The sequence below is a fragment of the Paraburkholderia sacchari genome (assembly GCF_000785435.2).
Lineage (GTDB): Bacteria > Pseudomonadota > Gammaproteobacteria > Burkholderiales > Burkholderiaceae > Paraburkholderia > Paraburkholderia sacchari.
Map to the genome: position 1 here is coordinate 1,080,414 of NZ_JTDB02000002.1, position 113,714 is coordinate 1,194,127.

At 66.1% G+C, this 113,714-nt stretch carries 98 protein-coding genes and 1 tRNA gene (2 of these 99 cut by a window edge); 44 read left to right on the forward strand and 55 right to left on the reverse strand.

What is annotated here, in order from left to right; translation table 11 throughout:
* On the reverse strand, positions 1-1,221 hold the 5' portion of the coding sequence (ppc, locus tag NH14_RS11540; RefSeq protein WP_035527378.1) for a phosphoenolpyruvate carboxylase. Its footprint begins 1,917 nt before the window's first position; only the first 1,221 of its 3,138 coding nucleotides appear in the window; the start codon lies at positions 1,219-1,221; its stop codon lies off the left edge, out of view.
* Positions 1,222-1,551: 330 nt separating this feature from the next.
* Between ppc and hemC the strand changes: the two genes are divergently transcribed.
* Genes hemC through NH14_RS11555 form a run of 3 tightly spaced genes read left to right on the forward strand, consistent with a single transcriptional unit; the run spans position 1,552 to position 5,996 of the window.
* The gene (gene hemC, locus NH14_RS11545) at positions 1,552-2,580 is read left to right on the forward strand and encodes a hydroxymethylbilane synthase (protein ID WP_035527377.1); all 1,029 of its coding nucleotides are present in this window, start codon (positions 1,552-1,554) and stop codon (positions 2,578-2,580) included.
* A complete protein-coding gene (gene hemDX / locus NH14_RS11550; protein ID WP_084225475.1) occupies positions 2,577-4,793 on the forward strand; it encodes a fused uroporphyrinogen-III synthase HemD/membrane protein HemX in 2,217 nt (738 codons plus the stop codon). The genes hemC and hemDX overlap by 4 nt, the downstream gene beginning before the upstream one ends.
* A gap of 3 nt (positions 4,794-4,796) precedes the next feature.
* A complete protein-coding gene (locus NH14_RS11555) occupies positions 4,797-5,996 on the forward strand; it encodes a heme biosynthesis protein HemY (protein ID WP_035527376.1) in 1,200 nt (399 codons plus the stop codon).
* A gap of 101 nt (positions 5,997-6,097) precedes the next feature.
* On the opposite strand, the gene NH14_RS11560 is transcribed toward NH14_RS11555, so the two are convergent.
* The 3 genes from NH14_RS11560 to NH14_RS11570 all read right to left on the reverse strand — a co-directional run bounded on the left by NH14_RS11560 (position 6,098) and on the right by NH14_RS11570 (position 9,758).
* A complete protein-coding gene (locus NH14_RS11560) occupies positions 6,098-7,417 on the reverse strand; it encodes an MFS transporter (RefSeq protein WP_035527373.1) in 1,320 nt (439 codons plus the stop codon).
* A 67-nt stretch (positions 7,418-7,484) separates the two neighbouring features.
* Positions 7,485-8,243: an SDR family oxidoreductase gene (locus NH14_RS11565; protein ID WP_035527369.1), complete on the reverse strand. Its 759-nt coding sequence runs from the start codon at positions 8,241-8,243 to the stop codon at positions 7,485-7,487.
* Positions 8,244-8,318: 75 nt separating this feature from the next.
* Positions 8,319-9,758 (reverse strand): aldehyde dehydrogenase family protein, encoded by a 1,440-nt coding sequence (locus NH14_RS11570; RefSeq protein WP_035527366.1) that lies wholly within the window; start codon positions 9,756-9,758, stop codon positions 8,319-8,321.
* 270 nt (positions 9,759-10,028) lie between these two features.
* Between NH14_RS11570 and ppa the strand changes: the two genes are divergently transcribed.
* A complete protein-coding gene (ppa, locus tag NH14_RS11575) occupies positions 10,029-10,556 on the forward strand; it encodes an inorganic diphosphatase (protein ID WP_035527363.1) in 528 nt (175 codons plus the stop codon).
* A 197-nt stretch (positions 10,557-10,753) separates the two neighbouring features.
* Here ppa and NH14_RS11580 read toward each other — a convergent pair whose 3' ends face one another.
* Positions 10,754-11,074: a GIY-YIG nuclease family protein gene (locus NH14_RS11580; protein WP_035527361.1), complete on the reverse strand. Its 321-nt coding sequence runs from the start codon at positions 11,072-11,074 to the stop codon at positions 10,754-10,756.
* Between the two features lie 68 nt (positions 11,075-11,142).
* Positions 11,143-12,315: a GNAT family N-acetyltransferase gene (locus NH14_RS11585; RefSeq protein WP_035527358.1), complete on the reverse strand. Its 1,173-nt coding sequence runs from the start codon at positions 12,313-12,315 to the stop codon at positions 11,143-11,145.
* 145 nt (positions 12,316-12,460) lie between these two features.
* Here NH14_RS11585 and NH14_RS11590 point away from each other — a divergent pair, with 145 nt between their 5' ends.
* Positions 12,461-14,581: an NAD(+) synthase gene (locus NH14_RS11590; protein ID WP_035527355.1), complete on the forward strand. Its 2,121-nt coding sequence runs from the start codon at positions 12,461-12,463 to the stop codon at positions 14,579-14,581.
* 89 nt (positions 14,582-14,670) lie between these two features.
* Positions 14,671-15,009, forward strand: coding sequence for a P-II family nitrogen regulator (locus NH14_RS11595; RefSeq protein WP_035527352.1), 339 nt, complete (start codon positions 14,671-14,673; stop codon positions 15,007-15,009).
* A 142-nt stretch (positions 15,010-15,151) separates the two neighbouring features.
* Here NH14_RS11595 and NH14_RS11600 read toward each other — a convergent pair whose 3' ends face one another.
* The 6 genes from NH14_RS11600 to NH14_RS11625 form a co-directional block, all read right to left on the reverse strand.
* Positions 15,152-16,309 (reverse strand): porin, encoded by a 1,158-nt coding sequence (locus NH14_RS11600; protein WP_035527349.1) that lies wholly within the window; start codon positions 16,307-16,309, stop codon positions 15,152-15,154.
* A gap of 587 nt (positions 16,310-16,896) precedes the next feature.
* Positions 16,897-17,679, reverse strand: a complete 783-nt coding sequence (locus tag NH14_RS11605; RefSeq protein ID WP_035527346.1) for an ABC transporter ATP-binding protein — start codon at positions 17,677-17,679, stop codon at positions 16,897-16,899.
* A 29-nt stretch (positions 17,680-17,708) separates the two neighbouring features.
* A complete protein-coding gene (locus NH14_RS11610) occupies positions 17,709-18,431 on the reverse strand; it encodes an ABC transporter permease (RefSeq protein WP_035527343.1) in 723 nt (240 codons plus the stop codon).
* Between the two features lie 19 nt (positions 18,432-18,450).
* Positions 18,451-19,140, reverse strand: coding sequence for an ABC transporter permease (locus NH14_RS11615; RefSeq protein ID WP_035527341.1), 690 nt, complete (start codon positions 19,138-19,140; stop codon positions 18,451-18,453).
* A 171-nt stretch (positions 19,141-19,311) separates the two neighbouring features.
* The gene (locus NH14_RS11620; RefSeq protein WP_035527616.1) at positions 19,312-20,088 is read right to left on the reverse strand and encodes an ABC transporter substrate-binding protein; all 777 of its coding nucleotides are present in this window, start codon (positions 20,086-20,088) and stop codon (positions 19,312-19,314) included.
* 434 nt (positions 20,089-20,522) lie between these two features.
* On the reverse strand, positions 20,523-21,095 hold the full coding sequence (locus NH14_RS11625; protein ID WP_035527338.1) for a Spy/CpxP family protein refolding chaperone: 573 nt from the start codon (positions 21,093-21,095) through the stop codon (positions 20,523-20,525).
* Positions 21,096-21,326: 231 nt separating this feature from the next.
* Here NH14_RS11625 and NH14_RS11630 point away from each other — a divergent pair, with 231 nt between their 5' ends.
* Positions 21,327-22,058, forward strand: coding sequence for a response regulator (locus NH14_RS11630; protein ID WP_035527335.1), 732 nt, complete (start codon positions 21,327-21,329; stop codon positions 22,056-22,058).
* A complete protein-coding gene (locus NH14_RS11635; RefSeq protein WP_035527333.1) occupies positions 22,042-23,358 on the forward strand; it encodes an ATP-binding protein in 1,317 nt (438 codons plus the stop codon). The genes NH14_RS11630 and NH14_RS11635 overlap by 17 nt, the downstream gene beginning before the upstream one ends.
* A gap of 82 nt (positions 23,359-23,440) precedes the next feature.
* Here NH14_RS11635 and NH14_RS11640 read toward each other — a convergent pair whose 3' ends face one another.
* The gene (locus NH14_RS11640; protein ID WP_028219326.1) at positions 23,441-23,707 is read right to left on the reverse strand and encodes a double-stranded DNA-specific endonuclease; all 267 of its coding nucleotides are present in this window, start codon (positions 23,705-23,707) and stop codon (positions 23,441-23,443) included.
* Positions 23,708-23,879: 172 nt separating this feature from the next.
* Positions 23,880-25,574: a sensor domain-containing diguanylate cyclase gene (locus tag NH14_RS11645; RefSeq protein ID WP_035527328.1), complete on the reverse strand. Its 1,695-nt coding sequence runs from the start codon at positions 25,572-25,574 to the stop codon at positions 23,880-23,882.
* A gap of 343 nt (positions 25,575-25,917) precedes the next feature.
* Between NH14_RS11645 and NH14_RS11650 the strand changes: the two genes are divergently transcribed.
* Together NH14_RS11650 and NH14_RS11655 are read left to right on the forward strand one after the other, a co-directional pair.
* Positions 25,918-27,690 (forward strand): ABC transporter permease, encoded by a 1,773-nt coding sequence (locus NH14_RS11650; protein WP_035527326.1) that lies wholly within the window; start codon positions 25,918-25,920, stop codon positions 27,688-27,690.
* Between the two features lie 30 nt (positions 27,691-27,720).
* A complete protein-coding gene (locus NH14_RS11655) occupies positions 27,721-29,076 on the forward strand; it encodes an ABC transporter ATP-binding protein (RefSeq protein WP_035527323.1) in 1,356 nt (451 codons plus the stop codon).
* A 62-nt stretch (positions 29,077-29,138) separates the two neighbouring features.
* Here NH14_RS11655 and NH14_RS11660 read toward each other — a convergent pair whose 3' ends face one another.
* The 3 genes from NH14_RS11660 to NH14_RS11670 form a co-directional block, all read right to left on the reverse strand.
* Positions 29,139-29,714: a hypothetical protein gene (locus NH14_RS11660; RefSeq protein ID WP_052148100.1), complete on the reverse strand. Its 576-nt coding sequence runs from the start codon at positions 29,712-29,714 to the stop codon at positions 29,139-29,141.
* Positions 29,711-30,340, reverse strand: coding sequence for a hypothetical protein (locus tag NH14_RS11665; RefSeq protein ID WP_084225473.1), 630 nt, complete (start codon positions 30,338-30,340; stop codon positions 29,711-29,713). The genes NH14_RS11660 and NH14_RS11665 overlap by 4 nt, the downstream gene beginning before the upstream one ends.
* A 229-nt stretch (positions 30,341-30,569) precedes the next feature.
* Complete coding sequence (locus NH14_RS11670; RefSeq protein WP_052148098.1) at positions 30,570-31,700, reverse strand: sigma-54 interaction domain-containing protein; 1,131 nt, start codon at positions 31,698-31,700, stop codon at positions 30,570-30,572.
* A gap of 416 nt (positions 31,701-32,116) precedes the next feature.
* On the opposite strand from NH14_RS11670, the gene NH14_RS11675 reads away from it, so the two are divergent.
* The 5 genes from NH14_RS11675 to otsA all read left to right on the forward strand — a co-directional run bounded on the left by NH14_RS11675 (position 32,117) and on the right by otsA (position 36,538).
* Entirely contained in the window at positions 32,117-32,467 is a 351-nt protein-coding gene (locus tag NH14_RS11675; protein ID WP_035527317.1) for a hypothetical protein, read from the forward strand.
* 379 nt (positions 32,468-32,846) lie between these two features.
* Entirely contained in the window at positions 32,847-34,232 is a 1,386-nt protein-coding gene (locus NH14_RS11680) for a sigma-54-dependent transcriptional regulator (protein ID WP_035527313.1), read from the forward strand.
* Positions 34,233-34,356: 124 nt separating this feature from the next.
* Entirely contained in the window at positions 34,357-34,545 is a 189-nt protein-coding gene (locus NH14_RS11685; protein WP_035527310.1) for a hypothetical protein, read from the forward strand.
* Positions 34,546-34,688: 143 nt separating this feature from the next.
* A complete protein-coding gene (locus tag NH14_RS11690; RefSeq protein WP_035527307.1) occupies positions 34,689-34,925 on the forward strand; it encodes a hypothetical protein in 237 nt (78 codons plus the stop codon).
* Between the two features lie 170 nt (positions 34,926-35,095).
* The gene (gene otsA / locus NH14_RS11695) at positions 35,096-36,538 is read left to right on the forward strand and encodes an alpha,alpha-trehalose-phosphate synthase (UDP-forming) (protein ID WP_035527304.1); all 1,443 of its coding nucleotides are present in this window, start codon (positions 35,096-35,098) and stop codon (positions 36,536-36,538) included.
* A gap of 118 nt (positions 36,539-36,656) precedes the next feature.
* On the opposite strand, the gene NH14_RS11700 is transcribed toward otsA, so the two are convergent.
* From NH14_RS11700 to NH14_RS11740, 9 genes are all read right to left on the reverse strand, one after another.
* On the reverse strand, positions 36,657-37,217 hold the full coding sequence (locus NH14_RS11700; RefSeq protein ID WP_035527301.1) for a hypothetical protein: 561 nt from the start codon (positions 37,215-37,217) through the stop codon (positions 36,657-36,659).
* Positions 37,218-37,375: 158 nt separating this feature from the next.
* Positions 37,376-38,815, reverse strand: a complete 1,440-nt coding sequence (locus NH14_RS11705) for an MFS transporter (protein WP_084225471.1) — start codon at positions 38,813-38,815, stop codon at positions 37,376-37,378.
* A 112-nt stretch (positions 38,816-38,927) separates the two neighbouring features.
* Positions 38,928-39,431: a YbhB/YbcL family Raf kinase inhibitor-like protein gene (locus NH14_RS11710; RefSeq protein ID WP_035527297.1), complete on the reverse strand. Its 504-nt coding sequence runs from the start codon at positions 39,429-39,431 to the stop codon at positions 38,928-38,930.
* Between the two features lie 177 nt (positions 39,432-39,608).
* Positions 39,609-40,058 carry a very short patch repair endonuclease gene (locus NH14_RS11715; protein ID WP_035527294.1) on the reverse strand — a complete coding sequence of 150 codons (450 nt, stop codon included), beginning with the start codon at positions 40,056-40,058 and terminating at the stop codon, positions 39,609-39,611.
* Between the two features lie 33 nt (positions 40,059-40,091).
* On the reverse strand, positions 40,092-41,504 hold the full coding sequence (gene dcm / locus NH14_RS11720; protein ID WP_084225469.1) for a DNA (cytosine-5-)-methyltransferase: 1,413 nt from the start codon (positions 41,502-41,504) through the stop codon (positions 40,092-40,094).
* Between the two features lie 64 nt (positions 41,505-41,568).
* Positions 41,569-41,871, reverse strand: a complete 303-nt coding sequence (locus tag NH14_RS11725) for a hypothetical protein (RefSeq protein ID WP_237179583.1) — start codon at positions 41,869-41,871, stop codon at positions 41,569-41,571.
* An 87-nt stretch (positions 41,872-41,958) separates the two neighbouring features.
* Positions 41,959-42,234 carry a hypothetical protein gene (locus NH14_RS11730; protein WP_035527289.1) on the reverse strand — a complete coding sequence of 92 codons (276 nt, stop codon included), beginning with the start codon at positions 42,232-42,234 and terminating at the stop codon, positions 41,959-41,961.
* Positions 42,235-42,308: 74 nt separating this feature from the next.
* Positions 42,309-42,383: transfer RNA gene (locus tag NH14_RS11735), tRNA-Arg, on the reverse strand.
* A gap of 164 nt (positions 42,384-42,547) precedes the next feature.
* A complete protein-coding gene (locus NH14_RS11740; protein WP_035527601.1) occupies positions 42,548-42,730 on the reverse strand; it encodes a rubredoxin in 183 nt (60 codons plus the stop codon).
* 247 nt (positions 42,731-42,977) lie between these two features.
* Between NH14_RS11740 and NH14_RS11745 the strand changes: the two genes are divergently transcribed.
* Together NH14_RS11745 and NH14_RS11750 are read left to right on the forward strand one after the other, a co-directional pair.
* Positions 42,978-43,391: a DUF4399 domain-containing protein gene (locus tag NH14_RS11745; RefSeq protein WP_035527286.1), complete on the forward strand. Its 414-nt coding sequence runs from the start codon at positions 42,978-42,980 to the stop codon at positions 43,389-43,391.
* 124 nt (positions 43,392-43,515) lie between these two features.
* Positions 43,516-45,444, forward strand: coding sequence for an ATP-binding cassette domain-containing protein (locus NH14_RS11750; protein WP_035527283.1), 1,929 nt, complete (start codon positions 43,516-43,518; stop codon positions 45,442-45,444).
* 36 nt (positions 45,445-45,480) lie between these two features.
* On the opposite strand, the gene NH14_RS11755 is transcribed toward NH14_RS11750, so the two are convergent.
* Positions 45,481-45,834, reverse strand: a complete 354-nt coding sequence (locus NH14_RS11755; RefSeq protein WP_035527278.1) for a HepT-like ribonuclease domain-containing protein — start codon at positions 45,832-45,834, stop codon at positions 45,481-45,483.
* Positions 45,831-46,121: a nucleotidyltransferase family protein gene (locus NH14_RS11760; RefSeq protein WP_035527276.1), complete on the reverse strand. Its 291-nt coding sequence runs from the start codon at positions 46,119-46,121 to the stop codon at positions 45,831-45,833. Before NH14_RS11760 ends, NH14_RS11755 begins: the two co-directional genes overlap by 4 nt.
* Positions 46,122-46,474: 353 nt before the next feature.
* Here NH14_RS11760 and NH14_RS11765 point away from each other — a divergent pair, with 353 nt between their 5' ends.
* The 3 genes from NH14_RS11765 to NH14_RS11775 are packed head-to-tail and all read left to right on the forward strand — an operon-like array spanning position 46,475 to position 51,306.
* Positions 46,475-48,466, forward strand: coding sequence for a DNA topoisomerase IV subunit B (locus tag NH14_RS11765; protein ID WP_035527599.1), 1,992 nt, complete (start codon positions 46,475-46,477; stop codon positions 48,464-48,466).
* Positions 48,467-48,504: 38 nt separating this feature from the next.
* Positions 48,505-50,826: a DNA topoisomerase IV subunit A gene (gene parC, locus NH14_RS11770; RefSeq protein WP_035527273.1), complete on the forward strand. Its 2,322-nt coding sequence runs from the start codon at positions 48,505-48,507 to the stop codon at positions 50,824-50,826.
* A gap of 21 nt (positions 50,827-50,847) precedes the next feature.
* Positions 50,848-51,306, forward strand: coding sequence for a CopD family protein (locus NH14_RS11775; protein ID WP_035527270.1), 459 nt, complete (start codon positions 50,848-50,850; stop codon positions 51,304-51,306).
* Between the two features lie 148 nt (positions 51,307-51,454).
* Here NH14_RS11775 and NH14_RS11780 read toward each other — a convergent pair whose 3' ends face one another.
* Positions 51,455-52,405: a LysR family transcriptional regulator gene (locus tag NH14_RS11780; protein ID WP_035527268.1), complete on the reverse strand. Its 951-nt coding sequence runs from the start codon at positions 52,403-52,405 to the stop codon at positions 51,455-51,457.
* Positions 52,406-52,592: 187 nt separating this feature from the next.
* Between NH14_RS11780 and NH14_RS11785 the strand changes: the two genes are divergently transcribed.
* Genes NH14_RS11785 through NH14_RS11795 form a run of 3 tightly spaced genes read left to right on the forward strand, consistent with a single transcriptional unit; the run spans position 52,593 to position 56,273 of the window.
* The gene (locus NH14_RS11785) at positions 52,593-53,918 is read left to right on the forward strand and encodes an MFS transporter (protein WP_035527266.1); all 1,326 of its coding nucleotides are present in this window, start codon (positions 52,593-52,595) and stop codon (positions 53,916-53,918) included.
* A 48-nt stretch (positions 53,919-53,966) separates the two neighbouring features.
* Positions 53,967-55,220 carry a Zn-dependent hydrolase gene (locus tag NH14_RS11790; RefSeq protein ID WP_035527264.1) on the forward strand — a complete coding sequence of 418 codons (1,254 nt, stop codon included), beginning with the start codon at positions 53,967-53,969 and terminating at the stop codon, positions 55,218-55,220.
* Positions 55,221-55,244: 24 nt separating this feature from the next.
* Positions 55,245-56,273: a histone deacetylase family protein gene (locus NH14_RS11795; RefSeq protein ID WP_035527262.1), complete on the forward strand. Its 1,029-nt coding sequence runs from the start codon at positions 55,245-55,247 to the stop codon at positions 56,271-56,273.
* A 61-nt stretch (positions 56,274-56,334) separates the two neighbouring features.
* On the opposite strand, the gene NH14_RS11800 is transcribed toward NH14_RS11795, so the two are convergent.
* The 4 genes from NH14_RS11800 to NH14_RS11815 form a co-directional block, all read right to left on the reverse strand.
* A complete protein-coding gene (locus NH14_RS11800) occupies positions 56,335-58,695 on the reverse strand; it encodes a bifunctional diguanylate cyclase/phosphodiesterase (RefSeq protein WP_035527259.1) in 2,361 nt (786 codons plus the stop codon).
* A 375-nt stretch (positions 58,696-59,070) separates the two neighbouring features.
* Complete coding sequence (locus tag NH14_RS11805) at positions 59,071-59,973, reverse strand: PhzF family phenazine biosynthesis protein (protein WP_035527257.1); 903 nt, start codon at positions 59,971-59,973, stop codon at positions 59,071-59,073.
* An 84-nt stretch (positions 59,974-60,057) separates the two neighbouring features.
* Positions 60,058-60,522, reverse strand: coding sequence for a RidA family protein (locus NH14_RS11810; RefSeq protein WP_035527256.1), 465 nt, complete (start codon positions 60,520-60,522; stop codon positions 60,058-60,060).
* A gap of 58 nt (positions 60,523-60,580) precedes the next feature.
* Positions 60,581-61,780 carry an aminotransferase-like domain-containing protein gene (locus tag NH14_RS11815; protein ID WP_035527254.1) on the reverse strand — a complete coding sequence of 400 codons (1,200 nt, stop codon included), beginning with the start codon at positions 61,778-61,780 and terminating at the stop codon, positions 60,581-60,583.
* Between the two features lie 248 nt (positions 61,781-62,028).
* On the opposite strand from NH14_RS11815, the gene NH14_RS11820 reads away from it, so the two are divergent.
* The 8 genes from NH14_RS11820 (at position 62,029) to NH14_RS11855 (ending at position 71,665) form a co-directional block, all read left to right on the forward strand.
* Positions 62,029-63,507 carry an aminotransferase-like domain-containing protein gene (locus NH14_RS11820; RefSeq protein WP_035527252.1) on the forward strand — a complete coding sequence of 493 codons (1,479 nt, stop codon included), beginning with the start codon at positions 62,029-62,031 and terminating at the stop codon, positions 63,505-63,507.
* 127 nt (positions 63,508-63,634) lie between these two features.
* The gene (htpG, locus tag NH14_RS11825) at positions 63,635-65,548 is read left to right on the forward strand and encodes a molecular chaperone HtpG (RefSeq protein ID WP_035527249.1); all 1,914 of its coding nucleotides are present in this window, start codon (positions 63,635-63,637) and stop codon (positions 65,546-65,548) included.
* A gap of 164 nt (positions 65,549-65,712) precedes the next feature.
* On the forward strand, positions 65,713-66,396 hold the full coding sequence (locus tag NH14_RS11830; protein WP_035527598.1) for a chorismate--pyruvate lyase family protein: 684 nt from the start codon (positions 65,713-65,715) through the stop codon (positions 66,394-66,396).
* On the forward strand, positions 66,393-66,881 hold the full coding sequence (locus NH14_RS11835; RefSeq protein WP_035527246.1) for a DNA-deoxyinosine glycosylase: 489 nt from the start codon (positions 66,393-66,395) through the stop codon (positions 66,879-66,881). The genes NH14_RS11830 and NH14_RS11835 overlap by 4 nt, the downstream gene beginning before the upstream one ends.
* 374 nt (positions 66,882-67,255) lie before the next feature.
* Entirely contained in the window at positions 67,256-68,176 is a 921-nt protein-coding gene (locus NH14_RS11840) for a class I SAM-dependent methyltransferase (protein ID WP_052148081.1), read from the forward strand.
* A 316-nt stretch (positions 68,177-68,492) separates the two neighbouring features.
* The gene (locus NH14_RS11845) at positions 68,493-68,735 is read left to right on the forward strand and encodes a DUF3311 domain-containing protein (RefSeq protein ID WP_035527244.1); all 243 of its coding nucleotides are present in this window, start codon (positions 68,493-68,495) and stop codon (positions 68,733-68,735) included.
* Entirely contained in the window at positions 68,732-70,282 is a 1,551-nt protein-coding gene (mctP, locus tag NH14_RS11850; protein ID WP_035527242.1) for a monocarboxylate uptake permease MctP, read from the forward strand. The genes NH14_RS11845 and mctP overlap by 4 nt, the downstream gene beginning before the upstream one ends.
* Before the next feature lie 171 nt (positions 70,283-70,453).
* Positions 70,454-71,665 carry an FUSC family protein gene (locus NH14_RS11855; RefSeq protein ID WP_084225467.1) on the forward strand — a complete coding sequence of 404 codons (1,212 nt, stop codon included), beginning with the start codon at positions 70,454-70,456 and terminating at the stop codon, positions 71,663-71,665.
* Between the two features lie 74 nt (positions 71,666-71,739).
* On the opposite strand, the gene NH14_RS11860 is transcribed toward NH14_RS11855, so the two are convergent.
* The 5 genes from NH14_RS11860 to NH14_RS11880 form a co-directional block, all read right to left on the reverse strand.
* Positions 71,740-72,171, reverse strand: coding sequence for a VOC family protein (locus NH14_RS11860; protein WP_035527240.1), 432 nt, complete (start codon positions 72,169-72,171; stop codon positions 71,740-71,742).
* Between the two features lie 289 nt (positions 72,172-72,460).
* Entirely contained in the window at positions 72,461-73,420 is a 960-nt protein-coding gene (gene tal, locus NH14_RS11865; protein ID WP_035527237.1) for a transaldolase, read from the reverse strand.
* 198 nt (positions 73,421-73,618) lie between these two features.
* The gene (locus tag NH14_RS11870) at positions 73,619-74,836 is read right to left on the reverse strand and encodes a benzoate/H(+) symporter BenE family transporter (RefSeq protein WP_035527235.1); all 1,218 of its coding nucleotides are present in this window, start codon (positions 74,834-74,836) and stop codon (positions 73,619-73,621) included.
* A 78-nt stretch (positions 74,837-74,914) separates the two neighbouring features.
* Entirely contained in the window at positions 74,915-76,087 is a 1,173-nt protein-coding gene (locus NH14_RS11875) for a vWA domain-containing protein (protein WP_035527232.1), read from the reverse strand.
* Between the two features lie 60 nt (positions 76,088-76,147).
* Positions 76,148-76,999, reverse strand: a complete 852-nt coding sequence (locus tag NH14_RS11880; protein WP_035527230.1) for an AAA family ATPase — start codon at positions 76,997-76,999, stop codon at positions 76,148-76,150.
* A 402-nt stretch (positions 77,000-77,401) separates the two neighbouring features.
* Between NH14_RS11880 and NH14_RS11885 the strand changes: the two genes are divergently transcribed.
* Both NH14_RS11885 and NH14_RS11890 read left to right on the forward strand, forming a co-directional pair.
* On the forward strand, positions 77,402-77,767 hold the full coding sequence (locus NH14_RS11885; RefSeq protein WP_035527227.1) for a c-type cytochrome: 366 nt from the start codon (positions 77,402-77,404) through the stop codon (positions 77,765-77,767).
* A 76-nt stretch (positions 77,768-77,843) separates the two neighbouring features.
* A complete protein-coding gene (locus NH14_RS11890) occupies positions 77,844-78,239 on the forward strand; it encodes a c-type cytochrome (protein ID WP_035527225.1) in 396 nt (131 codons plus the stop codon).
* A 154-nt stretch (positions 78,240-78,393) separates the two neighbouring features.
* On the opposite strand, the gene NH14_RS11895 is transcribed toward NH14_RS11890, so the two are convergent.
* The 3 genes from NH14_RS11895 to rsxB all read right to left on the reverse strand — a co-directional run bounded on the left by NH14_RS11895 (position 78,394) and on the right by rsxB (position 80,467).
* Entirely contained in the window at positions 78,394-78,828 is a 435-nt protein-coding gene (locus NH14_RS11895; protein ID WP_035527222.1) for a DUF1841 family protein, read from the reverse strand.
* Positions 78,829-78,923: 95 nt separating this feature from the next.
* Complete coding sequence (gene nth, locus NH14_RS11900) at positions 78,924-79,568, reverse strand: endonuclease III (RefSeq protein WP_035527219.1); 645 nt, start codon at positions 79,566-79,568, stop codon at positions 78,924-78,926.
* Positions 79,565-80,467, reverse strand: coding sequence for an electron transport complex subunit RsxB (gene rsxB, locus NH14_RS11905; RefSeq protein ID WP_084225509.1), 903 nt, complete (start codon positions 80,465-80,467; stop codon positions 79,565-79,567). Before rsxB ends, nth begins: the two co-directional genes overlap by 4 nt.
* Positions 80,468-80,861: 394 nt before the next feature.
* Between rsxB and NH14_RS11910 the strand changes: the two genes are divergently transcribed.
* On the forward strand, positions 80,862-81,494 hold the full coding sequence (locus NH14_RS11910) for a TetR/AcrR family transcriptional regulator (RefSeq protein WP_035527218.1): 633 nt from the start codon (positions 80,862-80,864) through the stop codon (positions 81,492-81,494).
* 112 nt (positions 81,495-81,606) lie between these two features.
* Here NH14_RS11910 and NH14_RS11915 read toward each other — a convergent pair whose 3' ends face one another.
* The 3 genes from NH14_RS11915 to NH14_RS11925 all read right to left on the reverse strand — a co-directional run bounded on the left by NH14_RS11915 (position 81,607) and on the right by NH14_RS11925 (position 85,339).
* Entirely contained in the window at positions 81,607-82,884 is a 1,278-nt protein-coding gene (locus tag NH14_RS11915; protein WP_052148080.1) for a polyhydroxyalkanoate depolymerase, read from the reverse strand.
* Positions 82,885-83,187: 303 nt separating this feature from the next.
* Positions 83,188-85,065 (reverse strand): glycoside hydrolase family 15 protein, encoded by a 1,878-nt coding sequence (locus NH14_RS11920; protein ID WP_035527216.1) that lies wholly within the window; start codon positions 85,063-85,065, stop codon positions 83,188-83,190.
* Between the two features lie 115 nt (positions 85,066-85,180).
* Entirely contained in the window at positions 85,181-85,339 is a 159-nt protein-coding gene (locus NH14_RS11925) for a DUF3096 domain-containing protein (protein ID WP_084225465.1), read from the reverse strand.
* A gap of 276 nt (positions 85,340-85,615) precedes the next feature.
* On the opposite strand from NH14_RS11925, the gene NH14_RS11930 reads away from it, so the two are divergent.
* On the forward strand, positions 85,616-86,785 hold the full coding sequence (locus NH14_RS11930) for a lactonase family protein (protein WP_035527589.1): 1,170 nt from the start codon (positions 85,616-85,618) through the stop codon (positions 86,783-86,785).
* Positions 86,786-86,866: 81 nt separating this feature from the next.
* On the opposite strand, the gene NH14_RS11935 is transcribed toward NH14_RS11930, so the two are convergent.
* The gene (locus NH14_RS11935; protein WP_035527214.1) at positions 86,867-91,651 is read right to left on the reverse strand and encodes a DNA translocase FtsK; all 4,785 of its coding nucleotides are present in this window, start codon (positions 91,649-91,651) and stop codon (positions 86,867-86,869) included.
* 302 nt (positions 91,652-91,953) lie between these two features.
* Complete coding sequence (locus NH14_RS11940) at positions 91,954-92,625, reverse strand: META domain-containing protein (protein WP_176329244.1); 672 nt, start codon at positions 92,623-92,625, stop codon at positions 91,954-91,956.
* A 204-nt stretch (positions 92,626-92,829) separates the two neighbouring features.
* On the opposite strand from NH14_RS11940, the gene purT reads away from it, so the two are divergent.
* The 4 genes from purT (at position 92,830) to NH14_RS11960 (ending at position 96,967) form a co-directional block, all read left to right on the forward strand.
* Entirely contained in the window at positions 92,830-94,050 is a 1,221-nt protein-coding gene (gene purT, locus NH14_RS11945) for a formate-dependent phosphoribosylglycinamide formyltransferase (RefSeq protein WP_035527212.1), read from the forward strand.
* 193 nt (positions 94,051-94,243) lie between these two features.
* Entirely contained in the window at positions 94,244-94,432 is a 189-nt protein-coding gene (locus tag NH14_RS11950) for a DUF6726 family protein (RefSeq protein WP_407947136.1), read from the forward strand.
* A gap of 100 nt (positions 94,433-94,532) precedes the next feature.
* Complete coding sequence (locus NH14_RS11955; RefSeq protein ID WP_084225461.1) at positions 94,533-94,964, forward strand: MliC family protein; 432 nt, start codon at positions 94,533-94,535, stop codon at positions 94,962-94,964.
* Between the two features lie 521 nt (positions 94,965-95,485).
* Positions 95,486-96,967: a DEAD/DEAH box helicase gene (locus NH14_RS11960; protein ID WP_035527210.1), complete on the forward strand. Its 1,482-nt coding sequence runs from the start codon at positions 95,486-95,488 to the stop codon at positions 96,965-96,967.
* 120 nt (positions 96,968-97,087) lie between these two features.
* Here NH14_RS11960 and gluQRS read toward each other — a convergent pair whose 3' ends face one another.
* Both gluQRS and NH14_RS11970 read right to left on the reverse strand, forming a co-directional pair.
* Positions 97,088-98,041 carry a tRNA glutamyl-Q(34) synthetase GluQRS gene (gluQRS, locus tag NH14_RS11965; protein ID WP_244143442.1) on the reverse strand — a complete coding sequence of 318 codons (954 nt, stop codon included), beginning with the start codon at positions 98,039-98,041 and terminating at the stop codon, positions 97,088-97,090.
* A complete protein-coding gene (locus tag NH14_RS11970; RefSeq protein ID WP_035527209.1) occupies positions 98,038-98,931 on the reverse strand; it encodes a sulfurtransferase in 894 nt (297 codons plus the stop codon). The genes gluQRS and NH14_RS11970 overlap by 4 nt, the downstream gene beginning before the upstream one ends.
* A gap of 208 nt (positions 98,932-99,139) precedes the next feature.
* Here NH14_RS11970 and dnaE point away from each other — a divergent pair, with 208 nt between their 5' ends.
* Positions 99,140-102,718, forward strand: coding sequence for a DNA polymerase III subunit alpha (gene dnaE, locus NH14_RS11975; protein WP_035527207.1), 3,579 nt, complete (start codon positions 99,140-99,142; stop codon positions 102,716-102,718).
* Between the two features lie 61 nt (positions 102,719-102,779).
* On the opposite strand, the gene NH14_RS11980 is transcribed toward dnaE, so the two are convergent.
* Positions 102,780-103,592, reverse strand: a complete 813-nt coding sequence (locus NH14_RS11980; protein ID WP_052148079.1) for a glycosyltransferase family 2 protein — start codon at positions 103,590-103,592, stop codon at positions 102,780-102,782.
* A gap of 351 nt (positions 103,593-103,943) precedes the next feature.
* Between NH14_RS11980 and msbA the strand changes: the two genes are divergently transcribed.
* Complete coding sequence (msbA, locus tag NH14_RS11985) at positions 103,944-105,737, forward strand: lipid A export permease/ATP-binding protein MsbA (RefSeq protein WP_202031620.1); 1,794 nt, start codon at positions 103,944-103,946, stop codon at positions 105,735-105,737.
* Between the two features lie 49 nt (positions 105,738-105,786).
* On the opposite strand, the gene NH14_RS11990 is transcribed toward msbA, so the two are convergent.
* Positions 105,787-107,061: an O-antigen ligase family protein gene (locus NH14_RS11990; RefSeq protein ID WP_035527205.1), complete on the reverse strand. Its 1,275-nt coding sequence runs from the start codon at positions 107,059-107,061 to the stop codon at positions 105,787-105,789.
* A 286-nt stretch (positions 107,062-107,347) separates the two neighbouring features.
* On the opposite strand from NH14_RS11990, the gene NH14_RS11995 reads away from it, so the two are divergent.
* Both NH14_RS11995 and NH14_RS12000 read left to right on the forward strand, forming a co-directional pair.
* Complete coding sequence (locus NH14_RS11995) at positions 107,348-108,430, forward strand: glycosyltransferase family 4 protein (RefSeq protein ID WP_035527203.1); 1,083 nt, start codon at positions 107,348-107,350, stop codon at positions 108,428-108,430.
* A 186-nt stretch (positions 108,431-108,616) separates the two neighbouring features.
* Complete coding sequence (locus NH14_RS12000) at positions 108,617-108,928, forward strand: DUF4148 domain-containing protein (protein WP_035527201.1); 312 nt, start codon at positions 108,617-108,619, stop codon at positions 108,926-108,928.
* 129 nt (positions 108,929-109,057) lie between these two features.
* Here the strand turns inward: NH14_RS12000 and mnmH are convergent, their stop codons facing one another.
* On the reverse strand, positions 109,058-110,134 hold the full coding sequence (gene mnmH, locus NH14_RS12005; protein WP_035527199.1) for a tRNA 2-selenouridine(34) synthase MnmH: 1,077 nt from the start codon (positions 110,132-110,134) through the stop codon (positions 109,058-109,060).
* Positions 110,135-110,215: 81 nt separating this feature from the next.
* The gene (locus NH14_RS12010) at positions 110,216-110,629 is read right to left on the reverse strand and encodes a helix-turn-helix domain-containing protein (RefSeq protein ID WP_237179584.1); all 414 of its coding nucleotides are present in this window, start codon (positions 110,627-110,629) and stop codon (positions 110,216-110,218) included.
* A gap of 274 nt (positions 110,630-110,903) precedes the next feature.
* On the opposite strand from NH14_RS12010, the gene NH14_RS12015 reads away from it, so the two are divergent.
* Positions 110,904-111,389, forward strand: a complete 486-nt coding sequence (locus NH14_RS12015; RefSeq protein WP_035527196.1) for a hypothetical protein — start codon at positions 110,904-110,906, stop codon at positions 111,387-111,389.
* 55 nt (positions 111,390-111,444) lie between these two features.
* On the opposite strand, the gene rng is transcribed toward NH14_RS12015, so the two are convergent.
* The 3 genes from rng to rlmH all read right to left on the reverse strand — a co-directional run.
* A complete protein-coding gene (rng, locus tag NH14_RS12020; RefSeq protein ID WP_035527193.1) occupies positions 111,445-112,914 on the reverse strand; it encodes a ribonuclease G in 1,470 nt (489 codons plus the stop codon).
* Between the two features lie 8 nt (positions 112,915-112,922).
* Positions 112,923-113,546 (reverse strand): Maf family protein, encoded by a 624-nt coding sequence (locus NH14_RS12025; protein WP_035527190.1) that lies wholly within the window; start codon positions 113,544-113,546, stop codon positions 112,923-112,925.
* A gap of 152 nt (positions 113,547-113,698) precedes the next feature.
* Positions 113,699-113,714, reverse strand: the 3' portion of a protein-coding gene (gene rlmH / locus NH14_RS12030; protein ID WP_035527573.1) for a 23S rRNA (pseudouridine(1915)-N(3))-methyltransferase RlmH. 455 nt of this gene lie beyond the right edge of the window; 16 of the gene's 471 nt are visible here — the last part of the coding sequence; its start codon lies beyond the right edge, outside the window — the gene reads right to left on this strand; the stop codon is at positions 113,699-113,701.

Sequence of the window (113,714 nt, forward strand, 5' to 3'; positions counted from 1 at the left end):
CGCGAGCAGGTTCGATACCGATAGCTCCGCGCCGAGTTTGTGCACTTCTTCGAGGTAGTGCTGCAGAATCACCTGCGCCTGGCGCTCGCTCGCTTCTTCGAGCGTGGCGGCGGTGACGTTCGGGTTGCCGTCGCGGTCGCCGCCGATCCAGCTGCCCATCTGGAAGAACGCGGGCAGGCGTGCATCGACCCCGTGCTCTTTCAGCGAGGTTTCGATCTCGCCGTACAGCGCCGGAATCTCGGTGAGGAAAGTCGTGTGGTAGTACGAAAGCGCGTTTTCGATTTCGTCGCCCACGGTCAGGCGCGAGTCGCGCAGCATGCGCGTTTGCCAGAGCGAAGTCACGCGCGCACGCAGCAGCGTCTCATTCTGCTCGCGCTCGCGAGGCGTGAGCGGCTGGTCGCGTTCGGCGAGCAGGCGCGCCACGTCGTGCTGGGAGTCGAGCGTGCTCTTGCGCTGCACTTCGGTGGGGTGCGCGGTGAGCACGGGCACGATCAGCGCGTCATTGAAGAACTGCTGGAGCACCGGCGTCGCGGCTGCGCCTGCCTGCGCGAGACGTTCGAGCGAGTGCGCGATGGTGCCCGCCTGCGGCGCCGAGCCCGCGAGATCGTGGATGCGGCGGCGGCGGTTGCGATGGCGGTCCTCGGCGATGTTCGCGAGATGCGAGAAATAGCTGAACGCGCGCACGACGCTCACGGTCTGCTCGGGCGAGAGCGCGCGCAGTTGCTTTTCCAGCGCGAGCGCGGCGGTGTTGTCGTCCTCACGGCGAAAGCGCACGGCCGTCTGGCGAATCGTCTCCACCACGTCGAACACGGCGTCGCCTTCCTGTTCGCGCAGCACTTCGCCGAGCAGGCGGCCGAGGTAGCGGATGTCCTCGAACAGCGGCTGGTCCTTGTCGTCGCGCGCACGGGCGTTGCGCGCGGCGGTCGCGGGCTTTGCGGCCGATTTTGCTGCCGGCTTCGCGGCGGGCCTGGCCGCTTGGGTGACTTTCGGGGCCTTGGTGGTTGGGGTGGCCTTCGTGGTCTTCGTCGCGCCTGCCGCTTTCGTGGTCTTTGCCGCCTTCGTCGATCGAGTCGATTGGATCGACTGGGTCGGGGCTTTCACGGTGGTCGTCGATTTGGCCTTTTTGGCCGTCGACGGGGCGGCCGTTTCGGCCGCCGTGGAGGAGGCGGGTTGCGATGCGTTGTTGCGGCGCTCTGCGCGCGCCGATCCGGAAGACTTCACGATGTTTTCCTCAGGACTAGCCAGGAGATGGACAAGTTGATCTGGAACTGCCAACTGCATGGCCGCGGCGCGGGCCGCGGTCAGGGGTACTCAGGGGTATAACCGGTGCAACCTGGAATGAATGCGCCATCTTGCGCGTGCTGCACGCGCATCGCGCATATTATGAGACAGCGTGCGGACAGTTCGGACAGGGCCGGTGTTGCCGGGGAGGGCACCAAAAGGCTTCATGAACCCCGTCGGCTTGCAGGCGGCAGGCCGAAAAAGGGGCGCGTGCTAACATTGCCGGTTATCCGCTTCTGTTTTTCGAACCCGTCATTCGATGTGCTTGCCATGAATTCCGAGATGTTATCCGCGCCCACGCCCGGCACCCTTGTGATCGCTTCGCGGGAGAGCCGCCTGGCGATGTGGCAGGCCGAGCATGTGCAAGCTGCGCTGCACAAATTATATCCATCCTGCGACGTGAAAATTGTCGGAATGACGACACGCGGCGATCAAATTCTCGACCGCACGCTCTCGAAAGTCGGCGGCAAGGGTTTGTTCGTCAAGGAGCTGGAGCAGGCGCTGGCCGAAGGGCGCGCCGATCTGGCCGTGCATTCGCTCAAGGACGTGCCCATGGAACTGCCCGAGGGCTTCGCGCTCACGGCGATCATGGAGCGCGAGGACCCGCGCGACGCGTTCGTGTCCAACGATTACGACTCGCTTGCAGCGCTGCCGCCGGGCAGCGTCGTGGGCACCTCCAGCCTGCGCCGCGAGTCGATGATCCGCGCGCGCTATCCGCATCTCGACGTGAAGCCGCTGCGCGGCAACCTCGACACGCGCCTTGCCAAGCTCGACCGCGGCGACTACTCGGCCATCATTCTCGCGGCGGCGGGGTTGAAGCGCCTGGGCCTTGGCGCGCGCATCCGCGCGCTGCTGGAGCCGGCGGACAGCCTTCCGGCGGCGGGGCAGGGCGCGCTCGGCATCGAGATCCGCGCCGATCGCGCCGATCTGGCCGCATGGCTCGCGCCGCTGCACGACGATGCCACCGCGAAGGCCGTGGAGGCTGAGCGCATGGTGTCGCGCGCGCTCGGCGGCAGCTGCTCGGTGCCGCTGGCCGCGTACGCGCAGTGGCGCGACGGCCGGCTCGCGCTGCGCGGCACGATCGCCACGCCCGACGCGAGCCGCGTGCTCGCCGCCGAGGGCGACACGGCGCCGGCCACGGTTGAAGACGCCGTCGCGCTGGGCCGCCGGGTCGCGGACGAACTGATCGCCCAGGGCGCGCTAGAGATCGTGCGCGCGCTGTCCGAGGCCAGCGCCGACGACGCACGCGCGCCGAACGCGCCGCCGGCTGGCAAGCCGGACGAGACGGGCGCGCGATGACGGCCCCGTGGCAGCCGCGTCGCGGCGGCGTGAGCGCCCCCGCGCAGCCCGACGAGTGGGGCGGCCCTGCCGACCCCGGCACGGGCGCGGTCGGTGCTGCTTCCGGCCGCGCTTCTAGTGACGCCTCCGGGCCGTTCACCGTCGTCATTACCCGACCGGCCGGCCAGTCGCGCTCGCTCGCCGCGCAACTCGAATCGCGCGGGCTGCGCACGCTTGAATTCCCGCTCATCGCCATCGAAGCCGTGCGCGACGACGCGCCCTTGCGCGAAGCGCTAGGCGCGCTCGACCGCTACGCGCTGGTGGTGTTCATTTCGCCCAACGCCGTTGACCGCGCGTTTAGCTACTACAGCGCGATTTCGTCGATCTGGCCGCATGCGCTGCCCGTTGCCGTGGTGGGGCCGGCCAGCGTGGCCGCGCTCGCGCGCCACGGCGTCGCCGCGCCCGAGCATCGCGTGATCAGCCCGGAGCGTCCCGCCGACGAGGAATCCGCGCGCTTCGACTCCGAATCGCTCTACGCCGCGCTCGAAAAAACGCTCGGCGAGAACGCCTTCGCGGACAAGCGCGTGCTGATCGTGCGCGGCGACGGCGGCCGCGAATGGCTCGCCGAGCGCCTGCGCGAGGCGGGCGCCGAAGTCGAGGCCGTCGCAGCGTATCGCCGCGCCATGCCCGAGCCGCCCATCGGCGTCTGGGAGACGGTGCACGCGCTGCTCGGCGGCTTGCCGCACGCGTGGCTCGTGACCAGTTCCGAAGGCGTGCGCAATCTCGACGAACTCGCGCGCGAGCATCTCACCGCGGGCGAGCTCGTGGAGTTGCGCCATGCGCTGCTGGTCGCGCCCCATGCGCGGATCGGCGAGACAGCGCGCGGTTTGGGTTTTGATAGGATTACGGTGTCCGGCGCGGGCGACGAGCGCATCGTCGAAACGCTGCTGGGCCTTGCGGCATCCTCGGTTTCTTCCGTAGCGCATTCAGCTGCGCCTCATGGGGCACAGGCAGCTCAACCGGTTCAGAACACCCCGGCGTCGCCGCCGGCACAACCACGCATGACTGATTCGAACGATTCCAGCCAGGTTTCCAGACGGGGCGCGGCATCCCAGGGCAGCAGCGCCAGCCAGGGCAATTCGCCCCCCGCCGCGAGTGCGCGCCCGGCATCCGCCTCCCCTTCTTCTTCATCTGCGCAGTACACGCAGCCCACGCGGCGCGGCGGTGCGGGCGTGGCCGTTCTCTGGCTCGTCGTGGTGCTGGTTGCCGCGGGCGCGGGGGCGGGCGGCTATGCGCTCAACCGCAAGCTCGACCGCTTGGATGCGGCTCTCGTGCAGCGCCAGCAGGCCGCCGAGCAGCAGAGCGCCGCGCTGCGCGCGCGCACCGATCAGGCCGTCGCGAACGCCCAGCAGGTCGACAAGCAGATAGCGCTGCTCGAAGCCAAGATCGCCGACGCGCAGAACTCGCAGCAGGCGCTCGCGCAGCAATACGCCGATCTCGCGCGCAACCGCGACGACTGGACGCTCGCCGAAGTCGGCCAGATGCTCTCGAGCGCGAGCGAGCAGCTTCAGCTCACCGGCAACACGCGGCTCGCGCTGTTCGCGCTGCAAAGCGCCGATACGCGTCTCGCCGCCTCGGACAGCCCGCAGGCGCTCGCCGTGCGCAAGGCCATCGCGCAGGACGTCGACAAGCTCAAGGCCGCGCCGTCCACCGACCTCGCGGGCCTCGCGATCAAGCTCGACACCGCGCTGGACGCGGTCGACTCGCTGCCGCTTGCCGGCGAAGCGCTGGTCGCGCACACCAAGCCCGTAGCCGCCCCGCCAATCGACGCCGCGAAAGTGGCCGCCGCCACCGGCGAGCCGCGCTGGCGCGCTTGGCTCGACACCTTCGTCTCGGGCATTGGCAAGCAGATCGCGAGCCTCGTGCAGGTGCGCCGCATCGACAACGCCGACGCCATGCTCGCCTCGCCCGACCAGGGCTACTTCGTGCGCGAGAACCTGAAGCTGCGCCTGCTTTCGGCGCGCCTTTCGCTGCTCTCGCGCAACGGGCCCACGCTCAAGTCGGACCTCGCCGCCGCCGACACGGCGCTCGCGCGCTACTTCGACAGCGCGTCGAAGGAAACACAGAACGTGCGCGACCTGCTCAAGCAGGTGGACGCAGGCTCGGGCGCGGTCGCGCTGCCCACGCTCGATACGAGCCTGAAGGCACTCCAGCAATACCGGAGCCGGGGGTAATACATGGCGATCCGTGGACTTATCTGGCTGGCGATCCTCTTCGCGGTTGCCGTGGCGCTCGCCACCGTGGGCCGCTTCGACGCGGGGCAGGTGCTGTTCGTCTATCCGCCGTATCGCGTGGACGTCTCGCTCAATCTCTTCGTGGTGGGCATCGTCGTCGCGTTCCTGCTGCTCTACGCGCTCTTGCGCTTCGCGCGCAACATCGTGACGATGCCGCGCCGCGTCGCCGCCTACCGCGCGCGCATGCGCACGGAAAAGGCGAACTCGGCGCTGCGCGAGGCCGTGGGCAATCTCTACGCGGGCCGCTTCTCGCGCGCCGAAAAGGCCGCGCGCGATTCGCTCGTCGACGAGAAGAACAAGGGTGCCGCGGGCCTGATCGCCGCGAGCGCCGCGCATCGTCTGCACGAGTACGCGCGCCGCGACGACTGGCTCACGCAGGTGGACGACCCCGATCTCCAGGAAGCGCGTCTCATGGCCACCGCCGACATGCGCGCCGATGGCCGCGACGCCGACGGCGCGCTTGCCGCGCTCACCGAAATGCGCTCGCAGGGCGGCCGCCGCATTCACGCACAGCAGATCGCGCTGCGCGCACAGCAGCAGCTCAAGAACTGGAGCGAAGTGCTCAAGCTCGTGAAGACGCTGGAAAAGCGCGAGGCGCTGCATCCGGCCGTGGCGGTGCGCCTGCGACAGCTCGCGGCGGAGAACCTGTTGCGCGATCGCCGGCATAACGCGGACGCGTTGCTCGAACTCTGGCACGCGCTCACGCCGGTCGAGCGTCATTCGCCGCGTCTGGCCGACTGCGCCGCCGAACTGCTGATCGCGCTCGACCGGCCGAACGAGGCGCGCAAGATCGTCGAGGAAGCGTTGGGGCAGAGCTGGGATGCGCGCCTCTTGCGCCGTTATCCCGACACCGCGGGCAACGACGCGCTGCCGCTAATCCAGAAGGCCGAGGCGTGGCGCAAGGAGCGCCCCGAGGACGGCGACCTCTTGTTCGCGCTGGGCCGCCTGTGCCTGAGGCAGCAGCTTTGGGGCAAGGCGCAGTCGTTCCTGGAAGCGGCGCTCAAGTCCGCCGACGCGAGCGATAACGAGCCGCTCAAGATCCGCTCGCATCGCGCGCTCGCACGCCTGCACGAGCAGCTCGGCGACGCCGGAAAAGCTGCCACGCATTATCGCGAGAGCGCGCTGGCGATGAACGTCGTGTAACGCGGGCTTCGACGCGTGCTTTGCATGCATCAACGCAAAACGGCCGCTCATCGAGCGGCCGTTTGTTTTTGAGCGCCGGGAATCTTCAGCGTGAACAGACCTTAGCGGTTCACCAGCTTCGCGGGCGCGCACAGCGCGAGCAGGCCGCCGAGGATCATGAACGCGGCGAGCATATACATGCCCGAATCGTTCGCCGACGTGACCTGCTTGAGCCAGCCCACCGCATAGGGGCTGAGGAACCCCGCGAGATTGCCGATCGAGTTGATGAGCGCGATGCCCGCCGCCGCGCCGGCCCCCGCGAGCCATGCCGTGGGCAGGCTCCAGAACAGCGGCAGCGTGGTGAGAATGCCGATGGTGGCGATCGTGAGCGCCGTCATCGCGAGCGTAGTGTCGTGCGCCCACGTGACCGAGAGTACGAGTCCGATCGCGCCGATCGCGGCCGGAATCGCGATATGCCAGCGGCGCTCGCGCATGCGGTCGGCGCTCTTCGCGGCGAGCACCATGCCGACCACCGCCGCCGCGAACGGAATCGCCGAAAGCAGGCCGATCATGAGCGCGTCCTTTACGCCCGTCGCCTTGATGATGGTGGGCAGCCAGAAGCTCACGCCGTAGAGGCCCATTACGAACGAGAAGTAGGTGAGGCCCATCACGAGCACGCGCGCGCTCATGAGCACCTTGGCGAGCGGGAGGTCTTCTTTGGTGGCGTCCTCAGCGGCGATGTTGCGTTCGAGCAGCGCGCGCTCCTCGGTGGTGAGCCACTTCGCCTCGCTGATGCGGTCGTCGAGCACGAAGAACACCAGCACACCGACGATCACCGAAGGCAGCCCTTCGAGCAGGAACAGCCACTGCCAGCCCTGCCAGCCGTTCACGCCATTAAACGACTTGAGGATCCAGCCCGAGACCGGCCCGCCGATCACGCCCGAAAGCGCGACGGCCGTCATGAACCAGCTGGTCATGCGGCCGCGCCGGTGCGCCGGATACCAGTACGTGAGATAGAGGATGATGCCCGGGAAGAAGCCGGCCTCGCACACGCCGAGCAAAAAGCGCATCACGTAGAACATGGTGGGCGTGGTCACGAACATCGTGAAGATGGAGACGAGGCCCCATGTAACCATGATGCGCGCGATCCACACCCGGGCGCCCACACGGTGCAAGATTACGTTGCTTGGTACTTCGAACAAAAAATAGCCGATGAAGAAAATGCCGGCGCCGAAGCCGTAGACCGCATCGGAGAGATTGAGCGCGGTGCTCATTTGCAGCTTGGCGAAGCCCACGTTGACGCGGTCCAGATACGCGACCACGTAGCAGAGCATCAGCAGCGGGATGAGGCGCCACGCGACCTTGCGGTAGGTGGCTTCTTCGAAGGCGGAGGGCGGAGCGCCCGCGCCTGCTTGCGGCAGGTGATTCGCTGGACTGGCCATAATGTCTCCATAAACGGGATCGTCGTGCTGGTTGCCTGGAGTACGCGCTGGAACGTGCTGGAGCGTGTTATACGCAGCGCCCGCCGTCCACTTCGATACAGGTGCCGGTGATGAAGGCGGCTTCGTCGGAGGCGAGATAGAGGCACGCGTTGGCCACGTCCTGCGGCGTGGAAAAGCGCCCGAGCGGGATGCCCGCGATAAAGCGCTGGCGGTTCTCGGGCGTGTCGGGCACGCCCATGAATTCGGCGGTGAGGCCCGTGTCGCCGATCACCGGATTCACGCAGTTCACGCGGATCCGGTCGGGGCCGAGTTCGGCGGCGAGCGCCTTGCTGGCGACGATCATCGCGCCCTTGCTGCCGTTGTACCAGACGAGCCCCGGGCGCGGCCGGATGCCCGCTGTGGAGGCGATGTTGACGAACGCGCCGCCGCCATGCTCGCGAAAGTGCGGCACGAACGCCCGCACGCTCCAGTAGAGGCCTTTCACGTTGACGGCAAAGACGCGGTCGAATTCCGCTTCGCTCACTTCGAGCACGGGCTTGTTGCGATGCGTCGTGCCCGCGTTATTGACGACGATCTGCACGCTGCCGAAGTCCTCGACGGCGGCTTCGCGCAGCGCGTGCCAGTCGGCCTCGCGCGTGATGTCGCCGGTCACCGCGATGGCCTTGCCGCCCGCGAGCGCGATCTCGCTCGCCACGCGCTGCGCGGCGGCGCCGTTCAGGTCGTTGACGACGACGTTCGCGCCTTCGCGCGCGTAAGTCTTCGCGATGCCTTCGCCGAAGCCTGAACCGGCGCCCGTCACGACAGCAGTCTTGCCCTGGAGTCGCATGATGTCTCCGTGTGTTGATGTATTTTTATAAGCGTTCCTGAATATGCGTGGAGGTGCGCGCACGATGATGCCGCGCTAGCCGTGCCGCAGCGCAATCGTTTTCAGAACCGTGAAGCCGTACAGCGCCTCGAAGCCCTTTTCACGCCCATAGCCCGAGAGGCGGGTGCCGCCGAACGGCAATTCGACGCCGCCGCCCGCGCCATAGTTGTTCACGAACACCTGGCCCGCGCGTACGCGCCGCGCCATGCGCATCTGGCGCGCGCCGTCGCGCGTCCATACGCCGGCCACGAGCCCGTAGGGCGTGCCGTTGGCGAGCGCGACCGCCTCGTTTTCGTCGTCGAAGGGCATGGCCGCGAGCACCGGGCCGAACACTTCCTCTTGGGCGAGACGGCTTTGCGGCGGCACGTCGCGCAGCAGCGCCGGCGCTTCGTAGAAGCCGCCCGCGGGCGCCTCGGCTTCGAGTTTGCCCCGCGCGGCGGTCGCGATGCCGTCGCGCTGGGCTTCGTCGAGAAACTCGCGCACGCGCCGCCGCTGCTTCTCGCTGATGAGCGGCCCGCAGTCGAGATCGGCGCTCGCGGGCCCGACGCGCAGCGCACCGAACGCCGCCGCGAGCCGTTCGAGCAGCGGCTCATAGGCGGCTCGCTCGATCAGCACGCGGCTGCCCGCCGAGCACGTCTGTCCCGCGTTCTGCACGATGGCGGCGACGAGCACGGGCAGCGCGGCGTCCAAATCGGCATCGGCGAAAACGATTTGCGGCGACTTTCCGCCGAGTTCCAGCGTGACCGGCACGTGATTGCCGGCCGCCGTCTGGGCGACGAGCTTGCCCGTTTGCGGCGAGCCAGTGAACGAGATGTGGTCGATGCCAGGGTGCGCGCAGAGCGCCGCGCCCGCCTCGTGCCCGAGGCCCGTGACGATGTTCAGCGAGCCGGCGGGCAGACCCGCTTCGTGCGCGAGCGCCGCCACTTCGAGCAGCGAGACACAGGCGTCCTCGGCGGGCTTCACGACGCAGGCGTTGCCGGCCGCGAGCGCCGCGCCCACGCTGCGCCCGAAAATCTGCATCGGGTAGTTCCACGGCACGATGTGGCCCGTCACCCCATGCGGCTCGCGCACCGTGAGCACCGTATAGCCGGCCTGGTAGGGCAGCGTCTCGCCGTGCAGCTTGTCGGCGGCGCCCGCGTAGAACTCGAAGTAGCGCGCGAGCGCGGCGGCGTCGGCGCGCGCCTGCTTGAGCGGCTTGCCGGTGTCGCGCGCTTCGAGTTGCGCCAGGGTTTCCTGATGCTGGGCCACCCGCGCCGAGAGCTTGAACAGCAAGCGTCCGCGCTCCGCCGCGCTCAGTGCGCCCCAGGCGCCTTCGTACGCGGCGCGCGCAGCGGATACGGCTGCATCGATATCGGCGGCGTTGCCGCGCGCGAGTTGCGCAAACGGCTGGCCAGTGGAGGGGTCGATGGCGGCGAGGGTCTCGCCGCTGGCGGGCGAGCGCCACGCGCCGCCGATGAAGTGCTTCGCTTCTTCCATGCATGCGCCTCGTAAATGGGGGATGAAACGAGGGAAGGGGAATGCAAAACGAGCAACGCCAAAGGGTAAAGACAAAAGGGCAAAGCCTCCGGCGCGACCATTATCACGCCAATTCAGCAGGTGCTTCATCCTCTTGCGGGAAAGCCCTGGGCCGAACCGTAAGAGGCGGCAGGCGATTGGCTATAATGAGCGCCAACTTCCGACGTCCGGTTGCACGCCGCGCCTCGCGCCCGCAACCGTCGCTTTTTCCCTTCTCAACAGAGAGCGCTCATGAGCTTCGCAAATGTCCCCGCCGGCAAGGATCTGCCGCAAGACTTCAACGTGATCATCGAAATTCCGGCGCAAAGCGATCCGGTCAAGTACGAAGCCGACAAGGACCTGGGCCTGCTGGTCGTCGACCGCTTCGTCGGCACGGGCATGCGTTATCCGGTCAACTACGGTTTCATTCCGCAGACGCTGTCCGGTGACGGCGACCCAGTCGACGTGCTCGTGATCACGCCGTTCCCGCTGCTGGCAGGCTCCGTCGTGCGCTCGCGCGCGCTCGGCATGCTGCAGATGACCGACGAGTCGGGCGTCGACGCCAAGCTGATCGCGGTGCCGCACGACAAGGTCTGCCCGATGACGGCCAACATCAAGTCGCTGGAAGACGTGCCCGCGTACCTGATGGACCAGATCAAGCACTTCTTCGAGAACTACAAGGCGCTCGAAAAGGGCAAGTGGGTCAAGGTGGAAGGCTGGGTCGGCATCGAAGCAGCTCACAAGGAAATCACCGACGGCGTCGCGAACTTCAAGAAGTAATCGCGAAGCAAGCAAGGCTAGTCAGGGCGCTCCGCAAGGAGCGCTTTTTTTTCGTCCACGGTTTCTATGGAATGACGTGACGGGTCGCGTCGAGGGCAAAAGCTCGGCGGTCCTGTGAAGGATAACGGCGCAAGCGCGGCCGGCTTTGGGCCTGGGTGACGATGGGCGCGTGTCCGGCTGGGCGCGCGGGTGGACGCTTAAGCCGGCGCTTCAGCCTCCGGCTGCGCGCGCCCGGACGGCTCGGGCGGCGCGGGCAGCACCGAGTCCAGCGTGCGCTCGCCGGCCGCGAGCGCGCGCTTTACGCGGGGCGTGAGGCGCTTGACCCGGTATTCGGCGCGCAGTGCGCTCGCGCGGTCGGCCAGCTCGAACTGCGCGAGCACGCGCACCGGCTTGCGCGAGCGCGTGTAGCGTGCGCCAGTGCCGTTCGCATGCTGCGCGAAGCGCGCTTGAACATCGACGGCGATGCCCGTGTAGACGCTGCCATCGGCGCATTCGAGCAAATAGAGGAACCACGGCATGGGTGCGGACGCGATGATCGCTTGAACGGTGAGGGGGCGGTTTCAGTTGCCGAATTCAGTTGCCGAATTCAGCCACGGAATGGATTGTGCTCGTTCAGCTCATGCACATAGGCATGAATCTGGTTCGCCTCGCTTTTCAGAAAGTGGGCGACGGCGTCGGCGAACGCGGGATGCGCGAGCCAATGCGCCGAGCGCGTGACGGTGGGCATGAAGCCGCGCGCCATCTTGTGCTCGCCCTGCGCGCCGCCTTCGAATACGGCGAGCTTCTCTTCGATGCAGAACTCCAGCGGCTGATAGTACGCGGTCTCGAAGTGCAGGCAGGGCACGTGTTCGAGCGCGCCCCAATAGCGGCCGTAGAGCGTGCCGCCGCTGCCGTCGGCGTCGCGCTGGTAGACGACGAGCGAGCTTGCGATCGGCTTGCCCTCGTATTCGGCGATCACGAGCATCAGGTTCTCGGGCATCGTCTCGCCAATCGCGCGGAAGAAGTCGAGATTCAGATACGGCGACGAAAAGTGCTCGCGATAGGTCTGCCGGTAGCAGCGGCTGAAAAAGCGCCAGTGCTCGTCGCGGATATCCTCGCCGCGAATCCGCCGGTGCGTGACGCCCGCGTCGCGCACCTTGCGGCGCTCGGCGCGGATGTTCTTGCGTTTCTTCTGTTCGAGCGTCGAGAGAAAGTCGTCGAAGTCGCGGTAGCCGTCGTTGAGCCAGTGAAACTGCACGCCTTCGCGCTGCATCATGCCGAGCTCGGTGAGCAGGGCCGCGTCTTCGGCCGTCGAAAACAGCACATGCAGCGACGAGACGTCGGCCTGCTCGGCGAACGCGACCAGCGTGGCGGCCAGATGGCGGCGCGCGGTGTCGTCGGCGGCCAGAAGGCGCGTGCCTTGCACGGGCGTGAAGGGCACCGCGCACAGCAGCTTCGGGTAGTACTCGAGGCCGTTGCGCTTGTAGGCGTCGGCCCAGGCCCAATCGAACACGTATTCGCCGTACGAGTGGCCCTTCAGGTAGACGGGCGCGGCGGCGGCGAGCTGACCCGTGCGCGCGTCGGTGAGCGTCACGAACTGCGGCGCCCAGCCCGCATCGGGCGTGGCGCAGCGCGTGGTGTCGAGCGCCGCGAGGAATTCGTGGCGCAAAAAGGGCGTTGGCTGCGCCTGGCGCGCGAGCAGCGCGTTCCATTGCGCGGCGTCGACCTCGGCCGGTGAGCCGAGAATGCCCGTGCGATAATCGAAATGTTCCTTATTCAACTTGCGTGCCCGTTGTGGCTTGGCGAAGTGCCGCGCCGCGGCAAACGGTCATGGTAAAGCAAACCATCCGAACGGGTGAGGGTGCGGGTCGGTTTGAGTGTCCACTGAGCGTCTCCATGTCCCCAATCGCTTATCAGTCATCCAGATGAAACAGCGCTTCTTCAATCTCTACTCGCATGGCTTCGCGCGCGTGGCCGTGGGCGTGCCGCGCTGCCGCGTGGCCGATCCGGCCTTCAATGCCGAACAGACGCTCGCGCTCGCGCGCGAGGCCGCAGCCGGCGGCGCGGCGCTGATCGCGTTTCCCGAGCTCGGCCTTTCCGCCTATAGCTGCGACGATCTCTTTCACCAGCAGGCGCTGCTCGACGCGTGCGAGCGCGCGCTCGCGCAGATCGCCGCCGCGTCGGCCACGCTGCCGCTCGCGATGATCGTGGGCTTGCCGGTGCGCGTCGGCCATGCGCTGTTCAACTGCGCGGCGGTCGTCGCGGGCGGGCGGGTCGCGGGCGTCGTGCCCAAGAGCTATCTGCCGAACTACGGCGAGTTCTACGAGCCGCGCCAGTTCAGCGCCGCCGCTTGCGCCGATTCCGCGAGCACGGAGACGGTGCGCCTCGCCGGCCAGGACGTGCCGTTCGGCGCATCGCTGCTGTTCGATGCGGCGGAAATTCCGGGCCTGCGCTTTCACGTGGAAATCTGCGAGGACGTCTGGGTGCCGATCCCGCCGTCGTCGTTCGCGGCGCTCGCGGGGGCATCGGTGCTCGTCAATCTTTCCGCGTCGAACGTGGTGGTGGGCAAGGCCGGCTATCGGCATCAACTGGTTTCGCAACAGTCGGCGCGCTGCCTCGCCGCGTACCTGTACACCTCGGCGGGCCAGGGCGAGTCCACCACCGACATGGCGTGGGACGGCCAGGCGCTCGTCTACGAAAACGGCGAGTTGCTCACGCAGTCGGGGCGCTTCCTCGACGACTCGCACCTGATCTACGCCGATGTCGATCTCGATCGGCTCCAGCAGGAGCGCATCCGTCAGACCACCTTCGGCGATTCGGTGCGCCGTCATGCCGACGAGGTCGCGAAGTTCCGCGTGATTCGTTGCGAGCTTGGCGCCACGGGCAAGGGCGCCTGGGAGCAGGAAACGCTCGCGCTCGCGCGCCGCGTCGAGCGCTTCCCCTATGTGCCGGCCGATCCGAAGCGCCGCGACGAGCGCTGCAATGAGGTCTACAACATCCAGGTGCAGGCGCTCGTGCAGCGGCTCTCGCAGGCCGGCATCAAGAAGGTGGTGATCGGCGTGTCGGGCGGGCTCGACTCCACGCACGCGCTGCTGGTCTGCGCGAAGGCGATGGACCGCCTCAAGCTGCCGCGCGCCAATATTCTCGCGTACACCATGCCCGGCTTCGCGACGAGCGAGCGCACGCTGCGCCAGGCGCGCGAGCTCATGACGCTCGTGGGCTGCACGGCGCGCGAGATCGACATTCGCCAGAGCTGCATGCAGATGCTCGAAGATCTCGGCCATCCGTATTCGGCGGGCAAGGAAAGCTACGACATCACCTTCGAGAACGTGCAGGCGGGCGAGCGCACGAACCACCTGTTCCGCCTTGCCAACTTCAATCACGCGATCGTGATCGGCACCGGCGATCTTTCCGAGCTCGCGCTCGGCTGGTGCACCTACGGCGTCGGCGATCACATGTCGCACTACAACGTGAACGCGAGCGTGCCCAAGACGCTCATCACGCATCTCGTGCGCTGGGTCGCGGAGACGGGGCAGATCGGCCAGAACGGGGAGAGCGGGCGCGACGTGCTCGAAGCGATTCTCGCCACCGACATCAGCCCCGAGCTGATTCCGGGCAAGACCGACGGCGCGCCGGAGCAGAAGACCGAAAGTACGATTGGTCCGTACGAACTGCAGGACTTCAATCTTTACTACACGCTGCGCTTCGGGTTCGCGCCTTCGAAGGTCGCGTTCCTCGCGCGCCATGCATGGCGCGAGCGCGAGACGGGCGCGTGGCCCGAGAACGCGAAGGTCGCGCGCAATCAGTACGATCTCGCGGATATCAAGCGCAATCTGCGGATTTTCCTCGACCGCTTCTTCCGCACGAGCCAGTTCAAGCGCACCTGCATTCCGAACGCGCCGAAGGTGGGTTCGGGCGGCTCGCTTTCGCCGCGCGGCGACTGGCGTGCGCCGAGCGATTCGGAATCGGTGGTGTGGCTCGCGGATCTCGAGCGCGTGCCCGATCAGGAGCGCGCAAGCGCGCCGCCGCCCGTCGCCGGGTCTTGACGCTGCGTCTTGAAATCGTCGCGCACAGCGTAAAATCGCCGATAACCTGCGGATGAACCGCAAATAAACTGAGACAGACGAGGATCGCCATGAAACGCATTACAGCCGTCATCAAACCGTTCAAGCTCGACGAAGTGCGCGAGGCGCTCGCCGAAGTGGGCCTCACGGGCCTGACCGTGACCGAGGTAAAGGGCTTCGGCCGCCAGAAGGGCCACACGGAGCTCTATCGCGGCGCCGAGTACGTGGTGGACTTCCTGCCCAAGGTGAAGATCGAGGTGGTGGTCGCCGACGCGCAGACCGACCAGGTGATCGACGCGATCATCGGCGCGGCGCGCACGGGCAAGATCGGCGACGGCAAGATTTTCGTGACCGACGTCGAGCGTGTGATCCGCATCCGCACCGGCGAAGAGAACGAAGCGGCGGTCTGAAAAAAGCAGGGACGGTGCCGCTCGCACGGCCCGTCCCCAAATAAAAAACGGTGCGATACCCGTTGGGATACCGCACCGATACGCGCCTCTCGCAGCAGCGTGAAAACTTCGATGTAGCTGTTCTGTCTACACTCGTCGCGAATTAGAACGAGTGCTGGATGCCTGCGTACACGCCGGTCTGGCTGTGGCCCGGCAGCGGGTTGCCCGTTCCGGCGCCCAGACCCGGGTTGTTCGCGTTCAGACCGAAATTGGCCGACTTGCTGTTCTGCACCGTTGCCACCTGGAGGTCGAGCAGCGTGCGCTTGGACAGGTTGTACGAGCCGCCGACCGTGTACAGCGTGGCATTGCCGCCGCCGTTGTTCGCGTTGACGTGGTAGATCGCGCCGATCAGCGCGGCTGCCGGTGTGGCTTGCCACGTCACGCCGCCCCACTCGTGATCGAGCGTGGTCGGCTGGCCGGGCAACGTGAATGCGCCGTTCATGCCCGACGTGCGGACGGCCTGGTAGCCGCCCTGAATCTTGAACGCACCGAGGAACACGTTCGCCATGATCGTGTACTCACGCGACGCGGTGAACGGGCCGCCAGTCTGGCCGGTTGCGGGGTCGGTCACGGTCGGGTCGCCGTTCAGCTGGCCGTTGATCGGGTTGCGGATTTCGTCGTACAAGCCGCGAATCTGGAACAACGCGTTCGTGTAGGTCAGTTGCAGGCCGTCCTGGCGACCCTGGGACGTGGTGCCGTTGCCGTTCCAGCTCGTGGCGTTCGAGAACGAATACTGGCCGTACACGTCGAAGCCGTAGAACTTCGGCGACTGGTACGAAATGTTGTTGCTCGACTGCGGCCAGTTGCGGCCGCGGACCATCGATGCTGACGACCAGTTCGATTGGCCGAACGGGTCGAAGTCCCAAATGCCGTTCGAGATGAACAGTTCGCGGCCCATCAGCAGCGTACCGTACATGTCGTTAGCCATACCAACCGTCGCCCAGCGATTGAAGAGACCGCCGCCGCCCGGACCCTGGCCGGTCGCCGTGCTGAAGGAGCCTTCCAACTGGAACAGCACCTTGTTGCCGGCACCGATGTCTTCAACGCCCTTCATGCCCCAGAGGCTCGTGCCCCAGTAGCCGCTTTCCAGCTGGACTTGGCTCGTGCCGTGGGTCGCGCGGCCCTGAGCGTCGGCGCCTGCGCCGATGCCGTTCATGTACGCGATACCCGCATCCAGACGGCCATACAGCGTTACGCTGCTTTGCGCATGCGCGACCACGCCAGCCGACATCAACGCTGCGGCGAGCAGAGCTTTCTTCATCTTCTCCTCCATACCCTGTCAAAGAGTCAACCTAAGTACTGCGAAAGATGTCCGCGCGTTCGGGATGTCGCGGACAGAAATTGTCGCGTAGGGAGCGTGACCCGAGGATCGGCGTGCGGAACGATGCGAGCAGGACAACCTGTTCGAGTCGTCTTGCAGATCCCCTAGTTGACTGGCATCTCCCGTTCTTATTTGAAGTGAAACTACTTTTAATGAACTTTGTTTTGCTACTTTGGTTACTAATTTAGCAAAAAAGGCTGACGCTGGCGACCGAAATCGCTTGTGGGTGCTGGGGTGTCGTCAAATTGCCATACGTGTTTCCTGGATGCTGGTCAGCACGATCCGAAAAGTATGCTTAAAGCCTTGCAGGACAAGGCACACACGTTTGCTGGCGGAGGATCTTCAGGATTGCCACTATTGACGCGAAATATCGTCAGGCGTAGAGCAAAATGCGCGAATTCGACGCGTATCGGGAGTGTTCGAAGCAGCCCTTTGAAGGCAAAAAGAAAAGGCGCTGAAAGCGCCTTGAAATATTGCTTTTACTACATTGCCGCGACGGCATGTAGTCGACTACATGATGGTCCGGATTACTTGAGGCTGCCCGAGAGGAACTGGCGCAGGCGCTCGCTTTTCGGGCTGGCGAACACGTCGGCCGGCACGCCTTCTTCTTCCACGCGGCCCTGGTGCAGGAACATCACGTGGTTCGAAACGTTGCGCGCGAAACCCATTTCGTGGGTGACGACTATCATCGTGCGGCCTTCCTCGGCGAGCTTCTGCATCACCTTGAGCACTTCGCCCACGAGTTCCGGGTCGAGCGCCGAGGTGGGCTCGTCGAACAGCATGACGTCGGGGTTCATCGCGAGCGCGCGCGCAATGGCCACGCGCTGCTGCTGGCCGCCCGAGAGATGCGAGGGATATTGCGTCTCCACGCGCGGCGCGAGGCCGACCTTTTCCAGATACGTGCGCGCGCGGTCCTCGGCTTCCTTGCGCGAGATGCCGAGCACGTGCACGGGCGCCTCGGTCACGTTTTCGAGCACGTTCATGTGCGACCACAGATTGAAGTGCTGGAACACCATCGCGAGCTTGGTGCGCACGCGCTGCAACTGCTTCAAATCGGCGGCGTGCAGCGCGCCGGTGCGCTTGTCGGCGCGGGTCGCCACTTCCTCGCCGTCGACAATGATGCGGCCCGAGTTGGGTTGCTCAAGAAAGTTAATGCAACGCAGCATCGTGCTCTTGCCCGAGCCGGACGAGCCGATCACGCTGATCACGTCGCCGGCGTTCGCCTTGAGCGAAACGCCCTTCAAGACTTCATGGTCGCCGTATTTCTTGTGGAGCGAATCGACGAAAAGTTTTTGTTTCTGGGAATTCATCAAATACCTCGGTGCGGGCTCACTTGCCCTCATTTACCTTGAGGTCGCAGATACGCGAGCCAGCGGCGCTCGGCTTGGCGGAACAGCCATACGAGCGTGAAAGAAATGATCAGGTACAGCAGGGCGGCGATGCCGAACGCGCCGAACGACTGGTAGGTCGCCGAGTTCACGTCGCGCGCGATTTTCAGGATGTCGGGCACGGTGGCCGTGAACGCCACGGTCGTGGCGTGCAGCATCAGGATGACTTCGTTGCTGTAGTAGGGCAGCGCGCGGCGCAGCGCCGAAGGCAGGATCACGCGGCGATACAGCGTGAAGGGCGACATGCCATAGGCGCGCGCGGCCTCGATCTCGCCATACGGCGTCGCCTTGATCGCGCCCGCGAAGATCTCGGTGGTGTACGCACAGGTGTTGAGCGCGAATGCGAGCAGCGTGCAGTTCATGCCGCTTCTGAAGAACGCGCTCGTGAGTTCGTGGTTGCGCACGATGTCGAGGCTGTAGAGGCCCGTGTAGCAGAGCAGCAGCTGCACGTAGAGCGGCGTGCCGCGGAACACGTACGTATAGAGCCACACGAGCCGTGCGAGCCACTTGCGCTTTGAGACGCGCGCGACCGCGAGCGGCACCGAAAGGCAGAAGCCGATGCCGATCGAAATCACCAGCAGCCATGCGGTAATGGCGACGCCGGTGAAGTGATAGCCGTCGCTATAAAGATAGTTGCGCCAGTATTGCTGGATCAGTTGGACGAAGTCTTGCATGGTCTTGGCCTCGCGCGATTCAGAGATCCGCTTTGCGCACGCCCGTGGAGTAGCGCTTGTCGAGATACATCAGCACGAAGTTCGAGACGGTCGTGATGACGAGGTAGATCGCGCCTGCGAGCAGGGTGAAGAAGAAAAAGCGCAAGGTGCCCTTGCCGGCGTCCTGGCTGGCCTTCACGACGTCGGCGAGGCCGATGATCGAGACGAGCGCTGTGGATTTCACGAGCACCTGCCAGTTGTTGCCGATGCCGGGCAGCGCGAAGCGCATCATCTGCGGGAACATGATGCGCTTGAACACCTGCCAGTTGGTCATGCCATAGGCGTGGCCCGCTTCGAGCTGGCCGCGCGGCACCGCGAGAAACGCGCCGCGGAAGGTCTCGGTGAAGTACGCGCCGTAGATGAAGCCCAGCACGATCACGCCGGCAAGGAACGGGTCGATATCGATCTGGTCCCAGCCGAGGTAATCGGTGAGCATGTTCAACCAGATCTGGATGCTGTAGAAGAGCAGCAGCATCAGCACGAGATCGGGCACGCCGCGAACGAGCGTGGTGTAGGCCGTGCCCGCGCCATACGTGACGCGGTTTTTCGAGAGCTTCGCCGCCGCGCCGATCAGTCCGAGCAGGAACGAGAGGGCGAGCGAGAGCACCGAGAGCTTGACGGTCTGCCAGGTGCCGGCGAGGATCAGCGGGCCGTAGCCTTGAAGAAACATAGGTGAGTCCTCAACGGGGCGTCTCAACGCTGGACGGCGCCCCGCGAAAGGCGCGGCAGAGGCTGCCGCGGTTCAAGTCGGTTCATGCGCGGCCGGCGTGGCTGGCCGCGTGCTTCGCGACGGCGGCGCCCATGGGCGCCGTGTGTCTCCGTCTTGTTGCTTATTTGCCTTTTACTTGCCTTTATAGATGTCGAAGTCGAAATACGGCTTCGCGAGTCGGTCGAACGTGCCGTCCTTGTGAATCGAGGCGAGTGCCGCATCGAATTTCGCCTTCAGGTCGGTGTCTTCCTTGCGCAGGCCGATCGCGGTGCCGTCGCCGATTGTTGCCGGATCTTCCACGGCCGGGCCCGCCCAGGCGAAGCCCTTGCCGCGCGGCGTCTTCAGGAAGCCGAAGTCGGCCTGGACCTCGTCCTGGAGCGCCGCGTCGAGGCGGCCCGACATCAGGTCCTGATACACCTGATCCTGATTCTGGTACGTCACGACGTTCACGCCCTTGCCGGCCCAGTGCGCCTTCGCGTAGGCCTCCTGGGTCGAACCCTGCTCGACGCCCACGTTCTTGCCCTTGAGCGAGGCCACGGTGGGCTGGAGCGGCGAGCCGGCCTTGGCGAGCATGCGTGCGGGCGCGTCGAACATCTTGTCGGAGTAGTCGATCTGCTGGCGGCGCTGGTCGGTGACGGACAACGACGAGACGATCGCGTCGAACTTGCGGGCCTTGAGCGCCGGAATGATGCCGTCGAGGTCGCTCTCGACCCAGACGCACTTCACGTTCATGCGCGCGCAGAGGGCCTTGGTCAGGTCGACGTCGAAACCGACGATCTGGCCGCTGGCGTTCTTGGATTCGAACGGCGGATAGCTCGCATCGACGCCGATGCGCACGGTCTTCCAATCCTTGGCCGCGGCGCTGCCCGCCAACAAGGCGAGTGCGAGGCACACTGCGAACTTCTTCATCATTCTCCTGTCGACCAGAATCCGCGCTTTGGCTGTCGGCCGGAGTGGGTGCTTGAGCACTTACTCCGGCCCCATGCAAAGCTCGTGACTCCGGTCCCATGCAAAGCGGAAACGGGCGCGACGCCGGGCGGGCGCCGCGTTGTAAGGGCGCCGTCATTTTAGGCGATCAAAAATGCGGGTCGGACGCGGACAGCGCCGGTTGCTCGTATCTGATTGATGGGCCATACGGACTGCCCAACCGGGCGCCCCTGACCGGCGTCTGAAAAGCGCGGTATTTTACCCGATGCGCAGGCCGGCGCGGTCGGCTACCGCTTCGCGTGCCATATCACCAAGAAAAACGCCGCGGGATTCGCATCCCGCGGCGTTGTGCCGATGGTGTGCCAAGGGCCGGCGCGCCGGGCGGTGCTCCGCCCGCGCCGCGCCTCACGAGGCGCTTACTGCGCCGGCGCCGAAGCCGCGCCCTTGTTCTCCTTCTGGTACTGCTCCCAACGCTCGCGCATCTTCTCGCGGCGCTGTTCCATCTTCGCGAAGCGCTCCTTGAACGCCGAGCTTACCGTCGTCTTCTGCTGATCGTTCAGGCCGTTATAGAAGGCGAGCCACGCTTGCGCGGTCTGCTCGCGCAGTTGCGCGTCCTGCTGCTCGACTCTCTGATGCGTGGCGTGCAGCGCGTTCATGTCGAGGATCGGCTGGCTCTTCATCGAGTCGAACTGCTGCTTGATCTGCTCGTGATTCTTGCGCATGGCTTCGTGGTTCTGCTTCATCGTGTCGAGCGCGGCTTGCCATTGCTTTTCCTGCGCGGCGTTCAGGTTCAGCTTGTCATGCAGCCTCTTGAAACCCGTCATGAAATCGCCGTGCACGCCGCGGCCGCCATGCATGCCCGGGCCGCCATGCATCATGCCGGGGCTGGCCGGGGGCGGGGGCGTTTGAGCGTTGGCGGCGGTGGCGGCGAAGCTGAGCGCAAGCGAGGTGGCGGCGATGGCGAGAAGGCGCGAAGGGGTCTTATTCATGGTGAAGCTCCTGACAAATCCTTGAAGGTGTCCGGTCTGGCACGACGCCAGGGAAAGTCGATGGCGCTCGCAACCGGTGTCCCTAGCGTATCGGGCAGACCGACCTCGCGTGTTACCACCCCGTCGGCCGGCATTACGCAACATTACGTGCGCCTTTCGCGGTAACACCCTGTAACCCAAAGCGCGTCCGTGTAAGCAAACGGCTTTCACGCGCGCGTTACACTTCGTCCCATGGCTACTCAAATTCTGGTCGTCGATGACGACGTCGAACTGCGCGACCTGCTGCGCGACTACCTGGCGAGGCAGGGGATTGAAGTGTCGGTGCTGCACGATGCGGGCTCGCTCGAGCGGCGGCTCGAGCGCGAGCGCCCCGACCTGATCGTGCTGGATCTCATGATGCCCGGCGTGGACGGGCTCACGGCGCTGCGCAAGCTGCGCGCGTCGGGCGATGATATTCCCGTGATCATGCTGACCGCGCGTGCGGACGACGTGGACCGCATCGTCGGCCTCGAACTCGGCGCCGACGACTATCTCGGCAAGCCCTTCAACCCGCGCGAGCTGCTCGCGCGCGTGCAGGCCGTGCTGCGCCGGCGCCGTACGGTGCCCTCGGCGGCCGCGCCCGAGCAGCGCGAGCCGTTCTCATTCGGCCGCTTTGTGCTCGACTTCCAGTCGCGCACGCTGCAGCAGGAGGGCAAGCCCATCATGCTGTCGGGCAGCGAATTCGCGCTGCTGAAGATCTTTGTCAATCACCCGATGCGCACGCTTACGCGCGAGCGCCTGCTCGAGCTGCTGCACGGTCCGGAGTACGACGGCACCGACCGCGGCATCGACGTGCAGGTGTGGCGCCTGCGCCGCATCCTCGAGACCGACCCTTCCACGCCGCGTTTTATCCAGACGGTGCGCGGCCGTGGCTACGTCTTTGTGCCGGATGGCGAGCAGAACAGCCATGCGCCGGCCGGTTGATTCGCTGTTCGGGCGGTTCGCGCTGCTGTTCATTGGCGTTCTGCTCCTGTCTCACGTCGCGTGGTTCGCGCTGATGCGTCTCGAACGCGATCAGATGCAGTCGCGCTACGCAGTGGAAGAGGCCGTGTTCCTCGTCGACGCCGTGCGCCAGCACGTGCAGCGCGAGCCCGATCAGCCGCTGCCCTCGCGCGTGCAACTGGTCGACCCGGCCAGCGCCGCGGTGCCCGCCATCAAGCCCGACATGCCCACGGGCCTGCGCCGTTTCGTCGACGATTTGCGCGAGCGCATGCCGGCCGGCACAGACGTGCGCATCGGCCAGCCCGGGCATCCGCCCATGCTGTGGGTGCGCGGTCCGCAGGACGCGCGCTGGATCGTGGTGCCGGCGCAGCCGCTGCGCCCGATGCGTCCGATCGATCGTGCGGTGCCATGGTTCATCATCATTTTCACGGCGGCGGTGATCGCTGCGCTGGTGGCTGCCTGGATGCTCCAGCAGCCGCTGCGCGCGCTTGCCCAGGCGGTTGCGCGCTTTGGCCGCGGCCAGCCCGTGCCGCCCTTGCCCGAGCGCGGGCCGCGCGAGATGCGCCAGCTCACGCGCGGTTTCAACCAGATGGTGAAGGAAGTGGAGCGCACCGAGAAAGACCGCGCGGTCATGCTCGCGGGGGTCGCGCACGACCTGAAGACGCCGCTCGCGCGCTTGCGCCTGCGCGCCGAAATGATGGACGAGCAGAAGGTGCGCGACGGCGTGGTGCGCGACGTGACCTCGATGGCGCATATCGTCGACCAGTTCCTGGTGTTCGCGCACGATGGCGCGGACCGCAGCGAGCCCGTTGAAGTGGACGACCAGTGCGAGCGCATCGCGCGCAATTACCGCACGGTCGGTGGCGAGACGCTCGCGATCGAACGCCGCCTGAATGCCGGAGCGGCGTTCCGCCTGCCCGCGGCCACGCTCGAGCGCGTGGTGTCGAACCTGCTCGACAACGCGCACGCCTACGGCGCGCCGCCCGTGGTGATCGAGACTGCGCGCGGGGCGAAGGAATTCACGCTGACCGTGGGCGATCACGGCAAGGGCATTGCCGACCAGGACCTCACGCAGGCGAGCCGCCCGTTCGTGCGGCTCGATCCGGCGCGCGGCGGCAACGGCCACAGCGGCCTGGGCCTCGCGATCGTCGAGCGGCTCGTGCGCCGCGCGGGCGGCGAGATCGCCATCGGCAATGGCGGGAGTGGCGGCCTCGAAGTGCGCATGACGTTTCCGTTCGAAGTGGTCGAACGCACGGTTGCCGAGGCGGCGCAGATCTGGTGAGCGCCGGCGAGCGGCGCATATTGGCGGGGGAGCGTGCGGCGGGCAAGGCCGCCGGATGTTACGCGATATGCGTGAGGTGGCGTCAGGCCGAGAACAGCGTGTCGAGCGCGGCCGCGGCCTCGCTGTCCACAGTGTTGTAGACGACGCTGTCGGCCTCGAAGATGTAGTGCGTCGTGTACTTGCCGAGGCGGGCAAGAATTTCTTCCTGTACCAGCTCGGGCGCGGCTTCGAGCTTCAGGTACCACGCGGTCGATGACAGGCGCGTCTGAAATGCGCCGTATTCGACCATCAACTGGTCGAACGCGAGAGCATCCTGATCGCGGCAGACGATGACCAGATTTCCCTTCATGCATGCCTCCTATGTGCTGAGCGACTTGCCACGGCGATGCGCGCCGCATGATGCCGCGCGCTCCGTTCATTCGATGATACCGCGTTGGAGACGAAAGCCCTGGGCCGGGTTCGCAATTAAGTGAGCAATGACTTTCGTCGATGAGTGATTGAGCGCGAACCGGCCGGGCGGATTACCAGGTCGCCGCAGCCGTGCGCGGCGGCACGGCGCCGTCCGAAGCCATCGCTTCACAGCGGTCGCGGCCTGCGGCCTTCGCCATGTAGAGCGCGAGATCGGCGCGGCTCATCAGGCGTTCGGGCTGGTCCTGGGTCGCCGCGAGTTCGGTGATGCCGATGCTCACGCTCAGATACGCCTCGCTGGGCAGCCCGGCGCAGACGTTCGCTTTCACCTGGCGGCGCAGCCGCTCGATCACGTCTTGCCCGGCGGCGAGTGTCGCGCCCGGCAGCAGGATGCCGAACTCCTCGCCGCCGAGCCGCCCGACCGCGTCGTCTGAGCGCAGCTCGCTGCGGCAGGTCTCGACGAAGTGCTGGAGCGCGCGGTCGCCGGCCGGGTGGCCGAAGCGGTCGTTGATCTGCTTGAAGTGGTCGAGGTCGGCGATCGCCATGCAGAGCGGCTTGCCGTTCGCATAAGCGCTGTCGATCTCGTGGCGCAGCAGGTCGAGGAAGTAGCGGCGCGAGAGCGCGCCCGTGAGCGCGTCGTGGCGCGCCTCGGCGGCCAGCAGCGAATTGGCGGCCTGCAGTTGCTCGGCGAGATCCCTGCTCGCGCGGTGCAGGCGCCGCTCGCGGACCAACGAGATCGAGATCACGGCGGCGAGCGTGACCGAACCCGCCAGCGTGAGGAAGATCAGCAGCCGGTCGCGCCGGTGATTCGCGAGCAGTTCGGGCCATCCGTTGAGCGGATCGACGAGATGGGCGGTGAGCCCCGAATTGAGTCCGCCGCGTTGCTCGTAAAGCGCCGGGGTGCGCTGGCGGGGCAATTCCACGAGCGCCTGCGCCGCGCTTTCCGATATCCACGGCGCTTCGCGCGCCGCCGCCTCGCCGGCGCCGTGCAGCGGGAGCTCGGCAAAGCGCTCGCGCAGATAGGTGTTCACGCGGTCGATGGCGTTCATCTCCTGCACATGGGAGCCGGGCATGGCGAGCCCTTCAAGCTTGCTGTCGTGCGCCATGACGATCACGCCGTTGCTGTCGGAGACAAAGGTTCCCGGGCGGGTGACCCAGTGGCGCAGCCGCGCGATGCTGACCTTGGCGAGCACCGCGCCCACCAGCAAGCCGTTGTCGTAGACGGGCGCGGCCACGAAGATGCCGGGCTCGCCACTCGAGGTGCCGACGCCATAGGTTTCGGAGAACGCGCCGAGCAGGGTGTCGCTCAGATAGTTGCGCGCACGCATGTCGACGCCCACGTAGGAGATTTTCTCCATGGCGTTGCTCGACGCGATGCAGATGCCGTTGTTGTTCACGAGCCAGATGGCGTCGAAGCCGGAGAACCCCTGGGCATCGTGCAGGAAGCCGTTGACGGCCGCGAGCGCGGGAGCGTGCTGCAATGCTGCGCGCCGCACCAGTTCCGTGGACGGGCGCGACGCGGCATAATCCCCGGCCTCGACCAGCGCCTGTTGCACCACGTGGGTTTCGGCCATGGTCGCGGGGATGGCGCGCGACATCGAGAGATCGCTCGCGATGACTTCGGCCATGTTGTCGACGACCGAGCGCGTCATCTGGCGCTGCACGCCGAGCGCGGTGTCGAGCTCCTGGCGCATCATGCGGTTGGCGAGCCAGCCCGCGGCCAGCCAGCAGACAAGCGCGAGCGCCACGACAGCCGCCACCGTGACCACGGGGGGCAACGCGGCTTGACGCAAGAGTCTCCTGTTCATCGGCCTTCTGGTTCGTTCGGGCGCATGGTGCGCAGGGTGCACATTGTGCACATGGTGGTTTAGCGGGCGGGATGCCCGGTGTCCCGGTAAAGCGGGGCAATCGGTAAAACATTGGGGGGCTGGGTGGGACAACCGTGTTACGGGTGACCGCCGTTGCCGTGCGACGATTTTAACTCTCCAATGGAGCGATAGAGCCCGCGGACGCTTTGGGGTGGGCTGTGTCGATGCAACCTGCATGCTTCGCCATGAGACAGAGGGGCATCGGACGCGAGGTTGAATCTGTCATGAACGTTGTGTAGTGTCGTGCCGTTTTGGAACCGGGCAAGCACGGGAGAGCGCCTGAATGGACTTCAGCTTCAACCTGAACCGCACGGCCAACGCCTCGGCGTGGCGCGTGCTGCCCAATCGCTGGGACTTCGTGGCGTTCCCGCTGATCATCTGTTTGATCGCGATGGCCGTGGTGGGCTTTCACGAGACCATGGCGCCCATCGCCACGCTCAAGACGCAGGCGATCTCGCTCGACCCGGCCAACCTGCCCGAGTACGCCATGCGCACGACGCTGCGCATGCTCGCGGCCATGGTCGCCTCGCTCACGTTCACGCTGGTCTACGGCACGCTCGCGGCCAAGAGCCGGCGCGCGGGCCAGGTGCTGGTGCCGATCCTCGACATCCTGCAGTCGGTGCCGGTGCTCGGCTATATCTCGTTCACCGTTACGTTCTTCCTCGCGCTGTTTCCCTCGCGCGTGCTGGGCGCGGAACTCGCGGCGATCTTCGCGATCTTCACGAGCCAGGCCTGGAACATGACGTTCAGCTTCTACCAGTCGCTGCGCACGGTGCCGCGCGATCTCGATGAAGTCTCGCGCGGTTTCCATCTCACGGGCTGGCAGCGTTTCTGGAAGCTCGAAGTGCCGTTCTCGATGCCGGGCCTCATCTGGAACATGATGATGTCGATGTCGGGCGGCTGGTTCTTCGTGGTGGCCTCCGAAGCGATCACGGTGGGCAACAACACGATTACGCTGCCGGGCATTGGTGCGTACCTGGCGCAGGCGATCACGGAGAAGAACCTGCACGCGGTGGGCTGGGTGATTCTCACGATGACGGTGGTGATCCTGGCCTACGACCAGTTCCTGTTCCGCCCGCTGGTGGCGTGGGCCGACAAGTTCCGCATGGAAAACACCGCATCGGGCGACGCGCCCGAGTCGTGGCTGCTCGACCTGATCCGCCGCACGCATCTGATTCATCGACTGCTCGTGCCGATGGGCTGGTTCTTCGCAAAGGCCGCGCGCGTGCCGTTCCGGCTGCCCGCCGCGCTGACCTTGTCATTGACGTCCCTCGCGGCGCCCGCTCCGGCGCGCGGCGAAAGTCTGCGCGCGAAGATCGGCGATGTTATCTGGGCCGTCTTCGTGATCGCGCTCACCGCCTACGTGGTCTGGCGCGTGTTCGCGTTCGTGCGCACCGGCGTCACGCTCGACGAAGTCGGCCATGTGTTCGTGCTTGGCCTCATTACGCTGTTGCGCGTGGTTCTGTTGATCGCGCTTGCCTCGGTGATCTGGGTGCCGCTCGGCGTGCTGATCGGCCTGCGTCCGGCGCTCGCCGAAAAGGTGCAGCCGCTCGCGCAGTTTCTCGCGGCGTTCCCCGCGAACCTGCTGTTCCCGGTGTTCGTGATCGTGATCGTGCGCTTCCACCTGAACCCGGATATCTGGCTCTCGCCGCTGATCGTGCTCGGCACGCAGTGGTATATCCTGTTCAACGTGGTTGCCGGCGCCACCGCCTATCCGAACGACTACAAGGAAGCGGCCAAGAATTTCCGCATCCGCGGCTGGCAGTGGTGGCGTCAGGCGATGCTGCCGGGCATTTTCCCGTACTACGTCACAGGGGCGATCACGGCGTCGGGCGGCGCGTGGAATGCGAGCATCGTGTCCGAGTTCGTGCAGTGGGGCGACACCAGGGTCGCTGCGCACGGCCTGGGCGCGTATATCGCGCAGATGACCGCCGCGGGCGACTATCCGAAGATCATTCTCGGCATTGCCGTGATGTCGCTGTTCGTCACGCTGTTCAACCGCGTGCTCTGGCGTCCCCTTTACACTTACGCGGAGTCCCGGCTGCGGCTCGACTGACCGAATAATCGAAGGCTCGAAGGTAAAGCGATGCAAAACCCCAAGACCCTAAGCACTACGACTACGCTGGGCGATGCGCAGAGCGTCCCGAATCCGCCGCGCGTCGGCGAGGAAATCCTGCGCGTGCAGAACGTGTGCCGGGGCTTCAACAAGACCCAGGGCGAGCTGCTCGTGCTCGACGACGCCAATCTCTCGCTGCGCGAAGGCGAGATCGTCGGGCTGCTCGGCCGCTCCGGCTCGGGCAAGTCCACGCTGCTGCGCATCATCGCGGGGCTGATTTCGCCCACCTCCGGCGAGGTCACGTGGCGCGGCAAGCCACTCGAAGGCCCGGCCGAAGGCGTGGCGATGGTGTTCCAGACCTTCGCGCTGTTCCCGTGGCTCACGGTGCTGCAGAACGTGGAAGCGGGCCTCGAAGCGCAGGGCGTGGGCGCGCGCGAGCGCCGCGAGCGTGCGCTGGCCGCCATCGACCTGATCGGTCTGGACGGCTTCGAAAACGCCTACCCGCGCGAGCTTTCGGGCGGCATGCGCCAGCGCGTGGGCTTCGCGCGCGCGCTCGTGGTGGACCCGATGCTCATGCTGATGGACGAGCCGTTCTCGGCGCTCGACGTGCTGACCGCCGAAACGCTGCGCACAGACTTGCTCGATCTCTGGACGCAAGGGCGCTTGCCGATCAAGTCGGTGCTGATCGTCACGCACAACATCGAGGAAGCGGTGTTCATGTGCGACCGCATTCTCGTTTTGTCGTCGAATCCGGGGCGCGTGGTGGCCGAGATCAAGGTGCCGTTCAAGCACCCGCGCAATCGTCTGGATCCGGCGTTCCGCAAGCTCGTGGACGACATCTACGCGAAGATGACCGCGCGCCAGACCGGCGAGGCGACGAAGAAGGGGCTCGAGCTCGGCAGCTGGCTGCCGCGCGTGTCCACGAACTTGATGGCCGGTCTGATCGAAACGCTGGCGGCCGCGCCTTATCACGGCCGCGCCGACATGCCGGAAATCGCGCGCTCGCTGCACCTGGAAGTGGACGATCTGTTCCCGATCGCCGAAGTGCTCCAGCACCTCGGCTTCGCCGACGTGCGCGAAGGCGATGTTCTGCTCACGCCGCCCGCGCGCGTGTTTGCGGAATTCGGCACGCAGGAGCGCAAGATGATGTTCGCCGAGCATCTGCTGCGTCAGGTGCCGCTCGCGGCGCGCATCAAGAAGGTGCTCAACGAGCGCCCCGGGCATCGCGCGCCGCGCGTGCGCTTCGAGCAGGAGCTGGAGGACTTCCTTTCGGACGGCGCCGCGGAAGAGACGCTCGACACCGTGATCGATTGGGGCCGTTATGGCGAGATCTTCTCGTATAACGACCAGTCGGAGATATTCAGTCTCGAAGACGTGGAGTCCTGAGCGCGCCAGGTTGAGGCCCGTTCCACGCGCAATTCAGGCACGCTTCAGGGGCGCTTCAGGCGCTATTGCAGCGTGCCCCAGCGCTCGACCGCCGGCTCGGCGGTCGCCCATTTCCAGCCGCCCTGGTCGTGGCAGGTGCTGGCCGTGTACCACTGCTCGGGCGCGTCGGCGGCTTCGCCGTCCTGCACCGAGAACACGAACTCCTTGCACAGCGCGAGCGCCGAAGCAAACGCGCGCGTCACGCGCACCTGGCCGTGACCGTTTTCCACCGGCAACTGGTGCTTGATGCGCCAGATGTCCATGCCGCCCACGGGCAGCCGCCCGGCGGTTTCGGCGAGCATTTCCTGCTGGTCGGCGTGCATGCTCTTCATGAAGCGGTTGACGGCCTCGTCGGTGGCCGCCTGCACCGCAATGCCCACGCCCAGACCCACGGCAGGGTTCGCCGTCACGATGCCGGTGGCTGCGGCCGCCGCCGCGCCGCTGGCCGCGCCGATCGACGAACAGCCGCTCGACGCGAGCGCGACGCTCACGCATAGCGCGGCAAGCGCGACGACACGCGCAGCCGCGCGCGGCCTGACGGACGGAGTCGCGTGCGGGATGGAGGACCTGCGCGCAGCGAAGTCGTGCGCCCCGCTCATTGCAGCGCGCCCCAGCGGTCGGTGGCCGGTTCCGCCGACGCCCATTTCCATGCCTCGCCGTCGCGGCAGACCGAGGCCACGTAGAACGCGCTGGAGGCCGCCGTATCCTTGGTCGCGTCCTGATCGACGGAGAACACGATCTCCTTGCAGTCGAGCGCGCCGGTGCTGATCGTGCGGCTGACCGTGACGCGGCCATGCGCGTCGTCCTCGATGGGAAACGAATGGCTGATGGACCAGGGCGCCACGCCGCCCACCTCGAGCGGGCCGGCGGCCTTCGCAATACTGTCCTGGGTGTTGCGGTGCACTACACGCTCCGAATACTGCACGCCGGCCTTCGCGGCCGCCACGGCGCCGAGACCGATGCCGGTGGCGACAGCCGCGTTGCTTGTCACCTTCGAGGCAACTGCCGCGCCAGCGATGCCGGCGCCCGCCTGCGCGCCTTCGGAGTAGAGCGAGCTGCACGCGGAGCAGGCGAGGCTCGCCACGGCGGCGAGCAGCGTGAGCGATACCGTGCGTCGCCAATGGGCACTCGAAGCGAGGGGGCGGGAGCGTGCCGCGATGGCCGAAGGCGCGATTCGTGGAGTCGACGTTGGCGCATTGCACGCCAGAGCACTTCGTTCTTGCATGTCATTTCCCTGCCACTAGCGGCTGGAAGCTGCCCGGCGCGGACCTCCAGCACGTTTTGGTGCTGCGGATTGTGCAGGATGGCCTATACAAAGGGGATAGGGAAAGTGCAAGAAATTGCAAAACGTCGTGCGCCGATTGTCGTTACATGCTTGCGCGCGCCACCATCGTGTGCGTTTTGAATCGATGCGCTCGTGCTGGCGGGTGCGTATCGTATCGACGTAAGTGCGTTTAGTGCGTGTCGCCTGCTTCGCTCGCGTCGCTATCGCTCGTGCTTTCGTCGGGCGTGCTGGCGTCGCTGTCCTCGGCGCCGTAGCTGCCGAGCCGGTTGTAGAGCGTCTTCAGGCTCACACCAAGCGTGCGCGCCGCGAGCCGCTTGTCGCCGCCGCAGTACTTGAGCGTGCCGAGGATGATCTGCTTTTGCGCATCCGCGAGCGGCGTGCCGATCCACACGCTCATCGCGTCGCCCTGGGTGACGGGCTTCTTCACGCGCGGCACGAGTTGCGGATGGGCGATCTCGACGGTCTTCTCCGCCAGGATGAACGCGCGGTACACGGCATTCTTGAGCTCGCGCACATTGCCGGGCCACGACCAGTTGCGCACGGTCTCGAGCGCGCGCTTGCTGAAGACCTTTTGCGTGCCGCTTTCCTCGTTGAGTTCGGTGAGAAAGAGTTGGGCGAGCAGTTCGCGGTCGCGCTCGCGCTCGCGCAGCGGCGGCGCGCGCAGCGGAAACACCGCGAGCCGGTACATCAGGTCCTCGCGCAGCGCGTTCTCTTTCACGGCGGTCACCGGATCGCGATTGGTGGCCGCGATGATGCGCACGTCGCCGCGTATCGCCTCGTTGCTGCCGACCGGATAGTACTCGCCGGTTTCGAGCGCGCGCAGCAGCTTGACCTGGTGCAGCAGCGACATCTCGGTGACTTCGTCGAGGAACAGAGTGCCGCCGCGCGCATGTTCGAAGTGGCCGTCGCGGGCCTGCACGGCGCCCGTGAAGCTGCCTTTTTCGTGGCCGAACAGCTCGGCTTCGATCAGATCGTCGGGAATCGCGCCGCAGTTCACGGCGATGAACGGGCCGTCGCGGCGGGTGCTTTGCGCGTGGATCGTGCGCGCCACGAGCTCCTTGCCCGTGCCCGACTCGCCGACGATCAGCGCGGTGGCGTCGGTGAGCGCCACGCGCTCGATCTGGCCGTAAAGCTCCCGCATGATCGCCGACGAGCCGTACAGCAAGCCGTACGACTGCAAGCCGGCAACACGCGGGCCGGCAGTGTCGCTGCGGCGCGTGTCGTTGGCCTTTTCATTGCACCTTTCGGCGCGCTCATCGTCTCGTTCGGCGGCGGGCAGGCCCGGCTCGATTGACGGCATGGCGTATTCGTCCTGCAAATTGGGGTGTGCGGCCAGAAGCCGGAAAGCGCTCGCAATGCCAGTCGTACAGGCGCGGCGCGTGGGCGAGACCCGGAAGCGGAGCCGGCAGGCCGCTATCATCGGTTATACCGCAGGTCGTCCTGACAGGCCGTCCTTACGGGCCGTCCTTACAGGCCGTCCAGAACTGGCGCGGACGATGCCGCGCCGACGGCCTCGGAATCCATCTCATAAACATTTAACCACTGCCTCGCCTTGCAGGGCAATCGATCTGGCCTTATGGCATGGCTCGTGCTGTGCAACTCGGACCTGCGCAGCGCGTCTACGTTATGAGCGGGCGTATCCTGCATGCGTCTGCATCGTGTAGCACGAACTGTTCCGAATCCGCTTCGCCGGCAACGAAATTGGGAGAATGCGATATGGCCAGAAACAAGCCTGGACTGATTGGAACCCTGTTTGCGGTGGGCGCGCTGGGCGCGACGGCGGGCATGCTGGCGTTGCGCTGGTCGCAACGACACCGCATGCAGCGGCAGACTTTCTATCGCGATCTGAGCCGGTGGGAAGGCGAGGGCGGCGCACTGGTTGAGAGCGGCGCCGGCGCGCCGGGCGTGGCCGCTTCGGACAGCGGCGCGAGCATGGCCGACCCGACCAAAGCCGCACGCACGGTGAGCAAGACGGCGCTCGAGCCCGCCAACGGCGCGTCGAACGACGAGCCGGGCACGGCCTGGCCTTTTCCGCATGGAGGCGGCGACCCGGTAACGCGACACTGAAGCTGCCTGCCGGTGCGAGCGGCGAGGCCCGCGCTGGGCGCGCTCGCGCCGTCGTGCGCCGGGAGCGCGCCGACGGGGGCACCGGCAGGGCTCCAGCAGGACACCGACAAGCGCGCGCAAGCCTGTCTCGAATGAGTCTATAATGGTCATATCCACAACAATCGAGGTTCGGGTTGCGTGCTGGCCGCGGTATTGTTGCGCAAGCGCAGCTAAAACCGCTCAATCGCCGTCTTGAGCGCCCCCGACCGTTTCGTACTCCCCTGCAGCGCGACAGCATGCGCCGCGAAGTTTGCGGCGCGGGCTCACATTGCCTCGCGGCCCGTGCTTGCCGCGCTGCCGCGCACGGGAGCCACTCATCTTTCAGGGCTGACGAGACGCGATGCCACATGTATTGATTGTCGATGACGATGCGCAAACCCGCGAAGCACTCGCCGCCGTGGTGGCCGAAGACGGACTCACCACCGCGCAGGCCGGCGACCTGCGCGAGGCGCGTATCCAGTTGATCCGGCAGATGCCGGACGTCGTCTTTACCGACCTGAAGCTGCCCGACGGCAGCGGCACGGATCTGTTTCAGGACCTCGACCCGCGCTCGGGCGTGGAGCTCGTCGTCATCACCGGTCACGCGAGCGTGGAAACGGCGGTCGATGCGCTCAAGTCGGGCGCCATCGACTATCTGGTCAAGCCGATCAATCTTCAGCGCGTGAAGGCGATTCTTAACCGCCTGCCGCGCGCGGGCGACCTCAAGGCCGAAATCGGCACGCTGCGCGGCGAGTTGCGCCGCATGGGGCGCTTCGGTCTCATGATGGGCAACTCGCCGGCGATGCAGGAGGTCTACGACCAGATCAGCCGTGTCGCCCCCACGCCTGCGTCGGTGATGCTGGTGGGCGAGTCGGGCACGGGCAAGGAAGTCGCGGCCCAGACCATCCATCAGCTGAGCCTGCGCCGCAAGCACGAATTCCTCGCCGTGAATTGCGGCGCGATTTCGCCGAATCTGATCGAGTCGGAAATGTTCGGCCACGAGCGCGGCTCGTTCACGGGCGCGGATCGTCAGCACAAGGGCTATTTCGAACGGGCGAACGGCGGCACGCTGTTTCTCGACGAAATCACCGAAATGCCGATCGAGCTCCAGGTGAAGCTGCTGCGCGTCCTGGAGACCGGCATGTTCATGCGCGTGGGCACCACCAAGGAGATCGAGACCGATGTGCGCCTGATCGCGGCGACCAACCGCGACCCGGAGCAGGCCGTTGAGGAGGGCAAGCTGCGGCTCGACCTCTACCACCGCCTGAATGTGTTTCCGATCAGCCTGCCGCCGCTGCGCGAGCGCGGCAAGGATGTGGAGCTGCTCGCCCAGGCGTTCCTCGACGAGCTCAACGAACGCCACGGCACGAAGAAGCAGTTCCCGGCGGCCGTGCGCGAGACGCTGGCCAGCTATCCGTGGCCGGGCAACGTGCGGGAGCTGAAGAACTACGTGCAGCGCGCGCACATCATGGCCGGCGCCGAAGGCGAGCTCACGGCCGCCGTGCCGCTGCAGATCTCGATTTCGAAGCCCGTGGCGGGCACGGCGGTGACGATTCCGTTCGGCACCTCGCTCGCCGATGCCGATCGACAGCTGATTCTCGCGACGCTCGAGCAGTGCGGCGGCGTGAAGACGCGTGCGGCGGAGATTCTCGGCATCAGCCTGAAGACGCTTTATAACCGGCTCGTCGAGTATGGCAATGAGAGCGGCAAGGGCGAAGCGTCCACGGGCGTCGCAGGCGGCGCCTGAACGCCGCTCCCGGCGACGGCCGCAGGCGTCCAGGCGCGCGGGTTTGCGCACGGACAGGTGTGCTGGTACGGGCGCTGGTACGTGGTTTGTAACCTGCTCTGTGCAACCTCACGAGGAGCGACCGATGCTCACCTGCCGATTACCGAATCTCGCCGATCCTGCGCGCATGCCACCCTCGCTTGCGCATACGCCGCAGCCCGACGATCCCCCGCACCGCGAACCCGATGCGCCTGATGCGCCGCCCATCGGCGATCCGCCGCCCGAGCCCGACGAAGCGCCGCATGCCGACGGGGTGCCGAGGCAAGTTCGCTGATACTCGTGCTTTTTATGTACGAGTTACAAACGCTTCGCCATTTTTACCGGCATTTTCACGCGACGGCCCCTAGACTGTAAGCACACCGCAGCCTTGCCGCAGGTTCGCGGCCGAGGCATCAGAAGGCATCAGGAGGCATCGATATGAGACATCCCGCCATGCGCCGCTCGGCCCGCTACACGGGCAAGCGCGGCCCGCGCGACGCCGCCGGCAAGAGCGGCGATCCGGCTGCCGATCCGGCATCCGGCATCCCTCACGATCCCGCCGGACAGAACCGCCCGGCGCCCGGCGTGCCGCCCGACGGCGAGCACAATCAGGGCGGCGCGCGCGCGGAGGGACTCGACTATCAGCGCGATCTGGGGTCCGAGCAGGACGCCTGATTTGCCGCGTTCGCAGAGCGCCTGACGCGCGCTGCGGCTTGCGCTTGCCGCGCGAACCGATGCCGCCGCGATTTGCGTCTGGAGCGCCTGGGCCTGGAGGAGGCACGACTCTTGCTTCAATTGTCCTTGCACCGTCCTCTGCACCCAACGAAACAGGAGGTACACCCGCAATGGGCAGACTGATCGTGGTATCGAATCGCGTTGCACCGACACAGGAAGGGCGCCCGGCAGCCGGAGGGCTGGCGGTCGGCGTGCTCGACGCCCTGAAGGAAACTGGCGGAGTCTGGTTCGGCTGGAGCGGCGAGACCGTTACGGAGCAGGCGGCCCCCGTCATCGAGCAACAGGGCAGCGTCACGTACGCCACGGTGGGCCTCACCCGGCGCGACTATGACCAGTACTACAAAGGTTTCTCGAATACGACGCTCTGGCCCACCTTCCACTATCGCAATGATCTCGCGCGCTACGAGCGCCAGGAATACAGCGGCTATCTGCGCGTGAACGCGACGCTCGCGCGTCAGTTGCAGCCGCTGCTTCAGCACGACGACATCATCTGGGTGCACGACTATCACCTGATCCCGTTCGCGCGCAGCCTGCGCGAGCTCGGCGTGAAGAATCCGATCGGCTTTTTCCTGCATATCCCGCTGCCGGTGCCGGAAGTAATACGCTCGGTGCCGCCGCACGAGGAGTTGATGCGTTTCATGTGCGACTACGACGTGGTGGGCTTCCAGACCGACGCCGACCGTCAGGCGTTCCTCGATTACGTCGAGCGTGGCGGCCATGGCACGTCGAGCGAGGACGGCATGGTCCACGCGTGGGATCGCTTCCTGAAGGTGGGCGCCTACCCGATCGGCATCTATCCCGATGCGATCGCGAAGTCCGCCGTGCAGTTCTCCGACCGCAAGGCCGCGCGCAGCCTGCGCGACGCCATGCGCGGGCGCAAGCTCATCATGAGCGTCGACCGGCTCGATTACTCGAAGGGGCTCGCCGAGCGGTTCCAGGCGTTCGAGCGCATGCTGCTGAACGGCCCGGGCTGGCATGGCCGCGTCTCGCTCCTGCAGATCGCGCCGCCTACGCGCTCCGACGTGCAGACCTATCAGGCGATCCGCCGCAATCTCGAAGGCGAGGCGGGCCGCATCAATGGCCGTTTCGCGCAGCTCGACTGGACGCCGATCCAGTATCTGAACCGCAAATACGAGCGCGATTTGCTGATGGCGCTGTTCCGCCAGGCGCAGGTGGGCTATGTCGCGCCGCTGCGCGACGGCATGAACCTGGTTGCGAAGGAGTACGTCGCATCGCAGGATCCCGAAGATCCGGGCGTGCTGGTGCTCTCGCAGTTCGCGGGCGCCGCCGAACAGTTGCCGGGCGCGCTTGTTGTGAATCCTTACGATCTGAACCAGACCGCCGAGGCGCTCGAGCGCGCGCTCTCGATGCCGCACGCGGAGCGCCGCTCGCGTTACGAGGACATGATGGCCTTGCTGCGCGAGAACAATCTTTCGGTGTGGCGCGACACCTTCCTCGCCGACCTGCGCAGCGTGGCGACGGCGGCTTCTGTCACCGCGAAGGCGCGCAGCGCCGCGCCCGTGAAAGCGGCTACGACGAGCAAGGCGAACTGAGCGCACCCGGGCGAACACAGGTCTATCGTGTGCGCCGCGGGCATGCGCACGACGACTCGAGCGCGGCTGCCCGCCGTGCCCGATGTTGTCGGTTATCGGCTACCGGCAGCCGGCGCTGTCAGGCCCGCTGCGTTCCCGCCTGGCCATATGGCGTAGGCGTCCGGGTTGGGTCGAAGTCGGCCCAGTGGCCGCCGTTCCATTGCCCCGAGGCGCGCTCGAGATCGTCGGCGCCGGCCTCGCGCAGGACTTGCGCAGCCGTTGCCTGATTCTCTGCGCTCACATGCACCGCGAGCAGCACGCCCGACTGGCGTGCTTCACGATGCACGAGTTCCGCGTGTTCGGCCCGATGCTGCCAGCCCGCGCCGATGCGCGCGCCAAGCCACGCGCCCACGATCGCTGCGATCACGGTGGACGGCAGCGACGCCATTAGCAGCGCGCCGAACAGCGCGATGCCCACCACGGCGCCTGCGACCGCGCCCAACGTCATATTGCGCTGGCGATGCGGCGATAGCGCATCGGCATGCGCGGGATGCGACCTGCGGTGCACGTCATGCATGCCGCGCGGATTGACGAAAAAAAGGTTGACGTCTTCCTCGATGAAGCCGCGCGCGAACAGCTTTTCGGCCACGGCTTCGGCGGCGGGGAAGGTCGTGAACCGGCCTGCGACGATCAGAGACATGGGAATCCCCCTTCGCAAGGTTGACTCGCCTGACGAGCGGCGCCGAACCTTCGGCGGATGCTGCGGGGCGGGCGCCAATGAATCCATGTTAGTGCATGTTCGCGCGGGTTACCGGTGCCACGGCGGATGCAGCGGGCGTGGCCGGCGTGGGCGCGTTGTTACCCCTGCGTGGCCGCGCCGCGCCGCGGCATGAGCCGCAGCACGCTCACCACCGCCGCAAGCGCTGCGAAAGCGGTCGCCACATAGAGCGCCACGGTGGGCCCATGCTGCGGCGCGACGCCGAAGATCAGCGCGACCAGCGCCGCGCCGAGCGTCTGGCCGGTGAGCCGCGCCGTGCCGAGCATGCCGCTCGCACCGCCGCTGCGCTCGCGTGGCGCGGAGGAGAGAATCTGCCGGTTGTTGGGCGACTGGAAAATGCCGAAGCCCGCGCCGCACAACGCCATGCGCCAGCTGATCTCGACGATGGTGGGCTGCGCATGCAGCGTCGCGAGCGAGGCCAGCGAGACGAGCCCGAGCGCGAAGAGCGCGAGCCCCACGCCGCCGAGCATGCCGGCCGGATAGCGGTCGGAGAGCACCCCCGCGAGCGGCGCCGCGCCGATGATCACGAGCGGCCAGGGCGTCATGAGCAGGCCCGTCTGCACCTGCGAAAAGCCGAAGGTCTCCTGCAGCAGGAACGGCAGCGCCACGAACGAGAGCATCTGCGCGCAGAACGAGCAGATCGAGGTGCCGATCGACAGCGCGAACACCGGATTGGCGAGCAAATCGACGGGCAACAGCGGGGCGGGTTGCGTGAGCTGGCGCCGCACGAAGAACCAGCCGATCACGAGCGCCCCCGCGAATTCGAGTGCGACCCACGCGCGGCCTTCGCCGTGGCCGAGGCCGTCGACAGCGAAAATCAGGAGCCCGAACACGAGGGCGTTAAGCACGGCGCTCAGCAGATCGTAGGGCGCGGGATGCCGTTCGTTGACGGGCAGCGCGCGAAGGCCCAGCACGAGCGCCGCGATGCCGATCGGCACATTGATCGCGAAGAGCCACGGCCACGAAGCGATGGCGAGCACGCCCGACGCAAGCGTCGGGCCCACCGCCGAAGCGATCGCCACCACCATCGCATTGATGGCGATGCCGCGCCCGAGTTGCGCGCGCGGGTAAATCATGCGCACGAGCGCGGTGTTCACGCTCATGATGCCGGCGCCGCCGAAGCCCTGCACCGTGCGCGCGATCGTGAGCTCGGGCAGCGAGGTCGAGAGCGCGCAGCCGAGCGAGGCGAGCGTGAAGAGCGCCATGCCCCACAGGTAGACGCGCCGGTAGCCGATGCGGTCGCCGAGCGAGGCGAGCGGCAGCAGCGAGATCGTTACCGAAAGCTGATACGAGTTCACGATCCAGATCGAGCTCGCGGCGCTCGCATTGAGGTGATGCGCGATGGTCGGCAGCGCGACGTTGGCGATCGCGCCGTCGAGCACTGCGAGCGTGATGCCGAGCGCGACTACGAGGATCGCGTAATAGCGTTGAGGGAAGGGCAGCCCGGTCTCGAGGTCGCCGGAGGGATCGACGGGATTGGCGGGATCGGCGCGCGAGGCGGCAAGCGTGGATGTGGGCATCGATGAGAGGGGCGGCGCGCGTCGAGCCTGACATGCGCCGCCGGGCGTTTTCATGGTGCTGCGTTGTGTTGCGCGACGTGCGCCAGGCGCGCTAGCCGCGGTGGCTTCAGCGTTACTTCAGTTCGTAGAGCCCGACCCAGGTGGTCGAGTCCATCTCGTTCAGGTGCGTCATGAAGCGGGCGACCGCGTTGGTGGTTTCCTGCGTGACCGGCAACTGCGCGACTTTCAGCGCATGGATGCGGAAGATGTAGCGGTGTGGCTTGTCCCCGCGCGGCGGCGCTGCGCCCCCGAAGCCGACCGTGCCGTAGTCGTTGCGCACCTGCACCGCGCCTTGCGGCAACAGGCTGCCATCAGCCTTGCCCGCGTTGAGCGCGAGCGAGCGCACGTCGGCCGGGATGTTGACGACCACCCAATGCCAGAAGCCGCTGCCCGTGGGCGCATCCGGGTCGTAGACGGTGAGCGCGAAGCTTTGCGTGTCGGCGGGCGGCGCGTCCCATTGCAAGGAGGGCGAAACATTGTCGCCATCGACGCCGAAGGCTCGATCGTCGAATTCCTGCGCCTTTGGCATGAAACCGTTACTCGGAAAGTCATCGGACCAGAGTCGAAAATCAGCCATCGGTTGCCTCCTTCTCGTTCAATTCTGAAATGGATGCGTCGGGCGTCACAAGTCGGGCGTCGCGTTGCCGGGGGACGCCGGCAGACGGTCCAGTTTATCACTGCGTGGCGTGGCGCTATGGCCGGGCGTCGGCTGTGCCTGGAACGCTCCTGGGGCGGCCTGGGTCGTGAACGACGCTCAGGCGCGCGCCTCGAACCAACTGCTTGCGGGGTCTTCGAGCCAATGCGCGAGCCGCTGCACGACAGCCTGCGGATCCTGCGCGGCACCACGCAGCGCGCATTCCCAGATCACGGCCACGCGCCATCCCTGGGCCGCGAGCGCGGCGAGGGCCTTTGCGTCGTTGGCGCGGTTGCGCGCAATCTTTGCGCGCCAGAATTCCGGCCGCGTGGCCGGCCACTTGAAGAGCGCACACTGATGACCGTGCCAGAAGCAGCCGTGCACGAACACCACGGCGCGATAGCGGGGCAGCACGATGTCGGGGCGCCCCGGCAGTTCGCGCACGTCGAGCCGAAAGCGAAAGCCGCGCCGATGCAACAGGCTGCGCACCAGCATTTCGGGCTTCGTGTTGCGCGCGCGGATGCCCGACATCATCCGGCTGCGCGTGGCGGTGTCGACGACGTCGACCATGGCGCGCCTTTTGCGGTTCGCGCGAGCTGGCGCTCAGGCCGGCGCGGCGGCGGGTTGGGACCCGGCCGGCGAGACGGGAGCCGAGACGAGAGACGAAGCGGGCGGCGAAACCGGCGCCGAATCGACGGACTCAGCCGCCGCGCGTGAGCGCGCCAGCGCCGTATCGAGATGCGGCATCATCGTGCGCGCCACTTCGCGCATCACCGGCATCACGACGCTATTGCCGAATTGCCGGTACGCCTGGGTGTCGCTCACCGGAATGCGGAAGGTGTCGGGAAAGCCCATCAGGCGCGCGCATTCGCGCGGCGTGAGGCGGCGCGGACGCAGGCCTTCGCCCTGATGCACGAGAATCTCGCTGCCGTCCTTGTGATAGCGCGCGGAGAGCGTGCGCGTGACGCTGCCCGGAAACGCGAGGCCGTAGCCGAAGCCGTTGCCGGCCGCGCGATGCTTCTCCGCATATTGCTGCAGATAGGCCCACAGTCCCGGCGTGAGCGTGTATTTCGGCTGGACCTGGCGCGCCGCGTGATCGAAGAAGCGTTCGCCGTCCCAGGGCAGGACGGGCTCGCTGCCGTCGGTGCGGTGCAGGATCGAACCGAGACGTGGACCTTCCTCGGGCAGGCTGAGCGCGTCCCACGTGAACGGCGTGGGCTCGCGAAAGCCGACGATGATGATGCGCTCGCGATGCTGCGGCGTGAAATGGCGCCCGTCGATTACGCGGTAATGCACGTCGTAGCCGAGCTCGTTGCGCAGCACCTGCAGGATCACGTCGAAGGTGCGGCCGTGGTCGTGTGAAAGGAGATTCTTGACGTTCTCGAGCAGGAAGGCGGCGGGCCGCTTCTCGGCGATGATGCGCGCGACGTCGAAGAACAGCGTGCCTTGCGTCGTGCACTCGAAGCCGTGCGGACGGCCGAGCGCGTTCTTCTTCGAAACGCCCGCGATGGAGAACGGCTGGCACGGAAAGCCCGCGAGCAGCACGTCGTGGTCGGGCACCTCGGCGGCGGGAAATTCGACGATGTCGCCCACGAACATATGGCCCGCATCATTCGACTGCGCATCCGTCTGCGCGTAGTTTTCCAGATAGGTTTTCTTGGAGAACGGATTCCACTCGCTCGTCATGACGCAGGCGCCGCCGTGCGCCTCGAAGCCCTTGCGAATGCCGCCGATGCCCGCGAACAGATCGACGAAGCGAAAGCGCGCGGGTTGCCGGCTGGACGATTTCGCGCCGGAGCCCGCGACCGTATCGGCGCTGTGCAAGAGCTCGCGCAGCGCGGCTTCGAGCATGGCGGGGCACGGCGTTTCGCCTTTTTCCCAACGGCGCACGGTCTTGACGTCCTTGCCGACGTGGGCGGCGATCTGCTGCTGCGTGAAGCGCTGGCGTGCCTGCTGAAGCAGGTCTAGCGAATGGGCCGGGTGCACGAAGTCCTCTCTGGGTATTTTGGCGGACATTATGTCCGATGGACGACCCCAGCACCAGGACTTCCGCGCGCGGCGGACCAGAGACTAAAAGCGGTTAGCGACGGCCAGCGCCGTTGCCGACGGCGTGCTTCGCGCTGGCCGCCTCCTCCGACGCGGCGTTCAGTTCATGCAATTCGATCTGGAACAGCAGGCTGTCGATATCGGCGAGCTGGCCTTTATTGACGTGGCCGGTGGCGAGCAGCTGGTGCAGGCGCATGCGCCAGTAGGAAGGGGCGAGGATCGGTCCGCCGAAATCGCCCGCGAGCGAAAGCGGCATGACGCGCCGAATATGGGCGATATCCTGGTCGAGGAGACTCGACAACAGGTGGCCGGCCGGGAGGGGACGTAGTGTGTCCATGCCCGAAGATTACGACAGTTCCGGCCCCAGCTTGAGGGTTGGGTGACCCATGTTTACCCGCAGTCGGACGCGGCTTCGGGCAGCGGCTTATTCGGCCGGCGTGTCGGGCGTGGGCGCGGGCCCTTGCGCGGCGGCTTCGAGGAACCGGCGCGTGGACCCGAAGGAATTGAGCATCTGCTCGGGCCAGGGCGTTTGCAGCATCACGGCTTGATGATTCTCGAACGCCGACGACAGCAGCTTGACGAGTTCCGGCGAGCTCAGATGACGTAGCAGAACGCTTACGGCGATGGCGGTTGCCTGGCTGGCGCCCGCGGTTTGCAGTTCGGAATGCGTGAGAGCGGCGAGTTGCTTGTTGATGTCCATGCGGTATCTGCCTGGAGTGAGGATGTGGCGAGGCGGGCGCGGGTGAGCGGCGAGGCGGGGATGGGTGCGGCGGCTGGTCCCCCTGGCAGGAATCGAACCTGCATCTAGCGCTTAGGAGGCACTTGTTCTATCCATTGAACTACAGGGAGCCGTCAAATCCGCTGCGGGGAGCACGAATTCCCACTCCGCCGGATCGCCATGTTTCCCAAGTCACCCGTCATGGCGCGGAGTCTGTGCAGGCGCAAGAGTATAACAAACGCCATGCACCTCGAGAACGTCACCCCCGCGGGTTACGCGCCACTCGCCGTGCACATCAGAACTCCACGGCCACGAAATCGGCCTTGCCCACGTCGCACAGCGGGCAGCGCCAGTTGTCGGGGATATCCGCGAAGCGCGTGCCTGCCGCGATGCCTTCGTCGGGCAGACCTTCTTCTTCGTTATAGACCCAGCCGCAGATCAGGCAGACCCAGCTCTTGTATTCGATCACTTCGCTCACAACACACACCTTTTCGTTCGGGTTCGACGCGGTTTGCCCGCCGGTTTTGTCCACCGGGTTTGGCCATCATATGGCCCCCTGAGCCCATAGCCCTTACCGGGGCGGGGGCGGCCGGCGACCCGCGATGTTACCGGAAAACGGCGCGCTTGCGCCGCGCGGGCGCGACTCTTGCAGTGTATGCTCGGACGCGGGCGCATCGCGCCGCAACCCACTGAGCAACCACCGAGCAATTCCACAGGAGCGAACAATGACCAGAAGGACATGGCTGGCCAGCGCAGCGCTGATGGCCTCGACGACGGCACTCCTCGCGATGAGCAGCGTCGCGCGCGCCGAGGGCGTCTACTTCGTCGAGCCGACGAACGGCGCGACCGTGAGCAACCCGGTCCACGTGAAATTCCGCGTCGACGGCATGACGGTTGCGGCCGCCGGCACGACCACGCCCAACACCGGGCATCACCATCTGCTGATCGACGGCGCGGCGCTGCCGCAAGGCACGGTCGTGCCGGGCAACGAGAAGTCGATCCACTACGGCAAAGGCCAGACCGAAGCCGAGGTCACGCTGCCGCCCGGCGACCACACGCTCACGGCGCAATTCGCCAACGGCGCGCATCAGTCGTATGGCCCCGGGTGGAGCCAGACGATCACAGTCCATGTGAAGTAGGCCGTGCGGGCGGCAATGCCCGCGAAGCTCGCCGCAACGGGGCTGGCGTGGCGCCCCCATGCGCCCCGTGCGCGCCCCGGTACAATACGCGCTTGCTCTCCAACGCAGGCAACGCTCTCCATTCATGTCGCTTTACACCATTACCGGCGCGCAACTCGCGTTCGGCCACGTCGCGCTGCTCGATCACGCGGACTTTTCGCTCGAAGCCGGCGAGCGCGTCGGGCTGATCGGACGCAATGGCGCGGGCAAGTCGTCGCTGCTCAAGATCGTCGCCGACCTCGCCAGACCCGATGACGGCCTCGTCACGCGCCAGCAGGATCTCTCGACCGTCTACGTGCCGCAGGAGCCCGATTTCGACGCCGACGCCACCGTGTTCGACACCGTCGCCTCGGGACTCGCGGGCGTACGCGCGCTGCTCGACGAATTCGACGCGGTCGCGCACCGGCTCGCCGAAACGCCGGAAGGCGCGGAACACGACGCGCTGCTTGCGCGCATGAATGCGCTGCAATCGTCGCTCGATCACGCCGACGCCTGGAACTGGCGCACGCGCGTTTCCACCACGCTCGCGCAGATCGGCCTCGAAGGCGACGCGCGCGTGGGCGCGCTCTCGGGCGGCATGCAAAAGCGCGTGGCGCTGGCGCGCGCGCTCGTCGTGCAGCCCGACGTGCTGCTGCTCGACGAACCGACCAACCACCTCGACTTCGACGGCATCCGCTGGCTCGAAGAGCTGCTCGTCGCGCAGCGCTCGAGCCTGCTCTTCATCACCCACGACCGCGCGTTTCTCGACCGCGTGGCCACGCGCATCGTCGAACTCGACCGCGGCAAGCTGCTCTCGTATCCGGGCAACTTCTCGCAGTATCAGGAGCGCAAGGCGCAGCAGCTCGAAGTCGAGCGCGTGGAAAACGAGAAGTTCGACAAGCTGCTCGCGCAGGAAGAGGTGTGGATCCGCAAGGGCGTGGAGGCGCGCCGCACGCGCAGCGTCGGGCGCATCGCGCGGCTCGTGCAGATGCGCAACGAGCGCGCCGAGCGCCGCAACGTGCAGGGCAACGTGAAGCTCGACGTCGCGCAGGGCGAGAAGTCGGGCAAGATCGTCGCCGAACTCACCGATGTCGTGAAGCGCTATGGCGATCGCACGATCGTCGATAACTTCACGGGCACGGTGATGCGCGGCGACAAGATCGGCTTTATCGGCCCGAACGGCGCGGGCAAGACCACGCTGCTTAAGCTGATCCTCGGCGAACTCAAGCCGGACGCGGGCACGGTGCGCGTGGGCACGAACCTCCAGGTGGCGTACTTCGACCAGATGCGCGCGCAGCTCGACCTCGAAAAGAGTCTCGCCGACACCATCAGCCCGGGCAGCGACTGGGTCGAGATCAACGGCGCGAAGAAGCACGTGATGAGCTATCTGGGCGACTTCCTGTTCGCGCCCGAACGCGCGCGCTCGCCCGTGAAATCGCTCTCGGGCGGCGAGCGCAACCGCCTGCTGCTCGCGCGTCTCTTCGCACGCCCCGCGAACGTGCTGGTGCTCGACGAGCCGACCAACGACCTCGACATCCCCACGCTCGAACTGCTCGAAGAACTGCTTACCGATTACGACGGCACCGTGCTGCTCGTGAGCCACGACCGCGCGTTTCTCGACAACGTGGTGACTTCGGTGATCGCGTCGGAGGGCGAGGGGCGCTGGCGCGAGTACGTGGGCGGCTTCACCGACTGGCAGACCCAGAGCGCCCGCGCGCAGGAGATCGCCGAGGCGCGCGCGCCGAAGGAAGCGGCGCCTGCCGCCGCCGTGCCGAAGGAGAGCGCGGCGGGCCGCAACGCGCAGCGCACTGTGAAGCTTTCGTTCAAGGAGCAGCGCGAACTCGAGGAACTGCCCAAGCGCATCGAGGCGCTCGAGGCCGAGCAAAAGACCATCGGCGCGAAGATCGAGGACGGCTCGATTTTCGCGAAGGATGCGCAGGAGGGAGCGCGGCTTACCGGGCGCTATGCGGCGATCGACGAGGAGTTGCTTATGGCGCTGGAGCGGTGGGAAGAGCTGGAGAGTAAGCGCAAGTGATGTGATGCGAGAGAAGGCGGCCTGAGGGCCGCTTTTTTACAGGTGTTTCAGCTTCAGGAGCTTGTGTTCCAGGTCGGGCAAGTAGGTCTGTATGGTGCTCCAGACAATGTCAATGTCGACGGCAAAGTAACCGTGCGAGACTTGATTGCGCATCCCATACATTGCTTCCCACGGTATCTCGGGATGAGCGGCCGCAAAATCTGGATCACATTGCGTGATGTTGCGCCCTGCTTCGCCGATGATCTCGATGTTTCGCACGACTGCATCGACGGCCATGGGTGTTGCCTCGAAGCTTTCGCGCGAAAGCGGTTCCGTGTACGCGCGAATACGTTCGATGGCGTCAAGGATATGCCGCAGATAGTCGGGGGTGCGCAGATCTTTCTTTCTCATACCGGCACCGATTCGGCGACTACGCGGGCGCGGAAGGTCTCGGGCAGCGCTTTGGGCGTGAGTACGTCCACCCGCACGCCCAAGAGCGCTTCGAGCCGCAACTGGATTTGCGCAAGGTCGATAAGCGTAGTCTCAGGCGTCGGATCGACGAGCAAATCCAGATCGCTGTCCTCGTCGTCTTCCGCACGCGCCGACGAGCCGAACACGCGCACATTCGTTGCGTGATGGCTCGCGACGATCTGCCGGATTTCGGCACGATGCGCGTGTAATGCTTCGGATGGTCTCATGGGCGCTGCACTCCTCCAAAATGCGCAACAGGCCGGTTGAAATCGCGGCGGCACATACCATGCCGCGCACGCCTCATTCTACGCGACTCGCACTTTTCTCCACCCCTCGGCCGAACGGCCGACCCTCTTCCAAATTGCCGCGCAAGCCCAAATCAGTACAATACCTCGCGAATTCGAACAACAGCGGGAGCGGCGGCGCGAGCGCGCGCCGGCCAGGCGAGGTTTGCGCGGGCATTGCGCAGCGCGCTCACCCCATTGTTTCGACACGGTTTTTTTGAACACTCAACGCGTTTTCCCCGCAGATGTCCACAGGACCTGTGGACAAGCGCGCGGACAACCCCCTGCGGATCACCATGGCAACGAAGAAGTCAAACGCTGCAAACGCTGGATATAGCGAAGCGTCGATCAAGGTGCTCAAGGGCCTCGAGCCCGTCCGGCAACGGCCGGGCATGTACACGCGCACCGAGAATCCGCTGCACGTCATTCAGGAAGTCATCGACAACGCGTCCGACGAAGCGCTCGGCGGCTTCGGCAAGCGCATCACCGTCACGCTGCACGCGGACCATTCCGTCTCCGTCGACGACGACGGCCGCGGCATTCCGTTCGGCCTGCACCCCGAGGAGCAGGTGCCCGTCGTCGAGATCGTGTTCACGCGCCTGCATGCGGGCGGCAAGTTCGACAAGGCTGCCGGCGGCGCCTACACGTTCTCGGGCGGCCTGCACGGCGTGGGCGTCTCGGTCACCAACGCGCTTTCGACGCGTCTGGACGTGACTGTCTGGCGCGACGGCAAGGTCGCCGAAATCGGCTTTGCGGACGGCAACGTCGTCAAGCCCCTCACCACGCGCAACGCTGCGCGCGACGAGAAGAAAACCGGCACGCGCGTGAGAGCGTGGCCCGATGCGAAATACTTCGACTCGGCCAATCTGCCGCTCGGCGAACTGCAGCGGCTGCTGCGCTCGAAGGCGGTGCTGCTGCCAGGCGTCGAGGTCGAGCTCGTCAACGAGAAGACCGGCGAGCGCCTTTCGTGGAAGTACGAGGATGGCCTGCGCGGCTATCTGCTCGAAGGCATGGGCGGCAGCGACCTGCTGATCCCGCTCTTCGAAGGCGAGCGCTACGCCGACGCCCGCACCACCGACGACACCTTCGCCGAAGGCGAGGGCGCTGCGTGGGTGGTCGCGTGGAGCGAGGAAGGGCCGCTCACGCGCGAGTCCTACGTCAACCTGATTCCGACGCCCGCGGGCGGCACGCACGAAAGCGGCCTGCGCGATGGCCTGTTCCAGGCCGTGAAGAGCTTCGTCGAGCTGCACAATCTTCAGCCCAAGGGCGTGAAGCTGTTGCCCGAAGACGTGTTCGCGCGCGTCTCGTTCGTGCTCTCGGCGAAGGTGCTCGATCCGCAGTTCCAGGGGCAAATCAAGGAGCGCCTCAACAGCCGCGACGCCGTGAAGCTGGTTTCGTCGTTCTCGCGCCCCGCGCTCGAACTGTGGCTCAACCAGCACGTCGAGCACGGCAAGAAGCTCGCCGATCTCGTCATCAAGCAGGCCCAGGCGCGCACGCGCGCGGGCCAGAAGGTGGAAAAGCGCAAGAGCTCGGGCGTGGCCGTGCTGCCCGGCAAGCTCACCGACTGCGAGTCGACCGATATCGCGCGCAACGAACTGTTCCTCGTCGAGGGCGATTCGGCGGGCGGCTCCGCGAAGATGGGCCGCGACAAGGAATATCAGGCCATCCTGCCGCTGCGCGGCAAGGTGCTCAACACGTGGGAGACCGAGCGCGACCGTCTGTTCGCGAACAACGAGGTGCACGACATCTCGGTGGCGATCGGCGTCGATCCGCACAGCCCCGACGACACCGTCGATCTCTCGAACCTGCGCTACGGCAAGATCTGCATTCTCTCGGACGCGGACGTCGACGGTTCGCACATCCAGGTGTTGCTGCTCACGCTGTTCTTCAAGCATTTCCCGCAGCTGATCGAGCGTGGCCACGTGTGCGTGGCGCGCCCTCCGCTGTTCCGCGTCGATGCGCCCGCGCGCGGCAAGAAGCCCGCGCAGAAGCTCTACGCGCTCGACGAAGGCGAGCTCGAAGCAATTCTCGACAAGCTGCGCAAGGACGGCGTGCGCGAAACGCAGTGGACTATCAGCCGCTTCAAGGGCCTCGGAGAAATGAGCGCCGAGCAGCTTTGGGACACGACGATGAACCCCGACACACGGCGCCTGTCGCCCATTGCGCTCGGCGAACTCGACTACGAAGCCACCGTCGCGCGCATGACGATGCTGATGGGCAAGGGCGAGGCGGCTTCGCGCCGCTCGTGGCTCGAAGAGAAGGGCAACGAAGTCGAAGCGGATATTTGACCGCGCACGCCCACACCAGATTACGGACTGATTGAAACATGGACGATCTTTTTGCTGAAGTCACTGACACCGGCGCTCCGGACGACGACACGCTCACGCTCGGCCACTACGCGGAACGCGCCTACCTCGACTACGCGGTGAGCGTGGTGAAGGGCCGCGCGCTGCCCGACGTCTGCGACGGCCAGAAGCCGGTGCAGCGGCGCATTCTCTACGCGATGAACGAGATGGGCCTCGGCGACAACGCCAAGCCCGTGAAGTCGGCGCGCGTGGTGGGCGACGTGCTCGGCAAGTACCACCCGCACGGCGACCAGTCGGCGTACGACGCGCTCGTGCGCCTTGCCCAGGACTTCTCGATGCGCTATCCGCTCATCGACGGCCAGGGCAATTTCGGCTCGCGCGACGGCGACGGCGCGGCGGCCATGCGTTACACCGAAGCGCGCTTGACGCCCATCGCCAAGCTGCTGCTCGACGAAATCGACATGGGCACCGTCGATTTCATGCCGAACTACGACGGCTCGTTCCAGGAGCCGAAGACGCTGCCCGCTCGCCTGCCGATGCTGCTGCTCAACGGCGCATCGGGCATCGCCGTGGGTCTCGCCACCGAAATCCCCTCGCACAATCTGCGCGAAGTCGCGGCGGCGGCCGTGGCTATGATTCGGAACCCGAAGCTTTCGCACGCGGAGATCATGGAGAAGCTGCCGGGGCCCGACTTCCCGGGCGGCGGCCAGATCATTTCGAGCGAAGCGGAAATCGCGGCGGCATATGAATCGGGGCGAGGCAGCCTGAAGGTGCGCGCGCGCTGGAAGATCGAAGACCTCGCGCGCGGCCAGTGGCAGCTCGTGGTGACCGAGCTGCCGCCGAACACCTCGGGCCAGAAGGTGCTCGAAGAGATCGAGGAGCTGACGAATCCCAAGCTCAAGCTCGGCAAGAAGACGCTCACGCCCGAGCAGTTGCAGAGCAAGCAGTCGATGCTCGCGCTGCTCGACGCCGTGCGCGACGAGTCGGGCAAGGACGCGCCCGTGCGCCTCGTGTTCGAGCCGAAGACGAGCCGCATCGATCAGGGCGAGTTCGTCAATTCGCTGCTCGCCAACACGAGCCTCGAATCGAACGCATCGCTCAACCTCGTGATGATCGGCGCCGATGGCCGTCCGCGCCAGAAGGGCATCAGCGAGATCCTCGGCGAGTGGATCGGCTTCCGCTTCGTGACGGTCACGCGGCGCACGCAGCATCGCCTCACCAAGGTTGACGACCGCATCCACATCCTCGAAGGGCGGATGATCGTCTTCCTCAATATCGACGAGGTCATCCGCATCATCCGCGAATCGGATGAGCCCAAGAGCGCGCTGATGAGCGCGTTCGGGCTCTCCGAGCGACAGGCCGAGGACATTCTCGAAATCCGTCTGCGCCAGTTGGCGCGGCTGGAAAAGATCAAGATCGAGAAGGAACTCGCCGAACTGCGCGAAGAGAAGGCCAAGCTCGAAGAACTGCTCGCGAACGAGTCGTCGATGAAGCGGCTCATCGTGAAGGAAATCGAAGCCGACGCGAAACAGTACGGCGACGACCGCCGCACGCTGATCCAGCAGGAAAAGCGCGCGAGCTTCGAAGTGCGCGTAGTGGACGAGCCGGTCACGGTGGTGGTGTCGCAGAAGGGCTGGGTGCGCGCGCTCAAGGGCCACGGGCTCGACCCGCAAGGCTTCACGTTCAAGGCCGGCGACGGGCTCTATGCGGCATTCCAGTGCCGCACGCCCGATACGCTCATCGCGTGGGGCAGCAATGGGCGCGTGTATTCGGTGTCGGTCGCGCAACTGCCGGGCGGCCGCGGCGACGGCGTGCCGGTCACCTCGCTGATCGAACTCGAGGCGGGCACGCATCTGCTCCATTACTTCGCGGCGAGCGCGGACCAGCAACTGCTGCTCGCGTCGAGCAACGGTTTTGGTTTTATCGCGAAGATTGGCGACCTCGTGAGCCGCGTGAAGGCCGGCAAGGGGTTCATGACAATCGACGAGGGCTGCGTGCCGCTCGCGCCGATGCCGATGCTGCCCAACGCGATCCAGGTGGCGTGTCTTTCGTCTGGCGGGCGCCTGCTCGTGTTCGGCCTCGACGAGATGAAGACGCTCTCGGGCGGCGGGCGCGGCGTCACGCTGATGCAACTCGAAGAGAAGGAGACGCTCGTGCGGGCGCTCGCGATCACGGCGGCGGGCGTGGTGCTCGAAGGCACGGGCCGCGGCGGCAAGGCGGCCGAGGACCAGATGGCGGGCGCGGTGCTCGCGCCGCAGATCGGCAAGCGCGCGCGCAAGGGCCGCGTGCCGGATTCGCGGCTCAAGGTCATCACGGGCATGCGTCCGGTGCTTGCGCAATAAACTAACCAAGGAATCTCAAGCATGGCTCATGCGATCGAAATCGCGCTCTTCCTGCATCTGCTGAGCGTGGCCGTCTGGGTGGGCGGCATGGTGTTCGCACACTTCTGCCTGCGTCCGGCGCTCGAGGACCTCTCGCCGCAACTGCGGCTGCCGCTCATCGAGTCAGTGTTCAGCCGCTTCTTCAACTGGGTGGGCATCGCCGTGATCGTGATCCTGCTCACGGGCGGTTTTCTGCTGATGCAATTCGGCGGCGCTCACGCCACCTGGCAACTGCACGCCATGGCGGGCCTCGGCGTGGTCATGATGCTGATCTTCGGCCATATCCGCTTTGCCGTGTTTCCGCGCATCCGCCGCGCGGTGCAGGCGCAGAAGTGGCCCGACGGCGCGCGCGCCGTGGGCACCGTGCGCCGGCTCGTGATCGTCAATCTCGTGCTGGGCGTCGTGACCATCGGCGTCGCGGTGATGTCGCGCGGGATTTGAGCGCCCCCAGACCTGCCGCTTCGCGTCAGCCCCCCGAGGGGGGCAAGAAAGCTTGGGGCGGCCCGGTGTTTTCTTGAGAGCTTTCGGGCTGGTGCACGCTCGCGGCGCGCGCTTTAAAGCCACGCTTCATAGCCGCTTTATAGTCGCTTCATAGCCGCTCCGCGAGCGCATGGCGCTGCATGCAGCGCTCCATCGCATCGAAGAACGCTTTTTCAGCCGCATTCTGTTTGCGATCGCGATGCCACAGCAAGTGGATGTCGACATCCACGAGTCCTTCCTCCGGCGGCAGCCGCCACAGGCGCTGCCGCGCCAGATCGTCCTTCACGATGTGCTCGGGCAGGCAGCCGATGCCATAGCCCGCGAAGATGAGCCGCCGCACCTCGTCGAGGCTCGGCGACGACGCCACGATTCTCCCCGTAAAGCCGCGCTGGTCGCGAAACACCGTGAGCGGCGAAAGGCTGTCGCCAATCTGGTCGCTCGTGAACGACACGAAATTCTCCGCGAGCAAGTCTTCCATCGTCAGTTGCGAGAGCCCGAATAGCCGGTGGTGCCGGCCGCAGAACATCGCATAGCGCTGGCGCAGGAAGCAGCGCATCTCGAGCTTTTCGACCGGCGTGCGGCACAGGCTCAGGCCCGCGGTCGCGGTCTTTTGCAGCAGCGACGAGATGATGTCCGACGAGCGCATGACTTCGATCTGCAGATCGATGCGCGGATACGCGGAGTGGAATTCGGCAAGGAACTCGTCGTAGATGCGCGACTCGATCCGGCTGACCGTGAGCAGGCGGATCGAACCGGTGATGTCGGCGGTGCGCTCGTCGAGCCCGGTTTCGAGCTGGGACAGCGTGCCGTAGATGTCGCTCGCAATGCGGTAGACCTCCTCGCCTGCCTGGGTCGGCACGAAATGCGTGCCGCGCCGCTCGATGAGCTTGCGGCCGAGCGTGTCTTCGAGCCGCTTGAGCGCCTGGCTCACGGCCGGCTGTGTTACGTAGAGGCGGGCGGCCGCGCGGCTCAGGCTGCGCTCCTGCATGATCGCGAGGTAGGTGCGCAGCAGGTTCCAGTCGAGCCGGTCGTTGAGAAAGCGGGCGGTGTCGGCGCGCATGGGTTGTGTTCTCCTGTGGGGGGACGCGCTTCGGGCTCGCCTCCGGCTTGGTATTAGCCAAACTTATGTGCCGAATAATAACTCGAAATTTGACTAATATTTTCTGTCAGGAGATAAAGCTTTCATGCGTATTGCACGTCCTGCGGCATGTAGCACGCACGACGAAAGCGCCAGGAGACAACCGCCCATGACAGCATCCATACAACAAGCTTCCGCCCGTCAACCGGTGCGCGCCGCGCTAGCGGCGTTCATCGGCACCATGATCGAGTGGTACGACTTCTACATTTACGCCACGGCCGCCGCGCTGGTGTTCGGCGAACTCTATTTCCCGTCCGAAGACCGCTTCGTGAGCACCATGGCGTCGTTCGCCACCTTCGCGGTCGGCTTCTTCGCGCGGCCGCTCGGCGGCCTGATCTTCGGCCATCTCGGCGATCGCATCGGCCGCAAGAAGGCGCTCATGACCACGCTCATGATGATGGGCGTGGCGACCGTCTGTGTCGGCCTGCTGCCGTCGTACGCGAAGGTGGGCATGCTCGCGCCGGTGCTGCTCGTGCTGCTGCGCGTCGTGCAGGGCGTGGCCGTGGGCGGCGAGTGGGGCGGCGCGGTGCTGATGGCAGGCGAGCATGCGCCCGCTGGCCGCCGCAATTTTTTCGCGTCGTTCGCGCAGCTGGGCTCGCCCGCGGGCCTGATTCTCTCGCTGCTGGCGTTCCGCTCGGTCACCTCGCTCGACAAGGCCGACTTCCTCTCGTGGGGTTGGCGCCTGCCGTTCCTCGCATCGGCTGCGTTGCTCGTGGTGGGCCTCATGATCCGGCTCGGCGTGAACGAGTCGCCCGAGTTCGAGAAGCTCAAGGACCAGCGCCGCACCGTGAAGCTGCCGGTCGCGGAAGTGTTCCGCTCGGCGTGGGGGCTCGTGCTGTTGTGCATCGGCGCGAACACCATCGGTATCGCGGGCGTGTACTTCACCAACACCTTCATGATTGCGTACACGACGCAGTACGTCGGCATCACGCGCTCGCTCATTCTCGACTGCCTGTTCGCGGTGGCGATCATCCAGTTCCTCGCGCAGCCGGTCGCCGCCTGGATCGCGGAGCGCATGGGCGGCGCGCGCTTCCTCAAGTGCGCGGCGCTGGCGGCCATGCTCTCGCCGTACCCGATGTTCGTGCTCGTGCAAAGCGGCAAGGTCGTGCCGATGGTGGTCGGCATCGCCATCGCCGTGGTCTGCATGGCGAGCTTCTACTCGGTGATCGCGGGCTTCGTCTCGGGCGTGTTTCCCACGCGCGTGCGCTACTCGGCCATCTCGCTCGCCTATCAGGTTTGCGGTGCGGTGGCCGGCGGCCTCACGCCGCTCGTCGGCACCTGGCTCGCGCATCGCTACGTGGGGCAATGGTGGCCGCTCGCGGTGTTCTATACCTGCCTCGCGGGCGTGTCGCTGGTGTGCATCGTCGCGCTCGACGCTTGCCGTGCCGTGCATGCGCAAGACGAAGCGGCTGCCGAAGCGCTCAGTTCCCATTGATGCATCCGTGCAGGTGTGCCAACTAATAAATCGGAGATGGGCTTACAGATGAATGACCTCTTGCATATCGACGGCCCGCGCCTGTGGGCCAGTCTCGCGGAAATGGCGCGCATCGGCGCGACGGCGGGCGGCGGCGTGCGCCGCCTCGCGCTCACCGAAGAAGACCGGCGCGGTCGCGAGCTGTTCGCGAACTGGTGCCGCGAAGCGGGCATGACCGTGTGGACCGACGAGGTGGGCAATCTCTTCGCGCGGCGTGAGGGCGCCGACCCGCAGGCTGCGCCCGTGCTGATGGGCAGCCATCTCGACACGCAGCCAGAGGGCGGGCGCTTCGACGGCGTCTACGGCGTGCTGGCCGCGCTCGAAGTGGTGCGCGCGCTCAACGACGCGGGCGTCGTGACCGACAAGCCCATCGAGATCTGCTCGTGGACCAACGAGGAAGGCGCGCGCTTCACGCCCGCGATGCTCGGCTCGGCGGTGTTCGCGGGCGCGATGACGCTGGACGACGCGCTCGCGCGCCGCGACGCGCAAGGCGTGACGCTGGGCGAGGCGCTCGACGCATGCGAGGCGCGCGGCACGCGGCCCGTGCGGGGCGTGGCCGTCGATGCATACTTCGAGGCGCATATCGAGCAGGGCCCGATCCTGGAGGCGAACGGCACGACCATCGGCGTGGTGACGGGCGGCCAGGCGATTCGCTGGTTCGACGTGACGGTGTCGGGCGTGGCCGCGCATGCGGGCACGACGCCGATGCGCTACCGCAAGGACGCATTTTTCGGCGCGGCCCACATGGCGCTGGAAATCGAGCGCGCGATGGCGCGTCATGCGCCGCTCGGCCTCGTGACGATCGGCCAGGTGCAGATCGCGAACTCGTCGCGCAACACGATCGCGGCCAACGTGACCTTCACGGTCGATCTGCGCCATCCCGACGACGCCCAGCTCGATGCCATGGAGCTGGATCTGCGCGCGGTCTGCGCGGCAGTGGGCGGCACGCGCGGACTCGGCGTGGAAATCGCGCATTGCTGGACTTCGCCCGCCACGCCGTTCGACCCGGCGTGCGTCGCGCTCGTGGCCGACGCGGTCGAGCGCCTCGGCTATTCGAACGAGCGCATCGTGAGCGGCGCGGGCCACGACGCGATCCACCTCGCGCGCTATTGCCCGACGGCAATGGTTTTCATCCCTTGCGTGGACGGCCTCTCGCACAACGAGGCCGAGGATGCCTTGCCCCAGGATGTCACGGCGGGTACGAACGTGCTGCTCAACGCGGTTGCTGCGCGCGCCTGTGTGCGCGAACACGCGAATGCATGAGTGAAATCTAAAGGATTGCTGAATATGAAGACCTGGTTTCATCCCGAGCAGTTGCTCCATCATCCGCGTACCTATCTTTCACGCGGCCAGATGCGCGAGCCGCAGGAAGTGCCCGAGCGCGCCGCGCGACTTGTCGCTGCCGCGCACGCGCTTGGCTTTGAGGTGGGCGAGCCCGCCGACTTCGGCACTGCGCCGATTGCCGCCGTGCACGACATGAACTATTTGCGCTTCCTGGAAGAAGCGCATGCCGAGTGGAAGCGCATGCCCGAAGATTGGGGCGACGAAGTCATGTCGAACATTTACGTGCGCGATCCGAATCCGCTGCGCGGTGTGCTCGCCCAAGCGGCGCGCTATCTCGCCGATGGCAGTTGCCCGGTGGGCGCGAACACGTGGCGCGCGGCGTACTGGTCGGCGCAAAGTGCGCTGGCGGCAGCCGCAACGGTCAACGAGGGCGCGCGCGCGAGCTACGCGCTGTGCCGCCCGCCCGGCCACCATGCACGCGCAGATGCGGCGGGCGGCTTCTGCTACCTGAACAACGCGGCCATTGCCGCGCAGTCGCTCAGGCAGCGCTTCGCTCGCGTAGCGATTCTCGACACCGACATGCACCACGGCCAGGGTGTGCAGGAGATTTTCTACGGCCGCGACGACGTGCTCTACGTATCGATCCACGGCGACCCGACCAACTTCTATCCGGTGGTCGCGGGCTACGAGGACGAGCGCGGCGCGGGCGCGGGGGAGGGCTACAACGTCAACCTGCCGATGCCGCACGGCGCTTCGGAAGAGGCGTTCTTCGAGCGCGTGGACGCGGCGCTGCGCGTGCTCAAGCGCTTCCAGCCCGACGCGCTCGTGCTCGCGCTCGGCTTCGACATCTACAAGGACGATCCGCAGTCGAAGGTGGCGGTGAGCACCGCGGGCTTCGGCAAGCTCGGCCAGGCGATTGGCGCGTTGGGCTTGCCTTCGGTGATCGTGCAGGAAGGCGGCTACCACCTCGAAAGTCTCGAGGCCAACGCGCAAGCGTTCTTTGGGGGCTTTACGGAGGCAGGCGCGCGATAGTGCGCGTAGTGCTTTAAATAAAGCAGAAAAGCGGCGCCGGCGGGCAACCCCGCGCGCCGCGTTAGCGCGATTGCGACGCGTCGCTCACGCGCTCGCTGTGCGCATCCTGCGCGCCCGGCAGCGCCGCGCCGCACACGCCGAAGCGTTCGATCAGCGCGGGCACGCCTTCCACCGGCACGGGCCGCGAGAACAGGAAGCCCTGCGCCTCGATCGGGCCGAGCGCGGAGAGCCATGCGATCTGCTCCTCGGTCTCGGTGCCTTCCACGACCACGGTGAGGCCGAGCGAGCGCGCGAGATTGACGATGGCCGCGACCATCACGCAAACGCTGCGGTCGGCCGGAATCGCTTGCACGAACGAGCGGTCCACCTTGAGCGTATCGACGGCGAAGCGGTTCAGGTACGACAGCGACGAATAGCCGGTGCCGAAGTCGTCGAGCGCAACGCGTACCCCCAGACGCTTCAACGCGAAAATCTTCTCCGAGACGAGTTCGGGGTACTCCATCATCGCGGTTTCGGTGATCTCGAGTTCGAGCTTGTGCGCGGCGATGCCGGTTTCCTCGATCGCGTGCGCGACCGTCTCGTAGAGGTCGCCGCGCCAGAACTGCACTGCCGAGATATTGATCGCGAGCGAGAGCGTTTCATAGCCTTGCTGCTGCCACTGCGCGAGCTGCGCGCACGCGGTGCGGATCACGAAGTCGCCCACCGGCACGATCAGGCCCGTGGACTCGGCCACCGGAATGAACTCGCTCGCTGGAATCAGCCCGTACTGCGGATGATTCCAGCGCACCAGCGCCTCGAAGCCCGTGATGCAGCGGCGACGCAGATCGATCTTCGGCTGATAGGCGAGAAAGAGCTGCCCTTCGCCGAGCGCGATGCGCAGTTGCTGCTCCCACTTCATCAGGTGGTCGGCGCGGTGCGCGAGCTGCGGCGAGTAAAAGCGGAAGCAGTTGCGGCCGGCCTCCTTGGCGGCGTACATCGCGAGGTCGGCCTTCTTGAGCAGGTCGATCTCGCTCTCGTGCGCCACGGCGAAGAGCGCGATGCCCGTGCTCGCGTGCAGCACGAAGGCGCTGCCGCGCACGTCGAACGGATGCGTGAACGCGGCGTTCGTCACTTCGGCAATCGAGCTTGCGCGTTTCTCGATTTCGTCGCCCTTGACGATCACCACGAATTCGTCGCCGCCGATGCGCGCGAGCGTGCCCGCGCCGCCCACCGCGTCGGCGAGACGCGCGGCGCTCATCTGCAGCACGATGTCGCCGGCGTTGTGGCCGAGCGTGTCGTTGACCGTCTTGAAGTTGTCGAGGTCGATGAAGAGAATCGCGAGGCGCCCGAGGTTGTCCGGCTGCGAGACTTCGTGGCGCAACCGCTGCAAGGTGGCGTAGCGGTTGGGCAGCCCCGTGAGCAGGTCGTACTGCACGAGTTGCGACATCTCGCGCTCGCGCCCGAGCAGCTTGCCGATCAACCCCGTGGCCACGGCGAAGAACGACAGCATGGCGAGCGAGATGAACGTCGCCATCATCAGGTAGACGTTGCGCGTGTGGTTGTAATCGGCGAACTGCTCGGCTTGTGACAGGCCGACCAGCACCGCGAGCGGATAGCCGTCGATGTGGCGATACGAAACGATGCGCGTGACGTGGTCGATCGGGTCGGTGTAGGTGCCCGAGACGTGCTCGGCCATCGGGTACACGCCGCTCGCCGAGAACGCGCCGTTCGCGCGCTCCGCGTTGCCGGTGCGGCGCGCGAGCACGGCGCCGGCGTCCGAGATCACGGCGATCACGCCGTCGCGGCCAATCGCGGCGTTGTTGTAGAAGTCGCTCGTGAAATAGCTCGGGTCTTCGGAGACCACCACCACGCCCGCGAACGAGCCGTCCGCGTGATTGAGGCGCCGCGTCATCTGCAAGGTCCAGTGGCCCGAGACGCGACCGAGCACCGGCTTGCTGATATAGAGCTGATCGTCGTTCTCGTGCTCGTGCACCTTGAAGTGCTCGCGGTCCGAGAGGTCGATGGGCTTGGGATTCGGGTCCACGGTGTTGGCGACCAGCTTGCCGTGCTCGTCGATGATCGACACCTGCACGAGCGAGTCGCTCTGCACCACGCCTTTCTCGACCGTGCTCGAGAGGTTGAAGTGCTCGGGCGTCTTCTCGAACTCGTACTTCACGAAGCGCGTGATCTGGTCGACCTGGTGGATCGCCTTCACCGTATGCTGCTCGAGCGCCGACGAGAGGATGGCCGCCGAAGCCGTGGCCTCGCGCTGGGCCGCTTCCTTTTCGACCGCAAGGCGCGTGAAGATCACGGCCCACAGCAGGATCAGCACCAGCACGCCGAGCGCCGGGATGGCCAGCAGCGTGCGCGGGCGCGTGTAGGCCGGCCCGGGCGCGGCGCGCAGCGCGGCGTCGCGCGAGAGGGAGCGCCGGTTCGCGCTCATCGCGCCCGCCGCACGCGCACACCGCCGCGCCGCAGATGCGGCGGCCGGGACTGCAACAAGGCGCTCGGTTGGATCGGCGGCATCGGAACGGCTGTGGAAATAGCGCGGAGTGCGCGAACGTGGACCATCGGATGGATCGTTATATCCGATGTCTGGATCTTAATGGTTGGACAATGAATTAGGAAGCTATCCCTCCCCGGGTATACACGAGTCGTTGCGCCCGTCGAGGGCAGGTGTCGACGCCCGCTATCTGCTGCGCATGGGCGGAATGCCGTGCATCGGGCGAGAGCGGCGAGTTCACGCAGAATGCATGCCTGAGTACACGGCCCCGCGATGTTCAGGAAAGAGATCGCGACGATGACGATCGCGTGTCGCTCATGCGAGCTGAATCGTGCCGTCGACCACTGTGAGCGCCGCGCCGCCGATCCAGATCTTGCCCGCTGCGTCGTCGTAGTCGACGAAGACGCGGCCGTCGCGCCCCATCGCGGTGCCCTGGCGCACGGTATAGCCGCTGCCGGGCCGGCGGTCCTGCTGCGCGAGCAGCATCGCAATCGCAGCATTGGCGCTGCCCGTCACGGGGTCTTCGCCAATGCCCAGATCCGTCATGAGGCAGCGCACCTCGAAGGTGGCGGGGCCATCCGCATCATGCGCGCCATAGGCCGCGAGCCCTTGCGCGCCCACGCTCGCGGCGACGCTCGCAAGCGCCTCGTAATCGATGTCGAGCGCGAGCACCGCCTGCGCCGAGGCGAGGCGCACCACGAGCCACGGCGCGCCATTGTCGACACCGCACGGCGGCGCGCCGAAATCGATCGCATCCGAGCGCAGGGCCGCGCGCAACGCGTCGTATCGCGCCTCGGGCAGCGGCGTCATCGTTGCGGGCGGCGCGGCGAAGGCCCAGCGTGGCGCGCCATCGTCGTCGAATCCGGCCGGATGCCGCGCGGCCAGCTCGATAAGGCCCGCGCCGCATTCCTGCACGAGCCGGCCAGGCGTTTTCGGCTGGCGGCCGCTGTCGAGGAACGCATGCGCGGTGCCGAGCGTCGGGTGGCCCGCAAAAGGCAATTCGCCCTGCGTCGTGAAGATGCGCACGCGATAGTCGGCGCGCGCATCGCTGGGGGCGAGCAGGAACGCGGTTTCGGAGAGATTGGTCCAGCGCGCGATGCCTTGCATCTGCGCCGTATCGAGCCCGTCCGCGTCGAACACGACTGCGAGCGGATTGCCTTTAAAGGGATGCGACGTGAATACGTCGACCTGTTTGAAGCGGACGTTGCGTAGAGCCATGACGCGAGAATGAGGAGCAGGACGAAAAAAAGCCCGGCCGGGTCGCGACAGACCTGGCCGGGCTGCTTGCTATGCGCCGAATACTTACTCGACTTCGGCGATCAGCTCGATCTCGACGCACGCGCCGAGCGGAATCTGCGCGACGCCGAACGCCGAGCGTGCGTGCTTGCCTTTCTCGCCGAACACGTCGGCGATCAGCTCGGATGCGCCGTTCGTGACGATGTGCTGCTCGGTGAAGGTGAGCGTCGAGTTCACGAGGCTCATCAGCTTGACGATGCGCTTGACCTTGTTGAGGTCGCCCACGTGGGCATGCAGCGTGGCGAGCAGGTCGATCGCGATCGAGTGCGCTGCGGCCTTGCCTTCCTCGGTCGTGAGCGACTCGCCGAGCTTGCCGGCCCAGACCTTGCCGTCCTTCTTCGCAATGTGGCCCGAGAGGTACACGGTGTTGCCGCTTTGCGCGCTCATTACATAGGCAGCGGCGGGTGCGCCGGCGCTCGGCAGTTCGATGCCGAGTTCTTTGAGGCGGTCGTAGACGTTGAGGTCAGCCATGATCAGGAGTCCTTTTGCAGTAAAAGTGAGAGTGAAAACGGGTTCGGGGCAGCGTGCATCAGAGGCGCGCGCGGATCAGTTTCGCGAGCGTCGCCACGCCTTCCTCGATCTTCGCGGGCGGCACGGTCACGAACGAAAGGCGCAGCTTGTTGTGCTGCGGCTCGCTCGCGAAGAACGGCGCGCCCGGCACGAAGGCCACGTTCTGCGCGACCGCTGCTTCGAGCAGCTTCATGGTGTCGATGCCCTCGGGCAGCGAGACCCACACGAACATGCCGCCTTCGGGGCGGTTCCAGCTCACGCCCTCGGGCATGTTGCGCGCGAGCGCGTCGAGCATCGCCGCGCACTGGTCGCGGTAGAGCGCGCGCACCTTGGGGATATGCGTGTCGAGAAAGCCGTCCTTCACGACTTCGTGAACGATGCGCTGCGTGAAGCTCGGCGTGTGCAGGTCGGTGGCCTGCTTGGCCTGCACCAGTTTGAAGTGCAGCTCCTCGGGCGCGATGATGTAGCCCACGCGCAGGCCCGGCGCCAGCACTTTCGAGAACGAGCCCAGATGCACGATGTGCTCGGGCGCCATCGAGAGCAGCGTGGGCAGCGGCTGGCCCGCGTAGTCGAGTGCGCCGTAAGGATCGTCTTCGATGACCGGAAAGGGCGCACCCTGCGCGAAGCGGGCAAGCGCCTCGCGCCGTTCGAGCGGCAGGCGGCGGCCCGTCGGGTTCTGGAAGTTCGGGATCGCGTAGAGCAGGCGCGCGCCATCGGTGAGTTCCGGCGTGAGACCGTCGGGCACGAGGCCCTGCTCGTCGGTGGGGACCTGCACGTAGCGCGGCTCATAGAGCGAGAACGATTGCAGCGCGCCAAGATAGGTGGGCGTTTCGACCAGCACGGGGCTGCCCGGCGAGACCAGCACCTTGCCGAGCAGGTCGAGCGCCTGCTGCGAGCCCGTGGTGATGAGCACTTGCGACGCGCGGATCTTCGCGCCGCCCACGGAGTATCGCTCGGCGACCCATTCGCGCAGCGGCAGGTAGCCCTCGGTCGCGCTGTACTGGAGCGCGCCGGTGGGGTTGTCGCGCAGGATGCGGTCGGCGGCCACGCGCATTTCCTCGACCGGGAAGGACGCCGGTGCGGGCAGGCCGCCCGCGAATGAAATGACCTCGGGCCGTTCCGTTACCTTCAGGATTTCGCGAATCGCCGAGCTGGTCAGCTTGATCGCACGCTCGGACAGTTGCCACGCGGGGGCAGCCTTGAGATCGCTTTGGTCCATGAGGTCTCCTTGTTGAGGTCGGGAACGAGGGTTTGAACGGCCCCGATGGCGGCGGCGCGAGCGTGAGGCGCACGCGTCGCCGAACTTTCAATTATGGCGCGAAACCCGCTCGCGCGGGCGTATCGCACGACATGGCGCGACATCCGAACGACAGCCTTACCGGCCAGTATCCGAAGAAATGTACCGGTATGGTGTCAGACAGTAACGGTACAATCGCTCCGATAGTGTTCTGTACAGTTGGAGCCGCCATGTCGTCCGTCCCCCTCGACCAGATTCCGGCACCGCACGACGCTGCCACGACCACGCTCGTCGATCAGCTGGTCCAGTGGGGCCGTCGCCGTATCGAAGAGCGCGTGTTCCGCCCCGGCATGCGTATGCCGTCCATCCGCAAGCTCGCGCTAGACAAGGGCGTCTCACGCTTCACGGTGGTGGAGGCCTACGAGCGCCTCGTCGCGCAGGGCTACCTCGATTCGCGGCGCGGCTCGGGCTTCTACGTGCGCGAGCGGCTCGCGGCCGTGACGCCGCTGGAGCGCGGTCCCGCGGCGCCCGGCACCGGCGCTGACGCAGCGGCCGAGCCCGCGCCGCCGCCCACCCTCGACGTGGTCTGGCTGCTGCGCAACATGCTCCATTCGTCGACGCATCCGGAAAAGGGGCCGGGGCTCGGCTACCTGCCCGCGCGCTGGCTCGACGGCGAACTGCTGGCGGGGGCGATGCGCTCGCTGGGCCGCCAGAGCGGCTCGCAACTGCTCGGCTTCGGTTCGCCGCAAGGCTTCCTGCCGCTGCGTCAGCAGTTGCAGACGCGTCTTGCCGAGTTCGAGATCGGCGCGACGCCCGAGCAGTTCGTGATGGTCTCCGGCGTCACCCAGGCCATCGACCTGCTCGCGCGCCTGTACGTGCGGCCTGGCGACACCGTCGTGGTGGGCGACCCCGCGTGGTTCCAGATGTTCGGCCGCTTCGTCTCGCAGGGCGCGCGCCTCGTGGGCATGCCGTACACACCCGAGGGGCCGGACCTCGACGCGCTCGAAACGCTCGTGGCGACCTGGCGGCCGAAGCTGCTCGTCATCAACTCCGTGCTGCAGAATCCCACCGGCACGTCGCTGACGGCGGCGCAGGCGTTTCGCATCCTGCGTCTTGCGGAGCAGTACGACTTCCTCGTCGTCGAGGACGATATTTACGGCGATCTCTGCCCGGCGGGCTATCCAGCCACGCGTCTCGCGAGCCTCGACCAGCTGCGCCGGGTGATCTACCTCGGCAGTTTTTCGAAGACGCTCGCGCCCAACCTGCGCGTGGGCTTCATCGCGAGCGCGCTCGACGTGGCGCAGGCGGTCGCGGACCAGAAAATGCTGGTGGGCATGACGAGCCCCGAGCTCAACGAACGGGTGCTGTTTCGCGTGCTCACCGAAGGCCACTACCGGCGCCACGTGGAGCGCCTGCGCGCGCGGCTGGACGCCGTGCGCGACAAGGCCGCGCGCATGCTCGAGCGCGCGGGCTGCAAGCTCTTCGTCGCGCCGGGCGCGGGCATGTTCCTGTGGGCCGACACCGGTGTGGACGCCGACGCGCTCACGGCCGCCGGCCACGAGGCAGGCTTCCTGCTGACGCCGGGGAGCCTCTTCTCGCCGCACCAGTCGCCCACCACCTGGATGCGCTTTAACATCGCGAACTGCGGCGACCCGGCGCTGCCGACGTTTCTCTCCGGCTATCTGGACGGCGTGGCGCGGCGCGCCTGAAACTCACCTGAAATCTGCTTGAAAACCCTTGAAACCGGCGCGGCGCGTCCCCATATGCGCGCTCGACGCGCCGCGGGACTGCCCACGCGGCCGACCCCACTGATTGCAACGAACGAGGACCCCGACCATGGCACAAGAAACCATGAGCTTCCAGGCGGAAGTGAAACAGCTTCTGCACCTGATGATCCATTCGCTGTACAGCAACAAGGAAATTTTCCTGCGCGAGCTGGTTTCGAATGCATCGGACGCCGCCGACAAGCTGCGCTTCGAAGCGCTCGCCAACAGCGCGCTTTATGAAAGCGATCCGAACCTGCGCATTCGCGTAGGCTTTGACAAGGCCGCGCGCACCATCACCATCGACGACAACGGCATCGGCATGAGCCACGACGAAGCCGTGGCCAACCTCGGCACGATCGCGCGCTCGGGTACCAAGGAATTCTTCGGCAAGCTCTCGGGCGACCAGCAGAAGGACGCGGCCCTGATCGGCCAGTTCGGCGTGGGCTTTTATTCGGGCTTCATCGTCGCCGACAAGATCACGGTCGAAAGCCGCCGCGCGGGCTTGCCTGCAAGCGAAGGCGTGCGCTGGACGAGCGCGGGCGAGGGCGAATTCTCGGTCGAGACGATCGAGCGCGCGCAGCGCGGCACCACCATCACGCTGCATCTGCGCGAAGGCGAAGACGAACTGCTTTCGGCGTGGAAGCTCAAGTCGATCATCCAGAAGTACTCGGATCACGTCGGTCTGCCCATCGAGACGAAGAAGGAAGAATGGGACGCCGAAAAGAGCGAGATGGTCACGAAGGACGAATACGAGACCATCAACCAGGCGAGCGCGCTGTGGACGCGCGCGAAGAACGACATCAGCGACGAGCAGTATCAGCAGTTCTATCAGCATCTCGCGCACGATCACCAGAACCCGCTCGCGTGGACGCATAACCGCGTCGAGGGCCGCAGCGAATACACGCAGCTGCTCTACGTGCCGTCGCATGCGCCGTTCGACATGTGGAACCGCGATCACAAGAGCGGCCTGAAGCTCTATGTGAAGCGCGTCTTCATCATGGACGACGCCGAGCAACTACTGCCGAACTACCTGCGCTTCGTGAAGGGCGTGGTCGATTCGAGCGATCTGCCGCTCAACGTCTCGCGCGAAATCCTGCAGGAAAGCCGCGACGTGAAGGCGATTCGCGACGGTGTGACCAAGCGCGTGCTGTCGATGCTCGAAGAGATGGCCTCGGCGCAAACCGACGCCGAAGCGAAGGAAGAAGACAAGGCTAAGTACGCGACGTTCTGGACCGAGTTCGGCCAGGTGCTCAAGGAAGGCGTGGGCGAAGACCAGGCGAACGGCGAACGCATCGCGAAGCTGTTGCGCTTTGCATCGACGCACAACGACACCGACGAGCAGACCGTCTCGCTTGCCGACTACGTCGCGCGCATGAAGCCCGAGCAGACGAAGATCTACTACGTGACCGCCGACACCTGGCAGGCCGCGAAGAATAGCCCGCACCTCGAAGTGTTCCGCAAGAAGGGCGTGGAAGTGCTGCTGCTCACCGACCGCGTGGACGAATGGATGCTGTCGTTCCTGAACGACTTCGACGGCAAGCCGCTCGCGAGCGTGGCGCGCGGCGACCTCGATCTGGGCGCGCTCAACGACGAGGAAAAGCAGCAGCAGGAGAAGGTGGGCGAAGAACTCAAGCCGCTCGTGGAGCAAATGAAGGAAGCGCTCAAGGGCAAGGCCAAGGACGTGCGCCTCACGTTCCGCCTGACCGATTCGCCGAGCTGCCTCGTGGCCGACGAAGGCGACATGAGCGGCTACCTGCAGCGCATGCTCAAGGCCGCGGGCCAGCAGGCGCCGCAGATGCAGCCGATCCTCGAAGTCAATCCCGAGCATCCGCTCGTGAAGGCGCTGCGCACGGATAGCGCGGACTTCGGCGACTGGTGCCATCTGCTGTTCGATCAGGCGATGCTGGCCGAAGGCGGTGCGCTGGAGGACCCGGCGAGCTTTGTGAAGCGGACCAACGCGTTGTTGCTGGCGCGGGCGGGTTAATTTAGAAAGCACACGCCTCGCTTGCCGGAGGCGTTTGTTGAATTGCCGATCCCCTCGCGGCCGTGTGCTGCAAGGGGATTTTCTTTGAGGCGGCGTTTCTTGCAGCTTTGTTTCGCCGTTTGCCCCGCAGCGAATTGAAATGCGCGCGGCCTATAATGCGCGCCATGCTTATCCGATTCGATGCCGCCGACGCGCACTGGCGCGTCGCGCCCCTCGCGGCCTTCAGCGCCGACCAAAAAGACTGGCTCACGCGCGGCGGTTCACTGACCGCGCATCTGCGCGCGCTCGGGCACGTTGCCGTGCGCGTGACGCGTGAGGCCGTCGACATGCCCTGGCCTGACGAATACGCCGCGCTCGGCCTCGCGCCGCGTGCACGCGCCTGGGTGCGCGAGATCGTGCTCGAAGTCGACGGCGTGCCGTTCGTGGCCGCGCATAGCGTGACGCCGATTGCAGCGAGCCACGGTATCTGGCAGGCCATGCGCCGCCTGCGCACGCGCCCGCTTGCGGAGTTGCTTTACACCGATAGCGGCGTGGCGCGCTCGGCGCTCGTGAGCCGGCGCGTGAGCGCGCGGCATCCGCTGCATGCGCTGGCCGCGCGCGAAACGCAGGGGCATGTGCCGCATGTTTTTGTCGCGCGCCGGTCTGTGTTCGAGCGCTACGGCGCTCCGCTCCTCGTGACCGAATGCATGCTGCCTGCGTTGTGGGCGCGGCTTGCGTGTCTGGCAGGCGATGCGCAACCGGCGGTGCCCGCACATGTTGCTCACTCGGCACGCGAGCGCGGGCCGCTCGGCCATACGGCCTCGCGGGCCGCGCATTCGCCGCTTCCCCCAACCAGTTCTCGCCGATGACCTTCAAGCGCTGCTTCGCTCCGGTCGTCGATGCGCATACGCGCGTGCTGATCCTCGGCAGCCTGCCGGGCGAGGTGTCGCTGGCGCATCAGCAGTATTACGCGCACAAGCAGAACCGGTTTTGGCATCTGGTCGGCGAGGTGATCGGCGCGGACCTTCCCGCGATGGCCTACGATGCGCGGCTGCAAACGCTGCTTGAACATCGCATCGGTTTGTGGGACGTCGTCGCTGAAGCGCAGCGCATTGGCAGCCTCGATAGCCGTATCCGCAATCATGCGAGCAACGATCTCATCGCGCTTATCGGTACATTACCGAATCTGAATACGATCGCCTTTAACGGCGGGACTGCGGAAAGAATCGGACTGAAAGCACTGAGCGAGTGCGGCGAGCAATATCGACTCCTCCGTTTGCCATCGAGCAGTCCGGCGCATGCATCAGTTTCATATGCTCAAAAGTTGGAGGCATGGCGGCAGATTTTCGATTGATGTTCTCAGACGTCACTGCTTCAGGCTTGGTCGATCGTCGCTCTAGTAGTGATCGAGCCAGATTTTTTTGGCTCGATTATCGACTGCGTAGCGAAGCTGGCGGTGGGACGCGCTACGCGACGCTGTAACGGGAAGCAACAGCGTATGGGTGCGCGGCCATGTCACCACGCGCCGCCGCCGAAAACCAGCCCGATGCGCCGCGAATGCTATGCTCTCGGTCGCCCGCGCAGTTGCGGCCGGCGTTGCGTCCAAAGTTGCGTTTGAATTCGCACCAAATCTCGCACCAAAGCTCGCACCAAAGCTCGCACCAAAAAACGCCATGGATTTCACATCCGCACCTGCACCTCATAAGCAAGAAAGCAAAACATCTCCACATGACGAACCTCATCAAGCGCGCTTCGGCCGAAGCGCGCGCATTCAGCAAGACCGGCGGCAAGACCCGCAGCAAGACCGCCTCGAAGCATGCTGACGCCGATCTCGACAACGCGCCGGTCATCGAAGCGCCGCGCAAGCCGCGCTTTGCGCCCGTGACGTTCTCGGAAGAGGGCGGCGTGCGTTATCTGCATTTCGGCACCGAGTGGGTCCAGGGCGCAATGCGTCTGTCCAAGCCGCAGCACATCGAACTCGAATACGCGCAGCAGATGATGTCCTGGCTGCTGTTCCTCGCTACGCCGGCGCGCATCGTGCAACTGGGTCTTGGCGCTGCTGCGCTGACCAAGTTCGCGCATCGCTACCTGCGCCCCGCGAAGGTCGAGGCGATCGAGCTGAACCCGGCCGTCGTGGTGGCCGCGCGCACGATGTTCGAGCTGCCGCACGACGACGCGCGCCTCACGGTGCGCGAGCTCGATGCGTGGGACTTCGTGCATGACCGCGCGAACCACGGCACGATCGGCGCGCTGCAGATCGATGTTTATGACGCGACCGCGCGCGGTCCGGTGCTCGACAGCGTGGCGTTCTACCGTGCGGCACGCGCGTGCCTCACCGAGGCCGGTATTGCGACCATCAACCTGTTCGGCGACCACCCGAGCTATGTGCGCAACATGAAGCGCCTGAAGGAAGCGTTCGACGGCCGCGTGATCGCGCTGCCCGAGGTGCACGAGGGCAACCGCATTGCGCTGGCGTTCTCGGGTCCGGCGCTCGAAGTGAGCTGGGCGGCGCTCGAGAAGCGCGCGCGCCTGCTCGAAAGCAAGCTCGGTCTGCCGGCGCACCAGTGGGTGAAGGCGCTGCGCGAATCCAACGCCGAAAACAGCAAGAGCAGCAAGAGCAACAAGCACGACGACACGTTTGCCATTTGACGCCAGTTCCGCGAGAGGAATCGCGGCGCGCAACGAAAAGCCGGTCCCATGACGAATGAGGGCCGGCTTTTTGTATTTCGGATCGCTATGCTTACTAAATGCTGACGATTCAGGGTCAAACGCACCGCCAGTCGCATCTTGACAACATGATCTAAATTGGGGTCCGCCCTTCTTGACCCGTTGCTGCCGCATCGCTACTCTTTTCTGCGCTTTCGGGGACCTTGCGAGGCACGATCTCGCGGGCCAGGGACCGCTCCATATCGGGCGGTGGACCGCTTCGAAACCCCCATAACTACATAAGTAACGAGGAGACGTCATGGCTCACGACGCCGACGCCGCGAAAGCCAGCAAGCACTGGCTATGGCTGTTGATCTTGCCCTGGATCGCCATGATCTGGGTGCCGTCGTACAACAAGGTCGAGCCCACGCTGTGGGACTTCCCATTTTTCTACTGGTATCAGCTGCTCTGGGTGCTGATCAGCGCAGTCATCACCGTGGTTGTCTATATCAAGACCAAGGATCGCTCGAAGAACGGCGGCAAGGCAGGGGGTGCGCGATGAACGGTACGGCAACCTTCGTCTTTGTCCTGTTGTTCATCGGCGTCACGATCGTCGGCTTCCTGGCCGCGCACTGGCGCAAGGGCGATCTCGCCCATATCGACGAGTGGGGGCTCGGCGGCCGGCGCTTCGGCACGATCGTCACGTGGTTCCTGCTCGGCGGCGATCTCTATACCGCGTACACCTTCGTGGCGGTGCCAGCGCTCGTGTTCGGTGCGGGGGCAACGGGTTTCTTCGCGTTGCCCTATACGATCCTGATCTACCCGTTTGCGTTCGTGGTGTTTCCCAAACTTTGGGCCATCGCCAAGCGCCACAGCTATGTCACGTCGGCCGACTTCGTGAGCGCGCGCTACGGCAGCCGCATGCTCGCGCTCGCCGTCGCGGTCACCGGCATCGTCGCGACCATGCCTTACATCGCGCTGCAGCTAGTGGGCATCGAAGTGGTGATCGGCGGGCTCGGCTTCGACACCACGGGCTTTGTTGGCGACCTGCCGCTCATCATCGCGTTCGCGATTCTGGCGGCCTACACCTACACGTCGGGTCTGCGCGCGCCGGCCATGATCGCGGTGGTGAAGGACGTGCTCATCTACATCACGATCATCGCGGCCATCATCGTGATTCCCGCGCAACTGGGCGGCTTCGGCCATATCTTCGGCGCGGTGCCGCCGGCCAAGCTGCTGCTCAAGGCACCGGATGCGGCGAGCCTGAATGGCTATAGCGCCTATGCGACGCTGGCGGTGGGCTCGGCGCTCGCGCTGTTCCTGTATCCGCACTCGGTCACGGCGATTCTCTCGTCGTCGTCGGGCAACAGCATCCGCCGCAACATGGCGATGCTGCCCGCGTACTCGCTCGTGCTCGGCCTGCTCGCGCTGCTCGGCTACATGGCGCTCGCTTCGGGCGTGAAGGACATGCCGCAATACGCGCCGTACTTCAAGGCCTTCGGCCCGAACTTCGCGGTGCCGGCGCTGTTCCTGCAGTACTTCCCGTCGTGGTTCGTGGGCGTGGCGTTCGCGGCTATCGGCATCGGCGCGCTGGTGCCGGCGGCGATCATGTCGATCGCGGCCGCCAACCTCTACACGCGCAACATCCACAAGGAGTTCATCAACCGCAACATGAATCACGAGCAGGAGACCAATGTGGCCAAGCTGGTTTCGCTGATCGTGAAGGTGGGGGCGGTGGCGTTCATCCTGGGGCTGCCGCTCACGTATGCGATCCAGCTGCAACTGCTCGGCGGCATCTGGATCATCCAGACGCTGCCCGCGATCGTGCTCGGCCTGTACACGCGCATGCTCGACTGGCGCGGCCTGCTGATCGGCTGGGCGGCGGGCATCGCCACCGGCACGTGGATGGCGATTTCGCTGCACCTCAAGGGCTCGATCTTCGTCGTGCACCTGTTCGGCATGGACGTGCCGGGCTACGCGGCGGTGTGGTCGCTGATCGTGAACCTCGTGGTTGCCGTGGCGGTATCGCTGCTCGTGCATCTGTTCGGCATGCAGAAGGGCGTGGATCGCACGCGGCCCGAGGACTATCTCGACGTGCAGGAAGGCTGATCCGGCGCGTCTTCCGCGCGCAATCTGCGTTGTGCCTGCAATGCCCGCAACTTCACGGTTGCGGGCATTTGTTTTTCTGGTGCAGGATGCCTGCAGGGGGTTTTTTGCCGGGAGGCGTCCTTGCGCGCTTTCCGCTAACTCGCATCACGTCCAGCAGGCTTTTAGCGCACCATGACTTCGTCCGATCACGACCACGATACCGAACCCGCAGTCGCTTCCGGCGACGCAGCGCGCCAGAGCGCCAACGCTGCCTTGCAGCGCAAGCCGCCGCGCCGGCGCTCGCGATTGCGTGCGCGCGTGGAGAACTTTTGGCGCGCGCTCACGTCGCCGTTCTATCGCTATCGCAACGCCGGGATCATCCACGGCGTGCGCGTCGGGCTCGCGATGCTCGTGTCGATTCTCGCCACCACGGGCATCAATATTCCGCACGGCATCTGGGCATCGGTCACGCTGCTCGTGGTGATCGGCGGGCTCCAGCACCACGGCAACATTCGCAAGAAGGCCGCCGAGCGGGCGCTCGGCACGGTGCTTGGCGCGCTCATCGGCCTCACGCTCATCATCGTGCAGGCGGTGACGGGCTTCACGTGGCTCACGTATTCGCTCATGGCAATCGTCGCGGCCGTGTGCAGCTACTATGCGATCGGCAAGGATGGCTACGTGCCGCTTCTTACGGCCATCACGATGTGCATCGTCGCGGGTCACGGCGACAACCTCATCGATACGGGCCTGTGGCGCACGCTCAACGTGATGATCGGCATCGTGATCGCGCTGGCGTTTTCGTTCGCGCTGCCGCTGCACGCCACCTATTCGTGGCGTTACCGGCTCGCCGACAATCTGCGCGAGATGGCGCGCGTTCATGCGAAGGTGGTGAGCGGCGCGCAGGTGGATGCCGATGCACAGGTCGAAGCTTTCCGGCGCCTGAACGCGCGGCTCGTGCAATTGCGCGGGCTGATGCCTTCGGTCGCGCAGGAAATCGATGTGCCGCTCGCACGGCTCGAACAGGTGCAGCGCCTGCATCGCGCGCTGCTGAGTTCACTGGAGATGATGTCGACGGGTCTCGGTCATTACGAGCAGCAACTCGTGCGGATAGCCTTCGCGGGGTACGGCGACTACGTGCGCATGGCGCTGCTGACGGCGGCCCGGGCACTGCGTTTTGGCGGGACGCGGCATCATCCGGAGGCGGCGGCGCGGGCGTTGCGCGCAAGCCCGCTCGACGCGGCCGCGAGGGCGATGCCGACGCCGCCGGACGCCGCGCCGCAGATGCAGGGGCCTTACTGGCTAGAACAGCGTTTCGAGGAGCAGGTGGGGCAACTGCGTGCCTTGCTCCTCGAAATCGAGCCGCGGTGGAACATCGAACGCGCTCATTGGCGCCGCATGGTGTGACGCTCGCATTCGCGAACGTTCTGGGGGCGCTCCGTTTGAACCCGGTTTGAACTCAGTTTGAACTCAGTTTGAACTCAGGCGGCGGGATTTTCGGCCGGCGGCGCGCTGACCATCCACGGCACGCCGAATTTGTCGGTGAGCATGCCGAAGCCGGGCGACCAGAAGGTTTTCTGGAACGGCATCGTTACCTGGGCGCCGTTGGCGAGCGCGTCGAAGTAGCGCTGCGCGGTGGCGGCGTCGGAGCCCGTGAGCGAGACGCTGAAACCGGCGAACTTGTCGTTCTGCGTCATGCAGCCGCCGTCCGACATCATGATCTGCGCGTCGCCGATCTGAAGCGTCGCGTGCATGATTTTCTCGGCGAACTCGGGCGGCATCGGGCGCTCGGGGTCGGGCGGAGCGTCCTTGAAGCGCATCTTGAACAGCTCCTGCGCGCCGAGCGCTTCGCGGTAGAACGCAATCGCCTGCTCGCAGGTGCCGTTGTAAAACAGGTAGGGCTGGATTTGCATCGTCAATTTCCTGGCGGATTAGTCCGATGGCCGGCCCCGTGGAGAAGCGTCGCGCAACCAGGGTGACGGGCGCGGCAGGCAGGGGCCGGGATGGCGCGGCATGTTGCGCCGCTGCCCTGATTCTAGGCGCTCCAGATGACCGCATGCGCATTTCGGGAGCAAGTGTCGTCAGGGTTTGCGAGAGCGCATACGGGAATGAAGGTTGCGCCGCGCGCCATGCAAAAAGGGCCGCACATGCAACATGTGCGGCCCTGATGGAAGCTGCGGTGTTTCGCGTGCTTTTGCGTATTTAACGCGCGCGCAGTTCCTCGATCATCTTTTCGAGCTTGATCGCGTCGGCGGCGAAGGCGCGGATGCCTTCCGCGAGCTTTTCCGTCGCCATGGCGTCTTCGTTCAACTGGAAGCGGAACGACGGCTCATCCACGGCCACGCGCGCGATCTGCGCGTCCTTGAACGCTTCGGGCGAGAGCTTGCGCTCGACCTTTTCCGTGCTGTCGTGCAGCTTCTGCAGCAGGTCCGGGCTGATCGTGAGCAGGTCGCAGCCGGCCAGTTCGACGATCTGGCTCGTGTTGCGGAAGCTCGCGCCCATCACCTCGGTCTGGTAGCCGAACTTCTTATAGTACGCGTAGATCTTGCGCACCGACTGCACGCCCGGGTCATTCGGGCCGCCGTCCTTCGCGTCGTCCCAGTCGGCGCCCTTGGCCTTCTTGAACCAGTCGTAGATGCGGCCGACGAACGGCGAGATGAGTTGCGCGCCCGCCTCGGCGCACGCCGCGGCCTGCGCGAGCGAGAACAGCAGCGTCATGTTGCAGCGGATGCCGTCCTTTTGCAGCACCTCGGCCGCGCGGATGCCTTCCCACGTGGATGCCAGCTTGATCAGCACGCGCTCGCGCGGGATGCCGGCCTGCTTGTACAGGTCGATGATGTGGTGCGCTTTTTCGATCGACTTCTTCGTGTCGAACGAGAGGCGCGCGTCCACTTCGGTCGAGACGCGGCCCGGGATGATCTTGAGAATTTCGGTGCCGAAGGCAACCAGCAGGTGGTCGATGATCGACTCGACCGATTCGCTCGCGTGATCGCGCACGGTTTTTTCGAGCAGCGGCCGGTACTCGGCCTTCTGCACGGCCTTGAGGATCAGCGACGGGTTGGTGGTCGCGTCCTCGGGCTTGTACTGGATGAACTGCTGGAAGTCGCCCGTATCGGCGACGACGGTGGTGTGCTGCTTGAGCTGATCGAGTGCGTTAGTCATGTCAGGCCTTGTGGGCGCGGGTGCGCCGGCATCGGTGGGAGTTGAACGGCTTCGCGCGGCCGGGCGGCTTGCGCCCGGCGCGAAGGGCTGCACACGATGCCGTGCCAGCAGGCACGGCTTACTTCATCATTTTATGGCGGATCGGGTGGCGATGCGATTACGCGAGCCTCAGGCACCGTCAAGCACCTTCAGGCCCCTTCAGGTCCGGCGCGCGTTCAGGATCACCTGCGTGATCACGCCCGCCACGAGCCCCCAGAACGCCGCGCCGATCGTCAGCAGCGTGAGTCCCGAAGCCGTCACCATGAAGGTCACGAGCGCCGCTTCGCGCTCGTGCGGGTTTTGCATCGCGTTGGTGAGGCCGCTCATGATCGAGCCGAACAGCGCGAGCGCGGCGATGGAAACCACGAGCGCGGGCGGAAACGCCGCGAACAGCGCCGCGATAGTCGCGCCAAAAACACCCGCGATCAGATAGAAGAGGCCGCACCAGACGGCCGCCATATAGCGCTTGGTGCGGTCTTCGTGGGCGTGCGGGCCGGTGCAGATCGCCGCGGTGATGGCCGCGAGATTGATGCCGTGCGAGCCGAACGGCGCGAGCACGAGCGAGGCGATGCCGGTCGTGGCGATGAGCGGCGAGGATGGCGTGTTGTAGCCGTCGGCGCGCAGCACGGCGATGCCGGGCACGTTCTGCGAGGCCATCGCCACGACGAAAAGCGGAATGCCGATGCTCACGATCGCCGACGCCGAGAACGCGGGCATGGTGAACACGGGCTTTGCGAGCGCCACGTGGAAGTGGCTGAAATCGAGCAAGCCGAGCACGGCGGCGGCTGCGACGCCCACCACGAGCGTGCCCACGATCGCATAGCGCGGCACCGCGCGCTTGAGCAGCAGGTACGCGAAGAACATCGTGAGCACGAGCGGCGTTTGCACCTGCGCGGCGTGGAAGATCTCGATGCCGATCTCGAACAGGATGCCCGCGAGCAGCGCCGCCGCGATGCCGGCGGGTACGCGCTTCATGAGCGCGTCGAACCAGCCGGTCACGCCCACGGCCGTGAGCAGCAGCGCGCACACGATATACGCGCCGATCGCCTCGGCATACGGCACGTGCGGCAGCGAGCTGATCAGCAGCGCCGCGCCCGGCGTCGACCACGCGATCACGGTGGGTGCGCGGTACCAGAGCGACAGCGCGATGGTGGTCACGCCCATGCCGATCGAGAGCGACCAGATCCACGAGGAAATCTGCTCCGGCGAGAGATGCGCGGCCTGGCCGGCCTGGAACATCAGCACGAGCGAACTCGTGTAGCCGGTCATCATCGCGACAAAGCCGGCAACGATCGTGGCAACCGAGGTGTCTGCGAAGGGGCGCAGCGGTCCCGGCCGGAATGTCGATGGCAGGTCCGGGGACGAAGGCGCGGTCATGCTGGAAATCTCCTGGGTTTATGGTTGTGTGCGCAACGGTATGGCCGCGAGCCGGGCTCGCAACGGTCATGCGCGCCGCTATTTGCTCAGCACGCGCATGGCTGTCTCCAGCCCGGCGACGGTGAGCGGATACATGCGATGCCCGAGTATCTCGCGGATGATCGACACCGACTGGCGATACTCCCATAGCCGCACGGGCTCGGGGTTGAGCCACGCGAAATGCGGGAACTGGTCGGCGAGACGGCGCAGCCACACGGCGCCGGCCTCGGGGTTGTTGTACTCGACCGAGCCGCCTGGCTGCAGCACTTCATAGGGGCTCATGGTGGCGTCGCCGACGAAGATCAGCTTGTAGTCGGGCGTGAACTTGTGCAGCAGGTCCCAGGTGGGCGTGCGCTCGGCGTGCCGGCGGCGGTTGTTTTTCCACAGGTAGTCGTAGACGCAATTGTGGAAGTAGTAGAACTCGAGGTGCTTGAACTCGGCCTTCGCCGCGGAGAAAAGCTCTTCGGTGCGCTTGATGTGATCGTCCATCGAGCCGCCCACGTCGAGCAGCATCAGCACCTTCACGTTGTTGTGGCGCTCCGGGACCATCTTGAGGTCGAGCCAGCCAGCGTTTGCCGCCGTGCTGCGGATCGTGCCCGCGAGATCGAGTTCTTCGGCGGCGCCCTCGCGCGCGAAGCGGCGCAGGCGCCGCAGCGCGACCTTGATGTTGCGCGTGCCGATCTCGACCTGGTCGTCGTAGTCGCGGTAGGCGCGCGCGTCCCACACCTTCACGGCGCTGCGCTGGCCGCCTTCGCCGCCAATGCGGATGCCTTCGGGGTTATAGCCGCCGTTGCCGAACGGCGAGGTGCCGCCCGTGCCGATCCACTTGCTGCCGCCTTCGTGGCGCTCCTTTTGCTCCTCGAAGAGCTCCTTGAGACGCTCCATGAGCTTGTCGAGCCCGCCCATCGCTTCGATCTGCGCACGCTGCTCGGGCGTGAAGTCGCGTTCGAGCCGCTTCTTGAGCCAGTCTTCGGGAATCTCGAAGGCGAGCTCCGATTTTTTCTCGATGCCGCGAAAGTACGCGCCGAAGGCCTGATCGAAGCGGTCGAAGTACTGCTCGTCCTTCACGAGCGTCATGCGCGCGAGGTAATAGAAGTCGTCGAGCGAAGGCGCGATCACGCGCTCCTTGAGCGCCTCGACGAGCGTGAGGTACTCCTTCACGGAGACCGGCAGCTTCGCGTCTCGCAGCGTATAAAAGAAGTCGATCAGCATGCGGGTTCTCCGGCCTTGCGAGCGTGCCGCGGTTTTGGCGGCGCTTTCTAGCGGGGGCTTTTAGCGGTTATGACGGTTCATGTAGATGAGCCGCTCGAAGAGACTCATGTCCTGCTCGTTCTTGAGCAGCGCGCCGGCGAGCGGAGGCATCGACTTCGAGCCGTCCACCGCGCGCAGCGCGTCGGGCGGAATGTCCTCGGCGAGCAGCAGCTTGAGCCAGTCGAGCAGTTCGGAAGTGGACGGCTTCTTCTTCAGGCCCGCGACGTTGCGCAGCTCGAAGAAGCTTTCCATGGCCGCGCTGAGCAGGTCGCTGCGAATGCCCGGGTAGTGCACCTCGACGATGCGCTGCATCGTGGCCGGATCGGGGAAGCTGATGTAGTGGAAGAAGCAGCGGCGCAGGAACGCGTCGGGCAGTTCTTTCTCGTTGTTCGACGTGATGATGACGAGCGGGCGCTGCTTCGCCTTCACGAGCTCGCGCGTTTCGTACACGTAGAATTCCATGCGGTCGAGTTCGCGCAGCAGGTCGTTGGGAAACTCGATGTCGGCCTTGTCGATCTCGTCGATCAGCAGCACGCTTTGCTGCTCCGACTCGAACGCCTGCCATAGCACGCCCTTCACGATGTAGTTGCGGATGTCCTTCACGCGCTCCTCGCCGAGCTGCGAATCGCGCAGGCGCGAGACCGCGTCGTATTCGTAGAGGCCCTGTTGCGCCTTCGTGGTGGACTTGATGTGCCACTGCATGAGCGGCATGTCGAGCGCGGCGGCCACCTCCTCGGCGAGCATGGTCTTGCCCGTGCCGGGCTCGCCCTTGATGAGCAGCGGCCGTTTGAGGGCGATCGCGGCATTGACCGCGAGCTTGAGATCGTCGGTGGCGACGTACTGCGAAGAGCCTTCGAAACGCGTGGCGCGCATGATGAACCGCTCGCTAAAAAAATCTCAGTATAAGTCAGAAGGGGTGTTGGGCCGGGAGGGGCTCGCGTATCGTTGGGTCCGCCCGCGATGTGGGCCTTGGTACTACGGTTATGCCACTCGTTTGCGGCTCGCAAGCAGGGCGCGAGACGCATCAGGGATGACCCGCACGCCACGCGCCAGGCCGCTCGCGAATTTTCCCATTCGCGCCCGAGCCCCGTCCGGCGGGCGTCAGCGGGCCTTGCCCGGGCAGCAGCCCGGTGGACGTGCGGCGGGCCGTCGCGGTATACTCGGACCGATTTTTTTCGGCCTGCACGGCGACCCAAAAGTAAAACAGCAGTCATGCGTCGCAGGCCGAGGCCTGCGGTTCGGGCGTTCGAATCCCCTCAAGCCAGGTTGGATGCTATGAAAAAAATTGTCAGCAAGCACGTCATGTTTGGCGCATTGACAGTGCTGGCGGGCTTCGCGGCCTCGGCCCACGCGGATGTCGTGGGCAACGCGAAGGCAGGGCAGGGTAAGGTTGCGATGTGTATCGGCTGCCATGGTATTCCCGACTACCGCACCGCTTATCCCGAGGTCTATCACGTGCCGATTCTGGGCGGCCAGAACGCGCAGTATATCGCTAGCGCGCTGCACGGCTACAAGAAGGGTGATCGCCACTTCGGGACGATGCACGCGATCGCGGCGTCGCTGTCCGAGCAGGACATCGCCGATATCGCGGCTTATTACTCGTCGCAGACGGCCGCCACGAAAAACAACCCCGAGAAGTAACCGGCACGGGCGCTTTAGCGCAATGGGACCGGAGTAAGGCGCTGAAGCGCCGACTCGGGTCGACACAGGAGAATCCATGAACAAGCCCTATACGGCTGTGCGCGCGTCGCTTCTGAAGGCCGCCTCGGCGGTATCCGCCGCCGCAGCCCTCACGCTCGCGTTCGGCGTGCAATCGGCGCATGCCGCCGATGCCTCCAACGGCAAGGTGCTCGCCGACAGCCATAACTGCGCGGCCTGCCACGGCGTGAACCTGAACAAGCCTGTGAGCCCCGATTACCCGAAGCTCGCGGGCCAGCATGCCGACTACATCTTCTGGGCGCTGCGCCAGTATCAGATGGGCACCGGCAACGTGAATTTCGGCCGCAGCAATCCGATCATGCAGGCGCAGGTGCAGAGCCTCTCCGAGCGTGACCTCAAGGATCTGGCCGCCTACGTCGAATCGCTCAAGGGCGATCTGGTCGAGAAGAAGTAAGCGCGATCGCGCAGGCGCCATGCGGCATGCATGGCGTTTGTGCGCGATACGTGCGCGATGCGAATGCAAAACACCCCGTGTGAGACGCGCTCAGGCGTTTTCTCACACGGGGTGTTTTGCATGGGCGTTGCCGCTTTCGAGCGGCGGCCCGGGTTCAGTCGCGCGAGGCGCGCCGCTCGATGCGCGCGAGGTAAGCGTCGGTGTCGGGCGGCGTGTTGGTGCGCTGCGCTTCCCAGATCGTCTCGCCGAGACATTCCATGATGGCGTGCTGCGCGTCGTGGGTGGAGCCCATGCGCGCCGCAAGCCGGTCGTGCGCCGCGCGGATGCCTGGCGGCTGGTCGATCGAAAGCTGCTCGCTGATGGCGAGATGCATCGACAGATGCAAAAAGGGATTGCTTTGCCCGCGCTCGGGCGAATAGTCCTGCGCGGAGGCGGCCTCGGCATCGGCGAGCTGCGCGTGGTACTCGGGATGCTCGACGATCCAGTCGGCGGCCATCGCCTCGAGCGGCGTTAGGATCTCGCCCGCGCGCTGCTTGCGCCAGGTCTCGGTGAAAAAATGGCGGACTTCGTCGCGGCTAGGATTGAACATCGGGTACTGAATCGTGCAGTGTTGAGGGCGGTGTGCTCAGAGCCAGACTCCACGTGACGCGGGGCCCAAAACTCGATTTTACGCCGGCGGGTTCGTCAGAGTTCGGGCGGCGGTGTCTTCGGCTTGAATTCGCACAGCGGCTCGATCACGCAATGCCAGCACTCCGGGCGGCGCGCCTTGCATACGTAACGGCCGTGCAGGATCAGCCAGTGGTGGGCGTCCTGGCGGAACTCGGCTGGCGTGAACTTCTCCAGCGCGGTTTCCACGGCCTTCACGTCCTTGCCGGGCGCGAGGCCCGTGCGGTTGGCGACGCGGAAGATGTGTGTGTCCACGGCGATGGTCGGATGGCCGAACGCCGTGTTGAGCACTACGTTCGCGGTCTTGCGACCGACGCCCGGCAGCGCTTCGAGCGCTTCGCGCGTTTGCGGAACCTCGCCGCCGTGCTGCTCGATCAGGATCTTGCAGGTGGCGATGACGTTCTTCGCCTTGGTGCGGTAGAGGCCGATCGTCTTGATGTAATCGGCGACGCCTTCCTCGCCCAGCGCGAGCACCGCCTGCGGCGTGTTGGCCACCGGAAACATCCTGCGCATGGCCTTGTTCACCGATACGTCGGTGGCCTGGGCCGAGAGCATCACGGCGATCAGGAGTTCGAAGGGCGTCGTGAACTCCAGCTCGGTCGTCGGGTTCGGGTTGAGGCTCTGGAGCGTTTCGTAGATGGCGCGGCGCTTGGTGGCGTTCATGCGGGCTTGTCGTTCTGATCGGCGTTCGGCGCAGGCTGGTCGGGCGTGGCTGCGCCCCCGGTCTTGTTGTCGGCCGTGCCCGTGTCGGCGGCAATGCCGAGGCGCCGGCGGCGGGCCTCGGCGGCGTCGATTTGCGCCTGCACGTCGGCGCTCACGTGCTCGGTGTTGCGTGGGCCGGCGCCGCGTTCGGCGAGTTCCTGCTTCTTGCGCCGCGCGCGTTCGAGCGCTGCCTGAATGATGGCTTTTTTCCTGGCTTCGGCGTCGTCGGTAGCTGCGGGCGAGGCTGCAGCCGGCGAGGCCGACGTGGCCGATGCATCGGAAGCCTCAGAAGCGGCACCGGCGGGCGTCGCCGCGGCGCGCCGCGCGGCCGCGCGCGCTTCCGCGGCATGGCGCTCGGCGGCGAGCCGGGCCTGGCGGCGGTCGTGGCGCACGCGGGCTTCGTCGGCCTGTTGCTGGGTCCACGCGTCCCAGCCCGTTGCCTCGCCGGTTACCGGAATCATCGCGATGCAGTCCACGGGGCAGGGCGCGACGCACAGGTCGCAACCCGTGCACAGATCCTTGACGATGGTGTGCATCTGCTTGGGCGCGCCGACGATCGCATCGACCGGACATGCCTGCATGCACAGCGTGCAGCCGATGCACACTTGTTCGTCGATGAAGGCCACGGGGCGAGGCCGCTCGACGCCGTTTACGGGGTTGATCGGAATAACAGGCTTGCCAAGCAGCTTGGCGAGGCGCGCGACGCCCTCGGCGCCGCCCGGCGGGCACTGGTTGTAGCTCGCGGCGCCGGCGGCGACGGCTTCGGCATAGGGCCGGCAGCCGTCGTAGCCGCACTTGGTGCATTGCGTCTGGGGCAGCAGATCTTCGATGCGATCTGCGAGTGTCTTGGAATCGTTCACGGTTGCGATTGCTGGGCGGGCGGCGGCGTGGCTGCGCGAGCGCACGCTCGGGGTTCGCACGCCCAGGGGCTGCACGCCCCGCGCCAAAGCCCGCATTATCGCCGATTTCCCGCATTGCCATCGGCGGGCCATGTGCCATAATCAAAGTGCTTAATTCGAATGTCCTCGCAGCGCTTGCACCATTGGCGCACGGCATCGGATCGAGTCCGCAGGACGGCGTCACATATGCAGCGTCGGGCGAGGGGTCAAGACGACTGCAAACAAAGATAAATCGAGAAGCGAAGGGTGTAGGTTCATTAACCCGGCGCGCTCCATGCACGCTGCCGCACGATGGGTTTGGAGAGGCCCGGCAGCGCAACGTGGAAAGCCGCGCCTATCGAGCGATCCTGCCACCATGAATCAGACGAAAATCAAAAGAGATCCTGAAGGCACGCGCCGCCGCATCCTGCTTGCCGCAGCGGAAGAGTTCGCGAATGGCGGCCTGTTCGGCGCCCGTGTCGACCAGATCGCGCGCCGCGCGGAAACCAACGAGCGCATGCTGTACTACTACTTCGGCAGCAAGGAGCAGTTGTTCACTGCGGTGCTGGAGCATGCATTCGGCGCGCTGAACGAGGCGGAACGCGCGCTCGATCTGGCCGGACTCGCACCTGTCGAGGCAATCACGCGGCTCGCGCATTTCGTGTGGGATTACTATCGCGACCATCCCGACCTTCTGCGGCTCGTGAATAACGAGAACCTGCACGAGGCGCGCTACATGCAGAAGTCCACGCGCATTCACGAGATGATCTCGCCGATCATCGCGACGCTCGGCTCGATTCTCGCGCGTGGCGAGGCCGCGGGGCTGTTTCGCGCGAACGTCGATCCGCTGCGCCTTTACGTGACGCTCTCGGGCATGGGTTACTACATCGTCTCCAACCGCTATACGCTCAACGCCACGCTCGGGCGCGACTTCAGCACCACCGCGGAGCGTGCCGAGATCATCCAGCTCAACACCGAGATGCTGCTTGCGTTCCTGATGCGCAAATGAGGCGCAAATAAAGCGCAAATAAAAACCCCGCGCCCGGTGCGAACCGGGCGCGGGGTTTGGCGTTGCGCGCTGCGCGTGCGCCTTCTCAGGCGACTCAAGCCACTGAGGGCACTCAGGCCACAGCGCTTTCCTTCGCCTTCTGCTTCGTGCGCTGGTGCTCCCGGATGAAGTCGCGCAACTGCGGATAGATGATGGTGCGCCAGCGGCGGCCCGAGAAGATCCCGTAGTGGCCGCACTTTTCCGCTGTGAGGCGATGCTTGTGCTGCTCCGCGATGCCCGTGCAAAGGTCGTGCGCGGCGTGCGTCTGTCCCGAGCCCGAAATGTCGTCGAGTTCGCCTTCGATCGTGAAGAGCGCCGTGTCGCGAATGTCCTGCGGCTTCACGCGCTCGCCCGCGACGTCCCACGTGCCATCGGCCAGGCGGAACTCATGGAACACCGTGCGGATGGTTTCGAGGTAGTACTCGGCGGCCATGTCGAGCACCGCGTTGTATTCGTCATAGAAACGGCGATGTGCTTCGGCGTCCTCTTCGTCGCCGCGCAAGAGGCTCTTGTAGAAGTCCCAGTGCGCGTTGGTGTGGCGGCCCGGATTCATCGCGACGAAGCCCGCGTGCTGCAGGAAGCCCGGATAGACCGCGCGCCCTTCGCCCGGATAGTTGGCGGGCACCGTGTGAATCACGTTGTTCGCGAACCATTCCATCGAGTGCTCGGTGGCTAGCGAGTTGACCGTCGTGGGGCTGCGGCGCGCGTCGATCGGGCCGCCCATCATCGTCATGGTGAGCGGGGTGGCCTCGCCGCGGCTTGCCATCAGCGAGATGGCCGCGAGCACGGGCACCGTGGGCTGGCACACCGAAAGCACGTGCAGCTTCTTCGCGCCGATATGGCGGATGAATTCCTGGATGTACGCGATGTAATCGTCCAGATGGAACGGGCCGGCTTCGAGCGGGACCATGCGCGCGTCGATCCAGTCGGTGATGTAGACCTTGTGGTCCTGCAGCAGCGTGCGCACGGTGTCGCGCAGGAGCGTCGAGTGGTGGCCCGAGAGCGGCGCGCACACGAGCACTGCGGGCTCGTCCTTGAGCGCGGCGACGGCAGACGGGTCGTCCGCGAAGCGCTTGAAGCGCAGCAGCCGGCAGAACGGCTTTTCGATGATGGTTTGTTCGACGATCGGAATGTTGAAGCCGTCCTTCTCGATCTGGCGGATGTCGAATTCGGGCTTCTCGTAGTCCTTGCCGAGGCGGTACAGCAGTTCGTAACCCGCCGCGAGGCGCGTGGCGCCCGGCACGAGCGAGAACGGGCTCGCCGGATTCGAGAACGACTTGGAGGCAGCCTGCGCCCACGCGGTAAGCGGGCTCAGCAGGGCGCGTTGAAATTCACGGATTTGGTAGAGCATGGGTGCTCCAGCATCGGGGACGGTTCGCGCCTGCGCGGCACCGGGGTAAGCGCGGCACGGAACGCGGCCTGTAGTTGGTCGGTTAGCCTGTTTATCGGCTTTGCAGCCGGCCGCCTGAACGGCGCGGCGTATGGTTTGCTGCCAGCAAATGCAGATCCTGGCGCCGGGATCGAACCTTCCGTACCTGGCGGCTTCAGGGTCGTTGTGCAATGCAGCAATCCAGTTCTCAAGTGTAGCTCATTTAGCGCGGGCGTATACGGGTTTTCGTCGCTTGCGCATCTGTTTGACATCGATTTCGTACTTTTACGATGCCTCGTTTGCTGCCGCCGCGAAATCCGGATTGACCAGCGGGGCCCCGGCAACGGCCGGATGCCCGGTCACCCGGGCCATTTCCTGTTCGTGGCGTATCAAATTCAGGCCCGTATGGACGAGGGCCACATGAGAAAACGCTTGTGGGAAATTCCCCACAAGCCGGCCCGCTGCCGGGTCGTACTCCTCGGCGAGCAGCCCCACGTCGTTGGCGAGCGCGAGCAGGCGCTCGTACATCTTGCGCGCGTCGTCCACGCGGCCCTGGAGCGCGAGGTTGTCCACCATCCAGAAGCTGCAGGCGAGAAAAGTGCCTTCGCCGGGCGGCAGGCCATCGTTGAATTCGGTGGTGCGGTAGCGCATCACGAAACCTTCCACCATCAAGTCGCGCTCGATGGCCGCGACCGTGCCCGCGATGCGCGGGTCCGAGGCCGGCAAAAAGCCCACCAGCGGTATTAGCAGCAGGCTCGCATCGAGATCGGTGCCGCCGTAGATCTGCGTGAACGAGTTGAGCTCAGTATTGAAGCTGCGCTCGCAGATGGTCGCGTGGATGGTGTCGCGCAGCGCGCGCCAGTGATCGAGCGGGCCGGGCAGGTCGAACTTCTCGGCCGAGCGGATGCAGCGGTCGAACGCCACCCACGCCATGACCTTCGAGAACGTGAAGTGCTGGCGCCCGCCGCGGGTTTCCCAGATGCCTTCGTCGGGCTCGGTCCAGATTTTTTCGAGGTGCTCGAGCATCGTGCACTGGATCGACCACGCGGTTTCGTCGGCCTGCAGGCCGCCCACGCGCGCGAGGTGCAGCGCGTTCATGACTTCGCCATAGACATCGAGCTGCAACTGGCCGACCGCGTTGTTGCCCACGCGCACCGGCTTCGCGCCTTCGTAGCCGTGCAGCCAGTCGAGCTCGAACTCGGGCAGGCGGCGCTCTCCGGCGAGGCCATACATGATCTGCAACTGCGAGGGCGAACCCGCCATTACACGGCCGAGCCATGCGCGCCAGGCGCGCGCTTCGTCGTAGTAGCCGCCGCGCATCATCGCGAGCAGCGTAATGGTGGCGTCGCGCAGCCAGCAGTAGCGGTAGTCCCAGTTGCGCGTGCCGCCTAGCTTTTCGGGCAGCGAGGTGGTGGGCGCGGCGACGATGCCGCCGGTGGGCTCGAAGGCGAGGGCCTTGAGCGTGATGAGCGAGCGGCGGATGGGCTTGGCCCAGCGGCCTTCCACTGTGCTGCGCGCCGACCATTCCTCCCAGAAGTTCTCGGTGCGCGCGAGCGCCGTGAATGGGTCGCGCGGCGGCGGCAGGCGCAGATGCGAGGCCGCGTAGGCCATCGAGAACGGCACGCGCTCGCCTTCGCTCACGTCGAATTCGGCGACGGTGCGCATGTTCTCGCCTTGCAGGTCGACGGGCGTGCGCAGCACGACCGTGTCGGGACCGACGGTCGCCTTGATGCCGCTTTCATAGTTGAGGCGGCTCACCCAAGGCACGGAAAAGCCGTAGTCGAAGCGCAGCACGAGTTCGCAGTGCATGCGCACGGTGCCGCGCCGGCCCACTACGAGCCGCACGAGCTCGCTCCAGCCATTGCCGGGCGGCATGAAGTCAATCAGCGTGACGGCGCCTTCGGGCGTTTCGAAATCGGTTTCGAGGATCAGCGTCTCGCCGCGGTAACGGCGCGTGATCTTGATAGTGGCTTTGGAGCCGTCGGCGGGCGGGGCCGGCGCGATCAGCCAGCGGCCGTTATTCTCGGTGCCGAGCAGCGCCGCGAAGCACGCGCCGGAGTCGAAGCGCGGCCAGCAGAGCCAGTCGATGGAGCCCTCGCGGGACACGAGCGCGGCCGTGTGGCCGTCGCCGATCATTGCATAGTCTTCGATGAGTGCGGGCATGGTAAGCAGATTGACAGCGTTGCGCCTGGAGCGGAAACGGCAGATGCACGCACAAGATTAGTGGGTGCGGGGGGACTCGCGCAATGCGTTTTGCGGCATGCCATGCACGCCTGCCTCAAAAATGCCCGAGATGGCCGCCGGTGCCGAAGAGCCCGACGAGCCCGATGATGATGAGATACAGCGCAACGATGTAATTGAGCAGGCGCGGCGCCACGAGAATCAGGATGCCGGCGATGAGCGCAACGAGCGGACCGATCGCAAGATGAATGTTCATTGACGGTTACTCCCTGGACAGGGCGGGCCTGGCCGGGCGGCCAGCAGCCAGCCTGGCGCAAGCTCTCCTATACTGGGCCGCGAATCCTCACGACGCCGACGCGCTCGCGCTTCGACAAGAAAAATGGAGGTCGACATGTTTCAGGTTCATGACGCCGCAATCTCCATGCCCGTGCCCGCGTACCGGCACGAGAGCCACCCGCGCCAGTTTCGCCACGATCCGCCGCGCGCGAAAAAGCGCGCGCTCATTCATCAGATCATCCAGGGTATCGTCCTCATGGCTTCAGTCGCCGCCACTCAGGCGTTCGCTCAAACCGGCCCGGGCGCGGCGCTCGCCGATACGGGGGGCAATGGCGTGTACGACCTGATCGTCGGCACCTATACCGGCGGCAAGAGCGAGGGGCTCTACGTCTATCGCTTCGACTCGAAAACCGGCGACGCCCGGCAGGTGAGCGTCGCGAAGACGGTGAACCCGTCGTACCTCGTGGTGAGCAACGACAAGCGCTTCGTCTACGCGGTGAACGAGTTGCCAGGCGACAACGGCCCGGCGACCCAGCGCGGCGACGTGAGCGCATTCGGCTTCGACGCCGCGAGCGGTCAACTCACGTTCCTCGACAAGGTGTCCGCGCAAGGCAACGACCCCTGCTATTTGAGCCTTTCGCCCGATGGGCGCTATCTCCTCGTCGCCAACTACTCGGTTGCGGCGGACCCCGGCGGCAGCTTCGCGGTGCTGCCCATCGAGCCGGACGGCAAGCTCGGGGCATCGGTGCTCACCGTGCACCACGAGGGCAGCGGGCCGGTGAAGGGTCGCCAGGACGGCGCGCACGTGCATTCCACGGTGTTCTCGCCGGACGGACGCTATCTCTTCACCCAGGATCTCGGCACCGACAAGCTCTGGACCTACCGCTACACGCCGGACGGCAGCCGCGGTCTCGTGAGCCCGACCGAGTGGCGCTACACCGACGTGAAGTCCGGCACGGGACCGCGCCACCTCGTCTTCGGCAATGATGGACGCTTCGCCTACCTCACGAGTGAACTGTCCGCCACGGTGAGCGTGTTCGCTTATCGCGACGGTCGCATGACGCTCGAACAGGTCGAGAAACTGACGGAGCCAGGTTTCAAAGGCGCGGTGGGTGCGGCGGCGCTGCACCTGTCGCCGGATGGCAGGTTCCTGTACGTCTCGAACCGCGGCGACGCCAACGACATTTCGATCTTCGCCGTCGACGCGCTCACGGGCAAACTCAAGCGCGTGGGCCGTCAGTCGAGCCTCGGCAAGGCGCCCCGCGAGTTCGCGATCGATCCGAGCGGCCAGTGGCTCATCGTCGGCAATCAGAACAGCGACACGGCTTACGTGTTCCGCCGCGATCAGGAAACGGGCCTGCTCGAACCGAATCCGAAGCGCATCGACATCGGCTCGCCCGTCGACTTCAAGTTCGTCGCGCCGTAAAAACAAAGCGCCGCGCCGGACAAGTTCCGGCGCGGCGCTTTGCGTTAGAGCGATCGTGCCTCGCGGCACGCATCAGGAGGCTTACTCGGCCTGGCCTCCAGGCACGAGCACTTCGCGGCTGCCGTTGATGCCCATCGGCGAGACGAGGCCTGCCGCTTCCATCTGTTCGACGAGGCGCGCGGCGCGGTTGTAGCCGATGCGCAACTGCCGCTGCACCGAGGAAATCGACGCGCGCCGCGTGCGCACGACGAACGAGACGGCCTCGTCGTAGAGCGGATCGGCTTCCGCATCGGGCGATTCGCCAAACAGGTCCTGCGGCGCGCCTTCGCTCGCGGGGCCTTCGAGGATGCCTTCGACATACTCGGGCTCGCCGAACTGTTTCAGATACTCGACTACGGCGTGCACTTCCTCGTCGGCGACGAACGCGCCATGCACGCGCTGCGGGTAGCCTGTTCCCGGCGGCAGGAACAGCATGTCGCCCTGGCCTAGCAGCGACTCGGCGCCCATCTGGTCGAGAATCGTGCGCGAGTCGATCTTCGACGAGACCTGGAACGCCACGCGCGTCGGGATGTTCGCCTTGATGAGCCCCGTGATGACGTCCACTGAAGGGCGCTGCGTCGCGAGGATCAGGTGGATGCCGGCGGCGCGCGCCTTTTGCGCGAGACGCGCGATCAGCTCCTCGATCTTCTTGCCCGCGACCATCATGAGGTCGGCGAGCTCGTCGATCACCACGACGATCATCGGCAGCGGAGAGAGCGGTTCGGGCGCCTCCGGCGTGAGCGAGAACGGATTGCCGATCTTCTTCTCGTGCGCTTGCGCGTCGCGGATTTTCTGGTTGAAGCCCGCGAGGTTGCGCACGCCCACCGCCGACATCAGCCGGTAGCGCTTTTCCATCTCGCCCACGCACCAGTTCAGCGCGTTGGCGGCGAGCTTCATGTCGGTGACCACGGGCGCGAGCAGATGCGGAATGCCTTCGTACACCGAAAGCTCGAGCATCTTCGGGTCGATCATGATGAGCCGCACGTCCTCCGGCGTGGCCTTGTAGAGCAGCGAGAGGATCATCGCGTTGATCGCCACCGACTTGCCCGAGCCGGTCGTGCCCGCGACGAGCATGTGCGGCGCCTTGGCGAGGTCGGTGACGATCGGGTGGCCGACGATGTCCTTGCCCATCGCGATCGTGAGCTTCGACTGCGAGCGGTGGTACGGCGCCGATTCGAGAATCTCCGAAAGGCGGATCATCTGGCGGCGCGCGTTGGGCAGTTCGAGCCCCATGCAGGTCTTGCCGGGAATGGTCTCGACCACGCGGATCGACGTGAGGCCGAGGCCGCGCGAGAGGTCCTTCATGAGGCCGACGATCTGGCTGCCGCGCACGCCGAGCGCGGGCTCGACTTCGAAGCGTGTGATAACCGGGCCCGCCGATGCGCCCACTACGGTCACGGGCACCTTGAATTCCTGCAGGCGCTGCTCGATCAATTGGCTCGTTTCGGCAAGCTTTTGCTCGGAGACGGGTTCGATTTCGGACGAGGCTCGCTCGAGCAGATCGATGCCGGGCAGTTCGACCGCCGATGCGCTGAGCGGCTGGAACTCGAACGAAGTCGGCGCGTGGCCGCGCACGGGCTGGCGCGGCGCGGGGGCTTGCTGGACTTCGGGCTGGGCCTCGGCTTGCGGCGCGGGCGGCGTGGAGGGCGTGCCGTTGCCGTGGTCGAGCGGGTTTGCGGGTGCCGGTGGCTGCGCCCACGGCGGTGTCGTGCTGGCGTAACCGCCTGGTGCAACAGGAGCGGGCGACAGTGGCGCTGCAGCTTCGTGCGCGGCGGTTCGCGGCGTGGCTTCGGCTGCCGGGGCAACGAACGGTGTCGGAATCGCAGCGACGGTGGGCGCGCTTGCGGAGGCGATCGATGTAAATGCCGGCGTCGCGGTGAATGCGGACTGTGCCGGGGGCGTTGGCTGCGCAGGGGTTTCCGGCTTGGGTTCCGCTGGCGTGGCGGGTGCGGCGGCGAACGGGGCCGGCGTGGACAAGGTCGGAACTGCCACAGGCGAGTGGGGCACGAAGCTTGTCGGCGCGATGGCGGCCGGCGTTGCGTCAGCCAGGAACGAAGGCACTTCAACGGCGGCGGACGGTGCGAACGTGTGAGTCTGTTGCACGGGCGTCGAGGTGTCGTGGCCGGCCGGCGTGTCGTCCGCTTGCGCGGCATTCACAGGCGATGGCTCTGCAATCGCGTCATGGCTTGCCGGCGTGGCCGGCGCGACGTGCAGCGTTCCCGTCGCAACGCGCGGGAATTGGACGACGTTTTCTGCGGCTACCGGTTCTTGCACATCGGGCGTTACGTCCGGCGTAGCTTTGGGCAACGGCGGCTCGCTCGTCACGTCGATGTCGTCGTGATGCTGTAGCGGCGTGGAGGGCGGCAGCGCGGCACGGCTCTGTGCAACGTTCGACGGCGCAAGGCCCGTCGCCTGAGCCGATGGCGCGGGCGTCGAGGCGGCCGGTACGGCAACTTCTGGTTCGGGCGTCGAGGTGGCGTGGTCCGGCGCCGCGTCGGCCGGTTCGTCCGCTGCTGGTTCGTCGTCGAGCATGACCCACGGCATGCCGTTGTCGAAGGTCGGCCAGTGGACGGGCGAAGTTGCGAGCGGCTGTGCGGGCGGCGTAGCCGTTGCAGCGGGCGCAGCGGGTTCCGGCAGCACGTCTTCCTCCTGCTCGTCGATGAGGAAAGCGGGCAGGGCGCTCGGGTTCGATGCATCGCCGGCGTAGGTCCACGGCGCGAAGGATTCGGCGGCGGGTGATGTGACCGGCGGTATCGCGGCGGCTGGCTCGACGGAAGCTACGGACGCCAAGCTGGTTTCGGCCGATTGCACCGATTGCACCGATTGCACCGATTGCACCGATTGCACCGATTGCACCGATTGCACCGATTGCACCGGATGTTCCGGATGTTCCGGATGCGCGGGAGCAGGCGAGGCGTCGTCGCACGCGCTGGCGGCCGTGTGGGCGAATCCGGTCGTGCCGCGCGCCGGCGACGTGGTGGAAGTCACGACCGCGCCTTCGGCGGCCGCATCCACTGGGGCAGCATTCTCGAATGCTGCCGTCTCGGGCAGCGGAGCGATCTGCGGTTCGACAAGCGGCGGCGCCACGTGCGCTGCCGGGGCGGGGCTCGCGTCGCTGGCGGGCAGGTCAGCGGCGGCTTGCGCGTTCGCGCGCACTTCTGCTTGCGTCGCAGTCTGGTCGACCGTGTTGCGGCGCGCGAGACTCGCGCCCGCGAGCGTCGTCCAGCGCGCGGCGTTTTCCTCGATCGAACGCAGCGTTTCGAGCACGCCCGTCGAGAGGGGCGCTTGCGGTGCGGATGCCGTGCCTTGCGTCGCGCGGGAGTAGGCCGGCGTGGCGGTGCCGGCGAGCGGCGTCGTTGCGGACGCACCGAACCGGGTGTCGAATGACGAGCCGGGCGCGCGCTGTGCCGGGCTGGACGCGCTCTTGGCCGGCCAGATGAACGGACGTGGCGGTTTCTGCTGGCGTGCCTGCGGCGCGGCTGCGGCCGCTGCGCGCGCGGCGGTGCTGCCCGCGACCGGCGGCGGCGCGCTACGGCGTGCCGGGGCCGGTTGCGCAAACGGCGAAACCAGCGGATCGCGCGGCGCAGAGAAGCCGCGCGGCGTGACCGCGGCCGTCGATGCGAGCGTGGCGGCGGCTACCACCGGGCGCACGCCAGGCGCGCTCGTGGGTGAAACCGGCGGCGAAATCGCGGGTGGGAGCGGGGCGGTGATAGTGGCAGCGGTGACGGCCGGGGGGATCGGCGCGATGCGTCGCGGCGTCGGGCTGCCGGCTGCGCTGGCAAGCGCCGCGTCACCTGACGGCACACCGCCGAACGGTGTGCCGCCGGTCTCGGCCAACGCCTGGCGGCGCATGTCGGCGGGGAAACCGGCGGGCGGGGTTGCCAGCGGCGCACCGGTCGCACCCGCTGCCGGGTTGCGGCGCGTGTCGGCCGGTTGGCCCTCGCGCAGCCAGCCGGCCGGGGCGGTCGGTTCGGAGCGCGCCCATGCAGCGGCGGGGCTCGGCTCCGGCGACGCGAAATCCGGTTCTGTGCGCCACGGCGAGGCACTGCCACGCGTCGAGCCATTGACCGCGAACGCGCCATCCGCGTCCCGCGCCGCCGCGCTCGCGGCGGCACTCGCTCCGGCTGCGGTCGCCGCGCGTTTGCCCGGCGTCTGCGGACGCCATACGGTCGGGCGTTTGCGGCGCACGCCGTCGAGCGGCTCGGCAAAGCCGCCTGCACCAGGCGTGCCGTTTGCGCTTGCACCCATCCCTTGGGTAGGTCCTGTGCCCGAGGCCGTCCTGCCCCCGAGCCCCAGACCGTTGCCAAGGCCGCTAGCCAGCTTGCCGAGGCCGCCCAGGCCACTTATCCCGCTCATGCCATTCGAGCCCGGGCGCGCCGCGCCTTGCGGCTGCGCGGCGTCCTGTCTGGGCGCGCGGCGGCTGCGGCGTTCATCGTCGTCTTCCTTGTTCGACGGACGGATGTTGAGCCCGAGGCCGAGCGAGACGTCGGCCCAGGCGAAGAAGTCGCGCCAGTGGAAATCGATGAGCCAAGGCAGGCTCACGAACAGCAGCGCCGCCATCGCGAGCGGCGCGGCGACATGCCCGATCAGCTTGCCGAGCCCGCCCGCGAGCGCGTGCCCGAGCGCATCGAAGCCGTCGATGTTCAGGATCGTGGCTTCGAGCGCGCAGCTCGCCAGCAACACGCAGACAAAGCCGAGCCAAAGCCGGATTGTGCCGGGGCCGCGCAAGCCCGCGCCGCCAGGCAGCACCGACTTCACGAGACGCCAGATCAGAGGGACGAACCAGATGGCGGATAAGCCGAACCAGCCAGGGACTACCGTGTGCATGCCAGAGATCAACGCTTAAAAGATGTGCAACGTATCGAGTGTAACCGCCCAGCCCCCGCGCACCGCAATGCGCGTTGCCGCGCCGCAACCGGCGTGGCCGCGCAGGCGTCTGGCGGGTGTGCCGCAAGCCCGGCACGCAGGGCTATGAGCAGGGCGGGCTGCTATGGGAAGCCACGCCGGACACCGTGGGGAACTCAGCGGGGGGAAGACTGTGGACCAGTTTGCCGTGCGCGAGGCGCGAGACGGCGCGCCAAAAAAGAGCCGCGCCGGACGAGCGCGCGGCTGCTTAACGGCGCAACGCCTCACTTGCCCTGCTGCGCGGGCGCGGCGGCGGAGGCCGCGGACGGCGCGCTTGCGGGCCCACTGGAGGCAGCGGGCGCACCCGCTTGGGCGAAGGTCAGGCGGTCGCCGTTTGCGAGCACGATCAGGAGTGCCTGCGGTTCGCGCATTTGCACGCCCGAACGCTGGATGTGCGCGAGCGCGTCGAGGTACGGGCCTTCGATTTCGCCGCCCGTGCCGACGCACGCCATGCGCGTGCCCGCGAGCTGGCCAAACGAGAGCAGCCCGTTTTTGAGCGAGTAGGTTCCCATGTAGCGATTGCAGCCCGAGAAGCCGCTCGCACGGCGCTGCCCGCTGGCGGTCGAGAGATCGAGCGTGACGGGGCGCGCGGGGCGCGCATCGGGAGCGCCGTTTTCGGCGGTTGCACTCGACGCTGCGGGCACCGCGCGCTGCGTACCGTCGGCGCGTTTCCATTCGACGAGTTGCCAGTGCGTGTTGTCGAGCAATTGCGTCGCGGCGGGATTGAACGGGTCGGGCGGCGGGGCGGACGTGTCCTGGTGAACCGGCAGCTTGCAGGCGGCAAGCAGGAGCGCAGCCGCAGCGGCGGCCGCGAACGGCGCGGTGTATGACACACGCGAGGCGAGCAGGCGCGCAAACTTGCGTGCGGCGGGGCGTGTGCTCGAGCGGTGGGGCATCGCATCGTTCCTCATAACTGGCGAAGGCGTAAGCGTAACCCACCAAGGGGCCGCATGCGAGCGCAAAGGCTCGCCGGAGATCCACAAAAGCCTGCTTCGCGCGCCCGCTCGAGGCGCGCGGGGTGTTAACATCGGCGCTCCCTCGCATTCGCATCCCTTGAAGCGCGAACCACGCGCCGCCTCACCCTCATTCCTGGAGATATCATGCAGACCGGCACTCGCATCGGCACGCCGCTTTCCGCTTCCGCCACCCGTGTCATGCTGCTCGGCGCCGGCGAACTCGGCAAGGAAGTGATCATCGCGCTGCAACGCCTCGGCGTCGAAGTGATCGCCGTCGACCGCTACGAAAACGCGCCCGGCCATCAGGTCGCGCATCGCGCCCACGTCATCGACATGGCCGATCCCAAGGCGCTGCGCGCGCTCATCGACGCCGAGCGTCCGCACCTCGTCGTGCCCGAGATCGAGGCCATCGCCACCGATGCGCTGGCGGCCGTCGAAGCCGAGGGCGCGGCCGTGGTGATCCCCACCGCGCGCGCCGCGCAGCTCACCATGAACCGCGAAGGCATCCGGCGTCTCGCCGCCGAGGAACTGGGCCTGCCGACCTCGCCCTACGCATTCGCCGATTCGCTCGACGAACTGAAGGCCGGCATTGCCAAGGTCGGCTACCCGTGCGTGGTGAAGCCGGTGATGTCGTCCTCGGGCAAGGGGCAGTCGGTGCTCAAGAGCGATGCCGATGTCGAGCGCGCCTGGCAATACGCGCTCTCGGGCGGGCGCGTGAATCATGGCCGCGTGATCGTCGAGGGCTTTATCGACTTCGAATACGAAATCACGCAGCTCACCGTGCGCGCGACCAATCCGGCGAGCGGCGCCGTGCAGACGTACTTCTGCGATCCGATCGGCCACCGCCAGGTCGACGGCGACTACGTGGAGTCGTGGCAGCCGCAGCCGATGAGCCCGAAGGCGCTCGAGCGCTCGCGTGAAGTCGCGCACAAGGTGACCGAGGCGCTGGGCGGGCGCGGCCTCTTCGGCGTCGAGTTGTTCGTGCGCGGCGATGACGTCTGGTTCTCGGAAGTGAGCCCGCGTCCGCACGACACGGGGCTTGTCACGCTCGCGTCGCAACGCTTCTCCGAGTTCGAACTGCATGCGCGCGCGATTCTCGGGCTGCCCGTCGATACTACGGCGCGCGGGCCGGGCGCATCGGCGGTGATTTACGGCGGCATGGACGCGCGCGGCATCGCCTTCGAAGGCGTGGCAGAGGCGCTGGCCGTGCCGGGCGCGGACCTGCGCCTGTTCGGCAAGCCCGAGAGCTTCGCGAAGCGCCGCATGGGCGTCGCACTCGCGACCGGCGTCGACATCGACGAAGCCCGTTCGCGTGCCCGCGCGGCGGCCGCGGCGGTGCGGCCGGTGCCGGGGAGCGCGTCGTAACAAGCGCCGGCGCGGCGACGCCTGACCTGGTTGACGCCATACGTTGATCGGGCGCATTCGTGCTGCCGTCGTAGCGTCAGATAATCATTGTTTTTGCCGCCCGGGGCGCGCTGCCGCCGTGCATGACCTGGCATGCCCGGGGCGCGGCGCGATGCGCCGGGTTATCGTGTCAAGCAAATTGCAGGAAACGGGAATGATGAAGTCGATCGCGTTGTGGTGGCCGCGCGGACTGTTGTTGGGGGTGTGCGCGCTCGCGCTCTCGGGTTGCGGCATCGCAGCCGCGCCGTGCCGCGTGGTGTCGGCGGGCTTGAAGATCGTGCCGATAGTCGGGCACGTGGCTGCGGCACCTACCGACGCCTGTGCCGACGTGATCGACCCCTGAACCGTGTAGCCCGCCCGGTGCGCAACATTAGCGGCGCAACACGCCAACTCACCATGCCGGCGCAGCGCGCCGGTCCAACCGGGTATCGGGAGAATACGCCATGATCCGCGGACGCAACGCCGCCCACCGTCTTGCCACCCGTCTACGCACGCCGCGCCGGCTCGCTGCGGGTGTGTTCGCGCTTGCCGTCGTCGGCGCCGGCGCGAGCCTCGCGGCGACTGCCGCGCAAGCCGCCTCGCTAGACGTGCGCGAGATCCAGACCCAGTCTCGCCACACCTACCGCTATACCTGCGCGGACGGCAAGACCTTCAAGGTCACCTACATCAACGGCTCCAACGGGCAGAGCTTCGCGCTCGTTCCCGTTGCGGGGCACTCGCTGCTGTTTGTCGGCGTGATTGCCGCGTCGGGCGTGAAATACGTCGCCGACCGCTATACCTGGTGGACCAAGGGCCCCGGCGCCGACCTTTACGACGAAATGGCCGAAGGCAGTCCCAAACCCATCGTTTCCGGCTGCGCCACGATCATGCGCTAGGGGTGCCCGGTGCTCTGCGCCCGCGCCATTCCGGTGCCCGGCGTTGCAGAAGCCGGGTCGCCCGGCCATAGGGATTTGTGCCAAGGTGTTACAATACCGGCCTTTCGCCGAATTGCGCCTGCTCTCGTGGCGGGTTGTGGCCGGCGACGGGGCAGACTGCCGTGCCCGTGAGCGCCGGGATGAGGCAGACGACGAGGCAGACACCCAGGCGTTACGACATCGACTGAAGCAGCCGGGCGCACCGGCTGGCAACAAGGGAACGAGCGGGTCGAGCGCGGCCGTGCAGCCGGCGCTCCCTGCATACCGCGATGGGTTGACTCGACGGCGTTCCCGCGAACCTGCCGGGCATTTTCCGCGATCCGTCCGCTGGACGGACAACGCGGCCGCTGCAGCCCCGCCGCTCCGTAACTCAGTAACGCTCGCCCAGTTTGCCCGCACGTTTGCAACCCGGCAGTACCCCGCAGTGATCATTTGAGGCGCACCGCGCCTCGCGCGCATAGCGCCTTTATAGCGAAGCCATCATGTCCGACACAGCCGTCAAGCCCAGCACCGAGACCTTCGATCAGTTCGGCCTGGCACCCGAGATCCTCAAGGCGATCAAGGAGCAGGGCTACACGACGCCCACGCCCATTCAGGCGCAGGCCATTCCCGTGGTCCTCACGGGCCGCGACGTGATGGGCGCCGCGCAGACCGGCACCGGCAAGACCGCGAGCTTTTCGCTGCCGATCATTCAGCGTCTGCTGCCGCTGGCGAGCACGAGCGCCTCGCCTGCGCGCCACCCGGTGCGCGCGCTGATCCTCACGCCCACGCGCGAACTGGCCGACCAGGTCGCCAACAACGTGCGCACCTACGCGCAGCACACGGCGCTGCGCAGCGCCGTGGTGTTCGGCGGCGTCGACATGAATCCGCAATCGGACGAACTGCGCCGTGGCGTGGAAATCCTGATCGCGACGCCGGGCCGCCTGCTCGACCACGTGCAGCAGAAGACCACGAGTCTGGGCCAGGTGCAGATGCTGGTGCTCGACGAAGCCGACCGCATGCTCGACATGGGCTTCCTGCCCGACCTCCAGCGCATCCTGAATCTGCTGCCGAAGGAGCGCCAGACGCTGCTGTTCTCGGCCACCTTCTCGGGCGAGATCAAGAAGCTTGCCGCGACCTATCTGCGCACGCCGCAGACCATCGAGGTCGCGCGCAGCAACTCGACGGCCACCAACGTCACGCAGGTCGTCTACGAAGTCGCCGAAGGCGACAAGACCGGCGCGGTCGTGCAACTGATTCGCGAGCGCGGCCTGAAGCAGGTGATCGTGTTCTGCAACAGCAAGATCGGCGCAAGCCGTCTCGCGCGCCAGATCGAGAAGCAGGGCATCGTGGCCGCCGCGATTCACGGCGACCGCTCGCAAAGCGAGCGCATGCAGGCGCTCGACGCCTTCAAGCGCGGCGAGATCGAGGCGCTGGTGGCAACCGACGTGGCCGCGCGCGGCCTCGACATCGCCGAGCTGCCGGCCGTGATCAACTTCGACCTGCCGTTCAACGCCGAAGACTACGTGCACCGCATCGGCCGCACGGGCCGCGCGGGCGCCTCGGGCGACGCGCTTTCGCTGTGCAGCCCGAGCGAGAAGAAGCAGCTCGCCGACATCGAAAAGCTGATCAAGCGTCCGCTGACCGTCGAGCGGCTGGTGGTCGACACGCCGGTTGCGCATCACGAAGGCGGCGGCCGCCGCCGCGAGCGCGATGGCCACGAGGGCCGCGAAGGTCGTGGGGAGCGCGTTGGTCATCGTCGCCAGGGGGCTTACGAGCGGCCGCATCATCATCGCCAGTCGCAGCCCATCGACGATTTTTTCCTGAAGCCCTACGAGCCGTCGCCGAGCGCGCGCAGCGCGGCCGAAGACAAGCCCGCGCCGGCCGCCGCCGCGTCGCAAAAGCCGAAGCAGCCGCTCGCGGCGCTGCTGGGTGGCTTGGGTTCGTCGTGGCGCAACAAGCCTACTTCGTCTTCGTCGTCCTGAGATTTGAAGGGCGGCGAGGCTTCTTCGGCTTCGCGCGATGAAAAAAGCGGCGTGCCGGTTTCGACCGGCACGCCGCTTTCGCATTTCTGCCATTTCTGCCCGCAATCGTGGGCTATGCGCTCATTGGGCCGCTAACTGCGCGAGGCGGCGCTTCCAGGCCTCGATCGCATCGGCCTGAAAGACTTCGAGCGTTACGGGCGCGGGGTCGCGCAGTTCGAGCCCGAGGTGGCGCGCGGCGGCCAGCAGCGCCACGAGCGGGCGCTCGGCGTCGAGCGCTTGCGCGCCGGTTTGCTTCGAGAGCTTTTCGCCTTCCTCGTTGGTGACGACGGGCACGTGCAGATACGCGGGCGTGGGCACGGCGAGGCACCGTTGGAGCCAGATCTGGCGCGCCGTGGAATCGAGCAGGTCCGCGCCGCGCACGATGTGGGTGATGTTCTGCGCGGCGTCGTCCACCACCACGGCGAGCTGATACGCCCACTGGCCGTCCGCGCGCAGCAGCACGAAGTCGCCGACTTCGGTCGCCAGATCCTGCTCCTGCGGCCCTTGCCAACGGTCGTCGAAGCGGATCAGCGCGGGATTGACCTCAGCCTCGGGCATGTCGTCCGGCACGCGCAGACGCCACGCGCGCGCGGGCTTGCCGTGCAGTCCGGCGCGGCAGGTGCCGGGGTAGATCAGCGTGGTGTTGCGCCGGTGCGCGTGCAGTTGCGAATCGGCGATTTCCTTGCGCGTGCAGCCGCAGGGATACACATGGCCCGCCGCGATCAACCGGTCGAGCGCCGCGCGATAAAGGCCGAAGCGCTGGCTTTGCCATTGCGGCGGCTCGTCGGCTTGAAAGCCGAAGCGCTCCAGCGTCGCGAGAATGTCCTCGGCGGCGCCGGAGACGGTGCGCGGGCCATCGATGTCCTCCACGCGCACGAGCCACGCGCCGTCATGCGCGCGCGCGTCGAGCCAGCTCGCGAGCGCCGCGACGAGCGAGCCGAAATGCAGCGGCCCGGTGGGCGAGGGCGCGAAGCGCCCGCGATACCCCTGATGCGTTCTAGCCGGTACGCTCACGCGCGCATCACGCGATGTCACGCAGCCTGGGCCGGCGTGGCGGCCGCCGCCGCTTTTACACTTTCTTCGCGCTCCGGATGGCACGCCGGGCAGCTCTTGCCCACGACGTAGAGCGGCGATGCCTGCCCGGCGGCCGTAACCACGGCGCGGCACGCGAAGCATTGCACGGTGTCGGTCGCTTCGAGCTGCGGGTTGAGCGCGGTGCGCTGATCGAACACGAAGCAGTCGCCGTTGTAGTGTGCACCGCCCACTTCCTCGAAGTATTTGAGAATGCCGCCTTCGAGCTGATAGACGTGCTCGATCCCCACTTCCTTCATGTGGATCGCGGCCTTTTCGCAGCGGATGCCGCCCGTGCAGAACGACACCACGGTCTTGCCTTCGAGATCGGCGCGGTTGGCCTCGATCACGCCAGGGAATTCGCTGAACTTGTCGATGCGGTAGTCGAGCGCCTGGTCGAAGGTGCCGACGTCCACTTCGAACGCATTGCGCGTGTCGAGCATGACGACCGGGCGGCCTTCGTCGTCGAAGCCGCGGTCGAGCCACGTCTTGAGCACGACCGGCGCGACCGATGGTGCGCGGCCTTCCTCGGGGCGGATCGCGGGCTTCTTCATGGTGATGATCTCGCGCTTCAGACGCACCAGCATGCGGTTGAAGGGGCGCGTTTCCGAGAGGCTTTCCTTGAACTGCAGGGTCGCGAATTTGCCCTCGAACAGCGGATCGTGGTTGATGTAGTCCATGAAGGCGCGCACGTTGCCTTCGTCGCCCGCAACGAACAGATTGATGCCTTCCGGCGCGAGCAGGATGGTGCCCCGCAAATCGAGCGACTTGCAGCGTTCGAGCACGAGCGGACGCCATTCGGCGGTCTTGTCGAGTGTCGCGAACTGGTAGGCGGAGAGATTGAGAATACGCATGGCCAACTTGAAAACCTGAATCTGTTAGACCCGCTGCGTTGCGGGCGTAATCCGTTATTATCCCTCAACCGCGCGATGCGGCGCCTGCGGCACGACTTGATGTCGCGCAGGGCCTTATCCGGGGCATATCCCTATGGTCCGGGCCATCTGTCCAGCGCGCCGCCTCGCGCGTGGATGGCGGCAAAAATCGCCGGACCGTAGAGGTACAATGACGCCCATGTCAGATCCCCGCTTCGTCCATCTCCGCGTCCACTCCGAATTCTCGATTGCCGACGGCATCGTGCGCCTCGACGACCTCGTCAAGGCGGCGGCCAAGGACGGCCAGGGCGCGCTCGCGCTCACCGACCTCGGCAACGCATTCGGCCTCGTTCGTTTCTACACGGAAGCCCGTGGCAAAGGGGTCAAACCCATTGCCGGCTGCGATGTCTGGATCATGAATCCGGACGACCGCGACAAACCGTCTCGTCTGCTTCTGCTCGTGAAGGACAAGCGCGGTTACCTCAATCTCTGCGAACTGCTGTCCAAGGCGTGGCTCACGAATCAATATCGCGGGCGCGCGGAAGTCGACGTCGCGTGGCTCGAAAGCGGGCTCGGCGAGGGGTTGCTCGCGCTCTCGGGCGCGCAGCACGGCGACGTGGGGCTCGCGCTCGCGGCGGGCAACGTCGAAAGCGCGAAGCGTCACGCGCAGCGCTGGGCGAAGCTGTTCCCGAACGGCTATTACATCGAATTGCAGCGCTGCGGCCAGCCGGGCGCCGAGCAGTACATCGAGCAGGCCGTGGCGATCGCGGCGGAATTGAAGCTGCCGGTGGTGGCCACGCATCCGATGCAGTTCATGACCGACGAGGAATACACGGCGCACGAAGCGCGCGTGTGCATCTCGGAAGGCGACATTCTCGCGAATCCGCGCCGCCAGAAGCGCTTCACGACCGAACAGCGGTTTCGCACCCAGGACGAAATGGTCGCGCTGTTCGCGGACATTCCGTCGGCCATGGCGAACACCATCGAAATCGCGCGGCGCTGCAATCTCACGCTCGAACTTGGCAAGCCGAAGCTGCCGCTCTTCCCGACGCCCGACGGCATGTCGCTCGACGACTACCTCGTGCAGCTCTCGAAAGAGGGCCTCGAAAAGCGCCTCGTGCAGCTTTATCCCGATGAAGCCGAGCGCGAGAACGAACGTGCACGCTACAACGAGCGCCTCGAATTCGAGTGCGGGACCATCATCAAGATGGGCTTCCCGGGCTACTTCCTGATCGTCGCGGACTTCATCAACTGGGCCAAGAACAACGGCGTGCCGGTGGGGCCGGGCCGGGGCTCGGGCGCGGGCTCGCTGGTCGCGTACGCGCTCGGCATTACCGATCTCGACCCGCTGCGCTACAACCTGCTGTTCGAGCGTTTCCTGAATCCGGAACGCGTCTCGATGCCCGACTTCGACATCGACTTCTGCCAGCACGGGCGCGACCGCGTGATTCAGTACGTGAAGGAGAAGTACGGCGCGGATGCGGTTTCGCAGATCGCCACCTTCGGCACCATGGCGGCGAAGGCCGCGGTACGCGACATCGGCCGCGTGCTCGACCTCGGCTACAACTTCACGGACGGCGTGGCCAAGCTCATTCCGTTCAAGCCGGGCAAGCACGTCACCATCGCCGATGCGATGAAGGAAGAGCCGCTGCTGCAAGAGCGCTACGACAACGAAGACGAAGTGCATCAGCTGCTCGACCTCGCGCAGCTCGTGGAAGGTCTCACGCGTAACGTGGGCATGCACGCGGGCGGCGTGCTGATCGCGCCCGGCAAGCTCACCGACTTCTGCCCGCTCTACACCCAGGGCGACGAAAGCGGCGTCGTGAGCCAATACGACAAGGACGACGTGGAAGCCGTCGGGCTCGTGAAGTTCGACTTTCTGGGCCTGACCACGCTCACGATTCTCGATTGGGCCGAGCGCTATATCCGCATGCTCGATCCTTCGAAGCAGGACTGGTCGCTCGCCCAGGTGCCGCTCGATGACGCGGCGTCGTTCCAGATTCTCAAGAAAGCGAATACGGTCGCCGTGTTCCAGCTGGAAAGCCGCGGCATGCAGGGCATGTTGAAGGACGCCCAGCCTGACCGCTTCGAGGACATCATCGCGCTGGTGGCCTTGTATCGTCCGGGCCCGATGGACCTGATCCCGAGCTTCTGCGCGCGCAAGCACGGCCGCGAAGTGGTGGAGTATCCCGATCCGCGCGTCGAACCTGTTCTGAAAGAGACCTACGGCATCATGGTCTATCAGGAGCAGGTGATGCAGATGGCGCAGATCATCGGCGGCTACTCGCTCGGCGGCGCAGACCTTTTGCGCCGCGCGATGGGCAAGAAGAAGCCCGAGGAAATGGCCAAGCACCGCGAGATTTTCGCGGAAGGCGCGGCGAAGAACGGTCTCACGCGCGAGAAGGCGGACGAAACCTTCGACTTGATGGAGAAGTTCGCGGGCTACGGCTTCAACAAGTCGCACGCGGCCGCGTATGCACTGCTCGCTTACCACACTGCGTGGCTCAAGGCGCACCATCCGGCCGAATTCATGGCGGCCAACATGTCGCTCGCCATGGACGACACCGACAAGGTGAAGATCCTCTTCGAGGACTGCGCCACCAACGGGTTGAAGGTGCTGCCGCCGGACGTGAACGCGTCGGCGTATCGCTTCGAGCCGGTGGCCGATGCTCATGTGGCCGAAGGCAAGCGTTCGCGCACGATCCGTTATGGCCTCGGCGCGATCAAGGGCAGCGGCCAGAACGCCATCGAAGAAGTCCTGCGCGCGCGCAAAGAAGGCGGGTTGTTCAAGGACCTGTTCGACTTCTGCGAGCGCATCGACCGCCGCCTCGTGAATCGCCGCACGATCGAGGCGATGATCCGCGCGGGCGCGTTCGATTCGATCCACGCGAATCGCGCGCAATTGCTGGCCTCCGTGCCGATGGCGATGGAGGCCGCCGACCAGGCGAGCGCCAACGCCATGCAGGCCGGCCTCTTCGACATGGGCGACGCGCCGCTGGCCGCGCACGAACTCGTCGACGAACCCGCCTGGGGCGACAAGCGCAGGCTCCAGGAAGAGAAGGGCGCACTCGGCTTTTATCTGTCGGGCCACCTGTTCGATGCCTACAAGGACGAAGTGCGCCGCTTCGTGCGCCAGAAGATCGGCGATCTCAAGGAAGGGCGCGACAAGCTCGTCGCGGGCGTGATCGCCTCGCTGCGCACGCAGATGACCCAGCGCGGCAAGATGCTGATCGCGCTGCTCGACGACGGCACGGGCCAGTGCGAAGTGACGGTATTCAACGAGCAATACGAGGCGCACAAGGCGCTCTTCAAGGAAGACGAGCTGCTGGTCGTGCAGGGCGGCGCGCGCAACGACGCGTTCACGGGCGGCATCCGCTTCACGGTGGACACCGTGATGGATCTTGAGCGCGCCCGCAGCCGCTACGCGCAGGCCGTGAAGGTGCAGATGAACGGAAACGCCAACGCGCTCGCGCTGCGCTCGGTGCTCGAAGCGCATCGCGCGAAGCCCGACGATTCGCTGCCCGCGCCGGCGGTGGAAACGCGCGGACGTGGCGGGCGCGATGGGGGTGGCGGTGGAGGCTACGGCCGGGGCCGCGAGCGCGAGCAGGTGGCCATTCCGAACGGCCTCGCGGTGCAGATCGTCTATAGCAACGAACGCGCGCAAGGCGAAGTGCGGCTGGGCGACGCCTGGCGCGTGAAACCCACCGACGAACTCATTGCCGCGCTGCGCGGCGAGTTCGCGGGCAGTTCCATCGAAATCGTCTACTGACGATGTCTTTCCTGGCGAGCGGCAATGGCTGCCGCTCGCGCTGCCTGTCCTTCCCCGGGATTCAGCGTTTCTTCGCGACCTTGCCGTCGCGCGTGAGCAGCGCGAGCTTGACGTAGCGGTAGTACGTGGTCTCGGCGTTGTTGATCGCGAGCATCAGCCCCTCGGCACCGTCCAGAAAGCCCGCGCGTAGCACCCAGGTGCGAAAGAACGCCCAGAAGCCCTTGCCGAGCGCCTTGGCGAGCGACGAGCGCTTGCCGGCTTCGGCCATCGTGAGCGCGCCTTCGGTCGAGTAGACATTGGTCTTGTCCAGCGCCTCGTGCAGGTCTGGCATCGAAATATGGATGAACGGACCATCGAAGCGGCCGGTCGTGCCGTCGATTTCGAGGTGCGTATGTGTGCGCACGTCAGTGAAGCGCGCGCTGCCGCGCCTGAACAGGCGCACGATGCGGTCGGGCCACCAGCCCGAATGCTTCATGAAGCGCCCGCAGAAGCTCGAGCGGCGCGGCGTGCTGAAGGCGGCGTGCGTCGAGCCTTGTGCTAGCAGGGTTGCGATTTCGGTGCGCAGCTCGGGGCTCAGGCGCTCGTCGGCGTCGAGGCAGATCACCCAGTCGCCGCGCGCTTCGGCCAGCGCCCGGTTTTTCTGCGGGCCGTCGCCGGGCCAGTCGGTCTCGAACACGCGCGCGCCTAGCTCGCGGCAGATGTCGGGCGTGCCGTCGGTGCTGCCGGAGTCGAATACGATGGTTTCCATCGCGAGCCCGCGCACCGATTCGAGGCAGTCGCGAATGTCGTGCGCCTCGTTCATCGCCACCACGATGACCGAAAGGGTGGCATGCGATGAGCCGCTCGGGCGGGTCGGAGAAAATCCGTCGGACATGAAGAGGACGCCTGTTCTGGAGAAGTGTCGGAAGCGGTGGACCGCGCCGGGCCCGCTGGAGGCCAGCCGGGCGCGGCGCGGAGGTGCGTATTCTAGACGATGCCGGACGATGTGCCGGGGTGGGCGGGGCGTTGGCGGGCGAACATTAAGGGCTGGATCGCTGTTGTTGCATTCCCGGCGGATCGCACGGCGTGCTGCGTCAAGCGTATACAATGCGTACCGCGCCGCCGGACCATCTGTCAGACGATCTGCTTTGAACCGGCCGGCGGCGGGGCTAGCGGCCCCGTCACGCATGCAGTCCCGCCGGCATTTCCACCTGCATTTCCAGTACACGCTTTTCCAGAGGATTCCTTGAGCGAGACCTCCCCACAATCCACTCTCAGCAAGCCGATCGGCTCTGGCACGAAGTCGACTGCCTCGTCGGTCGGCCGGCGTCTCTGGCCGTACATCAAGCCGCTCTTCTGGGTGGCGGTCGCCGCTATCGTCACGCTGGCGATCGTGGCCGCGACCGAGGCCGGCATTCCGGCGCTTCTCAAGCCGCTGCTAGATCACGGCTTCGGCACCAAGGGCAGCACGAGCGCCAAATGGATCGTGCCCGCCGCCGTGATCGGCCTCGCGCTCGTGCGCGGCCTCGCGCAATACGCGTCCGGCTATCTGCTCCAGTACATGACCAACAAAATCTTGCTGGAACTGCGCCTGAAGATGTTCGAGCGCATGATCCATGCGAGCGTCGGATTCTTCCAGCGCGAGACGGCCAGTACTGTCATCAACGCGATCGTATTCGAGGTCAACCAGATTCTGGGCGTGCTGCTGAGTGTGCTGGTCACGACCGTGCGCGACTCGCTTACTGTTGTCTTCCTGCTGGGCTATCTGTTCATTCTGAACTGGCGTCTCACGCTGATCGTGGCCGTGCTGCTGCCGGCCATCGGCTGGCTCGTCAGCAAGATCAACCGGCGCCTGCGCCGCCTGAATCGCGAGCACCAGGCGCTCACGAACGAGCTGTCGTACATCGTCGAAGAGACGGTGGGCGGCTACAAGGTCGTCAAGGTTCACAACGGCGAGCAGTACGAAATGGACCGCTTCGGCGAAATGAGCAAGCGCCTGCTCGGCTATCAGATGCGCATGACGATCTCTGGCGGCCTCGCCCAGCCGCTCACGCAGTTTCTCGCCTCGATCGCGCTCGCGGTCGTCATCACGATCGCCGTGGTGCAGGCCTCGCACGACCAGACCACCGTGGGCGGTTTCGTTGCGTTCGTGACCTCGATGCTGCTCGTGATCTCGCCGCTCAAGCATCTGATCGACGTGAACCAGCCCTTGCAGCGCGGCATGACGGCCGCCGAGCTGATCTTCGGCCTCATCGATGAGCCGGTCGAGCCGGCGGGCGGCGGCAAGCCGCTCGAGCGCGCTCGCGGCGAGATCGAATTGCGCAACGTGTCGTTCTCCTATGGGCCCGGTGGGCGCTCGATCCTCGAGAACGTGACGTTCAGCGCGGCGCCGGGCGAGATGATCGCGCTGGCGGGCCCGTCGGGCAGCGGCAAGACCACGCTCGTGAACCTGCTGCCGCGCTTTTTCGATCCGAGCGGCGGCGAGGTTCTCGTCGATGGCGTGCCGTTGCCCGAGTACGACATTCACGCGCTGCGCAGCCAGATCGCGATGGTGAGCCAGGACGTGACGCTCTTCAACGACACGGTCGCGAACAACGTGGCCTACGGCGAGAAAGCCGACCTCGCGCGCGTGGAAGAAGCGCTGCGCGCGGCCAACCTCTGGGACACGATTGCGGCGCTGCCCGAAGGCATCGAAACGCGGGTTGGCGACAACGGCATGAAGCTCTCGGGCGGGCAGCGCCAGCGCCTTGCGATCGCGCGCGCGATCTACAAGGATGCGCCGATCCTGATTCTCGACGAAGCGACTTCGGCGCTCGATTCGGAGTCGGAGCGCCATGTGCAGGCGGCGCTCGAAACGCTGATGAAGGGCCGCACGACGCTCGTGATCGCGCACCGGCTCTCGACCATCGAACGCGCGGACCGCATTCTGGTGATGGAGGCGGGCCGCATTGTCGAGCGCGGCTCGCATCAGCAGCTGCTCGAACAGCGGGGGCTGTACGCGCACCTGCACAAGATCCAGTTCCAGCAGAACGCCGCGTAAGCGTTGGCAAGCGCGGGAGAGAGGCGCCCGATGCCGGGCGCCTGGTTGGCTAGCGGACGGTGGCGCCGCCTTCGAGTTCGCGCTTGCGCGACACGACGATCGCCATGAAAACGGTGGTGAGCAGGGAGATCAGGACAACGACCTGAATCGGCACCAGCACGTCGATGGTGAGTCCGAAGAGGATCGTGCTGAACGACACCGCCAGGCCGCTGCAGCCGGCGGTGCGGATGACCGAATCGGCGGCGCGGCACGCGCGCCAGAAATAGACCGACGTGCCGAAGTAAAGCAGCAGCAGGGCCGCCGCGCCCATCGCGCCCATTTCGGCGATGGCTGAGAAGAAGTCGCTGTGCGCGCGCTCGTTGACGATCTGCTGGCTCGCCTCGCCGTGCTGGGCGAGATCGCCGAGCGCCTGTTCGAGGCGGCCCTTGCCCACGCCATAGACCGGATGGCGCTCGAACAACATGATCGAGGCGTTCCAGAGTTGCAGGCGCAGGCCCACCGAGGTGTCCTTGTTGCCGCGCTGCATGAGGGCGAAGTCGCTGCCGGCGTCGGCTATGCGGTGGCGGATGCCATTGGTCGAGAACAGCGCGCCAGTGGCGGCGGCGAGCAGCACCAGGGTCACGACGACACGCTTCCAGTGCGAAAACCATCCGTATTGCACGCCGAGCAGGAGCGCGAACACGGGTACCGCGATCCAGCCGCCGCGCGTTCCCGAAAGATAGGAGACGAAGCCGCCCGCGACGAGCGCGGCGAGCTTGACGACGAGCGCGAGCGGGCGCGCCTTGCGGTCCCAGCCGAAGGTGAACACTGAGAGGAAAGCGAACAGCAGGGCGGTGTCGCCGAACGGAATCGCGTTGGTGTAGTAGTTCGAGAGGCGCTCGGTGTCGTTCCAGCCGCCTGCGGGGCGGTCGATGAAAACCCAGGCGTTCGCCGCGAGCGCGCCCAGCGCGCAGCCCCAGCCGATGACCGTGAGGTGGCGCGAAGGCAGGCGGCTCAGCAGCAGAAAGATCGGCAGCGCGAGTGCGAAGCGCGAAAGCGCATCGAACTGGTGCGGCGCCCAGTAGCCGAGCAGCGGCTGCTGGAGCGCGACCACGGCTACCGGCGCGAGCATCGCGGCGGTGTACCAGCGGTATTCGCGCCAGGGGGCGAAGTAGCTGCGGTCGTGCCGATTGACGTACGCGCCATGAAGCGCGAACGCGAGCAGCAGGAAAAAGCAGTAGCCCGTACCACCGCGCCAGACCAGATTCGTGGCGGGTCCAACCACGAGCAGCAGGGTAACGATTGGAGCCAGGCGGCGTAGATAGGTCGTCGTATCGTGATTCATGTCGGCCGGCGCAAATCGGATGGGCAGTCAGGTGTCGTGCCGGCGGAGCCGGACACGCACGCTTGCCCATAAACCGGTCGATTATACCGGAGCGAATTTTGGGTATGCGCGATGCTCTGACAGACATGCGGTCCGCCGTATGGGAATCTTCCTGGATTGGATGAAGTATCGCCTGGTCCGCGTCGGCTCGCGGCAGCATGGGCACTGCGGCATTGTGTGGAACTGGCGCTTTATAATCGGCCCACGCGAGCACTGCGCACAAAATAATTCACATCTCGGACGGGTCATGAAGGTTGGAATCTCCTGCAACGCGCTCAAGCACAGCGGCGGCCTGGAACGCTATGCGATGGACCTTATCCGGGGCCTCGCCGCGCGCGGCGTGCGGCCCGTGTTCTTTGCGCGCAAGTTCGATCCGTCCGTGCCGGAATACGCGCTGGTGGAGCCGCACCGCATCAACGTCTCCTTGTTGCCGGGAAAGCTGCGCGACATGTGGTTCTCACGGCGGCTGGCCACCTTGCGCCGTCGCGCTGGCGTGGATGTGCTGATCGGCTGTAACCGGGTCGATGGCTCGGAGATCGCCATTTGCGGCGGTACGCACCGCGGCTTCCTGCGCGCAATGGGGCGCCCCATGCGCGGCTCCGACGCCCGGCAAATTGCGCTCGAAAGTCAGCAATATGCGCGATCTCGCGTGATCGTCGCGCATTCCGAGCTTATGCGGTCCGAACTTCGTGAGCTATATGGTGTGGACGACGCGAAGATCCGCGTGCTCTGTCCGCCCGTGGATGGCGAACGTTTCTCGCCCGTGGATGCCGATACGCGCGCCGCATTGCGCCGTCAATACGGCTTCGGCGATCACGAAACGGTCTTGCTGTTTGCGTCGAGCAGCCACGAGCGCAAAGGCCTGCCGCTCATCGAGCAGGCGGTCGCCGCGCTGGACCTGCCGGTCGTGGTGGCCGTGGCGGGGCGTCCGCCCGAGCGCGCGAGCGCGCGCGTGCGCTACCTCGGCTATGTGAAAGACCTCGAAAACGCCTATCGTGCGGCCGATTACTCGATTCTCGCGTCGACCTACGAGCCGTTCGGGCTCGTCGGCATCGAATCGGTCATGTGCGGAACGCCGGTGATCTTTTCGTCGAATATCGGCTGCTGCGACGCCATCGGCGACGGCGCCAAATACCTGTTCCGACCCGGCAATGCCGCCGATCTGCGCCGTGCGATCGAAGCGGCCGTGGCGGCGCGCGGACGGCGCGTCGAACCTGCCGATCCGGGCGATCCATCGGGTCCGCCCCCGGCCGTCCTCTACGACGCTACCGTGCAGGCGCACGTGGATGCGCTGCTTCAACTCATGGCGGACATCTCACCAACCCGCTAGTTCGGGCCTTGCCCCGCTCATGCATGACATGCGACACCTCCAGTGATTCTTCCGCGGTCTGGAAAGGTCCTCCATGGTTTTAGGTGTTAACCCTGGGGTTCGACAGGCATACGATGCGTACATCGGCCGCATGCACAGACAAACAGTCGCACATGGGCCGCCCTGAACCCACTGGAGGTCGTAACCATGAAGTCCCTGATTCAAGCCGTTGCTGTTGCCGCTGTCCTCGTTGCTCCCGTCGCTTCGTTCGCCCAGTCGCAATCGACCATCACCCGCGCCCAGGTGCGCGAAGAACTCGTGCAGTTGCAGAAGGTCGGTTACCACGTCGGCGATGGCGATCAGGTGCACTACCCCGAAGCGATTCAGGCCGCCCAGGCCAAGGTGGCCGCGATGAACGGCAATAGCGCGTACGGCGGTGTCGCGAACGCGACGGAATCGGGGGCGCGCGGCGCGAAGGTGTCGGTGGAGGACTGGAACGCGATGTACGCGCATCCCTGAGCCGCTAGCGCTGCTTTAGTCCGGACTTGAAGAGCGCCGCGCCGCCAGGGGCGCGCCGCCAGAAGGCGGCGCGGCGCGTGAAGATTGCCCGCTGGCGGTTGTCCAGGCGGCAGTCAACCGTCGACCGGGCTATCGCCCCGACGTCTCCCCGAGCAGATTTTCGGCGTGCAGTTGCGTGAGTAGCGCGCGCGCCTCTTCGATTGGCTCGCCCGTCATCGGATGGAATACGAAACGCGGCGACGCCGCCAGCGTCGGATAGTGCTTGCGTGTGCTGCGTGAGTATGCGGGATCGTAGTGCTCGGTCACGAGCGTCTCGGAGAGCGCCGCGTGGCGGCCTTCCTCCAGCAGACGGCACCACGACTCGATGCGCTCGCGCCCATGCAGCGGCGTGAGCTTCAGCAATTGCTCGCGGAAATAGGCCTGGTCACTGAGCAGGTGACCATAATCTTCGAGCAATAGCGCGACGCGCTCCTCGATTGCGACCTCGACCACGACGCACATTGCCGAGTGGATGCCTTCCACCAGCGCGACAGGCAGCGTGATCGCGCCAATGCGCCGGCTTTCCGCTTCCACGAACACCGGCAGCGCGGGGTCGAGCGCACGCAGCCGTTCCACCAGCGCCGTATCGAACGACTTTTGCGAGGGCTGCGCGCGCGTGGGCAGCGCGCCGAGCAGCGAGCCGCGATGCGCGGCAAGCGCTTCTAGATCGAGCGTTTGCGCGCCGGCTTGGCCGAGCGCCTGCAACAGGCGCGTCTTGCCGCTGCCGGTCGGCCCGGCCAGCACGACGTAGCGCAGGTGTCCGGGCAGCGCGCCGAGCGTCTCGACCACGGCGTTCCGGTAGGTCTTGTAGCCGCCTTCGAGCTGGCGCGCGCGCCAGCCGATCATGTTGAACATCGTCGTCATCGAGCCCGAGCGCTTGCCGCCGCGCCAGCAGTAGACAAGCGGGCGCCAGTTGCGCGGACGGTCGGCGAAAGTCGTGTCCAGATGCATGGCGATATTGCGCGCGGCGATAGCCGCGCCCACGCGCGTGGCGTCGAAAGGCGACTCCCTGTACAGCGTGCCGACGATCACGCGCTCCTCGTTGCTGAGCACAGGGGCGTTGATCGCGCCGGGCACGTGGTCCTCGGCGTATTCGAGCGGCGTTCTCACGTCGATGATCTCGTCGAACTCGCCGAGTTGGGAAAGGGTGGCGCGCTGGTGATTCAACTGCGGTGCTCCGGTGGTGCGTACAACGGCTACGCGCGCGTTGGGCGCGATGCAGCGGTAGGCGTTAGAACGAATTCGCGATCAGGCGGCGAGTTCGATGATGAGTTCGGGATGCTTGATGATCAGTCGCAATAGGCAAAGCACCGCTCCCGATGGCGCAAAGCGTCCTTGTTCCCAGTCGCGCAGCGTGGCAACGGGCGTTCCGATGCACTCGGCGAATACTGGCTGGGTCATGCCCGATGCTTCGCGTGCCTGACGCACGAGCATCTGCTCGGGAGTGGTCATACGACCACCGCGCTCCTTCGCTTCCTCGGGCGCCTTGGGCAGATCGGGCAGCGATGCGCTGGCGTCGGCTTCGATGGCCTTGGCAATTCTCTCGATATCCTTCATCACGGTATCTTCGGATGTCCTTGGGGGCATGACCTCGAATTCGCCGTCGGACCAGACACGCTCCGCCTGGTTCTGGAACGTTGGCGTTTCGAATACAGTACGCATGGTTGGATTATGCGGGAATCCCGTATATTTTCAAGTCGAGGGCGGGCAGGCCGCAGAGTCGTGTTGCGACCGTCCGATCCGCTGATGCTTGGGACTTGCCCTGCAATTACCAGCAAAGGCACGAGCGACGCTGAACGACGTGCCCGCTGTCGGTGCCGGTTATCTTGAAATTGGCATTAGCACTACCTAAGATTTGCTCGTGATGTGCCGTTAAGTCAGACACAAAAGCGCGCCGCCGATGGGCGGCATTCGCAATCTCACAGACGGAGGCACGATGAAATCGAAGCACGAACGAATCGCGAGGCAATGGATGCTCGGTGCTTCGATGTTGTTCACGGCTTGCGGCGTTGCACAGGCTGGAGCGGGGGGAAGCATTCGCTTCAGCGGTGCGATCGTCGAGCCGACGTTCCAGATAACCGCCACCCGAGGCCCTTCCGCCGGAGCTTCATCAAGCACGAAAGTTCCCACGTGGACAGTCGAGGCGGATGGCGCGGTGTCCATCGCGTATGTCGCTGCGCCGAATAGCCGGGTCTATGCCGACGTATCGATCGTTGCACTCGAAGGCAATGCGGCCGGGTCGCATGCCACGCCGAATCCTGCGCCGGTGAGCGCTACGGACCGGATGGCTTATCGACGCGAGCCCGGAGGCAATGGACGATACGGTATGGGGAGCGCCGGCGGGGTGATCCGGCTGCGGGCCGGTGACTTGTCTCGCACAACAGGACTGACGTTGGTGTCGGTCGTGACTAGCTACCAGTGAAACGGTGGTGGCGCGCCGCGTGACTCATTCGAAGCGCGCCTTCCTGATCTGCCGCTCACATCAGCACAATATCGTACTGCTCCTGACTCAGATTCGACTCCACCTGCAGCGACACCGGCTTGCCGATAAAGTCGATCAGCATCGCAAGGTGCTGCGACTCTTCCTCGAGAAACAGATCGATTACCTGCTGCGAAGCCACCACGCGAAACTCGCGCGGATTGAACTGGCGCGACTCGCGCAGAATCTCGCGCAGCACGTCGTAGCACACGGTACGCGCGGTCTTCACCTGCCCCTTGCCGAGACACGTGGGGCAGGGCTCGCACAGCACATGCGCGAGCGATTCGCGCGTGCGCTTTCTCGTCATCTCCACGAGGCCGAGTTGCGAGAAACCGTTCACGGTCACGCGCGTGCGGTCGCGCGAGAGCGCCTTCTTCAGTTCGCCTAGCACCTGGTCGCGGTGCTCGACGTTCTCCATGTCGATGAAGTCGATGATGATCACGCCGCCCAGATTGCGCAGCCGCAACTGGCGCGCGATGGTGTGCGCCGCTTCGAGATTGGTCTTGAAGATCGTGTCGTCGAAGTTGCGCGCGCCCACGTAGCCGCCCGTGTTCACGTCGATGGTCGTCATTGCCTCTGTCTGGTCGATCACTAGGTAGCCGCCCGACTTGAGGTCGACGCGGCGCGAGAGCGCGCGCTGGATCTCGGCCTCGATGTTGTAGAGGTCGAATAGCGGCCGCTCGCCGGTGTAGTGATGCAGCTTCGCCAGCACGGCGGGCGTGAACTCGGTGGCGAACTCGGTGAGCTTCTGGAACGTTTCGCGTGAATCGACCTGAATGCGCGAGGTATCGTCGTTCACGAAGTCGCGCAGCACGCGCTGCGCGAGATTGAGGTCTTGATAGAGCAGGCTCGTGGCAGGCATGCGCTGCGACTGCGCGAGGATCGTCGTCCACGTCTTGCGCAGGTAGGCGACATCGGCGGCGAGCTCTTCGCTCGTGGCGTCCTCGGCGATGGTGCGCACGATATAGCCGCCTTTCTCGTCGGCGGGCAGCACGGCGGTCAGCCGCGCGCGCACGGCTTCGCGTTCCGCTTCGCTTTCGATCTTCTGCGAGATGCCGATATGCGGCTCCTGCGGCAGATAGACGAGCGTGCGGCCCGCGATGCTCACCTGCGTCGAAAGACGCGCGCCTTTGGTGCCGATCGGATCCTTCACGACCTGGACCATCAGCGTTTGCCCTTCGAACACGGTCTTTTCGATGGGCTGATGATGCACGGGCGCATGCGCCTCGCCCGCGATGCGCGGATGCCAGATATCGGCCACGTGGAGGAACGCGGCGCGCTCGAGGCCGATGTCGATGAACGCCGACTGCATGCCCGGTAGCACGCGCACGACCTTGCCGAGATAGACGTTGCCGACGCGTCCGCGCGACAGCGTGCGTTCGACGTGAAGCTCCTGGACTGCACCTTGCTGGACCAGCGCAACACGCGTCTCCTGAGGCGTGACGTTGATCAGGATTTCTTCGTTCATGATTGCTTTTAGAAGTCGATGCCGGCGGCGCGCAGGAGGGCGGCCGTTTCGAAAAGCGGCAAACCCATGATACCCGAATAGGACCCGTCGATTCGCTCGATGAACTCGGCGGCGCGCCCCTGGACACCGTATGCCCCGGCTTTGCCGAAGGGCTCGCCGCTCGCCACGTAGCGTGCGAGCGCCGCGGGCAGCGCCGGGGCGAAGCGCACGCGCGAGCGCGAAAGCGCGAGCGGCAGGCACACGCCTTCCGCGTTGACCACGGCCACGGCAGTGAACACTTCATGTTCGCGGCCGGCGAGCCGTTCGAGCATCGCGTAGGCATCGGCCGCGTCGTGCGGCTTGCCGAGGATATGGCCGTCGATGCTCACGGTGGTGTCGGCAGTGAGGATCGGCGCATGGTCGTGCGCGCCCGCCACGAGCCGGGCGCGCGCGGCATCGGCTTTGGCGGCGCACACGCGCTCGACATAGACGTCGGCGGACTCGCCGGGCAGCACGGCTTCGAGCGATTCGGCGTCTTCGTCGGGGTGCGGCAGCAGCAGCTCGAAGCGCACGCCGAGCTGTTGCAGCAGTTCCTGGCGGCGCGGGCTCTGCGAGGCGAGATAGACGAACGGATAGGGCGCGGTAGTGGTCATCGGGGCGTGGTTACGTCTTGATGAGGCGGGGATCGGACTCAAGCGTGCTCAAGCGGGCTCACGCGGAACTCACACGGGTTCGCATCTGCGAGGGCTGCTGTGGCGTGTGGGTCTCGCGGCGCACACGCCGGCGGGCGTCATGCGCGAGCGTTTCAAACGCGATGATAG

Coding starts and splice junctions, on each gene's coding strand:
- NH14_RS11660 (WP_052148100.1), bottom strand. CDS start 29,714: ATGAGCGGGGCGCACGACTTCGCTGCGCGCAGGTCCTCCATCCCGCAC.
- NH14_RS11640 (WP_028219326.1), bottom strand. CDS start 23,707: ATGAAGGGAAATCTGGTCATCGTCTGCCGCGATCAGGATGCTCTCGCG.
- mctP (WP_035527242.1), top strand. CDS start 68,732: ATGAACGGTACGGCAACCTTCGTCTTTGTCCTGTTGTTCATCGGCGTC.
- NH14_RS11840 (WP_052148081.1), top strand. CDS start 67,256: ATGACGAACCTCATCAAGCGCGCTTCGGCCGAAGCGCGCGCATTCAGC.
- nth (WP_035527219.1), bottom strand. CDS start 79,568: ATGAACGCCACCAAGCGCCGCGCCATCTACGAAACGCTCCAGAGCCTC.
- NH14_RS11855 (WP_084225467.1), top strand. CDS start 70,454: ATGACTTCGTCCGATCACGACCACGATACCGAACCCGCAGTCGCTTCC.
- NH14_RS11670 (WP_052148098.1), bottom strand. CDS start 31,700: ATGCCGTCAATCGAGCCGGGCCTGCCCGCCGCCGAACGAGACGATGAG.
- NH14_RS11990 (WP_035527205.1), bottom strand. CDS start 107,061: ATGAATCACGATACGACGACCTATCTACGCCGCCTGGCTCCAATCGTT.
- NH14_RS11755 (WP_035527278.1), bottom strand. CDS start 45,834: ATGAGAAAGAAAGATCTGCGCACCCCCGACTATCTGCGGCATATCCTT.
- NH14_RS11560 (WP_035527373.1), bottom strand. CDS start 7,417: ATGGCCAGTCCAGCGAATCACCTGCCGCAAGCAGGCGCGGGCGCTCCG.
- hemDX (WP_084225475.1), top strand. CDS start 2,577: ATGACGGCCCCGTGGCAGCCGCGTCGCGGCGGCGTGAGCGCCCCCGCG.
- NH14_RS11625 (WP_035527338.1), bottom strand. CDS start 21,095: ATGAATAAGACCCCTTCGCGCCTTCTCGCCATCGCCGCCACCTCGCTT.
- NH14_RS11970 (WP_035527209.1), bottom strand. CDS start 98,931: ATGCGTATTCTCAATCTCTCCGCCTACCAGTTCGCGACACTCGACAAG.
- NH14_RS11890 (WP_035527225.1), top strand. CDS start 77,844: ATGAACAAGCCCTATACGGCTGTGCGCGCGTCGCTTCTGAAGGCCGCC.
- purT (WP_035527212.1), top strand. CDS start 92,830: ATGCAGACCGGCACTCGCATCGGCACGCCGCTTTCCGCTTCCGCCACC.
- NH14_RS11620 (WP_035527616.1), bottom strand. CDS start 20,088: ATGAAGAAGTTCGCAGTGTGCCTCGCACTCGCCTTGTTGGCGGGCAGC.
- NH14_RS11960 (WP_035527210.1), top strand. CDS start 95,486: ATGTCCGACACAGCCGTCAAGCCCAGCACCGAGACCTTCGATCAGTTC.
- NH14_RS11795 (WP_035527262.1), top strand. CDS start 55,245: ATGAAGACCTGGTTTCATCCCGAGCAGTTGCTCCATCATCCGCGTACC.
- NH14_RS12010 (WP_237179584.1), bottom strand. CDS start 110,629: ATGCGTACTGTATTCGAAACGCCAACGTTCCAGAACCAGGCGGAGCGT.
- NH14_RS11810 (WP_035527256.1), bottom strand. CDS start 60,522: ATGGCTGACCTCAACGTCTACGACCGCCTCAAAGAACTCGGCATCGAA.
- NH14_RS11745 (WP_035527286.1), top strand. CDS start 42,978: ATGACCAGAAGGACATGGCTGGCCAGCGCAGCGCTGATGGCCTCGACG.
- NH14_RS11635 (WP_035527333.1), top strand. CDS start 22,042: ATGCGCCGGCCGGTTGATTCGCTGTTCGGGCGGTTCGCGCTGCTGTTC.
- NH14_RS11715 (WP_035527294.1), bottom strand. CDS start 40,058: ATGGTCGACGTCGTCGACACCGCCACGCGCAGCCGGATGATGTCGGGC.
- NH14_RS11870 (WP_035527235.1), bottom strand. CDS start 74,836: ATGACCGCGCCTTCGTCCCCGGACCTGCCATCGACATTCCGGCCGGGA.
- NH14_RS11725 (WP_237179583.1), bottom strand. CDS start 41,871: ATGGACACACTACGTCCCCTCCCGGCCGGCCACCTGTTGTCGAGTCTC.
- NH14_RS11820 (WP_035527252.1), top strand. CDS start 62,029: ATGTCGTCCGTCCCCCTCGACCAGATTCCGGCACCGCACGACGCTGCC.
- NH14_RS11750 (WP_035527283.1), top strand. CDS start 43,516: ATGTCGCTTTACACCATTACCGGCGCGCAACTCGCGTTCGGCCACGTC.
- NH14_RS11935 (WP_035527214.1), bottom strand. CDS start 91,651: ATGCACACGGTAGTCCCTGGCTGGTTCGGCTTATCCGCCATCTGGTTC.
- NH14_RS11760 (WP_035527276.1), bottom strand. CDS start 46,121: ATGAGACCATCCGAAGCATTACACGCGCATCGTGCCGAAATCCGGCAG.
- NH14_RS11645 (WP_035527328.1), bottom strand. CDS start 25,574: ATGAACAGGAGACTCTTGCGTCAAGCCGCGTTGCCCCCCGTGGTCACG.
- NH14_RS11590 (WP_035527355.1), top strand. CDS start 12,461: ATGAAACAGCGCTTCTTCAATCTCTACTCGCATGGCTTCGCGCGCGTG.
- NH14_RS11920 (WP_035527216.1), bottom strand. CDS start 85,065: ATGCCCGCACTCATCGAAGACTATGCAATGATCGGCGACGGCCACACG.
- NH14_RS11885 (WP_035527227.1), top strand. CDS start 77,402: ATGAAAAAAATTGTCAGCAAGCACGTCATGTTTGGCGCATTGACAGTG.
- NH14_RS11730 (WP_035527289.1), bottom strand. CDS start 42,234: ATGGACATCAACAAGCAACTCGCCGCTCTCACGCATTCCGAACTGCAA.
- NH14_RS11925 (WP_084225465.1), bottom strand. CDS start 85,339: ATGAACATTCATCTTGCGATCGGTCCGCTCGTTGCGCTCATCGCCGGC.
- NH14_RS11980 (WP_052148079.1), bottom strand. CDS start 103,592: ATGTCCGACGGATTTTCTCCGACCCGCCCGAGCGGCTCATCGCATGCC.
- NH14_RS11815 (WP_035527254.1), bottom strand. CDS start 61,780: ATGGACCAAAGCGATCTCAAGGCTGCCCCCGCGTGGCAACTGTCCGAG.
- NH14_RS11700 (WP_035527301.1), bottom strand. CDS start 37,217: ATGTCTCTGATCGTCGCAGGCCGGTTCACGACCTTCCCCGCCGCCGAA.
- NH14_RS11915 (WP_052148080.1), bottom strand. CDS start 82,884: ATGCTCTACCAAATCCGTGAATTTCAACGCGCCCTGCTGAGCCCGCTT.
- NH14_RS11690 (WP_035527307.1), top strand. CDS start 34,689: ATGAGACATCCCGCCATGCGCCGCTCGGCCCGCTACACGGGCAAGCGC.
- otsA (WP_035527304.1), top strand. CDS start 35,096: ATGGGCAGACTGATCGTGGTATCGAATCGCGTTGCACCGACACAGGAA.
- NH14_RS11555 (WP_035527376.1), top strand. CDS start 4,797: ATGGCGATCCGTGGACTTATCTGGCTGGCGATCCTCTTCGCGGTTGCC.
- NH14_RS11610 (WP_035527343.1), bottom strand. CDS start 18,431: ATGCAAGACTTCGTCCAACTGATCCAGCAATACTGGCGCAACTATCTT.
- NH14_RS11570 (WP_035527366.1), bottom strand. CDS start 9,758: ATGGAAGAAGCGAAGCACTTCATCGGCGGCGCGTGGCGCTCGCCCGCC.
- NH14_RS11930 (WP_035527589.1), top strand. CDS start 85,616: ATGGCTTCAGTCGCCGCCACTCAGGCGTTCGCTCAAACCGGCCCGGGC.
- dnaE (WP_035527207.1), top strand. CDS start 99,140: ATGACGCCCATGTCAGATCCCCGCTTCGTCCATCTCCGCGTCCACTCC.
- htpG (WP_035527249.1), top strand. CDS start 63,635: ATGGCACAAGAAACCATGAGCTTCCAGGCGGAAGTGAAACAGCTTCTG.
- NH14_RS11580 (WP_035527361.1), bottom strand. CDS start 11,074: ATGCCGTGGTTCCTCTATTTGCTCGAATGCGCCGATGGCAGCGTCTAC.
- NH14_RS11705 (WP_084225471.1), bottom strand. CDS start 38,815: ATGCCCACATCCACGCTTGCCGCCTCGCGCGCCGATCCCGCCAATCCC.
- NH14_RS11860 (WP_035527240.1), bottom strand. CDS start 72,171: ATGCAAATCCAGCCCTACCTGTTTTACAACGGCACCTGCGAGCAGGCG.
- rng (WP_035527193.1), bottom strand. CDS start 112,914: ATGAACGAAGAAATCCTGATCAACGTCACGCCTCAGGAGACGCGTGTT.
- NH14_RS11595 (WP_035527352.1), top strand. CDS start 14,671: ATGAAACGCATTACAGCCGTCATCAAACCGTTCAAGCTCGACGAAGTG.
- NH14_RS11875 (WP_035527232.1), bottom strand. CDS start 76,087: ATGCTGATCGACTTCTTTTATACGCTGCGAGACGCGAAGCTGCCGGTC.
- NH14_RS11655 (WP_035527323.1), top strand. CDS start 27,721: ATGCAAAACCCCAAGACCCTAAGCACTACGACTACGCTGGGCGATGCG.
- NH14_RS11845 (WP_035527244.1), top strand. CDS start 68,493: ATGGCTCACGACGCCGACGCCGCGAAAGCCAGCAAGCACTGGCTATGG.
- NH14_RS11835 (WP_035527246.1), top strand. CDS start 66,393: ATGACCTTCAAGCGCTGCTTCGCTCCGGTCGTCGATGCGCATACGCGC.
- NH14_RS11675 (WP_035527317.1), top strand. CDS start 32,117: ATGGCCAGAAACAAGCCTGGACTGATTGGAACCCTGTTTGCGGTGGGC.
- NH14_RS11780 (WP_035527268.1), bottom strand. CDS start 52,405: ATGCGCGCCGACACCGCCCGCTTTCTCAACGACCGGCTCGACTGGAAC.
- NH14_RS11910 (WP_035527218.1), top strand. CDS start 80,862: ATGAATCAGACGAAAATCAAAAGAGATCCTGAAGGCACGCGCCGCCGC.
- NH14_RS11605 (WP_035527346.1), bottom strand. CDS start 17,679: ATGAATTCCCAGAAACAAAAACTTTTCGTCGATTCGCTCCACAAGAAA.
- NH14_RS11895 (WP_035527222.1), bottom strand. CDS start 78,828: ATGTTCAATCCTAGCCGCGACGAAGTCCGCCATTTTTTCACCGAGACC.
- NH14_RS11830 (WP_035527598.1), top strand. CDS start 65,713: ATGCTTATCCGATTCGATGCCGCCGACGCGCACTGGCGCGTCGCGCCC.
- NH14_RS11710 (WP_035527297.1), bottom strand. CDS start 39,431: ATGGCTGATTTTCGACTCTGGTCCGATGACTTTCCGAGTAACGGTTTC.
- NH14_RS12000 (WP_035527201.1), top strand. CDS start 108,617: ATGAAGTCCCTGATTCAAGCCGTTGCTGTTGCCGCTGTCCTCGTTGCT.
- NH14_RS11615 (WP_035527341.1), bottom strand. CDS start 19,140: ATGTTTCTTCAAGGCTACGGCCCGCTGATCCTCGCCGGCACCTGGCAG.
- NH14_RS11790 (WP_035527264.1), top strand. CDS start 53,967: ATGAATGACCTCTTGCATATCGACGGCCCGCGCCTGTGGGCCAGTCTC.
- NH14_RS11630 (WP_035527335.1), top strand. CDS start 21,327: ATGGCTACTCAAATTCTGGTCGTCGATGACGACGTCGAACTGCGCGAC.
- NH14_RS11765 (WP_035527599.1), top strand. CDS start 46,475: ATGGCAACGAAGAAGTCAAACGCTGCAAACGCTGGATATAGCGAAGCG.
- ppa (WP_035527363.1), top strand. CDS start 10,029: ATGAGCTTCGCAAATGTCCCCGCCGGCAAGGATCTGCCGCAAGACTTC.
- NH14_RS11680 (WP_035527313.1), top strand. CDS start 32,847: ATGCCACATGTATTGATTGTCGATGACGATGCGCAAACCCGCGAAGCA.
- NH14_RS11880 (WP_035527230.1), bottom strand. CDS start 76,999: ATGCGCGCCACGCGTTTCGAAGGCTCTTCGCAGTACGTCGCCACCGAC.
- NH14_RS11950 (WP_407947136.1), top strand. CDS start 94,244: ATGATGAAGTCGATCGCGTTGTGGTGGCCGCGCGGACTGTTGTTGGGG.
- NH14_RS11775 (WP_035527270.1), top strand. CDS start 50,848: ATGGCTCATGCGATCGAAATCGCGCTCTTCCTGCATCTGCTGAGCGTG.
- NH14_RS11600 (WP_035527349.1), bottom strand. CDS start 16,309: ATGAAGAAAGCTCTGCTCGCCGCAGCGTTGATGTCGGCTGGCGTGGTC.
- NH14_RS12015 (WP_035527196.1), top strand. CDS start 110,904: ATGAAATCGAAGCACGAACGAATCGCGAGGCAATGGATGCTCGGTGCT.
- hemC (WP_035527377.1), top strand. CDS start 1,552: ATGAATTCCGAGATGTTATCCGCGCCCACGCCCGGCACCCTTGTGATC.
- NH14_RS11805 (WP_035527257.1), bottom strand. CDS start 59,973: ATGGCTCTACGCAACGTCCGCTTCAAACAGGTCGACGTATTCACGTCG.
- NH14_RS11955 (WP_084225461.1), top strand. CDS start 94,533: ATGATCCGCGGACGCAACGCCGCCCACCGTCTTGCCACCCGTCTACGC.
- parC (WP_035527273.1), top strand. CDS start 48,505: ATGGACGATCTTTTTGCTGAAGTCACTGACACCGGCGCTCCGGACGAC.
- NH14_RS11995 (WP_035527203.1), top strand. CDS start 107,348: ATGAAGGTTGGAATCTCCTGCAACGCGCTCAAGCACAGCGGCGGCCTG.
- NH14_RS11650 (WP_035527326.1), top strand. CDS start 25,918: ATGGACTTCAGCTTCAACCTGAACCGCACGGCCAACGCCTCGGCGTGG.
- NH14_RS11685 (WP_035527310.1), top strand. CDS start 34,357: ATGCTCACCTGCCGATTACCGAATCTCGCCGATCCTGCGCGCATGCCA.
- NH14_RS11940 (WP_176329244.1), bottom strand. CDS start 92,625: ATGCCCCACCGCTCGAGCACACGCCCCGCCGCACGCAAGTTTGCGCGC.
- NH14_RS12025 (WP_035527190.1), bottom strand. CDS start 113,546: ATGACCACTACCGCGCCCTATCCGTTCGTCTATCTCGCCTCGCAGAGC.
- tal (WP_035527237.1), bottom strand. CDS start 73,420: ATGACTAACGCACTCGATCAGCTCAAGCAGCACACCACCGTCGTCGCC.
- dcm (WP_084225469.1), bottom strand. CDS start 41,504: ATGTCCGCCAAAATACCCAGAGAGGACTTCGTGCACCCGGCCCATTCG.
- NH14_RS11565 (WP_035527369.1), bottom strand. CDS start 8,243: ATGCGACTCCAGGGCAAGACTGCTGTCGTGACGGGCGCCGGTTCAGGC.
- NH14_RS11800 (WP_035527259.1), bottom strand. CDS start 58,695: ATGAGCGCGAACCGGCGCTCCCTCTCGCGCGACGCCGCGCTGCGCGCC.
- NH14_RS11785 (WP_035527266.1), top strand. CDS start 52,593: ATGACAGCATCCATACAACAAGCTTCCGCCCGTCAACCGGTGCGCGCC.
- NH14_RS11665 (WP_084225473.1), bottom strand. CDS start 30,340: ATGCAAGAACGAAGTGCTCTGGCGTGCAATGCGCCAACGTCGACTCCA.